The 115343-nt window shown below is 60.1% G+C and carries 101 protein-coding genes and 1 tRNA gene (2 of these 102 cut by a window edge); 52 read left to right on the top strand and 50 right to left on the bottom strand.

Annotation, left to right across the window (positions count from 1 at the left end; translation table 11 throughout):
* Together LJY25_RS06370 and LJY25_RS06375 are read right to left on the bottom strand one after the other, a co-directional pair.
* Positions 1 to 2592, bottom strand: partial view of a T9SS type A sorting domain-containing protein gene (locus tag LJY25_RS06370; RefSeq protein ID WP_227607424.1) — the start only. It extends 5385 nt beyond the left edge of the window; 2592 of the gene's 7977 nt are visible here — the first part of the coding sequence; the start codon lies at positions 2590 to 2592; the stop codon falls past the left edge of the window.
* A 359-nt stretch (positions 2593 to 2951) separates the two neighbouring features.
* Positions 2952 to 4007: a hypothetical protein gene (locus LJY25_RS06375; protein WP_227607425.1), complete on the bottom strand. Its 1056-nt coding sequence runs from the start codon at positions 4005 to 4007 to the stop codon at positions 2952 to 2954.
* A gap of 144 nt (positions 4008 to 4151) precedes the next feature.
* Between LJY25_RS06375 and LJY25_RS06380 the strand changes: the two genes are divergently transcribed.
* Positions 4152 to 4913: a hypothetical protein gene (locus LJY25_RS06380; RefSeq protein WP_227607426.1), complete on the top strand. Its 762-nt coding sequence runs from the start codon at positions 4152 to 4154 to the stop codon at positions 4911 to 4913.
* Between the two features lie 3 nt (positions 4914 to 4916).
* Here the strand turns inward: LJY25_RS06380 and LJY25_RS06385 are convergent, their stop codons facing one another.
* From LJY25_RS06385 to ispF, 4 genes are all read right to left on the bottom strand, one after another.
* Positions 4917 to 6290 (bottom strand): LutB/LldF family L-lactate oxidation iron-sulfur protein, encoded by a 1374-nt coding sequence (locus LJY25_RS06385; protein ID WP_227607428.1) that lies wholly within the window; start codon positions 6288 to 6290, stop codon positions 4917 to 4919.
* A gap of 46 nt (positions 6291 to 6336) precedes the next feature.
* Positions 6337 to 6630: a GxxExxY protein gene (locus LJY25_RS06390; protein ID WP_317206582.1), complete on the bottom strand. Its 294-nt coding sequence runs from the start codon at positions 6628 to 6630 to the stop codon at positions 6337 to 6339.
* A gap of 180 nt (positions 6631 to 6810) precedes the next feature.
* Positions 6811 to 8499, bottom strand: coding sequence for a M28 family peptidase (locus LJY25_RS06395; RefSeq protein WP_227607429.1), 1689 nt, complete (start codon positions 8497 to 8499; stop codon positions 6811 to 6813).
* 131 nt (positions 8500 to 8630) lie between these two features.
* Positions 8631 to 9110, bottom strand: coding sequence for a 2-C-methyl-D-erythritol 2,4-cyclodiphosphate synthase (gene ispF / locus LJY25_RS06400; protein WP_227607430.1), 480 nt, complete (start codon positions 9108 to 9110; stop codon positions 8631 to 8633).
* Between the two features lie 189 nt (positions 9111 to 9299).
* Here ispF and LJY25_RS06405 point away from each other — a divergent pair, with 189 nt between their 5' ends.
* The 6 genes from LJY25_RS06405 to LJY25_RS06430 all read left to right on the top strand — a co-directional run bounded on the left by LJY25_RS06405 (position 9300) and on the right by LJY25_RS06430 (position 16975).
* Positions 9300 to 9917, top strand: coding sequence for a TetR/AcrR family transcriptional regulator (locus tag LJY25_RS06405; protein WP_227607432.1), 618 nt, complete (start codon positions 9300 to 9302; stop codon positions 9915 to 9917).
* A gap of 60 nt (positions 9918 to 9977) precedes the next feature.
* Positions 9978 to 11510: a TolC family protein gene (locus LJY25_RS06410; protein WP_227607433.1), complete on the top strand. Its 1533-nt coding sequence runs from the start codon at positions 9978 to 9980 to the stop codon at positions 11508 to 11510.
* A gap of 66 nt (positions 11511 to 11576) precedes the next feature.
* Entirely contained in the window at positions 11577 to 12725 is a 1149-nt protein-coding gene (locus LJY25_RS06415) for an efflux RND transporter periplasmic adaptor subunit (RefSeq protein WP_227607435.1), read from the top strand.
* Positions 12726 to 12770: 45 nt separating this feature from the next.
* A complete protein-coding gene (locus LJY25_RS06420; RefSeq protein ID WP_227607437.1) occupies positions 12771 to 13151 on the top strand; it encodes a four helix bundle protein in 381 nt (126 codons plus the stop codon).
* A 25-nt stretch (positions 13152 to 13176) separates the two neighbouring features.
* The gene (locus LJY25_RS06425) at positions 13177 to 16602 is read left to right on the top strand and encodes an efflux RND transporter permease subunit (RefSeq protein WP_227607438.1); all 3426 of its coding nucleotides are present in this window, start codon (positions 13177 to 13179) and stop codon (positions 16600 to 16602) included.
* A gap of 103 nt (positions 16603 to 16705) precedes the next feature.
* Positions 16706 to 16975 carry an acyl carrier protein gene (locus LJY25_RS06430; protein WP_227607439.1) on the top strand — a complete coding sequence of 90 codons (270 nt, stop codon included), beginning with the start codon at positions 16706 to 16708 and terminating at the stop codon, positions 16973 to 16975.
* A gap of 70 nt (positions 16976 to 17045) precedes the next feature.
* Here the strand turns inward: LJY25_RS06430 and LJY25_RS06435 are convergent, their stop codons facing one another.
* Complete coding sequence (locus tag LJY25_RS06435) at positions 17046 to 17837, bottom strand: YkvA family protein (protein WP_227607440.1); 792 nt, start codon at positions 17835 to 17837, stop codon at positions 17046 to 17048.
* Positions 17838 to 18009: 172 nt separating this feature from the next.
* Positions 18010 to 18618 (bottom strand): C40 family peptidase, encoded by a 609-nt coding sequence (locus LJY25_RS06440; RefSeq protein WP_227607441.1) that lies wholly within the window; start codon positions 18616 to 18618, stop codon positions 18010 to 18012.
* Positions 18619 to 18934: 316 nt separating this feature from the next.
* Between LJY25_RS06440 and LJY25_RS06445 the strand changes: the two genes are divergently transcribed.
* Together LJY25_RS06445 and LJY25_RS06450 are read left to right on the top strand one after the other, a co-directional pair.
* Complete coding sequence (locus tag LJY25_RS06445) at positions 18935 to 19297, top strand: hypothetical protein (protein ID WP_227607442.1); 363 nt, start codon at positions 18935 to 18937, stop codon at positions 19295 to 19297.
* Between the two features lie 289 nt (positions 19298 to 19586).
* The gene (locus LJY25_RS06450) at positions 19587 to 20291 is read left to right on the top strand and encodes a hypothetical protein (RefSeq protein WP_227607443.1); all 705 of its coding nucleotides are present in this window, start codon (positions 19587 to 19589) and stop codon (positions 20289 to 20291) included.
* Positions 20292 to 20437: 146 nt separating this feature from the next.
* On the opposite strand, the gene LJY25_RS06455 is transcribed toward LJY25_RS06450, so the two are convergent.
* Entirely contained in the window at positions 20438 to 22789 is a 2352-nt protein-coding gene (locus tag LJY25_RS06455; RefSeq protein ID WP_227607444.1) for an RCC1 domain-containing protein, read from the bottom strand.
* 214 nt (positions 22790 to 23003) lie between these two features.
* Positions 23004 to 23076: transfer RNA gene (locus LJY25_RS06460), tRNA-Thr, on the bottom strand.
* Positions 23077 to 23241: 165 nt separating this feature from the next.
* Here LJY25_RS06460 and LJY25_RS06465 point away from each other — a divergent pair.
* The 3 genes from LJY25_RS06465 (at position 23242) to LJY25_RS06475 (ending at position 24877) form a co-directional block, all read left to right on the top strand.
* Positions 23242 to 23715 (top strand): hypothetical protein, encoded by a 474-nt coding sequence (locus LJY25_RS06465; RefSeq protein WP_227607445.1) that lies wholly within the window; start codon positions 23242 to 23244, stop codon positions 23713 to 23715.
* Positions 23716 to 23797: 82 nt separating this feature from the next.
* Positions 23798 to 24565: an FkbM family methyltransferase gene (locus tag LJY25_RS06470; protein ID WP_227607446.1), complete on the top strand. Its 768-nt coding sequence runs from the start codon at positions 23798 to 23800 to the stop codon at positions 24563 to 24565.
* A 15-nt stretch (positions 24566 to 24580) separates the two neighbouring features.
* Positions 24581 to 24877, top strand: coding sequence for a DUF4834 family protein (locus LJY25_RS06475; RefSeq protein WP_227607447.1), 297 nt, complete (start codon positions 24581 to 24583; stop codon positions 24875 to 24877).
* 75 nt (positions 24878 to 24952) lie between these two features.
* Here the strand turns inward: LJY25_RS06475 and LJY25_RS06480 are convergent, their stop codons facing one another.
* Both LJY25_RS06480 and LJY25_RS06485 read right to left on the bottom strand, forming a co-directional pair.
* A complete protein-coding gene (locus LJY25_RS06480; RefSeq protein WP_227607448.1) occupies positions 24953 to 26278 on the bottom strand; it encodes a dicarboxylate/amino acid:cation symporter in 1326 nt (441 codons plus the stop codon).
* Between the two features lie 178 nt (positions 26279 to 26456).
* Entirely contained in the window at positions 26457 to 29093 is a 2637-nt protein-coding gene (locus LJY25_RS06485; RefSeq protein WP_227607450.1) for a DUF5686 and carboxypeptidase regulatory-like domain-containing protein, read from the bottom strand.
* A gap of 262 nt (positions 29094 to 29355) precedes the next feature.
* Here LJY25_RS06485 and LJY25_RS06490 point away from each other — a divergent pair, with 262 nt between their 5' ends.
* From LJY25_RS06490 to LJY25_RS06500, 3 genes are all read left to right on the top strand, one after another.
* On the top strand, positions 29356 to 30918 hold the full coding sequence (locus LJY25_RS06490) for an ArnT family glycosyltransferase (protein WP_227607452.1): 1563 nt from the start codon (positions 29356 to 29358) through the stop codon (positions 30916 to 30918).
* Between the two features lie 145 nt (positions 30919 to 31063).
* A complete protein-coding gene (locus LJY25_RS06495; protein WP_262908649.1) occupies positions 31064 to 31603 on the top strand; it encodes a helix-turn-helix domain-containing protein in 540 nt (179 codons plus the stop codon).
* A gap of 154 nt (positions 31604 to 31757) precedes the next feature.
* Positions 31758 to 32273 (top strand): regulatory protein RecX, encoded by a 516-nt coding sequence (locus LJY25_RS06500; RefSeq protein WP_227607453.1) that lies wholly within the window; start codon positions 31758 to 31760, stop codon positions 32271 to 32273.
* A gap of 62 nt (positions 32274 to 32335) precedes the next feature.
* On the opposite strand, the gene LJY25_RS06505 is transcribed toward LJY25_RS06500, so the two are convergent.
* The 5 genes from LJY25_RS06505 to LJY25_RS06525 all read right to left on the bottom strand — a co-directional run bounded on the left by LJY25_RS06505 (position 32336) and on the right by LJY25_RS06525 (position 38184).
* Positions 32336 to 32962, bottom strand: a complete 627-nt coding sequence (locus LJY25_RS06505) for a DUF4230 domain-containing protein (RefSeq protein WP_227607455.1) — start codon at positions 32960 to 32962, stop codon at positions 32336 to 32338.
* A gap of 100 nt (positions 32963 to 33062) precedes the next feature.
* Positions 33063 to 34010 carry a 1-aminocyclopropane-1-carboxylate deaminase/D-cysteine desulfhydrase gene (locus tag LJY25_RS06510; protein ID WP_227607457.1) on the bottom strand — a complete coding sequence of 316 codons (948 nt, stop codon included), beginning with the start codon at positions 34008 to 34010 and terminating at the stop codon, positions 33063 to 33065.
* Between the two features lie 9 nt (positions 34011 to 34019).
* Positions 34020 to 34550 (bottom strand): RBBP9/YdeN family alpha/beta hydrolase, encoded by a 531-nt coding sequence (locus LJY25_RS06515; protein WP_227607458.1) that lies wholly within the window; start codon positions 34548 to 34550, stop codon positions 34020 to 34022.
* 12 nt (positions 34551 to 34562) lie between these two features.
* On the bottom strand, positions 34563 to 37130 hold the full coding sequence (locus LJY25_RS06520; RefSeq protein WP_227607460.1) for a YfhO family protein: 2568 nt from the start codon (positions 37128 to 37130) through the stop codon (positions 34563 to 34565).
* Between the two features lie 112 nt (positions 37131 to 37242).
* A complete protein-coding gene (locus LJY25_RS06525; protein WP_227607461.1) occupies positions 37243 to 38184 on the bottom strand; it encodes an EamA family transporter in 942 nt (313 codons plus the stop codon).
* Between the two features lie 276 nt (positions 38185 to 38460).
* On the opposite strand from LJY25_RS06525, the gene LJY25_RS06530 reads away from it, so the two are divergent.
* From LJY25_RS06530 to LJY25_RS06540, 3 genes are all read left to right on the top strand, one after another.
* Positions 38461 to 41019, top strand: a complete 2559-nt coding sequence (locus LJY25_RS06530) for a bifunctional UDP-N-acetylmuramoyl-tripeptide:D-alanyl-D-alanine ligase/alanine racemase (protein ID WP_227607463.1) — start codon at positions 38461 to 38463, stop codon at positions 41017 to 41019.
* A gap of 529 nt (positions 41020 to 41548) precedes the next feature.
* Entirely contained in the window at positions 41549 to 42586 is a 1038-nt protein-coding gene (locus LJY25_RS06535) for an OmpA family protein (RefSeq protein ID WP_227607465.1), read from the top strand.
* 285 nt (positions 42587 to 42871) lie between these two features.
* Positions 42872 to 44224 (top strand): alpha/beta hydrolase family protein, encoded by a 1353-nt coding sequence (locus LJY25_RS06540; protein WP_227607467.1) that lies wholly within the window; start codon positions 42872 to 42874, stop codon positions 44222 to 44224.
* 73 nt (positions 44225 to 44297) lie between these two features.
* Here LJY25_RS06540 and LJY25_RS06545 read toward each other — a convergent pair whose 3' ends face one another.
* Both LJY25_RS06545 and LJY25_RS06550 read right to left on the bottom strand, forming a co-directional pair.
* Entirely contained in the window at positions 44298 to 45206 is a 909-nt protein-coding gene (locus tag LJY25_RS06545; RefSeq protein WP_227607469.1) for a carboxypeptidase-like regulatory domain-containing protein, read from the bottom strand.
* A 126-nt stretch (positions 45207 to 45332) separates the two neighbouring features.
* Entirely contained in the window at positions 45333 to 46232 is a 900-nt protein-coding gene (locus LJY25_RS06550) for a carboxypeptidase-like regulatory domain-containing protein (protein WP_227607470.1), read from the bottom strand.
* A gap of 215 nt (positions 46233 to 46447) precedes the next feature.
* Here LJY25_RS06550 and LJY25_RS06555 point away from each other — a divergent pair, with 215 nt between their 5' ends.
* Positions 46448 to 46711: a FeoA family protein gene (locus tag LJY25_RS06555; protein ID WP_227607472.1), complete on the top strand. Its 264-nt coding sequence runs from the start codon at positions 46448 to 46450 to the stop codon at positions 46709 to 46711.
* A 9-nt stretch (positions 46712 to 46720) separates the two neighbouring features.
* Positions 46721 to 48913 carry a ferrous iron transport protein B gene (feoB, locus tag LJY25_RS06560; RefSeq protein WP_227607473.1) on the top strand — a complete coding sequence of 731 codons (2193 nt, stop codon included), beginning with the start codon at positions 46721 to 46723 and terminating at the stop codon, positions 48911 to 48913.
* A gap of 112 nt (positions 48914 to 49025) precedes the next feature.
* On the opposite strand, the gene LJY25_RS06565 is transcribed toward feoB, so the two are convergent.
* From LJY25_RS06565 to LJY25_RS06605, 9 genes are all read right to left on the bottom strand, one after another.
* The gene (locus LJY25_RS06565) at positions 49026 to 49748 is read right to left on the bottom strand and encodes an SAM-dependent methyltransferase (protein WP_227607475.1); all 723 of its coding nucleotides are present in this window, start codon (positions 49746 to 49748) and stop codon (positions 49026 to 49028) included.
* Positions 49749 to 49787: 39 nt separating this feature from the next.
* Positions 49788 to 50558, bottom strand: a complete 771-nt coding sequence (locus LJY25_RS06570) for an alpha/beta fold hydrolase (RefSeq protein WP_227607477.1) — start codon at positions 50556 to 50558, stop codon at positions 49788 to 49790.
* Positions 50559 to 50612: 54 nt separating this feature from the next.
* On the bottom strand, positions 50613 to 52556 hold the full coding sequence (locus LJY25_RS06575; RefSeq protein WP_227607478.1) for an ATP-binding protein: 1944 nt from the start codon (positions 52554 to 52556) through the stop codon (positions 50613 to 50615).
* 172 nt (positions 52557 to 52728) lie between these two features.
* Positions 52729 to 53322 carry a hypothetical protein gene (locus tag LJY25_RS06580; RefSeq protein WP_227607480.1) on the bottom strand — a complete coding sequence of 198 codons (594 nt, stop codon included), beginning with the start codon at positions 53320 to 53322 and terminating at the stop codon, positions 52729 to 52731.
* A gap of 3 nt (positions 53323 to 53325) precedes the next feature.
* Entirely contained in the window at positions 53326 to 54384 is a 1059-nt protein-coding gene (gene selD, locus LJY25_RS06585; RefSeq protein WP_227607482.1) for a selenide, water dikinase SelD, read from the bottom strand.
* A 27-nt stretch (positions 54385 to 54411) separates the two neighbouring features.
* A complete protein-coding gene (locus tag LJY25_RS06590) occupies positions 54412 to 54801 on the bottom strand; it encodes a VOC family protein (protein WP_227607484.1) in 390 nt (129 codons plus the stop codon).
* A gap of 35 nt (positions 54802 to 54836) precedes the next feature.
* The gene (locus LJY25_RS06595; RefSeq protein WP_227607486.1) at positions 54837 to 55259 is read right to left on the bottom strand and encodes a hypothetical protein; all 423 of its coding nucleotides are present in this window, start codon (positions 55257 to 55259) and stop codon (positions 54837 to 54839) included.
* Positions 55259 to 56302 carry a tRNA 2-selenouridine(34) synthase MnmH gene (gene mnmH, locus LJY25_RS06600; protein ID WP_227607487.1) on the bottom strand — a complete coding sequence of 348 codons (1044 nt, stop codon included), beginning with the start codon at positions 56300 to 56302 and terminating at the stop codon, positions 55259 to 55261. Before mnmH ends, LJY25_RS06595 begins: the two co-directional genes overlap by 1 nt.
* Before the next feature lie 185 nt (positions 56303 to 56487).
* Entirely contained in the window at positions 56488 to 57210 is a 723-nt protein-coding gene (locus tag LJY25_RS06605; RefSeq protein WP_227607488.1) for a pyridoxine 5'-phosphate synthase, read from the bottom strand.
* A 138-nt stretch (positions 57211 to 57348) separates the two neighbouring features.
* Between LJY25_RS06605 and LJY25_RS06610 the strand changes: the two genes are divergently transcribed.
* The 14 genes from LJY25_RS06610 to LJY25_RS06675 all read left to right on the top strand — a co-directional run bounded on the left by LJY25_RS06610 (position 57349) and on the right by LJY25_RS06675 (position 70895).
* On the top strand, positions 57349 to 57810 hold the full coding sequence (locus tag LJY25_RS06610) for a GatB/YqeY domain-containing protein (RefSeq protein ID WP_227607489.1): 462 nt from the start codon (positions 57349 to 57351) through the stop codon (positions 57808 to 57810).
* A gap of 100 nt (positions 57811 to 57910) precedes the next feature.
* Positions 57911 to 58432 carry a CvpA family protein gene (locus LJY25_RS06615; RefSeq protein WP_227607490.1) on the top strand — a complete coding sequence of 174 codons (522 nt, stop codon included), beginning with the start codon at positions 57911 to 57913 and terminating at the stop codon, positions 58430 to 58432.
* Positions 58433 to 58490: 58 nt separating this feature from the next.
* On the top strand, positions 58491 to 59129 hold the full coding sequence (locus LJY25_RS06620) for an anthranilate synthase component II (protein ID WP_227607491.1): 639 nt from the start codon (positions 58491 to 58493) through the stop codon (positions 59127 to 59129).
* Positions 59113 to 59895 carry an alpha/beta fold hydrolase gene (locus LJY25_RS06625; protein WP_227607492.1) on the top strand — a complete coding sequence of 261 codons (783 nt, stop codon included), beginning with the start codon at positions 59113 to 59115 and terminating at the stop codon, positions 59893 to 59895. Before LJY25_RS06620 ends, LJY25_RS06625 begins: the two co-directional genes overlap by 17 nt.
* A gap of 113 nt (positions 59896 to 60008) precedes the next feature.
* Entirely contained in the window at positions 60009 to 60686 is a 678-nt protein-coding gene (locus LJY25_RS06630; RefSeq protein WP_227607493.1) for a CBS domain-containing protein, read from the top strand.
* A 120-nt stretch (positions 60687 to 60806) separates the two neighbouring features.
* Positions 60807 to 62246, top strand: a complete 1440-nt coding sequence (locus tag LJY25_RS06635; protein WP_227607495.1) for a BamA/TamA family outer membrane protein — start codon at positions 60807 to 60809, stop codon at positions 62244 to 62246.
* Positions 62247 to 62287: 41 nt separating this feature from the next.
* Positions 62288 to 63181, top strand: a complete 894-nt coding sequence (locus tag LJY25_RS06640; protein ID WP_227607497.1) for an NAD kinase — start codon at positions 62288 to 62290, stop codon at positions 63179 to 63181.
* 136 nt (positions 63182 to 63317) lie between these two features.
* Entirely contained in the window at positions 63318 to 64223 is a 906-nt protein-coding gene (locus LJY25_RS06645; protein WP_227607499.1) for a DUF6089 family protein, read from the top strand.
* Between the two features lie 42 nt (positions 64224 to 64265).
* A complete protein-coding gene (gene porG / locus LJY25_RS06650; protein ID WP_227607500.1) occupies positions 64266 to 65018 on the top strand; it encodes a type IX secretion system protein PorG in 753 nt (250 codons plus the stop codon).
* A 65-nt stretch (positions 65019 to 65083) separates the two neighbouring features.
* Positions 65084 to 65830: an isoprenyl transferase gene (locus LJY25_RS06655; RefSeq protein ID WP_227607502.1), complete on the top strand. Its 747-nt coding sequence runs from the start codon at positions 65084 to 65086 to the stop codon at positions 65828 to 65830.
* A gap of 9 nt (positions 65831 to 65839) precedes the next feature.
* A complete protein-coding gene (gene bamA / locus LJY25_RS06660) occupies positions 65840 to 68368 on the top strand; it encodes an outer membrane protein assembly factor BamA (protein ID WP_227607504.1) in 2529 nt (842 codons plus the stop codon).
* A gap of 41 nt (positions 68369 to 68409) precedes the next feature.
* Positions 68410 to 69081, top strand: a complete 672-nt coding sequence (locus LJY25_RS06665) for an OmpH family outer membrane protein (protein WP_227607506.1) — start codon at positions 68410 to 68412, stop codon at positions 69079 to 69081.
* A 50-nt stretch (positions 69082 to 69131) separates the two neighbouring features.
* Positions 69132 to 69761, top strand: a complete 630-nt coding sequence (locus tag LJY25_RS06670) for an OmpH family outer membrane protein (RefSeq protein ID WP_227607508.1) — start codon at positions 69132 to 69134, stop codon at positions 69759 to 69761.
* Between the two features lie 75 nt (positions 69762 to 69836).
* On the top strand, positions 69837 to 70895 hold the full coding sequence (locus tag LJY25_RS06675; protein WP_227607509.1) for an RluA family pseudouridine synthase: 1059 nt from the start codon (positions 69837 to 69839) through the stop codon (positions 70893 to 70895).
* A gap of 120 nt (positions 70896 to 71015) precedes the next feature.
* Here LJY25_RS06675 and LJY25_RS06680 read toward each other — a convergent pair whose 3' ends face one another.
* From LJY25_RS06680 to mazG, 8 genes are all read right to left on the bottom strand, one after another.
* A complete protein-coding gene (locus LJY25_RS06680) occupies positions 71016 to 72644 on the bottom strand; it encodes a tetratricopeptide repeat protein (protein ID WP_227607510.1) in 1629 nt (542 codons plus the stop codon).
* 39 nt (positions 72645 to 72683) lie between these two features.
* Positions 72684 to 73649 carry a PstS family phosphate ABC transporter substrate-binding protein gene (locus tag LJY25_RS06685; RefSeq protein WP_227607511.1) on the bottom strand — a complete coding sequence of 322 codons (966 nt, stop codon included), beginning with the start codon at positions 73647 to 73649 and terminating at the stop codon, positions 72684 to 72686.
* A 447-nt stretch (positions 73650 to 74096) separates the two neighbouring features.
* Entirely contained in the window at positions 74097 to 74924 is an 828-nt protein-coding gene (locus LJY25_RS06690) for an energy transducer TonB (RefSeq protein WP_227607512.1), read from the bottom strand.
* 217 nt (positions 74925 to 75141) lie between these two features.
* On the bottom strand, positions 75142 to 75888 hold the full coding sequence (locus LJY25_RS06695) for an energy transducer TonB (protein WP_227607513.1): 747 nt from the start codon (positions 75886 to 75888) through the stop codon (positions 75142 to 75144).
* 77 nt (positions 75889 to 75965) lie between these two features.
* Positions 75966 to 76427, bottom strand: a complete 462-nt coding sequence (locus tag LJY25_RS06700) for an ExbD/TolR family protein (RefSeq protein ID WP_317206583.1) — start codon at positions 76425 to 76427, stop codon at positions 75966 to 75968.
* A 73-nt stretch (positions 76428 to 76500) separates the two neighbouring features.
* Complete coding sequence (locus LJY25_RS06705; RefSeq protein WP_227607515.1) at positions 76501 to 77124, bottom strand: ExbD/TolR family protein; 624 nt, start codon at positions 77122 to 77124, stop codon at positions 76501 to 76503.
* 68 nt (positions 77125 to 77192) lie between these two features.
* A complete protein-coding gene (locus tag LJY25_RS06710) occupies positions 77193 to 78065 on the bottom strand; it encodes a MotA/TolQ/ExbB proton channel family protein (RefSeq protein WP_227607516.1) in 873 nt (290 codons plus the stop codon).
* Between the two features lie 264 nt (positions 78066 to 78329).
* On the bottom strand, positions 78330 to 79169 hold the full coding sequence (gene mazG, locus LJY25_RS06715) for a nucleoside triphosphate pyrophosphohydrolase (protein WP_227607518.1): 840 nt from the start codon (positions 79167 to 79169) through the stop codon (positions 78330 to 78332).
* A gap of 184 nt (positions 79170 to 79353) precedes the next feature.
* On the opposite strand from mazG, the gene glmM reads away from it, so the two are divergent.
* The 4 genes from glmM to LJY25_RS06735 all read left to right on the top strand — a co-directional run bounded on the left by glmM (position 79354) and on the right by LJY25_RS06735 (position 83567).
* Complete coding sequence (gene glmM / locus LJY25_RS06720; RefSeq protein WP_227607520.1) at positions 79354 to 80748, top strand: phosphoglucosamine mutase; 1395 nt, start codon at positions 79354 to 79356, stop codon at positions 80746 to 80748.
* Positions 80749 to 80884: 136 nt separating this feature from the next.
* A complete protein-coding gene (locus tag LJY25_RS06725; RefSeq protein WP_227607522.1) occupies positions 80885 to 82066 on the top strand; it encodes a cysteine desulfurase family protein in 1182 nt (393 codons plus the stop codon).
* A 265-nt stretch (positions 82067 to 82331) separates the two neighbouring features.
* Positions 82332 to 82988 carry a hypothetical protein gene (locus tag LJY25_RS06730; RefSeq protein WP_227607524.1) on the top strand — a complete coding sequence of 219 codons (657 nt, stop codon included), beginning with the start codon at positions 82332 to 82334 and terminating at the stop codon, positions 82986 to 82988.
* A 54-nt stretch (positions 82989 to 83042) separates the two neighbouring features.
* Positions 83043 to 83567 (top strand): PRC-barrel domain-containing protein, encoded by a 525-nt coding sequence (locus LJY25_RS06735; RefSeq protein ID WP_227607526.1) that lies wholly within the window; start codon positions 83043 to 83045, stop codon positions 83565 to 83567.
* Between the two features lie 9 nt (positions 83568 to 83576).
* Here LJY25_RS06735 and hemH read toward each other — a convergent pair whose 3' ends face one another.
* The 3 genes from hemH to LJY25_RS06750 form a co-directional block, all read right to left on the bottom strand.
* Positions 83577 to 84620 (bottom strand): ferrochelatase, encoded by a 1044-nt coding sequence (hemH, locus tag LJY25_RS06740; RefSeq protein ID WP_227607528.1) that lies wholly within the window; start codon positions 84618 to 84620, stop codon positions 83577 to 83579.
* A 210-nt stretch (positions 84621 to 84830) separates the two neighbouring features.
* On the bottom strand, positions 84831 to 85256 hold the full coding sequence (locus LJY25_RS06745) for a hypothetical protein (protein WP_227607530.1): 426 nt from the start codon (positions 85254 to 85256) through the stop codon (positions 84831 to 84833).
* A gap of 65 nt (positions 85257 to 85321) precedes the next feature.
* Positions 85322 to 85924 carry a helix-turn-helix domain-containing protein gene (locus tag LJY25_RS06750; protein WP_227607532.1) on the bottom strand — a complete coding sequence of 201 codons (603 nt, stop codon included), beginning with the start codon at positions 85922 to 85924 and terminating at the stop codon, positions 85322 to 85324.
* 358 nt (positions 85925 to 86282) lie between these two features.
* Between LJY25_RS06750 and LJY25_RS06755 the strand changes: the two genes are divergently transcribed.
* From LJY25_RS06755 to LJY25_RS06770, 4 genes are all read left to right on the top strand, one after another.
* A complete protein-coding gene (locus tag LJY25_RS06755; protein WP_227607534.1) occupies positions 86283 to 86462 on the top strand; it encodes a hypothetical protein in 180 nt (59 codons plus the stop codon).
* Positions 86463 to 86577: 115 nt separating this feature from the next.
* Complete coding sequence (gene era / locus LJY25_RS06760) at positions 86578 to 87477, top strand: GTPase Era (protein ID WP_227607535.1); 900 nt, start codon at positions 86578 to 86580, stop codon at positions 87475 to 87477.
* 162 nt (positions 87478 to 87639) lie between these two features.
* The gene (der, locus tag LJY25_RS06765) at positions 87640 to 88962 is read left to right on the top strand and encodes a ribosome biogenesis GTPase Der (protein ID WP_227607536.1); all 1323 of its coding nucleotides are present in this window, start codon (positions 87640 to 87642) and stop codon (positions 88960 to 88962) included.
* A 149-nt stretch (positions 88963 to 89111) separates the two neighbouring features.
* Positions 89112 to 89375, top strand: coding sequence for a hypothetical protein (locus LJY25_RS06770; RefSeq protein ID WP_227607537.1), 264 nt, complete (start codon positions 89112 to 89114; stop codon positions 89373 to 89375).
* A gap of 79 nt (positions 89376 to 89454) precedes the next feature.
* On the opposite strand, the gene LJY25_RS06775 is transcribed toward LJY25_RS06770, so the two are convergent.
* The 4 genes from LJY25_RS06775 to LJY25_RS06790 form a co-directional block, all read right to left on the bottom strand.
* Entirely contained in the window at positions 89455 to 90021 is a 567-nt protein-coding gene (locus tag LJY25_RS06775) for a hypothetical protein (protein ID WP_227607538.1), read from the bottom strand.
* A gap of 354 nt (positions 90022 to 90375) precedes the next feature.
* Positions 90376 to 91233: an N-acetylmuramic acid 6-phosphate etherase gene (murQ, locus tag LJY25_RS06780; RefSeq protein ID WP_227607539.1), complete on the bottom strand. Its 858-nt coding sequence runs from the start codon at positions 91231 to 91233 to the stop codon at positions 90376 to 90378.
* On the bottom strand, positions 91233 to 91550 hold the full coding sequence (locus LJY25_RS06785) for a cytochrome b5 domain-containing protein (RefSeq protein WP_227607540.1): 318 nt from the start codon (positions 91548 to 91550) through the stop codon (positions 91233 to 91235). Before LJY25_RS06785 ends, murQ begins: the two co-directional genes overlap by 1 nt.
* A gap of 89 nt (positions 91551 to 91639) precedes the next feature.
* Entirely contained in the window at positions 91640 to 92788 is a 1149-nt protein-coding gene (locus LJY25_RS06790) for a formimidoylglutamase (protein ID WP_227607541.1), read from the bottom strand.
* A gap of 156 nt (positions 92789 to 92944) precedes the next feature.
* Here LJY25_RS06790 and LJY25_RS06795 point away from each other — a divergent pair, with 156 nt between their 5' ends.
* The 6 genes from LJY25_RS06795 (at position 92945) to LJY25_RS06820 (ending at position 101553) form a co-directional block, all read left to right on the top strand.
* Positions 92945 to 94723, top strand: coding sequence for an AMP-dependent synthetase/ligase (locus tag LJY25_RS06795; RefSeq protein WP_227607542.1), 1779 nt, complete (start codon positions 92945 to 92947; stop codon positions 94721 to 94723).
* Between the two features lie 134 nt (positions 94724 to 94857).
* Complete coding sequence (locus LJY25_RS06800; protein WP_227607543.1) at positions 94858 to 95334, top strand: MarR family winged helix-turn-helix transcriptional regulator; 477 nt, start codon at positions 94858 to 94860, stop codon at positions 95332 to 95334.
* A 158-nt stretch (positions 95335 to 95492) separates the two neighbouring features.
* The gene (locus LJY25_RS06805; RefSeq protein ID WP_227607544.1) at positions 95493 to 97901 is read left to right on the top strand and encodes a 3-hydroxyacyl-CoA dehydrogenase/enoyl-CoA hydratase family protein; all 2409 of its coding nucleotides are present in this window, start codon (positions 95493 to 95495) and stop codon (positions 97899 to 97901) included.
* 106 nt (positions 97902 to 98007) lie between these two features.
* On the top strand, positions 98008 to 99192 hold the full coding sequence (locus LJY25_RS06810; RefSeq protein ID WP_227607545.1) for an acetyl-CoA C-acyltransferase: 1185 nt from the start codon (positions 98008 to 98010) through the stop codon (positions 99190 to 99192).
* Positions 99193 to 99262: 70 nt separating this feature from the next.
* Positions 99263 to 99601 (top strand): 50S ribosome-binding protein YggL, encoded by a 339-nt coding sequence (locus LJY25_RS06815; RefSeq protein ID WP_227607546.1) that lies wholly within the window; start codon positions 99263 to 99265, stop codon positions 99599 to 99601.
* A gap of 164 nt (positions 99602 to 99765) precedes the next feature.
* A complete protein-coding gene (locus tag LJY25_RS06820) occupies positions 99766 to 101553 on the top strand; it encodes an acyl-CoA dehydrogenase family protein (RefSeq protein ID WP_227607547.1) in 1788 nt (595 codons plus the stop codon).
* Between the two features lie 126 nt (positions 101554 to 101679).
* Here LJY25_RS06820 and LJY25_RS06825 read toward each other — a convergent pair whose 3' ends face one another.
* The 6 genes from LJY25_RS06825 to mutY form a co-directional block, all read right to left on the bottom strand.
* The gene (locus LJY25_RS06825) at positions 101680 to 103293 is read right to left on the bottom strand and encodes a T9SS type A sorting domain-containing protein (RefSeq protein WP_227607548.1); all 1614 of its coding nucleotides are present in this window, start codon (positions 103291 to 103293) and stop codon (positions 101680 to 101682) included.
* Between the two features lie 233 nt (positions 103294 to 103526).
* Positions 103527 to 104972: a hypothetical protein gene (locus tag LJY25_RS06830; RefSeq protein WP_227607549.1), complete on the bottom strand. Its 1446-nt coding sequence runs from the start codon at positions 104970 to 104972 to the stop codon at positions 103527 to 103529.
* Positions 104973 to 105631: 659 nt separating this feature from the next.
* A complete protein-coding gene (gene recG, locus LJY25_RS06835) occupies positions 105632 to 107725 on the bottom strand; it encodes an ATP-dependent DNA helicase RecG (RefSeq protein WP_227607550.1) in 2094 nt (697 codons plus the stop codon).
* Positions 107726 to 107800: 75 nt separating this feature from the next.
* Complete coding sequence (gene gldD / locus LJY25_RS06840; RefSeq protein WP_227607551.1) at positions 107801 to 108400, bottom strand: gliding motility lipoprotein GldD; 600 nt, start codon at positions 108398 to 108400, stop codon at positions 107801 to 107803.
* Between the two features lie 124 nt (positions 108401 to 108524).
* Positions 108525 to 108968 carry a single-stranded DNA-binding protein gene (locus tag LJY25_RS06845; protein ID WP_227607552.1) on the bottom strand — a complete coding sequence of 148 codons (444 nt, stop codon included), beginning with the start codon at positions 108966 to 108968 and terminating at the stop codon, positions 108525 to 108527.
* Between the two features lie 93 nt (positions 108969 to 109061).
* Positions 109062 to 110153: an A/G-specific adenine glycosylase gene (mutY, locus tag LJY25_RS06850; protein WP_227607553.1), complete on the bottom strand. Its 1092-nt coding sequence runs from the start codon at positions 110151 to 110153 to the stop codon at positions 109062 to 109064.
* A 193-nt stretch (positions 110154 to 110346) separates the two neighbouring features.
* On the opposite strand from mutY, the gene LJY25_RS06855 reads away from it, so the two are divergent.
* The 3 genes from LJY25_RS06855 to LJY25_RS06865 all read left to right on the top strand — a co-directional run bounded on the left by LJY25_RS06855 (position 110347) and on the right by LJY25_RS06865 (position 113569).
* On the top strand, positions 110347 to 110652 hold the full coding sequence (locus tag LJY25_RS06855) for an HU family DNA-binding protein (protein ID WP_227607554.1): 306 nt from the start codon (positions 110347 to 110349) through the stop codon (positions 110650 to 110652).
* A 71-nt stretch (positions 110653 to 110723) separates the two neighbouring features.
* Complete coding sequence (locus LJY25_RS06860; RefSeq protein ID WP_227607555.1) at positions 110724 to 111629, top strand: tetratricopeptide repeat protein; 906 nt, start codon at positions 110724 to 110726, stop codon at positions 111627 to 111629.
* Between the two features lie 332 nt (positions 111630 to 111961).
* Positions 111962 to 113569 (top strand): Rne/Rng family ribonuclease, encoded by a 1608-nt coding sequence (locus LJY25_RS06865; RefSeq protein ID WP_227607556.1) that lies wholly within the window; start codon positions 111962 to 111964, stop codon positions 113567 to 113569.
* Between the two features lie 89 nt (positions 113570 to 113658).
* Here LJY25_RS06865 and LJY25_RS06870 read toward each other — a convergent pair whose 3' ends face one another.
* Positions 113659 to 114330, bottom strand: coding sequence for a porin family protein (locus LJY25_RS06870; protein WP_227607557.1), 672 nt, complete (start codon positions 114328 to 114330; stop codon positions 113659 to 113661).
* A gap of 124 nt (positions 114331 to 114454) precedes the next feature.
* Here LJY25_RS06870 and gldB point away from each other — a divergent pair, with 124 nt between their 5' ends.
* A protein-coding gene (gldB, locus tag LJY25_RS06875) for a gliding motility lipoprotein GldB (protein WP_227607558.1) crosses the window boundary here: on the top strand, positions 114455 to 115343 show its 5' portion. 110 nt of this gene lie beyond the right edge of the window; the window shows 889 of its 999 coding nt (coding positions 1-889); its start codon is at positions 114455 to 114457; its stop codon lies beyond the right edge, outside the window.

The raw sequence follows: 115343 nt of genomic DNA on the forward strand, positions 1-115343 counted from the left end.
GAAGGTGTAGCTACTGCCCGAAACCGAGGTAGCCGGGGCGCTGACGTACGCGCCGCTGGTGCCCTTGCGGTAGTAAATAAGCGGGGCGTTGGCGCCGCCGGCTACGTCGCTGGGGTCGGTGATGGTGGCGGTGAGGGTACGGCTGGTGGTGTTGCCCGAGTTGGTGAGGGCCGTGTACACGATGCTCGGCGCGCTCATGTCGCTCGCGGTGAACGTCCCTTCATCGGCGCCGATATCGGGCGGCGAGTTGCGGCTCTGGTTGTCGTAATCGATGGTAATGCCGGTGCCCGCTACGCCGCCGCTTTCCACCTGAGTGGGCGTGCCGGTAGCAATGTGCAGGAAGTCAGGGCTGGTGCCGGCGGTGCTGATAAAGGGCGGGTTCTCCGTCACGGCCTGCTGGTCGCGGGTCGACATGAACGTCTTGTAGGCAGTCAGGGTCTGCTGGGCGTTCTGGGCAGTAGTGCCCTCCGCGTAGATCAGGTTCAGGGCCGACGGCGTGCCGGCAAAGAACAGGTTGTTGTTGGAGCTGGCGGCATAGTTGGTCGGGGCCGAGCCTGCCGTGCCGAGGGCGCGCCGGAAAGCAACCGTGTAGCTGCCCGTACCGCCGCCCGCCGTGGAGGTGTTCACCACGATGTTGTTGCGGGCGTCGAGCGGAGCCGAGGTTGAGCTCAGGTAGATGCCTGAGGAGCCGAACGAGCTGCCGCCGGTGCCGTTGAGGTAGATGGTGTTGAAGAACAGGCTGACTGCGGCCCCGCCGGTGGTAGTGGCTACCGTGATGCCGGAAACCGCCAGCGTGCCGAGCGAGGCCGGGGTGAGCAGGTTGCCGATCAGGTTGTTGGCTGCGTTCAGCGTAGTGCCGCTGGTGAGCAGGATGCCGGTAGCCGCGCCCGAAGCCGCATGGGCCGTCAGGTCGTGGATCTTGTTCTGGTTGATATCCGCCGCGCCCGCCTGCTGGTTGATGCCGGTTACGGTGCCGCTCAGCGGATTGCCGGCCGATCCAATCGTCAGGCGGCCGATGGTGTTGTTGCTGATCGTTTTCGTGCCTGTCGAAAGACTACCAGCATGAATACCGGTCAGCACGTGCCCGGTAGCGGTGTTGGTGCCCGTGGTGCTCAGGTCCGTGATGGTGTTGCCGGTAATGGTTTGGGAAGCCGGCGTTCCAATGTTGTAGTACCCGTAAACCGAGGTTGAGGCGGTTCCGCTAACAGTAAAGCTGTTGTGCTGAATGAAGTTGCCGCTCACGGTGATGGTGCCCGTGGTAGCCCGGATGAAATACGTGGTACCCCCGGTGCTGGTACGCACGTTAGGGCTGGCCACGCCGCCCGGGGTTACGCCGATGTAGTTGCCGCTGATGTTAGCGGTGCCACTCGTTCCCGACCGATAGATACCGTAGTAAGAAGTGGTGTTGGAGGCTACCGAATTTCCAATAATCTGGTTGCCGGTGATGGTGGTAGTGTTGGCGGCGCCAGAGTGATTGTCGTCAATAAAGTAAACTGCGCCGGTTGCGCCAGTCAGGGCAAAGTTCTGCAGCTTGTTGTTGGTGATGGAGACGGTGGTCAGTCCCGAAGTGCCCGCCTGTCGAATGCCCGTAATGGTACCGGTGCTGGCCGAGGCGATGGTGATGGTGTTGTTGTGAATCAGCAAGGTGCCCGTCAGGCCGGTTGTGGCCGAAGAGCCCAGGCTGATGGCCTGCAAGGTGCCCGTCCCGGAGTAGTTGGCCGGAATCGTGATGGTGTTGTTTTCTACCTTGAGGTTGTTCTGGTTTTCACCCCGGATGCCGTGGATGGTCGCGGTTCCCGCCCCGCTGCCGATGTTGCTGACGGTATTGCCGGCGGTGGTACCGATTTCATTGCCGATATCCAGGAAGCCGGAGGCCAGCGTCGAGCCAAGAAAGTAGATGCCCGCGAAGGAGTTGGTGACCGTGTTGCCGTTGATCTTGTTGTTGCTGTTTGCTCCGTCCGCGCTGGTGGATGCCACTGCGGTTGTTGCAGTGGCCGTCGTGTTGGCGCCCCAGATGCCCACTGTGGCAACGTTGGTTCGGCTCAGCGTGATGGTGGCGTTCTGGATCGTATTGTTCTGGCAGCCATCGGTAGCCGAGGCCCGGAACAGCGCGTAGCCAAACTCCATTCCCGCGGCGGGGTCGGCTACGTCGATGCCGTCGAAGGTGACGTAGTCGGTGCCCACGAGGCTGATGATGGCGTCCTGTGGGCCAGTCGCCGTGCTGGTTGCGGTCAGCTTAGGGTTGGCGCCAGTGCCGCTTTTCTGGAATATAATCGGGTTGGCGGCGGTGCTGGGGTTGGCAGCCAGCTGAATGCGGCCGGCCGTGGGGCTGGCAAACGTTTCGGTGTAGTCGGCGGGCACGTTAAACGTGACACCCCCACCGCCTACGCCACCGGCGTTCAGCGCCGCAATAGCCGCTGCTACAGTGGCATAGTCACCACCCGGACCAATTGTTTTCGGGCCGGAGATCTGGGCCCAGGCCCCGGTGCTGCCCAGCAGGAAAGCCAGCAGCGCCAGCAGCCGCGTGCCATACCCTCCCAGCGGGTTCTTCTTAAAGCGCGCTGGAGGATGTGAATGTAAAGGTGTGTGCATAGAAGAGAGTTGAGTTGAAGAAAAAGCAGACAATAGGGGGCACGCGCGAACACGCGTGAAAGGCACTTCGGAAAAGCAGAGAGCTGAGAGGTGGAGGAAAGAGCCGGAAAATGCGCCTTAAGCGTCGGCGCGCGACTCAATCATCGGCACAGGGGCCGGATAATCAGAACGTAAGGCTGCATCATAGGCTGGGTGGAACCGGTGGCAAATCTGGCGCGTCGGGGTGTGAGCGTGCCCTGAAAGCTAAGCAAACTTCCTGGTATATTATACCAGTGTTACCAACGAAATATTGTACTGCGCAGCTGCATTGTACAAGCAGGAGCGCCGCGCCTCTTCGAATCAGACTATTTCAATCGATTTCAGACGGGTTTTACGTCGGGAGCCATGGTCAGCTTGGCCAGGAAAACAATGGCCTGCTCGTAGCGGCTCCGCAGCTCGTGGTACTGCCGCCACGCCGCATCGCGGTCAGCCACCATGCGCAGGCCGGCCCGGGCCAGTTCATCGTAGGCCGTTTCAAAGTCGCGGCGGGTGGGCTCCTCCAGCGGGTTGCCCGTTTCGACCAGGCCCGAGGGCTGACTGTGGGCGCGGTCCTCGAAAAACCGGTACACCCGGTTCATGGCAATGCAGCCGGCTTTAAAGCAGACCTCGGCGCTGCTGCTGCGGGGCTGGTCCACGGTGCTGAAGATCAGCGCGGCCGTGTCCAGGATAATGCCGGCACTGGTCACCCAGGAGCGGCCGGGCTGGGGCGAGCGGAAAAAGGAAATGATGGGCAGGGACGTGTGGCTTTCCTCGATTTCAACAAACCACTCCTCCCACTGCTGCCACTGCTGCTCATCGTCGTTCAGGGAGCCGCCGCGGTTAAGCCAGCAGATCAGGTTGGTTGCGGAAGCGGGTGCGCCGGCCCGCAGCTCCAGCCGGGCCACCACCAGCTCCCGGCGCGAAAAGGCCTGATAGATGGTGGGCAGGTAGGAAATCAGCAAGGTCAGCAAAAGCAACCCCAGCAGGGCTTCGGAGTAGGAGAGGGCGCTGGCGGCAAAGCTCTGGGTGGGCTCCACGGCTCCGATAGTCAGCAGGGCGTTGTTGCTGATGTGGTAGCACTGCACCCAGCTGCCTTCGCCCAGCGCCCAGAAGATGGCAGTATAAGCCACCGACAGCAGCCCCAGCCATACCACCGGCAGGGCAATCAGGGCAATAGGGGCGTAGAGCGAGAGAACCCGGTCGCGCTGGGCGTAGGTTTTGGCCCGGCCCGCTATTGCATCGAAAACCAGGCGTATTCCCCGGAACACGTAGTTGCTGACCAGCACCGACTCGTTGCGGGGCTGCACAAACGAGCGGATGGCCGCCGACAAAGTGGCCACCACCAGCGCGAGTCCGGCCAGCAGGGCAATACCACGCAATACCAATTCCCAGGGCATCAGCAGAGAAGCTCAGTGTGCAGACGTGTACTCTGCCGGCCCCCCCTAGGTTGAGCTTGGACATAAGCTCTTCGGTAGCACGTCGAAATCACATGATCAGGGGATGGCAGGCAACCTTGCCCCGCCTGACCTGATCTGGTTGGTATGCGGCTTTCTTCTCCTTTCGCGCCCGTTCAGGGGCTTTTGCTGACGGTCCTCGTGGCTTCCGGGCTTAGCGCCTGCTCTACCGGCCGGGCATCCATTGCCGTTTCCGCCCAGCTGGCCCAGACGGCACCCCTGCCCGTAAGTGGCCGGCAGGGCTGGCAGTGGCGCCCTACCTACCGGTTCGGCGACTTTGCGGCTACTGACATCCGCAAAGGCTGGCTGTCCACTTCCGCGCAGGGAGCCCCGTTCCTGATGCCCGACTGGCTGAGCCGAAGCCGGGCCCGGCAGAAGTTTTCATTTGCCCTGCAGCCCCCCGGGGGAGCTCCGGCCTGGGCCGTGCGCGGAGCTTATTTTGCCCACGGCAGCTCTTTCACCCCGCCCGGCACCGGTATCAGCATCGGGCTGGGCAGCGAGGAGGTGTACACCAGCATCATCCAGGTGCCGGGCCGCCGGCCCTGGCAGCTGGTCGTGGAGCGCAGTCAGGGGTTTGCGCAGCTGAATCCGGCCACCGGTGCCCTCACCAACGGCGACACCACCCTGCAGGTGCGCCCAATAAGTCGGCTGCTACGCCTCGACGGCAAGGTGATGACCCTGCCGGGGTACGTGCCGCTGGGCTACGAGTTCGTGCTGGCCGACGGGCAGGTGATTGGCGCGGTGGAAACAATGGGCGCGGGCCGGGTATGGCTGGCCCCGGCGCTCAACAGTTCCCTGCGCCCGGCCGTCGCGGCAGCGGCCACCGCTCTGCTGCTGAAAGAAGAGTAGACGCTACTTTTTTCGCGCCTTCCAGAGCTGGTTGAATGACTTAGGAGCCACCTGCAGGGCTTCGCGCCGCTTGCTCCAGCCTACCTGACCCAGCAAACGGAGCAGCACCCAGTTCTTGGCCCGGGCCGGCAGCAGGTTGAGCAGGCGCCGGCTTTTCATGGCCTGTAGCCAAAGCCTCGCCGCGGTGCGCTCCTCCCGGTCGGTGTGGCCCTCACGCACGCTCTGCTGGCGGTTCAGCAGCAGAATGTTGTGCAGGTTGATGCGCACCGGGCACACGCTGGTGCAGGCCCCGCACAGCGACGAAGCAAAGCTCAGGTGCTTGTTTTCGCCGAAGCCAGCCAGGTGGGGCGTAATCACCGAGCCGATAGGACCGGAATACGTGGTTTCGTAGGTGTGGCCGCCGATGTTCTTGTACACCGGGCACACGTTCAGGCAGGCGCCGCAGCGGATGCACTGCAACGCTTCGCGCTTGTCGGGCTGGGCCAGCAGGTTGGTACGGCCATTGTCGAGCAGCACCACGTACATCTCGTCGGGGCCGTCCTTTTCCAGGGGCTGGCGCGGACCGGTATAAACGGTGTTGTAGACCGTAACCTGCTGCCCGGTACCGCTGGTGCTGAGCAGGGGCCAGAACAAGGCCAGGTCGTTGATGGACGGCAGCAGCTTCTCGATGCCGACAATGGCAATGTGGGTGCGCGGAAAGGTGGCCGACAGCCGGGCGTTGCCCTCGTTTTCGGTTACGGCCACGCCGCCCACGTCGGCCAGCAGGAAGTTGCCACCGGTGATGCCGACTTCGGCGGAGGTGTACTTGTCGCGCAGCAGGTGACGGGCCGTGAGCACCAGCTTCTGGGCGTCGTCGGTGTACTCGATGCCGAGGTGCTTGACGAAGATGTTGGCGATGTCGTGCTTGCTCAGGTGCATAGCCGGCGTCACGATGTGGTAGGGCCGCTCGCCGTTCAGCTGCACGATGTACTCGCCCAGGTCCGTCTCCACCGACTCAATCCCGTTTTTTTCGAGGTAGGGGTTGAGGTGGATTTCCTCGGTGGTCATGCTCTTGGCCTTTACCACGGTGCGCGCGTGCTTGCGCTGCATAATGCGCCCGATTTCGTGCAGGGCCTCGGCCGCGTCGCGGGCCCAGATCACGCGCCCGCCCTGCCGGGTGAAGTTTTCCTCGAACTGCAGCAGGTACCGGTCCAGGTGCTGCACCACCTCCGACTTGATAGCCGCAGCGCGGTCCCGGGCCAGCTCGTGGTTGTCGTACCAGCCCAGGCCCTGCTTTACTGCCGCGTCGTACTTGCCGATGTTGAAGCGGATCTTGCGGCGGTGCTCGGCGTCGAAGGCCTTTACCTCGGCGTCTTTTACGAATTGGGTGGCTTTCATGGGCGCGAAGTTTCGCGAGGGTAAAATAGGTTTCGCAATGCCTTTGTTACAAGCCGTTGACTATACAAAGGATATGACCTTTCAGGGCCCCGACATTGAAGCTGATCAGCAGGCCCAGCTTCGGCTTGGACAGATGCAGATAGTTCAGCAGCTGCTTAGAGTGCATCGGAGCCAGCTCCGCTACCGATTTAAGCTCCAGGATACCCTTTTGCTCAACGAGCAGGTCGACCTGAAACCCAACTTCCAGCCGAATGCCGTCAGACACGACCGGCAAAGCAACCTGACTATCTACGAGCAAGCCGCATTTGCGCAGCTCATGCGCCAGAGCAGCTTCGTACACCGATTCATACAAACCCGGTCCAAAGCGGTATGCATTTTAAATGCTGCCCGCATCACATGCCCGGCAATTTCATTCTCATGCATAGCGCAAGAAGGTAAGGTATAGCTGAGGTATATAAATAGTAACCGGAAGTAAGAGAAAACTTCGCGAAACCTATTTTAACCTCGCGTCACCTCGCGCTCAGGGCTTATTCGAATCCACCACAATCCGGCTTTCCCGGTTTACCAGCTCCCAGGCCGTATGGAACACGAGCCGGGTGCGCCGCTCCATCTTCGGAAACTCGATTTTGTCGACCTCGTCGCCCGGCTGGTGGTAGTCGTCGTGCACGCCGTTGAAGAAAAAGGCGACCGGCACCTTGTGCTTGGCGAAGTTGTAGTGGTCGGAGCGGTAGTAGAACCGGTTCGGGTCGTTGGGGTCGTTGAAGCGGAAGTCGAGCTCAATCGGGTTGTACTTCTTATTGGCCGTTTCCAGAATGGTGTGCAGCTCCGAGGAAAGCTTATCGGACCCGATGACGTACACGTAGTCGGGCTGGCCCTCGTGCTCCTTGTCGGTGCGGCCTACCATGTCGATGTTCAGGTCGGCAATGGTGCGCTCCAGCGGGATGATGGGGTGGTCGGTGTAGTACTCCGAGCCCAGCAAGCCCTTTTCCTCGCCCGTAACCGTCAGAAACAAGATGCTCCGCCGGGGGCCGTGGCCTTCGGTTTTGGCTTTCTGGAACGCCTGGGCTATTTCCAACACCGAAACCGTACCCGAGCCGTCGTCGTCGGCGCCGTTGTTGATCTGCCCGCCGATGATGCCGATGTGGTCGTAATGCGCCGACACCACCAGTACCTCGTCCTTTTTATCGGTGCCTTCCAGGAAGCCCATCACGTTCTCCGTGGTGAACTTCTCCCGGTTTTTCGGGGCCGAAATCGTCATGGCAACGGGCTTGAACGGGCTGGCCACGGGCTTGCCGGCTGCTCCCGCCTGGGTCTGGTACTTGGTCAGCGCGGCGCTGGTGGTACCGAGCAGCTTGTAAGCCACGGCCGGCGACACGAAGAACGTGGCGGCCCGGGCTGCGCCCTGGGGAGCATCGGCGTAGGCAATGCTGGGGCGGCTGATGTAAGGCGCCATGCGGGCCGCCGTCTTGCCGAAGTTATTGTTCGGGTTCAGGTCCACGAAAAACACGCTGCGGGCGCCTTTCTGAGTGGCCAGCGTGGCCTTGGCCCGGTAGTCGTTGCTCCATTTGCTGCCTTTGTCGGTGCCGGTCAGCACATACTTGCCTTGAGCATTCTGGGGCTCACCCAGCAGAATAAACAGGTCTTTGCCTTTCACGTCGCGGCCGGCATAGTCCGACCAGGCGTCCTGCTCGATGCCGTAGCCCACGAATACGGGCTGCACTTTGGTAGCGGTCTGGAAAGGCGAGTTGCCGTAGCCGTAGAAGTCCTCGAGCCACTTGAAGGTCTGGCTGCCCACTTTCAGCGTGCCGGTGCCCGCCCAGGTAGAGCGCTCCATCGTGAAGTGCTGGATGTAGGCGTTGTCGGAGTTGGGCACAATGCCCTGCAGACCCAGGGCCGCAAACTCCTTGGCCAGGTACTCGGCGGCCATCTTCTGGCCCTTCTCCCCGGTTTCGCGGCCTTCGTAGGCATCCGACGCAAGAATGGTGAGGTGCTGGCGCAGGTCGGCCTGGGTGATGGTGCCGGCGTAGTTGGCGGCCCAGTCGGCTTCTACCGGGGCTTGCCGCACCGGCTGAGGCGTAGCGGGCACTGCTTCGGCAGACTCGGTTTTGCGCTTAACCTTGATCTTGGTTTTCTGCTGGGCCACGGTGGCGGTGGTGCAGCTCGCAGCCAGCAGCAGGGGCAGCAAGGCGCGGAAAGGAGTGTGGAGCATAGGAAAGGAGTGGGAATGGCAGGACAGAAAGACCGGGTTGCGGGCAAAAAGCTGCCTTATGCCGGTCCGGCTGGGTATCTACGGGGAAACGCGGGCCGGGGCTTATCGTTCCGCAAAAGCACGCGGGCCGGCTAGGCCTGCATAATCAGCACCGAGGCGTAAGCGGCTACGCCCTCGCGGCGGCCCACGAAGCCCAACTTCTCGGTCGTGGTGGCCTTGATGGAGATGTCGTCTTCGGGGATGCCCATCACTTCGGCCAGTACGCGCTGCATGGCCGGAATATGGGGGTTGACCTTGGGCGCTTCGAGGCAGATGGTAGAGTCGATGTTGCTGATGGTGTAGCCCCGCTCCCGGAGCAGGCGCATCACCTCGGCCAGCAGGCGCTTGCTGTCGATGCCCTTGTACTGCGGGTCGGTGTCGGGGAAGTGAAAGCCGATGTCGCGCAGGTTGGCCGCGCCCAGCAGGGCGTCGCAGATGACGTGAATGAGCACGTCAGCGTCGGAGTGGCCCAGGGCGCCGTGGGTGTGGGGCACCTGGATGCCGCCCAGCCAGAAGGGCAGCCCTTCCCTGAGCTGGTGGACGTCGTAGCCAAAGCCGGTGCGGATTTTCATAAGCAGAAAGTCAGAATGAATGGGCCGGCAAGGTACGAAGAGGGGAAGTTGTGCGGCATTTTAAAGTATTGGCCGCCGGCAGACGTCAGGTAGGGCGAGAATCAAATGGCTGGAAAAAAGGATAGCAAAAAATTAATGGAAACTTTGGATTCACTAAAAGTTTCCATTGTATCTTTGCCCCCGTAAGCCATGGAAATCAAAGACCGCATCCTGTTAGAGGCCGCCGCGCTGTTCATGCGCAACGGTATTAAAAGCGTCTCGATGGACGACATCGCCGCCCACCTGGCCATGTCGAAGAAGACGCTCTATAAATGGTATGAGAACAAGGATCAGATTGTGCTGGGGGTGATGGGCCTGCACCTGAACCGGGAGGAAATCGACTGCGAGCAGGCGTTTTCGACCGCCGGCAACGCCGTCGAAGGCATGTTCAACCTGATTCACTGGCACAAGGACATGCTGGCCAAGATTCACCCCAGCATCTTCCACGACCTGCAGAAATACTATCCCCAGGCCTGGCAGCTGTTCGATGAGCACAAGAACACCTTCATCCTGCAGAAGATCCTGGACAACCTGCGCCAGGGCATGGCCGAGGGCTTCTACCGTCCCGACATCGACGTGGACGTGCTGGCCCGCCTTCACCTGGCCGAAATCGAGCTGATGTTCAACAACACGGTATTCCCACCCCGGCAGTTTGCGCTGCAGCGCGTCAACGCCGTCATGATCGAACACTTCCTGATGGGCATTTCCACCCTGCGGGGCCACCGCCTGATCAACAAGTACCGCAACGTCACCGAAGTCGAAGAATAGCCCTGCACCCCCGATTCCGACCCCCAATCCTTTCTATATTCTGCTTACCCTATGAAAAATATGCTTCGCCTACTGTTGCTCGTGGCGGCCCTCACGTTTGTGGGAGCCCGGCAGCTGCTGGCCCAGACGCCCGCTACCGGCCAGCCGGTGGCCACAAGTACGCCCACGCAGTTTTCGCTGCAGCAGGCCATCGACTACGCCCTGCAGAATAAGTCGACCCTGCAGGCCACCCGCATCAACGAAAAGATTGCCGTGGCCCGGGTTGGTGAAATCCGCTCGGCGGGACTGCCCCAGGTAAACGTGGGGGCTACCCTGACTGACAACTTCAAGCTGCAGCGGTCATTGGTGGACTTCAGCTCGTTTGGCGGCAGCCAGGGCATTCTGAACGGGACCACGCTCACCCAGGACCAGATTGCCCGGGCCCAGCGCGGTGAAACCGTAACCCTGAGCCCGGCTTATACGCCCATCCCGGCTACCGGCCCCCAGCCCATAGCGTTCGGCCTGCAGTACGCCGGCAACGCGGCCGCCCAGGCGTCGCAGATGCTGTTCAACGGCTCTTACCTGCTGGGCCTCAAGGCCGCCAAGGTGTACGAGCAGCTTTCCGTCAAGCAAACCCAGCAAAGCGAGATTGACGTGGTGGAGCAGGTGTCGAAAGCCTACTACAGCGCCCTGGTGGCCCGGGAGCGGCTGGCGTTGCTGGCCCGCAACGTGCAGCGCCTCGACACCTTATTATACCAGACCAAGCAGACCTACAAGGAAGGCTTTGTGGAGAAGCTCGACGTGGACCGGCTGCAGGTGCAGGTCAACAACCTGAAGATCGAGCAGCAAAACGCCCAGCGGCTGATCGACCTGAGCGTAGCGCTGCTCAAGTTCCAGATGGGCCTCGACCAGCAGCAGCCCGTGGAGCTCACCGACCGCCTCGACGCAGCCGTGATTGAAGCCGAGCGGGGCAGCCTGATCAACCTCAGCGAGTCGTTTAACTACAGCAGCCGCATCGAGTACTCGGTGCTGGAAACCCAGCGCGACCTGGCGGTGCTCGACATCCGCAACCGCCGCTCCGGCTACCTGCCCACCGTGAATCTGGTTGCGGCCTATGGCTTTACCGGCTCGGATGCCCGCTTTCCCGGTCTGCTGCAGTTTCGCGGACCCAACTCCCGCAGCGAATCCGGCTTCATCAACCAAAACTGGTTTGGCTTCGGCAACGTGGGCCTGCAGATCAGCATTCCGGTGTTCGACGGCTTCCGCAAGAAGTACTCCATCGAGCAGGGCAAGCTGGCGCTGGAGCAGGTAAACAAGGGCTTTACGACCCTGCAGCAGGCCATTGACCTGCAGCGGGCCCAGACCCAGACCTCGCTGCAGAACACCCTGGCCGTACTCGGCAACCAGAAGGCGAACCTGGAGCTGGCTACCAACGTGGCCCGGGTTGCCAAGATCAAGTTTCAGGAGGGCGTCGGCTCCAACCTGGAGGTGATTACGGCCGAAACCGACCTACGCCAGGCCCAGACCAACTACTACTCGGCCCTTTACGACGCGCTGGTGTCGAAAGTCGACTACGGCAGAGCGACCGGCACGCTGTACACGTCCCGCAAATAGAGCTGCAAGCCGCAAGCTGCCAGCTCCAAGCCTCATAAAAATCTCTTTGTAATTCTAGCATTTCATATGCGTACCTCCCCCACTTACATCTCGCGTCTATTCGCTTTCAGCTTGCAGCTGGCAGCTTGCGGCGTCATATTAACCGCCTGCGGCCAGAAAGACCCCGCGACTGAGCTGGCCAAGCTGAAAAAAGAGCAGGCCGCCAACCAGGCCAAGATTGCCGAGCTGGAAGCCAAAACCGGCCTGAAAGCCGATTCGGCGGCCGTTAACGCCACTGCCGTATCGGTCATCAAGGTGCAGCCCGAGAGCTTCACAAGCTACCTGCAGGTGCAGGGCCGCGTCGACTTCGACGAGAATGCTAACGTGTCGCCCCGCCTGCCCGGCGTGCTGACCAGCATCCGCGTGCAGCGCGGCGACCGGGTAAGCAAAGGTCAGGTGCTGGCTACGCAGGACGCCTCGGTGCTCGAGTCGGGCATGGCCGAGCTACGTACCCGCCTCGAGCTGGCCCGTACCGTGTTCCAGAAGCAGGAGCGCCTCTGGAAGCAGCAGATCGGCACTGAAATCCAGTACCTGCAGGCTAAAAACAACTACGAGGCCTTGCAGCGCAGCCTGGCCACCCAGCAGCAGCAGCGGGCCCAGTACAACGTCGTGGCTCCCTTCAGCGGCCTCGTCGACGACGTGCCGGCCAAGGTAGGGGAGGCCGGCGCGCCGGGCATGCCGGTGGTGCGCCTCGTGAGCGGCTCCGGCGGCAAGATCGTGGCCGACGTGTCGGAAGCCTACGCGGCCAACATCAAGGCCGGCGACAAGGCCCTGGTGACCATCCCGGACCTGGGCGAAGAGGAAATGACGGCTACGGTACGCGTGGTAAGCCGCACCATCAACCCCACCAGCCGCACCTTCCCCGTGGAGCTGCGCCTGGTGGGCGCCAAGGTCGGCTCGCTCCGCCCCAACATGATTGCCACCGTCCGCATTCAGAACTACGACCGGCAGAACGCCACCGTGCTGCCGGTGGACCTGGTGCAGAAGGACGAGCAGAACTCCTATGTGTATGTCGTCGCCCAGAAGGATGGCCAGAAGATTGCCACCAAGCGCATCATCCAGACCGGCAACACCTACAACGGCAAAGTGGAGGTAACCAGCGGCCTGACCCCCAACGACCAGGTCATCTCCGCCGGCTACCAGAACCTGAATGAAGGCCAGGTGCTGAGTCTGTGAGGAGCTGGGAGGTAGAAGCCAGGAGTTAGAATCAGGATAGGAACAATGGATCGGTCGGCAGCAACAACTTTTAAGGATCTGGTAGTGTGGCAGAAGGCCCATCAACTGACCCTGGCGGTCTACCGAATCACGGAAGCCTTTCCAAAGCACGAGCTTTTTGCCTTGACCTCCCAACTCCGCCGGGCTGCAGTTTCGGTGCCGGCCAACATTGCCGAAGGGTTTCGCAAGCGTGGCCTAAAGGATAAAATACGATTCTTCAATACCGCTGAGGGCTCCCTGCAGGAGGTGCATTATTACTTCATCCTGGCGCAGGACCTCGGCTACACTAATACTGAGATACTCATAGAGCAAGCCAACGAGATAGGACGGTTGCTGGAAGCTTATGGCCGAACCATGCGCACCAAGCTCGCCACTCCTACCTCCTAGCTTCTAACTCCTAGCTCCTCAAATCATGCAGGACATCGAAAAAGAATTCGGACCCACCAGTTGGTCCATTAACAACAAGACCAGCATCTACATCATCACGGTGCTGCTCTGCGTCGCGGGTATCTTCGCCTACATCAAGCTGGGCAAGGAGAAATTCCCCGACATCGTGATTCCGCGCATTATCGTGGCCACGGTGTACCCGGGTACCTCGCCCACCGACATCGAGAACCTGGTCACGCGCCAGCTTGAAAAGGAAATCAAGAGCGTGAACGGAGTGAAGAAAATTAGCTCCACCTCCAACCAGGACTACTGCATCGTGGACGTCGAGTTCAACTCGGGCGTAGACGTGCAGTACGCCAAGCAGCTCATCAAGGACGCCGTGGACAAGGCCGGCAACGACCTGCCCAACGACCTGCCTTCGCCGCCCACGGTGCAGGAGGTAAACCTCTCCGAGCTGCCCATCATGAACATCAACCTCGCCGGCAACCTGACCGTGAGCCAGCTCAAGAAGTTTGCCGACGACTTTCAGGACAAGATTGAGGCCCTGCCCGAAATCACCCGGGTTGATATCATCGGGGCGCTGGAGCAGCAGGTGAACGTAGACGTGGACCTGAACAAGCTGCGCGCCTCCCGCCTGGCTTTCTCTGACATTCAGCGGGCCATCGGCATGGAGAACATCACCATCTCCGGCGGCTCCATCGACGTGGGCAACCAGAAGCGGGCGGTACGCGTGGCCGGGCAGTACGTGCGGGCCTCCGACATTGCCGATATTCAGGTAAAGAACCTCAACGGTGCCGCCGTGCGCCTCGGCGACATTGCCACCGTGGAAGACGGCTTCAAGGACCGGGAAAGCTACGCCCGTCTCGACGGCAAGCCCAGCATCAGCCTGAACGTGGTGAAGCGCCAGGGCGAAAACCTGATCGACGCGTCCGACAAGATCAAGCAGATCGTAGAAGACTCGAAGAAGACCCTGCCCAAGGAGCTGACCATCACCATCACCGGCGACACCTCCAACGACACCCGGGTCACGCTGCACGACCTGATCAACACCATCATCATCGGCTTCCTGCTGGTGACGCTGATTCTGATGTTCTTCATGGGTACCACCAACGCCCTGTTCGTGGGTTTGTCGGTGCCGATTTCGATGTTCCTGGCGTTCCTGCTCATTCCCGTGTTTGGCTTCTCGCTGAACATGATTGTGCTGTTCGCCTTCCTGCTGGCGCTGGGTATCGTGGTCGACGACGCCATCGTGGTGATTGAAAACACCCACCGCATCCTGCACGAGCGCCCCGACCTGGACACGCCTAAAGCCGCCAAGTTTGCGGCCGGTGAGGTATTCGTGCCCGTGCTAGCCGGCACGCTGACCACGGTGGCGCCCTTCGTGCCCCTGCTGTTCTGGCCCGGCATTGTGGGCTCGTTTATGTACTACCTGCCCGTGACGCTGATTCTCACGCTGATGGCTTCCCTGGTTGTGGCTTTCATCATGAACCCGGTATTCGCCGTGAGCTTCATGAAGCGCGAAGACCACCACGCCGAAGAAAACCAGCCCAAGCTCACCCGGGGCTTCCTAATTGCCATGGGCGTGCTGGCTTTGATTGCCGTGATTGGCTACCTGTTCGGATCCACCTTCGTGGGCAACCTGACGCTGACCATCATCCTGTTCTGCTTCCTGAACGTGTTCGTGTTCACGAAGATGATTGCCTGGTTCCAGACCCGGGCTCTGCCCCGGTTTCAGAACGGCTATGCCAACGTGGTCCGCTGGGCTATCGGCCGGCCGGCCCTGGTGATGGTCGGCATGATTCTGCTTTTTATCCTTTCCGGTTTAGCTGTGTATATGCGCGCCCCTAAAGTGGCCTTCTTCCCGAAAGGCGACCCCAAGTTTGTGTACACCTACCTGAAAATGCCGGTGGGCACCCGGGTAGAGGTAACGGACTCGGTGACCAAGGTCCTGGAGCAGCGCATCTACGGCGTGATTGGCCGCAACAACCCCGATGTAGAATCGGTGCTGACGAACGTGGCCATCGGGGCTACCGACGGTACCGAAGGCGGGGCCCCGGGTGTGTCGCAGTCGCACCTGGGCAAGGTGGGCGTGGCCTTTAAAGAGCTAAGTGAGCGGACCGGCCCGGCCACCTCTATCTATATGGATAAGATCCGGGAAGCCGTGAAGGGAATTCCCGGTACCGAAATTTCGGTCGACCAGGAATCCAGCGGTCCGCCCACGGGTAAGGAAATTGCCATTCAGGTATCCGGCGACGACTATGTGCAGCTGGCCAAGCTTTCCAAGAAGGTAACCCGCTATATCGACTCGCTCAAGATTGGCGGCGTGGAGCAGCTGCGCTCGAACCTCGAAGACCGCAACCCCGAAATTGCCGTCAACATCAACCGTACCCGGGCCAACCGCGAAGGCATCAGCACCGCCCAGATCGGCATGGAAGTCCGGACCTCGATCTATGGCACCGAAGCCAGCAAATTCAAAACCGCTGACGACGAGTATCCGATTCAGGTGCGCTACGCCAAGCCCTACCGCGAGGACGTGGACGCGCTGGTAAACGCCCCGCTCACGTTCCGCGACGCCACCGGACAGGTGCGGCAGGTGCCCATCTCCGCCGTGGCCGACGTAACCTACGGCACCACCTACGGTGGCATCAAGCGCAAGGACGTGAAGCGGGTGATTACCATCTCGTCCAACGTGCTCAACGGCTTCACCGGCCCCGACGTGGTGGCCAACATCAAGACGGCGCTCAAGGCCTTCCCCACGCCTCCCGGCTACACCATCAAGATGGGTGGTGCCGAGGAAGATCAGAAGGAAACCAGCGACTTCCTGCCGTTGGCTGGTTTAGGGGCCCTCGCGCTGATCTTCCTGATTCTGGTCACACAGTTCAACTCCTTCAGCAAGCCGGTTATCATTCTCTCCGAAGTGCTGTTCTCGGTGGCGGGCGTGTTCTTCGGGCTGGCCATTACGGGCATGAATATCAGCATCGTGATGACGGGCGTGGGTATCATTGCCCTGGCCGGTATCGTGGTGAAGAATGGCATCCTGCTGGTGGAGTTTACCGATATGCTGCGCTCCCAGGGCATGCCGCTGCGCGAGGCCATCGTGCTGGCCGGTCGTACCCGCCTCAACCCGGTAATCCTGACGGCAACGGCCGCCATCCTGGGCTTGATTCCGCTGGCCATCGGCCTGAACATCGACTTCTACGAGCTGTTCAACTCCGGCAGCCCGCACTTCTTTATCGGCGGTGAGTCGGTGGTGTTCTGGGGGCCCCTGGCCTGGACCATCATCTTCGGCCTGAGCTTCGCCACGGTCATCACCCTGGTGGTGGTGCCGGTGATGTATCTGCTGACTGAAACGCTGAAGATGAAAATCTTCGGAAAAAAAGACGCCGCCGATGCAACCCCCGCGCTGGGCCCTGGCTCTTCCGTACAGCGCCCTGCCCTGGCCGAAGCTTAACGTGCTGTGACTGATTGGGTAGCAGGGCTGTCATTCACCGTCCTGCTGCCCCCTCGGGTCGCCCTCCAACCTCTTCTTACTACCACTTCTCTCGTCGTTCCCCATGTTTACTTCAACGACTACCGCCCCCAAGTCCATTGCCCAGCAGGTGCTGCGCATTATCAGCAAGCGGAAGGCCATCAAACCGGCCCGCCTGCGTGTTACCAGCCAGCTGGACCGTGAGCTGGGGTTCGACACGGTAGATGTCGTGGATATTATCCTCGAACTGGAGCGCAGCTTCCACATCACCATTCCCGACGAAGTGCCCCTGAGCACCGTCAGCGACTTTGTGAATTATGTAGCCTCCCACACGCCGGGCAGCAAAGCCGCCTAAGCAGAAACAAGTGCCAACAAAAAGGCCCGGAACCAGCTGGTTCCGGGCCTTTTTGTTGCACGTCGGTTGGCTAGCGCACGTTGCCGCCGCTGTCGTTTACGTTGTCCTGGTGGCTGCGGCTGCCGTCGGTGGTTTTCGCCGTGTCGTCGGCGTGCAGGCCGGGATTGGGGTTCGGGGCCGGGTCGGTGCTGCTGGTGCGGCTCGGGTTAGGGTTGCTGCTTTCGGGAGAGCCCAGCCCGGAATCAGTATTGGAAATCGAGCCCTCGGCGGGCTTGAGGTCATCTTTGCCGTGGAGCTTGCCCGACTGAGTCGACTCTACGCCCTGCGTGGAGGACGGATTGCCCTGGGGCTGAGGACCGGAAGCCCCGGTGGTGCCGTCGCTCGACGTATTAAGGGCAACGGCCCGGGAAGGGCGCAGGTCCACGGCCGGACCGGAAGTAGCCGGCCGGGACTTTTCCCAGGCCTCAAACTTGTCCATCTCGTCTTTCAGCGAGGTGGTAAACCAGGCCAGCAGGGCTACGTCGTCGAGCAGGCCAATAACCGGGAAGAAGTCGGGAATGAAGTCGATCGGGCTCAGGAAGTAGATAACGACGGCCACTGCTGCTACAATCGTGGGCGTGGGCAGACCAGTGTACTCGCCCGACACCGAGGTGCGGATAAGCCGCATCAGCACCTGCAGGCTTTCCCAGGCCTCGTGGGCAATGGAGCCGAGGTCTTTTTTCTCGGTGGCCTTATGATAGGCGTCGTTAAGCAATTGCTTTACCCGCAGGGGCTTGTTCAGGTAGTCCTCGGCTTTACCAAGGAACTTCTTAAAGATGGGTGAACTGGCAATATTCTCGCCTTTGGGAGACTTGGTATCCATGGTGGAAAAGAGAAGTGAGTGGCTAAGCGAAAGGTAAACGCCAGAGCGTTTGCCTTTCGCTATACTGTTTCTCCTTGAAATTGTTTTAGGGCCTTAACGGGGCCAGGAAACAACAAAAAAGCCCCGTTTCTGCAAACGGGGCTTTCATCCTGTATAAAGGAGTCAGGGCTGGCTAGTCGACGGCCACGCGGCCGGCGGCGTAGAAGTTGCGCTGGTAGTAAGGCTGGCGCAGTGAGCTTACCATGACACCCCCGTTGGTAGCGGAGTGGGCAAACTTAGCATCGCTCAGGTAGATGCCAACGTGGTAGATGGGCTGGCCGGGGCCGCGACGGAAGAAAACCAGGTCGCCGGCCTGCATTTCGGATTTGGCAATGTGCTTAACGCTCTGGAACATGGAGCGGGAGCTGCGCTGCAGCGTAATGCCGTATACCTCTTTGAAAACCCGGGTCACGAAGCCCGAGCAGTCGGTGCCGCGGCGGGTGTTGCTGCCGTAGCGGTAAGGCGTGCCTACCCAGTCGGTAATGGTGCGGAGCAGGTCCTGGTTTTCGCGGTAGGCCAGCTTAAGGCCCAGCGTCTGGGAGTAGTACTTGTAGGTCAGCGAATCGCGGTAGGAGGGAGTTGTTACCGCATCCGTCTTGCTTTCACCAAGAAGCTCGGGGAGGAGAGATGCTTCGGCGGCCACTGGGGCCGCCTGATGCCGTTGGGCACCGGGAACGTGTTCGAAGAAAAAGGAAAGAGTGAGCGAGGCAGCGGCGAGGCAATACAGGATGCTGTTTTTCATTGTCCGTCGTGAGGTGGCAGATTCGGTTTCCGGGTTGACTGGGAGGTCCAGGTAGTACTTCTTTTCTTCGATAGGTTCGGGCGTTCTGACGCGGCGAAAAAGAGAGGTTGAAAGCGTAGTTTTGAAGGGCAAATCCGCTGGCCTATAAGGGCAGCCGATTGTTAAAGCTAAGCCATAAAAAATCGGGAGTCCAAGTTTTGGGGGCAAAAAAGGATAAAAAACTTTATAAAATCATATTAATTGTTCGGAAGATCAAATCATAACTTGCAACCCGGTCTTTTCAATCGGCGTATATCCGCCCCACTTTTTTGTCGTTATGGAGGCTCCCCGAATAATTGAGAATTCACCTTTTGCGCGTATCGCCCGGCTCGTGCTCCGGACCCGGAGCGTGGCTATGGTGCTGGGGCAGAGCATCCACCTGAGCGGGGCTACCCGGGAGCAGTTTTTGCGCGACCCGTACTGGGTTGCCCACGAGATGTGCCACATCCGGCAGTTCCGGGAACACGGCACCATTTCTTTTCTCTGGAAATACCTGTTGGAATCGGCCCGGGTGGGCTACTACCACAACAGGTACGAAGCGGAAGCCCGGGTAGCGGGCCGCCTGGATGCCGGGCTGTATGCCAACGGCCGGCCGCTGCCAGCACCGGAGGATTGCCATCAGGGCGCGGGGCCGGCGTAGCTCCCTGGGTTGGACATTTGGAATAAAGCCACGCAAACGCCTGCGGACGGATCTGTGGGGGCTAACCGACCAAAAGCATAAGCCGGCGCAAGCCCGTCCCTGCCGGATGGTAGGTAAGAACCGGGGGCGGGAGCAGTAAGTAGCTGATCCGTTGGCCGACGCAATGGGTAGAAGCGTGGGGGCGGAGCGGAAAAAACGGAGTAAAAGCGAAACCTCGCCCCCGGAAATTACGAATAGCCTACCCGGTGCCGAGACCCGGCTCCACTTTCTTTACCTAACCGCTACTACCATGGAAAACAAACAGAATCAACCCAAGCATGTGAACCTGGAGCACAATCAGGACCAACATACCAGCGACCAGACCACGGCCCAGGCCGGCAGCCAGCAGCCCCAGGGCAGCCAGAGCCGCTCGCAAGGCCAGGAAGGTCAGCAGGACCGCAGCCAGAACTCCCAGGGTGGAGCAATGGGCTGGATCAACAACGTAAATATGGACAGCCTGCGCGAAGGTGCCGGCCAGCTGCCCCAGACGCTGAAAGACTTTGGTTCGAAGGCTGCCACGCAGATCGGCAACCTCACCACAACCCAGAAAGTAGTAGGCGGCGCCCTCCTACTGGGCCTGGGCTATCTGTCGTTCCGCCCTAAGGGGGAGCGCAGCAGCAAACGCTCGCGTCGCAACAACGACTCCGATATGGAGTACGGCAGCGGCTACCGCTCCAAAAATGACTACCGGACCCAGTCGGGCTACCGCGCGGGCTATGGCTCGTCGGATGCTAACTATGGTAGCTCTTCGAACTCCAACTACGGTTCCGGCTCCAGCTACAACTCGGGCTCGGGCTATGGCTCGGGTAATTCCGGCTCGTCTTACGGCTCGGGTACCTCGGGTTCGGCGTATGGCGCCGGGAACTCCGGCCAGGATTCGGGCTTCGGCTCGGCCCGCACCGGCTCCGGCTCGTCCAGCGCCGGCAACAACGACGATTACGGCTCTACGCTGTAAGCCAGCTTAGTCAAGCAAAAAGAGGCCGGGTGCATCAGCGCCCGGCCTCTTTTTATTGTGGTGGCAGTAAGATCAGAAACCCCGGAGTCGTTCAGCCCGCTGCGTGCGCATGGCCCGCGGCTTGTCCCGCATAAACGCAGGCTTCCTTACCAGCCCGAAGCACTGGCTTTGCCTTTGGGCTTGCCTTTTAGCTTCAGCGGAGGCTTGGCTCCCGGTTTGGGCTTGGCCGCCGTCACGGCCGGCGCTTTGGTGGCCCCTGCTGCTTTCGGCGCGGGCTCCGCAGGGCCCTTGGCCAGTACCGGCGTGTTTTTGATAGGGAGAGCCGCAAAGCTGGAAAACGGCGCGCCTACCTGCCCATGCTCATTGTCGCCCCAGCCCCAGAGGCTGCCATCGGTGCGTACGGCTACGGTGTGCGTCCAACCCGTCGACACGGTCGCGCAGGCTTTATTGCCCAGGGAAAGCTGGAGTGGAATGGTGCTGGCGGCAATGGCCGTGCCCAGCGGGCTACCCAGCTGCCCGGCTTTGCCTTCGCCCCAGGCCCAGAGCGTACCGTCGGTGCGCAGGGCGGCGGAGTGGGCCGAGCCCGCCGCTACCGCCGCCCAGGAACTGCCCGTGCCAATCTGTACGGGCACGGGAACGTTGGCCGTAGTGCCGATGCCTAGCTGCCCGTTCTCGTTGTTGCCCCAGGCCCACAAGGTCCCGTCGCGCTTCACCGCCACGGAGTGGGCCGAGCCCGCCGCTACCGACGTCCAGGCCGAGCCGGCGCCAATCCGGATGGGCCGGGTGCTGTTGACTTTGGTGTTGTTGCCGAGCTGTCCGCTTTCATTGTTGCCCCAGGTCCAGAGGGAGCCGTTGGAGCGCACCGCAATGGAATGGTCGGCGCCTGCGGCAATGCCGGCCCAGGTTTTCATGGTATCAATCTGAATCGGGCTGGAGTAGGAGGTCACGCTGCCGTTGCCGATCTGCCCGTATTCGTTGGAGCCCCAGCCCCAGAGCGTACCATCAGCTCGCAAAGCCAGGGAGTGGCCGGCTCCGGCCGCCACGCTCCGCCACAAGGAGCTGGTGCCCACCTGGGTTGGAACCGGATTCTTGGTAGTCGTGCCCAGGCCCAGCTGCCCGCTGCCGTTGTCGCCCCAGGCCCAGAGCGTGCCGTCGCGCTTGATGGCCAAGGTATGGTTGGAGCCGGCGGCCACCAGCGCCCAGGTGGTCGTGGTATCAATCTGCACGGGCGTGGCATTGGGAAGGGTCGTGCCGTCGCCGAGCTGGCCGAACTCGTTGTTGCCCCAGGCCCAGAGCGTACCGTCCTGGCGTACGGCCAGGGTGTGGCTGCCCCCACCGGCTACCCGCACCCAGGACGTGCCCGTGCCTACCGCCCGGGGGGCCGCTGCTGATACCGTAATCAGGTCGGCGCTGCCCACCTGCCCGTTGCGGTTGTCGCCCCAGCCTACCAGGGTTCCGTCGCCACGCTGGGCCAGTACGTGACTGGCGCCCACGGCAATGTTGGTCCAGCTGCCCTTGTCGATTTGGGTGGGAGTGAAGTTGTCGGCAGTGTTGTTGTTGAGCAGCTGTCCGAATTTATTATCGCCCCAGGCCCAAAGCGTGCCGTCGGTAGCCACGGCAACGGAGTTGCCCTGCCCGGTAGCCATGCGGGAGAAGGTAATGGTAGAGGCCAGGCGAACCGGCACGTTGCTGTTGGCATTCAGCGCATTGCTGACCTGCCCGTTGCGGTTGTCGCCCCAGCCCCAGAGCGAGCCGTCCGCTTTTAGGGCCATGGTATGGTCGAGGCCGGTTACCACGTCCGTCCAGCCCGTGCCTTTGTCGACCTGCACCGGGCTGTTGTAGTTGTTCATCGTGTTGTTGCCGAGCTGCCCGCTGTCGTTGTTGCCCCAGGTCCAGAGCGTGCCGTCCTGGCGGATGGCCAGGGTATGGCCGGTGCCGGCGGCAGCTTTCACCCAATTGGTGCCGGTGCCAATCTGCACCGGGCTGTAGTAGGTGTTGTTGGTACCGTTGCCGAGCTGTCCGTACTTGTTGTCGCCCCAGGCCCAGAGCGTGCCGTCGGCCCGGATAGCAATGGTGTGGTTCGTGCCTGCGGCTACTGAAGCCCAGTCCGCATCGGTGCCCACCTGCATGGGGCTGGTGCCCAGGCTGCCGGCGCGGGCGGAGATAAGACCGGTGCCAAGCTGCCCGTTCTCATTGCTGCCCCAGGTCCAGAGCGTGCCGTCGGAGCGAATGGCAGCCGTGTGGTTGCTGCCCGTGGCTACGCTGGACCAGGTAAAGCCGGGCCCGACCTGAACCGGAGCAGTGGCACTGATTCGAGTACCATTGCCGAGCTGCCCGTACTTGTTGTCGCCCCAGGCCCAGAGCGTGCCGTCGGGGTAGATGCAGAGGGAGTGCTGTTGGCTGGCTGTCAGAGTGCTGCGCCGGTTCTGGGCGTAGCTGAGACACGGAAGTAGCAAAGCCAGCAGGAAAGCAAGCGGAAGGCGGCGAAGTGTGAGCATAGGATAGCAGGCAGTACTCACAAATATACCTGAAACCAGCAAATAGGTAATAATAACTTTGAATTAGACTATTTGCATAAATGAGCAAGGATGGATCAGGCTGCACCGTCGGACAGGATTGAAAGCTCCCGTATCGGGCCTAAACGAAAAGTGGCCGAAACGCAAAAAAGGCCCGAAAACCGCAGTTGCGGACTTTCGGGCCTTTTTTTAAGCGAGCCTCTTATTGGACTCGAACCAACGACCTGCTCATTACGAATGAGCTGCTCTACCAACTGAGCTAAAGAGGCAATTCCCTGGTCGCCGGAGCGGTTCGGGACGGCAAAGATAGGAAGGGGCGTTTGATTCGCGCAAGCCCGGGCTACATTTTTTGGGCGGCATCGGGGTTAGCCACCATAACCTCCGGCGGAAAGGCAGCGTTTGGAAGTGAACTAGCTTGTTCTAATGCGGCCCTTATGAAAAATCAACCCTCGTTTACGCATGCTCTGGTCAGCGGCCTGGCCGGCGCTGTCGCGCTGAACCTGCTCCACGAAACGGTGCGCCACATCCGCCCCGACGATGCTCCGCGGATGGATCTGCTCGGCATGCGGGCCCTGCGTCAGTTGCTGGGAAAAGCCGAGGCGCCCCAGCCCGACCACGCCACGCTCTTTAACCTGACTATTGCCGGCGACCTGCTCAGCAACGGCCTGTACTACAGCCTGGTCGGCAGCGGTAGAAATGCTCTGCTGCGCGGGGCCGGGCTCGGCCTGGCCGCCGGTATTGGCGGGGTGCTGCTGCCTGGCCCGCTTGGCCTGGGTACGGCACCCAGCGGCCGCACGCCCCAGACCAAGGCCATGACGGTGGCGTGGTACACGGTAGGCGGACTGGTGGCCGGTGGCGTTTCGCGGCTGCTGCGGGCTACAGGCTCGTCGGGCCGAAGGGGAAGGTGAAGTTGAGCGCTGAAGAACTGGCATATATCGGAGATGGTCGGCCCCGGGTATTTCCCGGCTTTCCGGCATCTTTGTGCCCGATATGACGAAACAGCTTCGCAAACTGCTGGTCCAGACCCTGGGCTTCGAGCGCTACATCCGCCTGGTCAGCCGTGTGTACCTGGGCCTGGTGGGAGCGGGCTGGGGCAAGGCCAAGTACCCGGAGCTGTTCTACCTCGAAAAAATCATCCGCCCCGGCTTTGTCTGCCTCGACATCGGCGCCAACCTGGGCTACTACTCGGTGGCGCTTTCCCGGCTGGCCGGCCCCACCGGCAAGGTGCTGGCCATCGAGCCCATTCCGATGTTTCAGGCTATCTGGCGCGACAACGTCAAGCTTAGCGGCCACGCTAACCTGACGCTGCTGCCCTACGCCCTGGGCGGGGGAAACGGCTCGGTGCAGATGGGTACCCCGGAGCGCGACGGACTGCTCCACCACGGCATGACCAAAGTGGCGGCCAGCAACCCCGCCGAAACCTACGCCCACACCTACGACGTGCCCATGCGCGTGCCCGACGAGCTGCTGGCCGACGAGCCCCGCCTTGACTTCGTGAAGTGCGACGTGGAGGGCTTTGAGTACGAGGTATTCCGCCACATGCAGACTACCCTGCGCCGGTGCCGCCCCCTGATTCAGACCGAGCTGAACGGGGTGGAAAACCGCCGCGCGGTGGTTGATTTGCTGGCTGGCCTCGGCTACAAACCATTTGTGTTGTCGGCGCGTTCTGAGCTCGTACCGTGCCCTCCGGCCCAGCTGGAGGCTGCGGCCACCGCCGACTTTTACTTTCAACTTGCCGACGCCGCCCCGGCGCGGTAGTTTCCTCACCTGCCAATGCCCAAGTTCCTGCTCACTCTGCTCATTATTTCCCTGCTGGTGCGCTTCGTGCTGCCGGTGGTGCTGCGCTTTCTCGTGGGCATGTTCCTGAAAAAGCAGGCCCGGCGCTACGGCGTGCCATTCGGCGGGCAAAGCCAGGGGCCCTTCGCCCGTCCTGCCCAGGGGCCGCCCCCCGGTCCTTCGTCCGGCTCGGCCGGGGAGCTCCGGGTCGAGTATGTGCCGCCCAAGCAGAAGCCTACGGGCAAAAAGGAGTTCCGGGGCGGTGACTATGTCGACTTCGAGGAAATCAAATAAGCATCCAAACTATGCGAAAGCCTCCCCGAAGCATCTGGGAGGCTTTTTTTATGCCGGTAAAAATAAGGCCCGGAGCTAGCGGCCAGATTCATCCACCGCCACCGGGCCGGCCAGCTCGGGCGGCAGGTCCAGGCCCAGCAGCGCCCGTTGGTGCTGGGCTTCGTCAAACTCTCCTTCACTTTTGGCGACGACCAGCGTGGCCACGCCATTGCCGATAACGTTGGTAATGGCCCGGGCCTCCGACATAAACCGGTCGACGCCCAGCAGCAGCGCGACGCCCTCCACCGGGATGATCCGGGTAGCAGCCAGCGTGGAAGCCAGGACGATAAAGCCGGAGCCCGTGACGCCGGCCGCGCCTTTGCTGGTCAGCATCAGAATGCCCACTAACGTCAGCTGCTGGGTTAGGGAAAGCTCGATGTTAAACGCCTGGGCCAGGAAGATGGCGGCAATGGACAGGTAGATGGATGTGCCGTCGAGGTTAAAGGAGTAGCCGGTGGGAATCACCAGGCCAGCCACCGAGCGGGAGCAGCCGTAGCGCTCCAGCTTGTCAATCATCCGCGGCAGCGCCGACTCGGACGAGGACGTGCCCAGCACCAGCAGGAGCTCTTCCCGGATAAAGCCCAGAAAGCGCCACAAACTCAGCCCGTAGTACCGCATGATGCCGCCCAGCACGCCGAAGATGAACAGGAACATGGTCAGGTACACCACCAGCATCAGCTTGCCCAGGGGCAGCAGCGTAGCCAGGCCGTACTTGCCAATGGTGTAGGCCATGCCCGCGAAGGCTCCGATGGGGGCCAGCTTCATCACCAAAGCCAGCACCCCGAACATGACGTGGGAAAGGCGGTCGAACGTGGCTACCAGGGGGCGGCTGTAGGAAGCTGGAATGCGGCTCAGCGCCAGCCCAAACAGCACCGCAAACAGCAGCACCTGCAGCACCTCGCCTTCCGCGAAGGCCCCCACCACGCTGTGGGGCACGATATGCGTGATGAAGTCAACCCAGTTCATTCCCCCTTCCGTTGCGGCCGCGGTATACCTTGAGGCTTCCGCAGCCTGAGCAGCCGTTTGCGTAGCTACCGAAGCCCGGGCCTCGATGCCGGTGCCGGGCCTGGTCAGGTTCGCCGCCGTGATGCCGATAAGCAAAGCCAGCGTGGTCACGATTTCAAAGTAGAGCAGGGCTTTGCCGCCTACACGGCCCACCTTTTTCAGGTCGCCCATGCCGCCGATGCCCAGCACTACCGTCAGGAAGATGATCGGGGCAATAAGCATTTTGATCAGGTTGATGAACGTGTCGCCCACCGGCTTGAGGGCCGCCCCGAAAGCCGGGAACAGCGCCCCGACCAGCACGCCCAGCCCGATGGCAGTCAGAACCTGAAAAGTGAGGTTAGAGGTTAGTTTCTTCATAGCAGAAGCCGTGGGCAGGCGGTTGGCCGGCGCCCGGCTTAGTTGGAGTAGTGGACAGTCATCAGGCCCGGTTAGCACGCCTGGCCCAGGCCAGGCCGCGGAGGCAGCCCCGCCGGACAAAACCACGGACGCGCGGGCTGGTATACGGAAAACCCTGCGGAGAATTACACCCGGATGCTTAGAACCCGATGCCGTAGCGGAAGCCGGCGCTGAGCTTGTTGCCCTGCTGCAGGGCCGTGTAGAAATCGACGCGCATCAGCTTGAAGACGTGCTCTATGCCTACGCCCAGCTCCACGTAGTGCCCGGCCTGTTTGGTATGCAGGTAATTTACCGAGCCCACTTCCTGCCACTTCAGCCGCCGCAGCAGCGGGATATTGTTCAGGAAAAACCCGTTGAAATGGTGGTTGTAGCGGGCTTCGAGGTAGTTGCTGCGGGTGCTGAAGCGGTAATAGTCAAGCAGCTGAAACTGCGAGAAGTCGCCGGTGGGCGTGGTGCGGCTGCCCGAGAAGTGGCGGTAATCCATGAACGCCAGGCGGGGGCTCCCGGGAAACCCGCCCACGGAAACGTTGTAGGTGCTCGTGCCCACCAGGCCCATGCTGATCGACTGCTGCACGCCGGCTTCGAGCAGGGTGTAGCGCACATCGGAGCCCAGCACGCCCAGGCCCTGCCGGTAGGTAAGCCGGAACGTGGGATACTTGCTGCCCAGGTTGATTTTGCCGGTGGGGCGGCTGATGTAGCGCTGTCCGGGCCGGTAGCTGGCCGTCAGCTCGGCGGTAAGGGCGTTGCTGCGCCCGAACGAAGGGTCGGGCAGCTCCTCACTGGCGGGCCGGTTAGACGTAAAGCCCACGCCTTCCACGTCGGTAATCAGCTTGGTCGTGGTGTTCTGCAGCTCATAGCGGGCAAAGTAGCTCACGGTGCCGGCCAGGGTCAGGCCATTGGCTATTTCCGATTCGTAGCCGATCTGTCCGCCGTCGCGCCGGTAGTACTTGGCGTAGTTCAGGTTCTGAAACAGCGTGTAGTAGGAGTTGATCAGGGGCGTGATGGTGGAGTTGGGGTCGAAGTTCTCGATGGTGCGCCCGCCCAGCAGGCTTAGCCGGGCCACCTTTACCCGGTTGTGCTGCCAGGTGACGGCCACGCTCGGGCTCAGCAGCTTGTTGGCAAAGCCGTAGCGCATCGAAGGCGTGATTTCGTAGTAGCGGCGGTCCTCGTAGCGCTTCGTGTAGGTAAGCTGCGGGTGCACGATGGTGCCTTCGACGGTGCTGTAAAGCAGAATGTTGAAGACCGGCGCCACGTACAGGCTCTGCTTGCGGTAGGTGTTGCGGTAGAAGTAGCCCGTGAGCAGAAAGCCCATCATCTCGGGCTTGTTCCGGACCCGGTCCAGGGAGTCCTGGTAGGGCTTGGAGTTGCGAATCGACTCGGTGCTGTCCTTGAGCACGTAGTCCTTCTGCTCTTCGTCGGTCAGCGGAATGGGGCGCACGGTTGCCCAGTAAGCCGAGTCTTTCTCGTTGACGCCGGCCTCCACGCGCATCACCTCCCCGCGGGGCAGACGCTCCAGCGGCTCCCCGGTAAGCGAGTCACGGGTGCTGCGCTGCACGGCTTTGCGCATCTGCTGGCGCAGGTTGCGCAAAGCCGGCTTCTGCTTGCGGATTTCGGCCGCCGTCGGCCGCTGAACCGGGACCGGCACGTCGGCCGGCTCGGGGCCGGCGGCCGGCGCGGGGACCGGCTGGGTGGGGGCCGGGCGGCTGGCAAACGTGGGCCGCACCTGGGTGTAGTTCGAGAAGAAGGTGTTGATGTAGCCGTTGCCCTTGAAACCGAAGGCAGTGAAGCCGACCGTCATTTTCTGGGTCTGGAGCACCCACACGTCGGGGGCACCGGGGGCCGGTCCGAAGAACTGCTCTACCCGGATATCGTCCACATAGTCGAGCTGGGAGTCCTGGTTGAGGCCCAGAGCCACCGAGTGCAGGCGCCACTGCCCGTCCACGATGTAAACGTGGCCCGTGAAAACCGGGTCGGTGCGGCGCCGGGGCGTCACCCGGATCTTATGAATCAACAGGTCGCCCTGCCGGGTGCTGCCTTCGAGCTCATACTTGTAGTAGAGCATGGCGTTGGCGGCAATGGGCGACACGAATCCCCGCTCGGAACCCACCTTGATGATGTTGCTGTAGAAGTTGATGCGGCCGGTGGAGCCCGCCCTGTTAAAGCTGGTAGCCCGGGCATCCCCGCTCACCCGCGACGAAATCATACGCTCCTGCACCACGTTGGGCTGGCGAAACGACAGCTCCGACACGGACTCCGACAGGTAGATAATGCCTTTTTTCAGATCCGGGCCCACCTTGAACATTCCCATGATCTTGCCGGGGACGTCGGTGAGCCGGGCCAGGCTTTTCATGTAGCTGCGGGTTTTGTAGGAGGCCACCTCACGCTGGTGGTAGCGCCGCCACTGCTGGGCCTGCTGAATGATGTCGTAGGCCGGATCACGGTCCGAGCCCCGCACCACTACTTCGCCCAGGCGGTAGTTTTCGGGCTGCAGCGTCACGTTCAGCGCCAGCAGCGTGTCGCCCCCGGCTACCAGCACCGTCTCGGTCCGGGCCTTGAAGCCCACGTACTGAAATACCAGCTCGTAGCGGCCCCGGGGCAGGCGCAGCTCATAGGTGCCCTGCTCGTTGGAGGCCGTGCTGATGGTGGTGGTGCGCACGGCCACGTTGGCAAACTGCAGGGGCTGGGAGTTCGGGTCGAGAATGCGCCCCCGCACGATGCCGGCCCGGCTGGTCAGGGAGATGAGCAGCAGGCAGACGAGCAAGGGGAGACGGGGCATGAAACAGGAATTAGCCGGAGTTTGGGGCATAGATGAAAGATACGACCCAACAGTTGGCCGGAAAAAGCCGGCTGCTGAATAATAACCAGTGCGGTGCGCAGTAAACAACCGGTAAAGATGCCGCTTGGCGCCGACAGTTGGAGTCCGGCACAGGAGCGGGGGCTTTGGGAGAGCAGCGCGGACCGAAATCAGCAGTTTCACGGCACAGGCGGAGAGTGGGGCTGGCTGGTATCTTTGAGGCCCTCTGCCCGGTCTGCTCCGTATGCTTCGCTCCGCCCACCTGCTTCCCCGCCTGGCCCCGCTGCTGCTGCTGCTGGCCAGCGTGCTGTTCTGGTTTCGGCTGGGCGAGGCGCCCCTGCACCTCTGGGATGAGGCCCGGCTCGGCGTCAACGCCCTCTGGGTGGCCCACACCGGCGACTGGCTGATTCTGCGGGCCGACCCCGGCACCGACGACCCGCCGGCCCGCATCATTGCCGCCTGGCAGCCCCCGGCGCCGGGCGCGGCAACCGGCCCGGGCCTGGTGCGCCGCGGCATTGCTGCCCCCGACGTGTGGAATACCAAGCCTCCCCTTGTGCCCTGGCTGCAGGCTCTCTGTTTGTGGCTCTTCGACAACCCGCTGCTGGCCATCCGGCTGCCCGCCGCCGGGGCGGGCTGGCTGACGGTCGTTGTCCTCTACGTATTCGGGTGGCGGGTACTGCGGCAGCCGGGCGTGGGCGTGGTGGCAGCCCTGGTGCTGGCGACGACCCCGGCGTTTCTGGGCGTGCACGTCAGCCGCACCGGCGACTTCGACGCCCCGCTTGTACTGTTTATGACCGTCGGCGCCCTGAGCTTCTGGACGTATCTGCAGACCCGCCGGACGCTGTGCCTGGGGTTGGCCGGGGCAGGGCTGGCCCTGGCGCTGCTCACCAAATGCTCGGCGGCCCTGCTGCCCCTGCCGGCACTGGGGCTGTATGTGCTGGCCCACCGTGCGTATCGTCCGGTACTGCGCGACGCCCGGTTGTGGCTGGCGCTGGGGCTGGCTCTGGTGCCGCTGCTGGTATTCTATGCGGTGCGGGAGCGGGCTGCCCCGGGCTACCTGGGGGCCACCTGGTTTAATGACTGGGCGGGCCGGGCCACGCAGGATGTATCAGAAACCGGTAATCCGTGGTGGGTATACCTGCAGAACCTGTTCACCATCGACCTGTCGCTTTGGGCTCCGACGGGACTGGCTTTGATTGGCGCGGGACTATGGCTGGGGCGCCGGATGGGAAAGGCCGAGCGGTTTGCGTGGTGGTACGTGGCCGGCATGCTGGTCGTGCTTTCCGCCGCGGGCACCCGCCTGTTCTGGTATAGCGCACCCGTTTTCCCGCTGCTGGCCCTGGCCCTTGCTTTACGGTTAACGGACGTCGGGAGCCGGCTGCCGCGGCAGCGTTGGGTGCAGCTTGGCGGAGCAGCGGTAGTTGCCCTGTTGCTGAGTGCGCAGACCGTCATGCTCTGGCGCCGGGAGCTGCTGGCCCCGCCCAAGCCCGACGCTGCCGGAATTGTAATGCGCGACGGGTTGACCCGCCTGCGTGCCATCGCGTGGCCGGCGTCGCGGGTCGTGCTGCTGCGCGACGGGTTCAACTCGGTGCTGGACTTTTACCTGCTGGCGCTGCCGCCGCGCCCGGGCCTGGAAATTTTAGTGCGCAGCGGGGCCCCCGATTCCATACATTTGCTGAATCCGGGTACCCTGGTCGTGGGCTGTTCGGCCCCGCACTACACTGCTTTAACCAGGACTTTCCACGTGACTCCGCTGAGCGGGCTGGATGCGCCCTGGTGGGCCGTGCGGCTGGCTTCCCGCAAATAGCCCCACCCGGTCCAGCTGCTTGCATACGCTCCTGTTTAATTTACATTTTGATAGATATCCATAAACTGTAAAGAAGGGTTAGCAACCCTTTACTTTACATTTCGCGTATACTGTAAAAAATGTAAAGTAAACATAGGGCCCCAGTATGAGCAAAGACCAAAAAGCAGCATATAGCGGGCTGTTGCCCCGGGTTCGGGCATGGTTTGGGATGAGTCAGGCGGACCTAGGACGGTACCTGGGGCTCAGCAAAAGCATGGTGTCGCAGGTTGAGCGGGGCGTCTGTGCACTTCCGCTCAGCAAAGCCCTGCCCCAGGCGGCCTTCACCCTGGCTTTACAGTCTGCGCCGGCTGAGCCGGTAGCAGAGGCGCTGGACGCAGCCGCGTTACGTCGGCAGCAGCAGCTTTGTGAAGACCGGGCCGGGCAGGTGGCGCTGGAAGCGGGCCGCCTGGCTGAGCGGGCGGCCTGGGCCCGGCGCCGCCTGGCAGCCCTGCCCACGCTGACTGCCGTGCTGGCTCCTGCCGGGGGCAGCCTTCCCGCCTGGCTAACCGATTTTACCGAGGAAGCCCGCACCGAGCTGGTCCGTAGTGGCAGCACGGCCCAGGCGCTGCTGCAGGTGCGGCAAGCGGCGCTGCTGGCAGAAGCAGCCGCAATCAGTCAGCTGCTGAATCCGAAACCAGCCCAGTAGCGGCAAAGGTGCTTCCAGGCCGGTAGCGCAGCGCAGAAGACCAGGACAAAGTCGGCTTACGTGCAACCTGCCGCCGGCTCCGGCTGTTGAACTGGAATTGCCCGCCGTGTTCCGTCAGTCCCGGCCGCCGGGCCGACTCACTTAGCTTGCCCCGATGAATCAGCCCAATAAGAAGTTTTACACGCCCGGCGAAGCCCTGCAGAAGATTGCCGCCTACTGCGCCTACCAGGAGCGGACGCATAACGAAGTGCGTGACAAGCTGTTCAGCTACGGCCTCAACGGCGAGGAAACCGACGACATCATCATCCGGCTAAGCCAGGAAAAGATTCTGGATGAGGAGCGCTACGCCAAGAGCTTCGTGCGGGGCCGGCACCGCATCAAGAAGTGGGGCCGCCGCCGGCTGATGCAGGAGCTTAAGCAGAAAGGGTTGTCGGACTACTGTATCAAGTCGGGCCTCAAGGAAATCGACGGCGACGAGTACTACGCCAACCTGGTGGGGCTGCTGGAAAAGAAGAATGCCCTGGAGAAAGAGTCGCACCCGGTGAAGCGCCGCCAGAAGCTGCAGCTTTTTCTCACCGCCAAAGGCTACGAGCAGGACCTCATCAAAATTGCCCTCGACGACTTGGGCAAGGACCCCGGAGAGCCCGCCGCCGGCCGCCGCTACGCCTAGCGGGAAATTTTAAGTGGGCCAAAGGGGCTACGCCGCCATTGGCTGCAAAGAAAACGAGTAGCCTAGCGCCGGGGTGGAGCCTGCGGTGACGTGAGCTGGTGGGTGAGCACCACGCGGCGGCCGGTGATGGTCTGAAGCAGGGGACGCAGAATCTGCTCGGCGTTCTGCTGGGTCTGGGCCAGGATGCCCGATTGCAGGGCGGCCCGGCGCACGTTTTTTTCAGCGTAGCGGTAGCCTTCGTCCACCAGTTCGGCATCCTGAAAAAACGAGTTCTGGGTGCTGTATACCTTGCTCTGGCTGTGGTCAATCTGCCAGCTGCACAGCTCGGGCGCCGGCAGCGCCACCCGCACGACCGAGTCGCCCTCAAATACGACGTCCTGGGCCCGCACCTTGCGCAGGTCGAGGCAGCCAATGGCGTCGCCGGCCACGATGAGGGCCACTTTCGCGTCGGGCAGCATCCGGTAGGTGCTTTTACGGTATTCCACCACGTCCTTGAACCGGTACCGCACCAGCTCCAGGCGGCCCAGGGCCTCAATCTTGGTCAGCACCGTGTTGTGGGTGACCATTACCCGCGGCTCGGCATTCAGCGGGTTCTCAAACAGTGCCGGCTGCACCTTGCGCCACAGAAACCAGCCCAGCCCAACCAGGAACAGCAGTGGCAGCAGACGACGAAGCAGGCGGAACAGCATAGGCGCGAAAAATGGGGAAAATGGAGCTGGTAACTCAAACCGCCCTCTTTAGCGAACTATTCAACCAAGCAGGTAAAAGCGAACGGCTATCAGCTAAAAGCTAGTCGCTGACTTTCGGCCACCAAGAGCTGCGGTGGCTGAAGCGCTGCCGGAACCCGGCCCAGCCCTGCAAGCCCCCCGAATGCACGACGGCCACCGAGCTGCCCAAAGGAAAGAAGTTCTGGTTTAGCAATGTCAATACGCCAAACAGGAGCTTGCCGGTGTAAACCGGGTCGAGCAGCACCCCGTGGCGCTGCTCAAAGGCCTCAATAAACGTCATCAGCTCAGCTGAATACTTCGCGTAGCCGCCCAAGTGAAAACCGGTCTGCCAGCTGAAATTGGTATAGGCCCGCCCGGTAGCTTGCCGGGTCAGGGCATCCACTTCGGCCTGCAGAAACTCCCCGCCCGTCAGCACCGGGAAGCCGACCGCCTGCTCGGTGCCCGACAAGCCGGTAACCAAGCCGGCCAGGGTGCCACCCGTGCCGCAGGCCACGCAGAGAAAGTCGAATGAGGTCTGGGCGCGCAGCTCAGCGGCCAGCTCGGCACAGCCCGGTAAAGCCAGGGCGTTGGTGCCGCCTTCGGGCAGCACGTAAGCCGGCCCAAGCTGCCGCAGCAGCCCGGCCACAAACTCCGGTTCCTGCTTTCGGCGGTATGCGTCCCGGCTCAGAAAGTGCAACGCCATGCCATCGGCCCGGGCCTGCGTCAAGGTAGGGTTGAGTGCTGCCGCAGGTTCGCCCCGCACCAGCCCGATGGTCTGAAAGCCATGGAGCCGGCCGGCCGCGGCTACGGCAGCGAGGTGGTTGGAATACGCCCCGCCGAACGTGAGCAGCGTGGTGTGGCCCTGCCGGTGGGCTTCCGCCAAGTTGTAGCGCAGCTTGCGCCACTTGTTGCCGGGCAGCTCGGGATGCGTCAGGTCGTCGCGGACGAGCAGCAGCCGGATGCCGTTCCGGGCCGCGGCCGGTTCAGCCAGCTCCTGCACGAGCAGCGGGGCGGGGGAGAGGACGGTCACGGCGTAGGCCTAGCTGAAGTGCTGCCGGAGCAGCTCCAGGCCCTGGGGCCATTCTCCGTGCCCCGAGGCCGTGTTGATATGGCCCGCTTCGCCCACAACTTCGAGCGTGCTGCCCCAGCCTTCCGCAAACAAACGGGCCCGCTCCAGGGAAACCCACGGGTCGTCGGTGCTGGCGACGACTACGCTTGGAAAAGGCAGGGGCGCCAGCGGAATCGGGGTAAAGCCGGTTGACGGAAACGTATAGGGCGGTGCTTCCACGTCGCTCGGGGCCACCAGCAGGGCTCCCTTGATTTGGCGGCCGTACTGCCGGGCCCAGTACGCCACGGCCGTGCAGCCCAGGCTATGGGCAATCAGAACCACCTCCGCCGGGTCGGTACCGGCCAGGGCGTCATCGATGGTTGAAATCCAGTCGGCGCACACCGGGGCATCCCACTCCTGCTGCCCGATCCGGACAGCGCTGGGCAATTCCCGCTCGAAATGCGTCTGCCAGTGCTCCGGACCAGAGTTACCCAGGCCCGGCACGATGAAGTAGCGCGTCATGCCCGTGAAGGATTAAGCCGCCAGGGGCAGCTCTTCGGCGGCAGGGCCCGGCTCGTTGCGGCGCCGGAACGTGTAGTACAGCGCGCCGAGCACCAGCAGAATCACCAGAACCGACGAAATCATCGATACGGTGTTGCCGATGGCGTAGGACTTGGGCTCGAACTTGAAAACCAGCTCGTGCTGACCGGCCGGCATGGGCATGGCCCGCAGCACGTAGTTGGCCCGGATATAGGGCACCGGCTTGCCGTCGAGGTAGGCATTCCAGCCGTCCTTGTAGTAGATTTCCGAGAAAACCGCGAAGCCATCCTGCACTGCGTTGGCCTGGTAGCGCAGCTCGTCGGGCGAGTAGGCCATCAGCCGGATCGTGGAGCCCGTGCTGTTGTAGGTGGTTTTGCTGATGGGGAACTTGCTTACATCCACCACGGCCTGGGTGCCGGCGTTGAAGTTGGTGAGGGCCGCAATTTCCTGATCAGGGCTCTGCACCTTCTGCACCTCGTTTACAAACCAGGCGTTGCCCAGGGCGCCGGGGTTGCGCTGCGCGGGCTGCTTGGGGTCGCCGGTGATGATGTAGCGGGTGTTGAGCATGTTCAGCACCTGGATGTTGTTCTGCGAAATCTGACGCTCGATCAGATCCTGGTAGCGGCGCAGCTTGGCCCCGTGGTAGCCCCCGATGCTTTTGTGGAAGTAGGACGTCTGGGCCTCGTTGAATGGGTTCTGCGTGTTCAGGACCCGGAAGCTCAGGGTCTTGTCCTGCAGGATGTGAGCGTCGGCCTCGGTGGGCACAAACTGCTCGGCTACGGTCTCGCGCTGGAAGTTGTCTGCATTGAGGTAGCGCTTGTCCACCGCCCACAGGTCGATGAGCGTGAGCAGGCCAACCAGGGCCGCCGTGGTGGTGGCGGTGATTTTACGCACGAAGAAGGCGTACAGCAAGCCGCCGGTGGCCAGCACGAACAGCAAAGAGCGCAGCACGTCGGTCCGCATCAGGCTCGCGCGGTCCTCGCGCAGGGCGTCGACCGGGAAGCCCTGCTGCTGCATGCTGGCATCGACAGGCGAAGAGAAGTCGGCACCCATGCCGAACAGCAACGCCAGGATGCACAGGCCGGCCGTGATGCCGACGGCGTACAGCAGGTTGCGCTTCAGGCCGGCGGTTTCGGGCGTGGCAACCGGCTGGCTGGTAATAGCGGCCAGCTTGGGATGAGTTGAGCCGGCCGCGGCGGGCGTCAGGGGGGCCGGAGCAGTGCGCAGCACCCGGGCCAGGGCCAGCACGGCCAGCAGCGGCATAGCCAGCTGGGCAATAACCAGGGCCATGCTTACCGAGCGGAACTTGTTGTAGCCCGGGAAGAAGTCGAACATCAGGTTGTTGAACGTCTCGAAGTTCTTGCCCCAGGCCAGCAAAATGGAGAAGATAGTAGCCACCAGCAGCCAGGTGCGGGTGCGGCGGTCAGCCACAAACAAACCCAGCACGAACAGAAAGAATACCACGGCACCGACGTACACCGGCCCGCTCGTCACGGGCTGAGCGCCCCAGTACAGCGGCAGCTGCTTGATGTACTCGCCGAGCTGCATGGGCGGCACGCCGAGCTGGCTGAGCGCTTTCGCGGTGGCCGAGCTTTCGCTCAGGCTGCCCTGGCTCGCGCCGCCGTAGAAGTTGGGAATAAGCAAAGTGACGGTTTCGCCCACGCCGTAGCTCCAGCCAAAGGCATACTCGCGGTCAAGGCCGCTGCCGGCTTCTTCACCCGCTGCCGCGGGGGCGCCGGGGGCGGCGGGCGACGGGGTCGTCAGCTCCGAGCGGCCCCGGATCGAGTATTTGCCGTACTCAAGCGTGGTGTAGAGGCGGCCAAAGCTTACGCCCACGGCCAGCAGACCGGCTACCAGCAGCAGCGCCGTGCGGGAAAAGAAGTCAGGCAGGCGCTTGGCGCGCACGGCGCCGACCAGCTCCACGATGCCGAAGATGACCAGCATCAGCAGCAGGTAGTAGGTTATCTGCAAGTGGTTGGCACGCAGGTTCATCGTCAGGCCCAGCGCAAACAGCGCCATGCCAAGCCATTTGTTACGCCGGAACGTGACCAGCACGCCCGCCAGCACCAGCGGCGCCCAGGCCAGCGCCAGGGACTTGGTGTTGTGGCCCGCGGCCAGAATAATCAGGTTGTAGCTCGTGAAGCCCAGCGCAATGGCGCCCACTGCGGCTACGATTGGCCGCAGGCCCAGGGCTACGAACAGCAGGTAGCCGCAGAGCAGCGCCAGAAACAGGTTGGCCACTACCGCCGGCAGCCCCAGCGTGAAGATCTTCTGAATGTAGATCGACAGGTCACCGGGAAAGTGCGTGCTGATCAGGTAGGTGGGCATCCCGCTGAACATCGAGTTGGTCCAGAGGGCCTCTTTGCCAAACTGCGCCCGGTACGCCTGGGCTTCGTGGGCCCCGCCGTTGAACTGCACGATGTCGTGCTGGGCCAGGGTTTTGCCCTCCATCACGATGGGGGAGAAGTATACCACGGCCAGAACCAGGAAGAAGAGAACGGCCAGCAGGTGGGGCAGCACCCGCCGCCACTGCGGGGTACCAGCGGAAGAAACGGTAGTCATGAAGCAGAAAAAGAGCCTGAAATCAGCCAATCCGACCAAAGCACGGCTCAGCAGCCCGAAGGTAGGTCGTTTATTTTATTTGAAATAGCCTACAAGGCCGACTTTCCCGGTTTTAGCTGCGGCCCCGCACCGGCAGCCACAGCAGCCGCCCGATGCGCAGGCTGAGCCGTCCCCAGGAGTCGGGAGCCGAATACAGCACGATGGACGCCAGAATCACGGCATAAGCCAGCAGCTCGGCCGGGGCCGCCTGCTCGCCGAAGTACAGGAACGCCAGCAGGAAGCTGGTCAGCGGGCTGGCGTAGAGCAGCACGCCCACCGTACCCGAGGGCAGCACGCCCAGGGCCGTCATGTTCAGAAACAGCGGCAGCACCGTGAAACCCAGGCTGAGCAGAACCATTACCAGCATAAAGTGCGAATCGGCAAAGCCGGCCGCCGGGTTCACCTCCAGCACCGAGGCCAGGGGAAAGATGATGGTAGCCGCTACGGCCAGCTGCACGGTGAGCAGCACCAGGCTGTCGTAGCTTTTCAGCTGGCGCTGGGTGATCAGGTAAAAGCCCCAGGTAGTGGCGATGCCCAGGCCCATCAGAAACGGGCGCAGGGCACCGGAGCCCAGCATCGCGCAGCCCAGCAGGCTTACCCCGATGGCCAGCCACTGAATCGGCTTAAGCTTCTCGCCCAGCAGGCTAAAGCCCAACAGCGTCGTAATAACCGGGCAGATCAGGTAGGCAAACGAGCCGGCCTGTACGCTCACGTGGTTCAGCACGTAGATAAACGCCAGCCAGTTGGTAGCCAGCAGCATCCCGCTGAGCACGGCGCTGCCGCCCACCCGCCGCCGCTCGGCGCGCGGGGCGGCCTGCCACTGCTGCCAGGTGCGCCGCACTTCGGCCCGGCGGCCGATTACGTGCAGCACAATCAGCAGAACCAGGGAAAGCAGAACCCGGAAAAACAGGATCTGCCCGCTGGGGTAGTCGCCCAGCAGGCGCAGGGGAATGGGGAAAAATCCGAAGATAAGCGACGACGTAAGGGCCGCCAGGTGGTAACGCGAAAGAGACATGTATAGGAAGGCAGTAACTCGGAAAAAGGCCGCAAAAGTACGGCTTTGCGCCGGATTTAGCAGCAGTCCAGCCAGAAGTAACCGCCACGGACCGGCTGCCGGTTCCCGGCCGGCCTCCCAAACCCGCTACCTTTGCCCTTGGTAGGGCTTAGGAGCTTAGGTCTTAGATGTTCTGACATCCTGGGTTTCCAACCTGTTATGGCAGAGCAGTTCTAACGGCTCAGATCTGGAATCTCACGTCTAAGACCTACGCCCCTACGTCCTAAGACCTGGCTTATGCTCTTCTTTCCCGATCTGGCCCTGCTTCTGAATGGTACGCTGCTGCTGCAACCGGCGGCCCCGGCTCCGGTGCATCACCTGCTGCTCGACAGCCGGCGGGTGGGGCAGCTGGCCGGCGCCGTGTTTTTTGCCATCCGCGGGGCCCAGCACAACGGCCACCGCTACCTGCCCGAGCTGTACCAGCGCGGCGTCAGGCTGTTCGTGGTAGATCAGGAAGCGGAAATTCCCGGGGGCGCGGCGGCCTACCCCGAAGCCGGCATCCTGCTCGTGGCCGACAGCCTGCGGGCGTTGCAGGCGTTGGCGGCCCACCACCGGCGGCAGTTCCGGGTTCCCGTGTTCGGCATCACCGGGTCCAACGGCAAAACCATCGTAAAGGAGTGGCTGGCCCAGGTGCTGAGCCCGGACGAGCTGATCTGCAAAAGCCCGCGCAGCTACAATTCCCAGGTGGGCGTGCCGCTGAGCGTGTGGGAGCTGAATCCCAGCCATACGCTGGGCATCTTCGAGGCCGGCATTTCGGAACGAGGGGAAATGCCCCGGCTGGCGGAAGTCATTCAGCCCACGCTGGGCATCTTCACCAACCTGGGCACCGCCCACGACGCCGGTTTTAGCTCAGCAGCCGAAAAGGCGGCTGAGAAGATGCAGCTGTTTTTAGCTCCAAGACCGAAAAACCAAGACCCCAAGACCCCAACACCCCAAGGCCTCAACCCAGGCGTCGACCTGCTTTTCTACTGCCGCGACCACGAAGCCGTGCATGCCGCCGCGCTTCGCCACCTGCCCGCCCGCTGCACGTTTACCTGGAGCCGCCACCATCCCCATGAGGCCCAGGTGGCCGTCACGATGATGGAAGCCTCGGCCGAGCGCACCGTCGTGCAGGTAAGGCTGACGTCGCCGCTGCCCCAGGAGCATACGTTCAGTTTGCCGTTTGCCGATGAGCCTTCGGTTGAAAATGCCCTGCACGTGCTTGCCGTGCTTTTGTGGAAGCAGGTGCCGTCGGATGCCATTCAGCGTCGCCTCGACCGCCTGGCGCCGGTAGCCATGCGCCTGGAAATGAAGCAGGCGCTGAACGACTGCTACGTCCTCGACGATACCTATAACAATGACCTGGCCGGCCTCACCCTGGCCCTCGACATGCTGGCCCGTCAGCCCCGCCGCGGCCGCCGCACCCTGATTCTGTCCGACGTACTGGAGTCGGGGATACCCGCAGCCGAGCTGTATCCGCAGATCGGGACCCTGCTTTCGGCCCACGGCGTGGAGCGTCTGATTGGGGTAGGCCCGGAAATCAGCCAGTTCCGCCACGTCTTTGCCAGACTTGAGTCGGGCTTTTACAATCGAACCGAGGATTTTCTGGGGGATTTCCGGCCGGAGCAGTTTCAGCACGAAACCATCCTGGTAAAGGGTGCCCGGCGCTTTGGCTTCGAGCGGATTGTCGCGGCCTTCCAGCAGAAAATCCACGGCACCGTGCTGGAAGTAAACCTCGACGCGCTGGTACACAACCTTAACTACTACCGCGCCCGGCTCCGCCCCGGCACCCGGCTGATGGTGATGGTCAAGGCGTTTGCCTACGGCAGCGGCTCCTACGAGGTAGCCAACCTGCTGCAGTTTCACCGGGCCGACTACCTCGCCGTGGCCTACACCGACGAAGGCGTGGAGCTGCGCCAGCACGGCATCAGTCTGCCCGTGATGGTGATGAACCCCTCGCCCGACGCGTTTCAGAAGCTGCAGCAGTACCACCTGGAGCCGGAAATCTACTCGTTCGAGCGACTCCACGATTACCTGCGGATTGCCGCGGAACACCCCCGTCCGCTGCCGGCCATTCACCTCAAGCTCGACACCGGCATGCACCGCCTGGGCTTTACCGAAGAAGACCTGCCTGAGCTGTGCCGGCTGCTCCGGGAAAATGCGAAGCTGGTCCGGGTCGCCAGCGCGCTTACCCATCTGGCCGGGGCCGACGAAGAGCAGCACAACAGCTTTTCCCGCCAGCAGCTGGCCGCGTTCGAGCGGATGGTGCCGGTACTGGAAGAAGCGCTGGGCTACCGCGTACTGCGCCACGCTCTGAACTCGGCCGGTATTCTGCGCTTTCCCGAGGCCCAGTTCGAGATGGTACGCCTCGGCATTGGGCTCTACGGGGTAGAAGCTGCGGGCCGGGAGCAGGATGCCCTGCGGCCGGTGAGTACGCTGCAAACCACGATTTCGCAGATTAAAGCGTTGGCGCCGGGGCAGACCGTTGGCTACGGCCGGCGCGGCGCAGCCGTCGACTATGAGCGGCGCATTGCCACCCTGGCCATCGGGTATGCCGACGGCTACGACCGGCGCTTTGGCAATGGCATCGGGGAAGTGGTAATCCGGGGCCGGCGGGCGCCCATTGTGGGCAGCGTGTGCATGGACATGTGCATGGCCGACGTAACGCACATTCCCGAAGCCCGGCCCGGCGACCTGGCCCAGGTGTTTGGCCCGGACCTGACCCTGACCGAGCTGGCCGCTCGGATCGGCACGATTCCCTACGAGCTGCTGACCAACGTGAGCGAGCGGGTAAAGCGGGTGTTCTTCGCCGAATAGTTGATTTACAGGCTGCCTTTCCAGGAGCGGAGCATTGTAGCTCAACGGTAAGTAGCAACCAGTCTGCCTTCATTCAGGAAGTGGGCCTGTCCTGAAAAGGGCAGGTTCGCTTATGTTTAGCGGGTTGCATCCACCCAGCAAAAACGCGGATTCAGCTACCGTAATAGCGCGTTGGTGAAAATTTATATTGGATTAGTTTACAAAATGGTTGGCCCTGGTTATCTTTAACCTTTCAAATAGTAAATTTAACTCTAGGTAGTTCCGAAAACGACTTTATCCAACCGGCACTGGTAGCAAGTGCTACTCAGGCTAAGGATAATATTATTGTTTTGGCTCACTACAAGCTACTTAGATGGCATTTTTCCAGCTAGTTCATGGTTTGGATCAGCCTATACGCTCTGCTCTCCTCCCACCACCTTTTGCGCTTGTAGTTATGAACCGGATATCTACTTTCCTCTCATTTCTCTTTTTCTGTTGGCTGCTCACTTACTCGCCGCTCAGTCGGGCTCAGGGAGTTGTTGTGGCTGGCATGGTTACTTCCACCGAGGCGGAAGCCCTGGCCGGGGCGCAGGTTACGGTAGTCCACCTGCCTTCCGGCAGCCAGCGGACGGCTGCCGCGAATAGCAACGGTAGCTTCGAAGTAGCCAATCTGTCGGTTGGCGGGCCTTACATGCTGAAAATTGAGCAAACCGGCTACCGGCCCCAGATTGTAAATGACGTTTTCCTGACCGCTGACAAAACTACGAGCTTCTCTTTCAGCCTGATTCGGGCCACGGACGGAGCGGCAAAGCGGCGGGGGGGCAAAGTAGCCGCGGCCCCGACGTCGGCCGTTACGCCGGTGACAACGGTTGGAAAGAGTACGGTAAAAGCGGCCCCGCAGCCGGTTCTGACGGCCTCCGCAGTACCCGCCCCGGCTACCCAGTCGGAAGCCACTCCGATATCGGACCCCAAAGCAGAGGCGGCCCCCATCCTGCCGGCCAGCCCCCAGCCCAGCGCGCCGGCAGTAGGAAAGGTGTTTGTTCGCCAGCCGGTAGTGGTTGATGCCCCGGTCAACGGGCACTACGATGCCGTCAGCGGCAACTACATCTATGAAACCGGCCAGCCGGTGACGCTGATGATGAGCGGCGGCGTAATCGAGAAAGTGGGCATCAACTCCACCGAAAGCAAGCTGTATCAGTTCCTGACCGATCCACAGATGCGCGTCGACTCGATTAACCGTACCAAGGGCTGGATCAACTTCGACCGGGTGTTTTTCGAAACCGGCAAGGCTACCCTGACGAAGGAATCGATGGGGCAGCTGCGCAACATTGCCTGCCTGATGCGGACCTTCCCCAAAGCAAAAATCCGCCTGGGCGGCTACACCGATACAACCGGAACCTTCAGCAGCAACATGATTCTAAGTGAAGCCCGGGCCCAGACCGCCCTGGCCGTCTTAGTCGACCTGGGTATCGACCCCAGCCGCCTTCAGGCCAAAGGCTATGGCCCGCGCTACCCCATCGTGCCCAGCATCACTGCGGCCGGCCGGGCGCAGAACCGCCGTCTGAGCGTACGGGTTATCAGCAAATAGCTCATCTGAAATGGCCCGTACGAGCGGGCCGGCCTTCTCATCCCCGGCAAGTGCGCCCAGGCTCCGGCAGCTGCGCACTCGCCGGGGATGCGTCGTAAAGGACGGTGCGGAGCAGACAAGCAGCGAAGTCCGGAAAAACTGCAAGAAAACGCAGCAACGGACTTGTCGTACGCCGGCATTGCACTACTTTTATAGGTTGATTCGGCTGGCAACCGTAATTTTACGTCTCATCTTAAGCATTGTATGCGCATCAGCTACCGTTTTCTTTTTCTCTGCTGGCTTAGCATGCTGCCGTTGCTGGCGGCGGCCCAGTCGGCACCCGTAGCGCAGCCTTCCCCTCTTGATGGTCAGTGGAAAGGGGCTTTGAAAGTGCCCGGCGGCAACCTGGAGGTTATCTTCACCGTGCTCAAGCTCACCGATGGTACCTACTTTTCGACCCTTGACGTGCCCCTGCAGAAGGTCAGCCGCATGACGGTGAAAACCCAGGTCGACAGCGCCCGGGTTACGTTTGAAGCCCAGGAGGCCGGCAGCCGCTTTTCCGGCAAGCTTGCTCCGGATGCCAAGTCGATAAGCGGGGAGTGGCAGCAGCCGGGCTTTACGGCCCCGCTGGTACTCGCAAAGCTGGCTCCGGTGGCGGCTACGGCCAAGGCCGGTAAGCTGCCCCCGCCGTACCGGGTGGAGGACGTGGCTTTCACCAACACCAAAGCCAATCTACGCCTCGAAGGCACGCTCACCATTCCGGCGGGCCCCGGCCCGTTCGCGGCCGTGGTGCTGGTGTCCGACAGCGGCCCCCAGGACCGCGACGCTACCACCGATAACTACCGCCCGTTTGGCGCCATTGCTGATTACCTGACCCGCCGCGGCTTTGCCGTGCTGCGGTTCGACGACCGGGGTACCGGCAAGTCGGGTGGTGCATTTGCTTCCGCCACCACGGCCGATTTCGTCACCGATGCCCAGGCCGGCATGAACTTCCTGCGGGCCCGGCCTGAAATCGACATCGAGCGAATCGGACTGGTCGGGCACGGGGAAGGTGCCAACGTAGCCATGATGGCCGCCACCCAGCCCCTGCCGCCGGCATTCGTGGTTTCGCTGGCGGGCTTTGGGCTGGCCGGGGGCGAGGCCCTGATTCAGCAGCAGGTAGGTGTGATGCGCTCCGTGGGAGCCGACGCCGCCAAGCTGGACGAGATGGTGAAGCGCCAGCGCAGCATGCAGGAAATCATCCGCCAGGTGGCCGACAACGACCAGGCCCAGGCTATTGTGGCTAACATGCTGCGCCAGAGCAACTCAGCCATGGATGAAGCAACTGCCCGCCTCGGCGCCGTGCAGTTCACCTCGCCCTGGTACCGCTATTTCCTGAACATGAACCCGGCCGTGACAATGGCCCAGGTGCGCTGCCCGGTATTGGCCATAAACGGCACCAAGGACCTGCAGGTCGCCGCCGACGCCAACCTGAGCGCCATCGAGAAAGGGCTGAAAGGCAACCGCGACGTAACCGTGAAGAAGCTCAACGGGGTAAACCACCTGCTGCAGTCAGATCCGGCAGAGTGGACGATTGTAGCCGGGGAGCGGCAGCCCACGATTTCGCCCCAGATGCTTGAAGCTATGCGGGAGTGGATTGCACTGCACACCAAGCGCTAGGCTCCGCATAAACTCCAGACAACAAAAAAGGGACGCCCAGCGGCGTCCCTTTTTTGTGAAGGCTTTCCCGCCGCTACTTGATCATATCTACTTCGGCCTTGATCATGGCGTTGTAGCGCTGGCCCTGGCCGTTGGCCAGCGTCAGCAGGTTCCAGCCCTTGCCAATGGTATAGGTCCAAGTGCGGCTTTCCTTGAACTCGAACGTCGGGCGCATAATCTGGCCGTAGGCCGTGTAGGTGTCGGAGAAGTTGGTGGTGTAGAACTTGTCACCGGCTACGATCCACTCCATAGCCACGTAAAACCCTTCGTCGGGAGCCGGGATGTTGTAGGGCGTCAGGTCCACGGTAAACCACTCGCCACCGCGCGGGGCCGATACCACCACGTTCTCGGTCAGCAGGTCGGTGTTGGGGGCGTTGTAGTTGCCGTCGGGCTTGTAGAGGCGCACGCGGAACGGCTCCCGCGGAAAGCCGTTCTCACCGATGTAGAACGACACCGAGCGGACGTTGCCCAGCTTCTTCTTCTTGTCGTTCTTCACGAAAAAGGCGTACTGGCTGCCGGCCTGGCCCTGAATCATGCCTTCACCGGGGTTCTTGGTGCGGGCGCCGAGCGAGAGGTCCTTCACCTTGCCGCCCTGTACCTTTACTTCTTCCAGCTGGAACACGCGCTTGGGTACTTCAATCACAAACTCCTTCTTGCCGTCGGTCTTGCGCACCAGAATGGCTTTGCGCTCGTAGCCCAGGGCAAAGATTACCAGCGAGTCGGTGTCGTTCTTCTGGGGCGGATCAATCTGGAAAAAGCCGAACTCATTGGTTAGGACGCCCACCTGCTCGTCTTTGAGCCCGAGCGAGGTAAAGGGAATCGGCTCCTTCGTCTTCTGATCCAGCACCCGGCCGGTCATGCGGTTGTCAGGAGCATTCTGGGCCCGGCCTGCGGTAGCCAGTAGCCCGACTAAAGAAACAACGAGCAGTAAACGAGTGATCATAAATGAGACTGGTAGAACCACCGGCCCAAGCCGGCAACTGTGAAGAGGTAAAACAGATTGTCCGCTCCCGGGGCAGCAGACAGCGAAAAAGCAAAGAAGTGAAGGTACAGCCGCGGTAGCGCCGGCCTACTTGTACATATCAACCTCGGCCTTGATCATGGCGTTGTAGCGCATGCCGTTGTTGGCGAGGGTAATCAGGCTCCAGCCCCGGCCGATGGTATAGTTCCAGGTACGGCTTTCCTTGAATTCGAACGTCGGCCGCAGGATCTGCCCATAGGGCGTGTAGGTATCCATGAAGTTAGTGGTGTAGAACTTGTCACCACTCACAATCCACTCCATGGCCACGTAAAATCCTTCCTCGGGGGCCGGGATGTTGTACTGCGTTAAATCGACGGTAAACCAGTCGCCGCCCTTGGGGGCCGACACGACTACGTTTTCAGTCAGGATGTCGGTGTTGGGCGAGCTGTAGTTGCCATCGGCTTTGTAAAGGCGCACGCGGAACGGCTCACGCGGGAAGCCGTTCTCGCCGATGTAGAACGACACCGAGCGGACCATGCCGAGCTTCTTGTTCTTCTCGTTCTTTACCAGAAAGGCGTACTGGCTGCCCGGCATGCCCTGAATCATCCCGGCGCCCGGGGTGTTGGTGCGGGCACCCAGGTCCAGGGCCTTTACTTTGCTGGCCTCAACTTTCACTTCGCTCAGCAAAAACTCCCGCTTGGGGACCTCAATGATAAGGTCTTCCAGCTCGGGGTTGTTGCGCTTTACCAGGATGGCCTTCCGCTGGTAGCCCAGGGCCATGATAATCAGTGAGTCTTCCTTGTTCTTGTCGAACATGGGCAGCTGAAAGAAGCCGTATTCGTTGGTCAGCGCGCCCGTTTGCTCCTCACGGAGGTTGATGGAGGCAAAGGGAATGGGCTCTTTGGTCTTCTGATCGACGATGCGGCCGGAAATATGAAGGTCCTGAGCCAGGCCCAGAAGCGGCGCGAAAAGAGCGAAGAAAAGAAGGGTGAGTAGGCGTTTCGACATATGAGGCAAGTCTAGTCTAACCCAAAACTACTATGATTTTAACGATTTTTTACAAGCGCGATAATAATGTAGAAGAATATGCAATTCAACGAAGGAATAGTTCAAGGTCAGCCTGTTAGCTGGCGTTCCTACTTTTTTGCTGTTCCGGCCGGGGTTGATGGAAACCTAAATGCGGTGTACCTTTGTTTGAACAGAATCTAAATAACGCTCCTGCTTTGGCTGCATCCACCACCCGTACTACGCCCCAGACTCGCCGCAGCGTGAAGGACCTTCGCGTGGGCGAGAGTGGCACAATCTGCTGCCTGCAGGATCCGGAAATGGCGTTGAAGCTCCTGGAAATGGGCTGCATCCCCGGCACCCGGATTCGTATGAACAGCCGCGCCCCCCTGGGCTGCCCCGTTACTTTGGTGCTGGGCGACGACGACTACACGTTGTCGGTGCGGGTAAGCGAAGCGGCTACCATTCTTCTGAAAGACTAGCTGGGCCGGATGGCACGTGCGGAGAGTAACTTTGATTCGACAGTCGCTCCGGCGGCTCCTTCCCGGCCCGTCGGCCAGGACGAGGCGCAGCTGCGCAGCCGCAAGTCCCTGACCCGGATTGCTTTGATCGGCAACCCGAACTCGGGTAAGTCGTCTCTGTTCAACCAGCTCACGGGCCTCAACCAGAAAGTCGGCAACTTCCCCGGGGTGACCGTGGACCGCAAGACCGGCACGAGTCAGCTGACGCCCCAGCACCGGGCCGAAATCATTGACTTGCCCGGCACCTACTCGCTTTACCCCAAGAGCCTCGACGAAAAGGTTATTACTGACCTGCTCTACGACAAGGAGTCGGCCCAGTACCCCGACTTCGTGGTGGTGACGGTGGACGCCAGCAACCTGCGCCGCAGCCTGCTTTTGTTTACTCAGCTGGCCGACCTGGGTTTGCCGACGGTGCTGGCGCTGAATATGACCGATGTGGCCGAGCAGCACGGCGTGCACATCGACATAGCGCAGCTGCAGTACGAGCTGGGCGTGCCGATCATCCCGATGAATGCCCGCAAGGGCATCGGCATTGCCGCCCTCAAGATTGTTATTGCCCAGCAGCTCGGGGCGCCCACGGTCGACTTCTACTCCCCGGCCGAGGAGCTGCTGCCCATGATCCGGCAGATCCGCTACTACTTCAACCTGCACAACGACTACCTGGCGCTGCACTATGCCCACCAGTTCCGGCAGATCAGCTTTCTGTCGGCCGACGACCGGCAGTACATTCAGGAGCTGACCCAGCAGTACGGGTTTGAGCCCACGCCCCAGCAGGCTCAGGAAACCATTGCCCGCTACGCCCGCATCAACGACATCCTGCTCAACACGGTGTCGGTGACGCGCACCGAGCGGCAGGAGCCCTACAGCAACCGGCTCGACCGGGTGCTCACGCACAAGGTGTGGGGCTACCTGATTTTCTTCGGCATCCTGTTTCTGATGTTCCAGGCCGTTTTCGCCTGGGCCAGCTACCCCATGGACCTGATTGACCAGGGCGTAGCGTGGATCAACGGGCTGATTCAAACCAACTTCAGCGGGCCCCTCATTGATCTGCTCACCGAAGGCGTGCTGGCCGGCCTGGGCGGCGTGCTGATCTTCATTCCCCAGATTGCCCTGCTGTTTGCCTTTATTGCCGTGCTCGAGGAAACCGGCTACATGGCCCGGGTCACGTTCATGATGGACCGCATTATGCGCAAGTTCGGGCTTAACGGCAAGAGTATTGTGCCGCTGATTTCGGGCGTGGCCTGCGCCGTGCCGGCCATCATGAGTGCCCGCACCATCGAGAACTGGAAGGACCGGATGATTACCATCTTCGTGACTCCGCTGATGAGCTGCTCGGCCCGGATTCCGGTATACACGGTCCTGATTGCCTTCGTCGTGCCCGCGGAGCCGGTGCTGGGCATCTTCAACCTGCAGGGGTTTGCGCTGATGGGGCTTTACCTGCTGGGCTTTGTCACGGCCATCGTGTCGGCGCTGCTGCTCAAGCTGATTTTGAAGACCAAGGAGCGGAGCTACTTCATCATGGAGTTTCCGGTGTACCGGTGGCCGCGCTGGAAAAACGTGGGCCTCACCATCATGGAGAAAGTAAAGGCCTTCGTATTTCAGGCCGGTAAGGTCATCGTGGCTATTTCCGTGATTCTGTGGGTACTCGCCTCCTACGGTCCCGGCAACGCACTGGAGCAGGTAGAAGCCAAAACCCGCGTAGCCGCTGTCCGGCAGCAGCTCAGCCCCGAGGAAACCAACCTGCGGGTAGCGGCCGGCCGCCTGGAGAACTCCTACGCCGGTGTGTTTGGCCGCACTCTGGAGCCGGCCATTCGCCCCCTGGGCTTCGACTGGAAGATCGGCATTGCCCTGATTACCTCGTTTGCTGCCCGGGAAGTGTTTGTGGGCACCATCTCCACCATCTACAGCGTAGGGCAGGATGCCGACATGCGCACCGTGCAGCAGAAGCTGGCCGCCGAAAAAGACGAGAACGGCCAGCCGTTCTTTACCCCGGCCCGGGCGTTTTCCCTGCTCGTATTCTACGTGTTTGCCATGCAGTGCATGAGCACCCTGGCCGTGGTGTACCGCGAAACCAAAGGCTGGCGCTGGCCCCTGGCCCAGCTGCTCTACATGACGGCCCTGGCCTACGGCTCGTCCCTGCTGGTGTATCAGGTGTTTAAGTAGTTTTTGGGGTCTTAGGGTCCTGGGTTCTTGGATTCCGGGTATTTGGTATTCGGATGAGCGGTAAGAATGACATCCAAGATCCCAAGCCCCCAACAATCCAAGCCCCTAAAAACTAGCGCCCAATCAGAAATACAGCTGGCTGCTTGTGAATCTGGGGGAGTTTGCCTTTCCAGCCGGCCACCGTGTTGGTGCGCAGAAACTCGTTTTCGGCGGTGAGGCTGGCGGCAATGCACAGGCGGGTGCCGGGCTGCAGGTGAGCCAGCAGATCCTCGAGCAGCGGCATGTTCCGGTAGGGCGTTTCGATGAAAAGCTGGGTCTGGTGCTGGCTGAGGGCTGTCCGCTCCAGGTTTTTCAGCGCCGTAATCCGCTGGGCCCGCTCGATGGGCAGGTAGCCGTGAAACGCAAAGCTCTGCCCGTTCATGCCTGAGCCCATCAGCGCCAGCAGCAAAGACGAAGGCCCCACCAGCGGCACCACCGGGATACCCAGCTGGTGCGCCATCCGGGCCAGCTCGGCGCCGGGGTCGGCCACGCCGGGGCAGCCGGCCTCACTGAGCACGCCTGCATCCTGGCCCTGCAGCACGGGCGCCAGGGCCTGCCGCACCTCGGCTTCGCTGCTGTCCTTGTCGATTACGCTGAAGCGCAAACTCTCGATAACGTGCTGGGGAGCTACGCTTTTCACGAAGCGCCGGGCCGTACGCAGGTTCTCCACCAGAAAATACGACAGCTCGCCAACCCGGAGCCCTATCTGAGCCGGCAGCACCTGCACGGCCGTGTCGTCGGCCAGGGTGGTCGGAATCAGGTAGAGAGTGCCGGGCGGTAGGGGAGAGGAGGCCAATGAATTCGGGAACAGTGAAATGCTAAAATCCGACTGCTATCAGCCGATAAACCGGTTAACCAGGTCAAACACGGTATCCGGCGCCTCGGCGTGCAGCCAGTGGCCCACGTCCGGAATTGTCTCTACCACGGAGTTGGGGAACAGCGTCGGGATGGAATAGAGCTTGTCTTCCGGCCCGATGTAGTCGGACTTGCCGCCCCGCAGAAACAGGGCCGGCTTCAGGAAGGGCTGGGCTGCGTCGATTTCAGCGCCGATGGCCGGCATGTTGGCCGTCAGGGCGGCCAGGTTCTGGCGCCAGGCAAACGAGTTGTCCTCGCGCCGGTACAGATTTTTAAGCAGGAACTGCCGTACGCTGGGCTGGGGAATGTAGCGGGCCAGGGCCTCGTCGGCTTCCTGTCGGTTCTGGAGCGACGTAAAGTCTACGGCATTAAGGCCAGCCAGGATAGCGTCCTGGTGGCGCATGTCGGAAAAGCCGGGGGCAATATCGAGCACAACCAGGCGGGCCAGCGTTTCCGGATGGTCGAGGGCCAGGCGCATGGCGACCTTGCCGCCCATGCTGTGACCCAGCACGGTGGCATCGGGCCCCAGCTGCCGTTCCGTCAGCAGCTCGCGCACGTCCTCGCTCATCAGCTCGTAGGAGTGCTCCGGCGTGTGCTGGGAGCGGCCGTGGTTGCGCAGGTCCACGCTAATGACGCGGTAAAGCTCAGCCCAGCGCCGGGCCAGCGTCTGCCAGTTGTCGAGGGTGCCGAACAGGCCGTGCAGGATTACCAGTGGACGCCCCTGCCCGGATTCGCGAAAGTGAAGTTGCATAATACCACAAAGATGCACGGCCCGCGGGAATTGCGGCCGTAGAAGGCCGGCGGCTTAGCCAGCGGCCGGCAGCTGCACTACTACGGCGGCTCCCTGGCCCGGGGTGCTTTCAATTGTCAGCTGGCCCTGGTGGCGTTCCACAAAGGCCCGGCACAGCACCATGCCCAGGCCCGTACCACCCCGCGGGCCCGAGAGGGCGTCGGTCGGCGGCAGCCCGTCCGAAGTCAGCAGGGCCGCTACCTGCTCGGGGCTGAGGCCGGGGCCCGTATCTGAAATACGGAAGGTCACCCACTGGTCGTCGGCCGAGGCCTGCATCTGGACTTCCCCGCCCAGGGGCGTGAACTTGATGGCGTTGCCCACCAGGTTGCGCAGAATAGTACGGATCATGTTCTGGTCGGCCACTACACTCAGCCCGGGTGGGCAGGCTGCCGACAGCGTGACCTGCTTGGCTTCCGTAGTTGATTGATAAAGCGCAGCCATTTCAGCAAACAGCAACCCCACCGAAAGCTTTTCCGGGTGCATGGCCAGTTCCCCGGTCTGACTTACAGCCCAGCCCAGCAGGTTGTCGAGCAGACCGTTCAAGCTCTGGGCCGACTGCCGCACGAGCTGGGGCAGTCGGCGCAGCCCTTCCTCATCTTTCTGGCGCACATAGAAGTCAATCAGCTCGGTGACGCCGGCAAACGAGGTAACCGGGCCGCGCAGGTCATGGGCAATGATGGCGTAGAGCCGGTCCTTGGAGGCCGTCAGCTGCCGCAGCTCGGTGGTAGCTTTGGTGAGGGCGGCGTGATTGAGGGCCAGGGCGGTCCGGCTCCGGCGCAGCTGCCAGTAGAACAGCCCGGCGGCCGTTAGCCCCAGCAGCAGCAAAGCTACTGCTACCCATAACTGCTGGTTGTGAAGGCGCTGCTGCTGGTCGTTGCGGGTGAGCATCCGAATCTGCCGCTCCTTGTCGAGCGTTTCGTAGCGCGTCTGCAGGGCCGTAAGCGTGTTCAGCCGCTGCCGGCTGTTGAGCGTGTCGTTCAGATCGAGGTAGCGCTGCTGCCACTGGTAGGCCTGCCGGTAGTTGCCCTGAGCCACCGCATTTTCGGATAAGCCGTGGTAGGCATCCAGCACCCGTTCCAGACTATTGGCCTGCCGGGCCAGGCGCAGGGCCTGCAGGTTGTAGGCAATGGCCTGGTCGAGCTTGCCCTGAAACTTAAAGGCAATGGCCAGAAGCTCCAGGTTGCCGGCTTCGTAGCGGGGGTGCTTGATGTCGCGCGTTATCTGCAGCGCTTCGCGCAGCAGCTTTTCAGCCTCGGGGTAGTTCTCCGTTTCGAGGTAATACGTGCCCAGGTTGGCCAGGTACAGTGCCTCGCCCAGCCGGTCACCGCTGCTTCGGGCCAGCGCCAGCGCCTTATAGGTATAGCGAAGCGCCTGCGGAAACCGTTCCAGGTAAAAATAGAGGCTGCTCAGGTTGCCGTACAGCATGGTTTCCATCGTCACCGTCACCCCCGGTTTACCGATGAGCGCCAGCGCCTGCCGGTAGTTGCGCCAGGTCAGCACCGTGTCGTTGCGTTCGTGGTGCACGGCGCCCATCGAAATGTAGTTGCGCATCAGCCCCCCGGAATCGTTCAGGCGCCGGGCGCGCTTCAGGGCCTGGTCAAACAACGCCAGCGCGTGCGGCCCGTCGGAGAGGTCGGTATAGCAGGAGCCCAGACTGTTCAGGGCCCGGATCAGCCCCCGCTCGTCGCCCAGCCGGCGGGCCAGGGACACGGCCTGCTCGCCATAGGGCAGCGCCGTGACGGGGTTGGAAGCCCGCAGGGCATAGCACAGCGAGTCGAGCAGGCGCACCCGGTTGGTGTCGGTGGACAATGTGCGCAGGCGCCGCAGCATCCGCGGGGCATCGGCGGGCTTCTGGGCCCTTAGCGGAAAGCTCAGCAGCAGGCTGCCCACCAGCAGCAACAGGCTGCCCCAGCACAACTTGCTCACCGCAAAATGGCGTTTGGGGCCCGCAGTAGCCATAGACCGGTGACGGATGAGTTCAAAATGGGAGCTTGCCGGCTGATTTGCAGACGCATAAGGCCCTGAATTCAGGGGCGCTGACGTAGGCCCGAGCCTCGAAATCAGCCGCGAAAAGTACGAAACGAGCGGCAATGCCGATTGGTATTTCGTATGCATGCCGATTTTTCAAACCTCAGACCAGGCACAGCCACTCTTCCCGGCTTACAAGGTTGGTGTGGCGCAGAAACTCAGCCAGGGGCTGCAGGTTGGTAAGCAGCGAAGTCAGCACCACCACGTGGCCCGAGCTCAGGTGCAGGCGCAGGTAGTTGTAGTTGCTCCAGAACAGCCGGTTCGACTTGCACGTTACCCACTCTACCCGCACCAGGTCGCGGCGGGCCAGGGGCACTCGCACCCGGCCTTCGTACACCTCCAGCGCGTTTTGCTTGGCGTCGAAAACCAGGGTGGTTTCCCGGTTGAGGGCGTAGTACTGCAGGTGCAGCACCAGGGCCGGAACCGAAAAGCCGAGCACCACGGCCGCCACCAGCGTCAGCAGCACCAGCTCAAAAGTGGAAAGCGTGCCGTAGTACAGAAACGACCCCAGGAAGGGCAGGCCCACGCCCAGGCACAGCAAGGGCCAGAACAGCAGGTAGAAGTGGCGCAGGAAAGTGGGCCGGTGCACCCGGCTGGCGCGGCTGAAGAAGTTGGTAATAAACCGCAGCCCGAAGACGATGGCGAAAACGGCCAGCCCGATTTCCAGCAGGGGCCGCAGTACGGAAAAGAGCTTCACCGCCTACCGTACCTCAATCCAGGCCTCGCCCTCGGCATGAGCGCGCAGCGTGCCGAACCGCTCAAACGGCAGCCCGTACTGCTCAAACACGGCCCGCACCGCGTCGCGGCCTTCCGGCTCCACGCATACCAGCAGGCCCCCGCTGGTTTGGGGGTCGCAGAGCCACTGCCGCTGCTCATCGGTTACCGGCCCGATCTTGTGTCCATAGCTGTCCCAGTTGCGCACCGTGCCGCCGGGCACCGACTTCTGGAGCCGGTACTCCTCGGCCTCGGCCAGCAGGGGCACTTTGCTGAACTCCACGTCGGCGGTCAGTCCGCTGCCTTCGCACACTTCCGAGAGGTGGCCCAGCAGGCCAAAGCCGGTTACGTCGGTCATGGCGCGCACGGCCTGTAGCTGCCCCAGCTCGTAGCCGATCTTGTTGAGCTGCATCATGCTTTGGGGTGCCAGCTGCTCGTGCTCGGAACGCAGAATGCCGCGCTTCTGTGCCGTGGTCAGCATGCCCACGCCCAGCGGCTTGGTCAGGTACAGCTCGCAGCCAGCCGTGGCCGTATCATTGCGTTTCAGGTTTTTGATGTCCAGCATACCCGTCACGGCCAGTCCGAAGATGGGCTCAGGCGAGTCGATGCTGTGGCCGCCGGCCAGCGGGATGCCCGCCTCGGCGCAGATGCTGCGGCTGCCCTCAATCACACGGCGGGCCACTTCCGGGGCCAGCTTGTCGATGGGCCAGCCCAGCACGGCAATGGCCATTACCGGCCGCCCACCCATGGCGTAGACGTCGGAAATGGCGTTGGCCGAAGCAATTCGACCGAAGTCGTAGGCATCGTCCACGATGGGCATGAAGAAGTCGGTGGTGCTGATCAGGGCCTGGCCCCCGCCGATGTCATACACGGCGGCATCGTCGCGGCTGCTGTTGCCCACCAGCAGCTTGTCGTCCTGGGGCTGGGGAATGCTGGTGTGCAAAATCTGGTCGAGCACCTTGGGCGCAATCTTGCAGCCGCAGCCGGCTCCATGGCTGTACTGGGTGAGGCGGACGGTGTCGGTGGAAGTTTCGTTGCTGATCATCGAAGTAGAAAAAGCGGCTGAGTAAGATTAGAGCGACCAGTCGGCCTGCTGCAGCACGACGCGGTAGCCATCGGGGTCCGCAAAAGTACGACCCTGCCGGTCCCAGTAGGCGTTGTAGGCAGGCACCGGGGTAAAGCCGTGGCTCTGCATCCGGGTTACCGCAGCCTGCCAGTCGGCTTGGTCGGGCAGGTAAAACACCAGCAGGTGCTCCGGGTTTGGAGCCGAAGCTACGAAATGGCCGGGCTGGGCGGTAAATTCCAGGTGATAAGGTGCCTGCGAATGGCCCAGTATGACGCCGTCGGACCCATCGTGGCCTTTGAACTCATAAAGAACCGACAAGCCCAGCGCGTCGCGGTAAAAGCGGAGCAAAGCCGTCAGGTTGTTGGTTGGGCGGGCAACGCGAAGCTTGGGCAGCATAGCAGGGGGCATGTCGTCAGGAATCCGGGCGGCGGCTAGTTGCGGAATACCACCTTATACCGCTTGTGCTTTGGGTTATCGACCAGGTAGGTAAGCTGATCAATGCGGCCGGAAGCACAAGCCACGTCCGATACATCAACGTAGCGGAGGTAGATAGTATCCCAGCTGATAGCAATGTTGCCTTCATACTGCCCGCAGGCATTGACGTGCCGCGGCAGGGAGATGTAGAGAATGTCGTGAACGGGCTTTACCTCGATGGCGCCCGTTCGCAACTTGCGGGCCACCCCTTTCGGACGCAGAGCGGCTTCGTCGCCTTGCTCCGCTATAAAGGCAGCTTTAAAGCCCAGCAGGCGGCTGTGGCGGGCAGGCGCATCGGTGCTATTACAGGCACTAAGCAAGCCAAAGCCAACCAAGCCGGCCAGTGTAAGTCCCGCCTGAAGCGCAGTGCCGCGGCCCATCAGACGGGCAGGGCTGCAAGCCGGTGCTCAACGGCAGCCTGCAGTACCAGCTCGGCATTTACGGCCGGGTCGCAGGTGTCGGACGGTACCCGCACGATGCGGCGGCTGGCTTTGTTCTCGAGCCCGAAGCCATAGGTTTTGTCGTAGTAAGACAGGGCAATGTCCACCATCTTTAGCATGTCGCCGGCTTCGATGGCCGCCAGGGCTTCCTTGGTAGCCAAGCCTCCCAGCCGCTTGCTGATGCGCTGAATGGCTTCGGCCAGCAGCTGCGGATCTTCCTTGCCGTACTCGGCGGCCAGCTTGCGGGTGCGCACTTCCTTTGGAATTTCCAGTACCACCAGCGGGGCATGGCGCATCTGTTCAAAGAAGGGCTTTGGGATGGTGAGACGGCCGATGGTCAGGCTTTCGTCTTCCAACCAGGGCGTCACGCCCATCGGCAGGCCGTCGAGCACGAGGGCCAGGTTGTTTTCAAACTGCTCGGGTGTGGGCTGGGGCGGCAGGCCGATGGCCCCGAATGAGGAGCCCTTGTGGTTGGCCAGCCCTTCCAGGTCCACCACCGTTTCGCCCCGCCGGGCCAGCTCGTGCAGCACATCGGTTTTGCCCGAGCCGGTGAGGCCGCCCAGAATCAGTATCGGACGGGGCTCGGTGAACTGCGCCAGCGCCCAGCGCCGGTAGTCCTTATAGCCTTTATCGAGCAGGTGCACCTTAAAGCCGGCCAGCTCCAGCAGCCACTGCACCGATCCGCTGCGCATGCCACCCCGCCAGCAGTGCAGGCGCACTTCCTTGCCGGGAGCCAGCTTGCGGGCCTGCTTCACCATGCGGCTCATCTTGGGCCCAAAAAAGTCGAGGCCCAGCAGCACGGCCTTGTCCTGGCTGACCTGCTTATAGGCCGTACCGATGCGGGCCCGCTCCTCGTCCGTAAACAGCGGCAAACTCAGCGCCCCCGGGATGTGGCCGGCAGCGTACTCGACAGGAGCGCGCACGTCCAGAATGGGAGCCTCAGCCGGGCCGGTCAGAAAGTCGGAGAGAGGAAGGCGGGGCATGCGTTTTTAAGGAAGAATGAAGAATTAGTAAGTAAGAATTGATGCGTTTGATGCTTTAGAAACCAATATAAATGTCTCGTAGCAGCTGTTCCTGTTTTGAAAACGGCAGGTCAGTTTTCTTCAGAAATAGCCAACCGGTACAAAGCAACAGCGGGTTCCCAGCCCCAATTCTTAATTGCTAATTATTAATTCAGCGAAGCCAGCTGTCGGCGGTAGAGCTGAATCGTGTTTTCCAGGCCGTAGTACAACGCGTCGCACACCAGGGCGTGACCGATGCTGACTTCCTGCAGGCCGGGCAGGTTCAGGTGGAGGTAAGCCAGGTTTTCGAGGTCGAGGTCGTGGCCGGCGTTGAGGCCCAGCCCCAGCTCCCGGGCCAGCTGAGCTGCCGCCTTGTAGGGCGCCAGCGCGGCAGCAGGGTTCTGCGGGTACTGCTGGGCGTAGGCTTCGGTGTAGAGCTCGATCCGGTCGGTGCCGGTGCCGAGGGCGGCTTTCACCATGGCCAGGTCGGGGTCGAGAAAGATGGAAACCCGGCAGCCAATGGCCTTGAGCTCCGTTACGATGCCCAGCAGGTAGATCTGGTGCCTGACGGTGTCCCAGCCCGCGTTGGAGGTGATGGCGTCGGGCGCGTCGGGCACCAGCGTCACCTGCTCAGGCCGCACCTCGTGGACCAGGGCCAGAAAGTCGGGAGTGGGGTTGCCCTCCACGTTCAGCTCGGTGGTCACGATGCGGCGCAGGTCGCGCACGTCCTGGTAGCGGATGTGGCGCTCGTCGGGCCGGGGGTGCACGGTAATACCCTCGGCACCAAAACGCTCACAGTCACGGGCTACCTGCAGCACGTCGGGTCGGTTGTGGCCGCGCGCGTTCCGCAGCGTAGCGATTTTGTTTATGTTTACGCTCAGTTTCGTCATTGTAACAGGCAGAATAGAAGCCTTGCGGCCGGTTCGCTGGCCTAAAAGTACGCTGATTTTTACGGGAGCCTGACCCGCCCGTTTTCCGGCCCCGCCCCGGCGGCCCGCCCTTCCCGCTCACCCCAACGACCCGCTCTTATGGCCCTGAAAGACACCATCGACGCCGATATCAAGAAGGCAATGCTTGCCAAGGATAAAGTCCGCCTGCTGGCTTTGCGCAGCATCAAGTCTCAGATCATGCTGGCCGAGACGGCTGAGGGTGCCCACGGTACGTTGGCGCCCGAGCAGGAAATGAAGCTGCTCAACAAAGCTGCCAAGCAGCGCCGCGAAGCCGCTGAAATGTACCAGAAGCAGTTCCGGTCCGACCTTGAGGAAATCGAGCTGGCCGAGCTGGCCATCATCGAGGAGTACCTGCCCCAGCAGCTTTCCGAGGCTGACCTGATGGAAAAGCTCGTCGAAATCGTGCAGCGCGTCGGCGCCACCGGCCCTTCCGACCTGGGCAAGGTGATGGGCGTAGCCGCCCGGGAGCTGTCCGGCCTGGCCGATGGTAAAGCCATTTCCCAGATGGTAAGCCACCTGCTCAACAACACGAACGTTTAGTTTTAAGAAGCTAGGAGTGAGAAGTTGGAAGCTAGAATAAACTCCCAGCCTCTGACTCCTGGCTCCTGCGTTAGCAACTCCTAACTCCTCCACTTCACCCATGTCCGGCTTCGACTTGCTGCTGCTGCTGCCCCTGGGCGTAGGTGCCGTGAAGGGGTTCCGGCGCGGGCTCGTGCTGGAAATAGCCTCGCTGCTGGCCTTTGTGCTGGGCGTGGTAGGCGGCCTGGCTCTGCTCAATGATGCCGTGCCGCTGGTACGCCATTATGTGGGCGAGGCCTTTGGGCTGCTGCCGCTGGTGTCATTCTTTCTGGTATTCGCCCTGATTGTGTGGGGCGTGCACCTGCTCGGCGGGTTCGTGAAGTCGGCGGTACATCTGACGCCCCTGGGCGTGCTCGACAATGCGTTGGGAGGTGCCGTAGGTGTGCTGAAGTGGGTGCTGGGGCTAAGCCTGCTGCTGCACGGCGTGGGACTGGCCGGCCTTAAACTGCTTTCTCCCTCGCTGGTGGCCGACTCCCAGGTGCTGCCGCTGGTGCAGCAGGCCACGCCGGCCGCTTTGCAGGTGGTGGGTTTCGTGATGCCGTTCGCCGGGGAACTGCTTGGGCGGCTGCGCGGCATTTTTTAGCCCGGCATCTTGTTCTGCCTGCCTATCTGAAGGGGGCGGCCCCTTAATTCCGAAGCTTTTGCGTCTGCTCCTGCTCGACAACTTCGATTCCTTTACCTATAACCTGCTCGACTACCTCACGCAGCTCGGGCAGACGGTGGAAGTCGTGCGCAACGACGTGCCGCTGGCCCGGCTGGCCCGGTTCCGGTTTGACGCCATCGTGCTTTCGCCCGGGCCCGGTACGCCGGCCGGCGCGGGTAGCCTGATGGAGCTGATTGACCGGTATCATCAGCAGGTGCCGATGCTGGGGGTCTGTTTGGGGCATCAGGCCCTGGGTGCCTACTTCGGAGCGAAGGTCAGCCGGGGCGCCCGTCCCGTGCACGGCAAGATAGCCCAGATAGAATATCAGCCGGGCGAGCAACTATTTGCCGGCATTCCGGCTCCTATGCAGGTCACCCGCTATCATTCCCTGGTAGTCAATGCATTGCCCCCCGAGCTGCTGGGCCTGGCCTGGACCACCGATGCGCACCGTGAACTAATGGCCCTGCGCCATCGTACGTTGCCGCTTTACGGGGTGCAGTTTCACCCGGAAGCTCTGCTTACGACCCACGGCTTAGCCCTGCTCCGCAATTGGGTCAACTGTTGTATCATTGCAATGAAGGGCCATCCGGCAGCTGCCGGGCAACTTCTTCCCCCTACCGATGGATTTGCAGATTAAAGAGCGCAACGAGTTTCAGTATGTCGACGAGGGCACGGGCGACGTGCTGCTGCTGCTGCACGGCCTGTTCGGTGCCCTCAGCAACTGGCACGACGTGGTGAATACCTTTGCCCGGCAGTACCGCGTTATCATTCCCCTGCTGCCGGTCTACGATATGCCCCTGACCAAAGCCGGCGTGCCCGGACTGGCCGCTTTCGTGGAAGATTTTGTCGCCACGATGGGTCTTACCGAGCCGGTTACTTTGCTGGGCAACTCCCTGGGCGGGCACGTAGCACTGGTGTACGCCCTGCGCAACCCGAGCCGGGTCGGCCGCCTGGTGCTCACCGGCAGCAGCGGGCTGTTTGAGGACTCGATGGGCAGCTCCTTCCCCAAGCGGGGCAACTACAGCTTTGTGCAGGAGCGGGTGGCCTACACCTTCTACGACCCGGTCGTGGCTACCAAAGAGCTGGTGGATGAGGTGTTCGAGATTACGAATACCAATTCCAAATGCCTGCGCATTATTGCCATTGCCCGGTCGGCCCAGCGCCACAACCTGGGCAAGGACCTGCATAAGCTGAAGATGCCGGCCCTGCTGATCTGGGGCCTGAACGACACGATCACGCCGCCCATCGTGGCGCACGAGTTCCACCGCTTGCTTTCCGGCTCCGAGCTGCGCTTCCTCGACCATTGCTGTCACGCTCCCATGATGGAGCGCCCCACCGAGTTCAATGCCCTGCTGCAGCAGTTCCTGCTGCGCACCCGGCCCGAGCTGCAGCCGGCCGGGTAGTAGGCATTGGGAGGGTCCACGGGCAAGCCGGGAACAAAGCCCTGGCCTGCGCGCTTACGTACTTAATTCCGCGGCTCTTTCGTTTATTTTTTCCGCTGCCCTTTCTCTTCCCGATGCACACCATACTTGCCGAAGACCTGCTCAACCAGATGATTCCGCCGCTCAAGGTTTCGGACCCGGCCGGCAAGGCGGCAAAGTGGCTGGAAGAGTTTCACGTGAGCCAGCTCCCCGTTATCGAAAATCGGCAGTACCGCGGCCTGATCACCGAAGCCGACCTGATCGACCACGACTATCCCGACCAGCTCCTCAACACGGTTCCGTTTGGCTACGCCGACGTGCACGTCCAGCACGACCAGCATTTCTATAGCATTATGGAAATAGCCATTCAGAACAAGCTTCAGCTCGTACCGGTGCTCGATGAGCACCGCGAGTACATGGGCGTGGTGACGGTGGGCGACACGCTGGCCGCTTTCGGGCAGCTGCCGGTGGCGGCCGGCTACGGAGGCATTCTGGTCTTGTCCATGAACGAGCGGGACTACTCCCTCACCCAGATCAGCCGCTACGTCGAGGAAAACAATGCCAAGATTCTGAGCTCCCACGTCGCCCAGGATGAGCACGATGCCTACAAGATACGCCTCACGCTGAAGCTTAACACGCCCAACCTGGCCCGCATTGTGGCCACGCTCGAGCGGTTTGGCTACTCTATTACCGCCCAGTTCAATGGGGGAGGGGAAGTCGGCGAAAACGAGCAGGAGCGGTACGATGCGCTGCTGAAGTACCTGAGCCTGTAGGAAACTCTGAATGACAAGTGCTGACTTAGCAACCGGGGCCGGCCTACTCGTCCATACTGCGTTTGCTGCTTTGGCGGTGATAGAGTCAGCGGTTGGCATCCCATTTTCAACATTCCGGTAGTGCTGGCTTGTCTGCTTTCCCTGCTGCTGAGCTGGGCAGGGCCCGGTCCGGTACCGCCCCCGCTGCCCCCGGATTCGGTGCGCCGCTTTCCGGTCGATAGTTTACTTCAGGCGCAGTGCCCGAACTATCGGAAGCTGCGGGTGGCTACGATTCTGTTTGCCGGCAACGACGTAACCAAAGAGCGGACCCTGCGCGCGGAGCTCGATTTTACCGAAGGCGACTCCCTTGCTGCGCCTGATCTGGCCGCAAGGCTCGAGGCTAACCGGCAGCGCCTGTACAATCTGCAGCTTTTTCACGTGGTAGGCGTGCAGATGGTCTGCCGCAACGGCCAGCTGACTATCCTCTTCGGGGTGCAGGAGCGCTGGTACACCTTTCCGGTACCCATTCTCTCCCTGGCCGACCGCAACTTCCGCTCCTGGCTTGACCGCCCCGACCGCTGGCAGCGCATCGACTATGGCCTGCACCTGGTGCGCTACAACTTTCGGGGGCGCAACGAGCAGGTGCTGAGTAATATTCAGCTGGGCTTCAACCGCAAGTATGAGCTGTTTTACGAAGCCCCGGGCACCGGGAAGCGCCGTCTGGGCTTCGGAACCGGCGCCTCGTACTACCGCAGCCATTCGCTCGACTATGCCACGGTAAACGACCGGCTGGTCAACTTTCGGGACGAGGAAGGCTTTCCGATTGAGCGGTGGTACGTAACCGGCGGGCTCCGCTGGCGGCACACCGTGCAGCGGCTTACGGCCGTGGACGTGTCCTGGCACCAGGAAAAACTTTCCGACACCGTGGCTCGGCTCAACCCAAACTATTTTCTGGGCAGTCAGCGCCGGCAGTACGCCGATGTGCGGCTCACCAGTACGCTGAATCAGCGCAATACCTTTGCGTATCCGCTGACCGGGCAGTACCTGCAGGCTTCACTGAATTACCGGGCTTTCTTTACGCCCGGAAGTCCCAACTTCATTACCGCCCAGGCCACGTACGCCCGCTACCTGGCCCTGGGCCACGACTTCTACTATTCCATCGGCCTGCAGGGACTAATTCGCTTTGCCCGGCAGGTTGCCTACGCCGACAACCGTGCCCTGGGCTATGAGTACCTGGTGCGTGGCTACGACCGGTACACCATTGAAGGCCAGCAGCTGGGTCTGGTGCAGCAGGGCGTGTCCTATCAGCTGTTCGATACCTCTAAAATCCGGTTGAAAGGGGTCGGTGATCCTAAAATCAACACAATTCCACTGGCGCTTTATTTGAATACCTTTGCCGATGCCGGGTACGTGGCTGCGTCGGCGCCGCTGGCGGCCAACCGCCTGCCTAATCGTCTGCTCGGCGCCGTGGGCATCGGCCTGCACCTGGTTACGTACTACGACCGGGTTTTTACCGTCGAGTACACCCGTAGCCTTCGGGGAGAAGGCGGTTTCTTCTTCCGCTCCGAGTTTCCCATCTGACCTTAGCAAGCGGTTGTCCGCTTGAATATTAGGAGTTGCGTATGAAAATTGCCATTCTGGGGAAGCCTTTCGACGAACCCACTCTTCCCTTTATTCAGGCCCTGCTCGACGATTTGCTGGCCCGTGGGGCCGAAGTAAGTATCGTCGAGTCGTTCCGCACCTACCTCGATAACCGGCTGCAGCTCTCGCCCAACATCGGCTCCTTCCGTCGGGGCGACTCCCTGCGTGGCGTCCAGTTTGTATTCAGCATCGGCGGTGATGGTACGCTGCTCGACACCATTACCTACGTGGGCAGCCTGCAGCTCCCGGTCCTGGGAATCAACACCGGTCGGCTGGGCTTCCTGGCCACGGTCACTCCCGACCGGATTGCCCAGGCCGTTGATGCCCTCTTCAAAGGCCATTTCGTGCTCGAAGAACGCAGCCTGATCCGGGTTGATACCGATCCGGAGGTTTTCGAAACCGTCAATTTCGGCCTCAACGAGTTTTCCATTCTCAAGCGCGACACCTCCTCAATGATTGTCGTGCACACCTATATCGACGGAGAATATCTGAATTCCTACTGGGCTGATGGGCTGATCGTGGCTACTCCAACGGGGTCAACAGGCTATTCACTGAGCTGCGGAGGACCAGTAATGCTGCCGCAGACCAACAATTTTATCATTGCTCCCGTATGTCCGCACAACCTCAATGTTCGTCCGCTCATCGTATCGGACCGAAGCGTAATTTCGTTTGAGATAGAAGGAAGAAGCAATAACTTCCTGCTGTCGCTCGACTCGCGCTCAGTGCCCGTCGATGCAAATGTCCAGATTGCCGTACGTCGTGAAACCTTTAATGCCCGTTTAGTTCGCTTGAATCACGTCAACTTCCTAACTACCCTACGCAGCAAGCTCAACTGGGGCCTGGACCGTCGGAACCCCGCTGCTCTGCCCGCGTAAAGCATTTACTTTTCAAGTATTTGTGTTAATAGTTTTGTAAGTTGAACGTAAGTCCTACTTTTGTCTGCGACTACCACTGTGTCCTTACAGTTTGTCTACTCTCCCCGAACCTGATATTTCTAACCCTTCGCTCCATATGAAGCACTTTTTCACCTTCACCTTGACCCTGCTGTTTGCGGTTACCTTGGTAGCCACGCAGGCCAATGCGCAGCAATTCAGTAAGCGGAAGCAGTACAACTCCGTTGGCGTTTCTTTGAACGCCATGAACTACTTCGGTGACATCACGCCGAAGCCCAGCATTCCCAGCCTGCGCTTCGGAGCTACCCGTCCCAACATTGGTGTAAGCTTCACCCACCGCTTTGCTCCTCGCGTTTCGGCCCGTGCTGCCATTGCCTACGGCCGTATCACCGGCGACGATGCCAAAGCTGCTGACCAGAACGATCCGGACGCCAAGTACCGCTACAACCGGAACATGAACTTCCGGAACGACATCTTCGAGTTTTCCGCAGTTGGTATCTTTGACCTGATCGAAAACCGTAACAACTACCTGAAGCGCCCGGACTTCGTTCCTTACGTATTCGCCGGTGTAGCTGCTTTCCACCACAATCCTAAAGGCCTGGTAAGCGGTGGCAACATTCCTGCTTCGCTGGAAGCCGGTAGCTACGTTGACCTGCAGCCCCTGCGCACCGAAGGCCAGAGCTCGGCTTACAGCAAGACGCTCATCTCCATACCATTTGGCGGTGGCGTACGTTACAAGATCAACAAGAGCTTTGACGTTGGCTTCGAAATCGGCTGGCGCAAGACCTTCACCGACTACCTCGATGACGTAAGCGGCAACTACGCTGCTCCCGCTGCCCTGGGTTCCGATGCTTCGAAGTACTTCGGTCGCGACATTACCCGTAGCACCAGCGGCGAGTTCACCGGCTTCAATACGCCCGGTGAAATGCGTGGCAAGTCCAACGAGGATGACTGGTATATCGTAACGGGTTTGACCGTTAACTATATCTTAGCGCCCAGCATTAAGAGCCCCAAATTCCGATAGTCAGTTGCAGCTGGCTGTCCATTCCTTCACACAGCCAGCCTGATGACCAACCTGATTCTCCGTTCTACACTCCTTGTTTGCCTGGTGCAAGCAGGGAGTGTTTTTTTTAGTAACTCCGCCAGCGCCCAATCCACCAGCGAAGTAGGTATCGGCTTAGGCGGGCTCAGCTATAAAGGCGAATTATCGCCCTCTTATCAGCTTAAAAACAACCGCCCGGCCATTACGGCATTCTACCGCAAAGACATATCCGCGCCCGTCACGCTCCGCGCCGCTGTCATGGGCGGCCTGCTGCGGGCCGATGATGGCAATGTAAGAGGGGAAACGGGTACGGTATCCCCCTTAGCGGCTTACCGGAACACCAACATGAAAGGCAACCTGGTGGAGTTGTCGTGGGTGATGGAATACAACTTTCTGAACTATCACTTCCGCAAAGACAAGATTCATTTTACGCCCTATGTTTTTGTGGGCCTGGCAGGCTTCTATACCAAGACGACGACAACCAGCCTGAATCCGGCCCTGGCGGCGCTTAATAAGGAAGAATCCCTTATTGGGATTGCCATTCCAGCCGGCGTCGGATTTAAATATGCCCTGTCCCAGCACTGGAACCTGGGGCTGGAAATCGGTGCCCGCAAGCTGTTTACGGACGAGCTCGACCATCTCAGCAAGCAGAACCCGGTTGTCGTCAACTCCCACGATCAGGACTGGTATTTCTATAACGGCCTGAGTGTATCCTACACGTTCTATAAGATTCACTGCCCGGACCAATACAAGGACAACCCTAAGCTACTGAAGTAGCCGGCGTTGGCAGGGGGAATGCAACCATTTGCGTAACTTGCAGCCTCTTTACGCAAAACCTGCCCATGGCCGCCCGGTCCGAAATTGACTCCCAAAATATCCCTGCTCATGTGGCCGTTATCATGGACGGCAACGGCCGTTGGGCCAAGCAGAAAGGTGGCCTGCGCATCTTTGGGCACCAGAGCGCCATTACCGCAGTTCGGGATACCGTGGAGGCTGCTGCCGAGCTGGGCGTGAAGTACCTGACTCTTTACGCCTTCTCGACTGAAAACTGGTCGCGCCCCGCCCACGAGGTGATGGCGCTGATGCAGCTGCTGGTGCATACCATCCGCCAGGAAACGCCGACCCTGCTGAAAAACAGTATTAAGCTCCAGTCAATCGGAGAGATTACCAGCCTGCCGGCTTCCTGCCAGCGGGAACTGGCCGAGGCCAAAGAGCTGACCCGGAACGGTAACCAGATGACCTTGGTGCTGGCCCTAAGCTACAGCGGCCGGTGGGACCTAACCCAGGCGGCCCGCAAGCTGAGCGAGGAGGTAGCGGCAGGGCGGGTAAAGCCGGAGCAGGTGAATGAGCAAACGGTAGCCGGATTCCTGGCTACGGCCGGGATGCCCGACCCCGAGCTGCTGATCCGCACCAGCGGTGAGCAGCGCATCAGCAACTTTCTGTTGTGGCAGCTGGCCTATACCGAGCTGTATATCACCGACCTGCTGTGGCCCGATTTCCGGCGCGACCATTTCTATGATGCTATTCAGGCTTATCAGCGCCGCGAGCGCCGCTTTGGTAAGACTAGTGAGCAACTAACTGTTTCGTAAAACTTTCGAATGATTGCTTCTTTTAACCGGCTTCTGTGGCTGTTTGCCATTACGTTGTCGCTGGGCCTGACCTCTACGTCTACGCCAGTCTTGGGTCAACCTACTGCTGCCGCAGTTGGCGAACCGCAGCGCTACGAGCTGGGCGGCATTACCATCAGCGGCTCCCGTTACCTCGATCCTAACACGCTGATCGGCCTGACCGGCCTGAAAATTGGTGACCCGATAACGGTACCCGGCGAAGAAATCGGCAAGGCTATCCGCAAGCTTTGGGACCAGGGAATTCTCGGAGACGTAAGCGTGTCGATTTCCCGGATTGAGGGCCGGCGCATCTATCTCGATTTCAACCTGAAAGAGCGTCCCCGACTCTCCCGGTTCGATTTCTCGGGCATCAGCAAGACGCAGGCAGACGAGCTTAAAAACAAGATCAAGCTGATCCGTGGAAAGGTCGTGACCGACGCGCTGCTGACTAACACCCGCTCCCAAGTCCGAAAGTTCTATACCAACAAGGGCTTCCTGGATGCCAAGGTCAACATCACCCAGGCTCCTGACTCATCTCTGTCCAACAGCGTCGTGCTGAACATTAATGTGGACAAGGGTGAGAAAGTCCGTATTCGCCAGATAACCTTTGAAGGAAACGAGGCCTTTCCGGATAAGAAGCTTAAGGGAAAGCTGAAGAAAACCAAGGAGCGCACGTCGTATAAAATCTTCACCCCCGGCAAATTCCAGAAAGCGGAGTTTGAGGAGGACAAGAAGGCCCTGATTGAATTCTACAATAACCAGGGCTACCGCGACGCCATCGTGGTGTCAGATACGGTAGTGCGGACCGAGGAAGGGCTGGCCCTGCGTATTACGGTGGACGAGGGCCCTAAGTATTACTTCCGGAACATCACCTGGAGCGGTAACTACCTCTACGACGATAAGACCCTGGCTTCGGTACTAGGAATCAATGAGGGCAGCGTGTACAACAAGGAAAACCTTGACAAGCGCATCAACTACAACCCCACGGGCCAGGATATTACCTCGCTCTACATGAACGACGGGTACTTGTTTTTCTCCGTTGATCCAGTAGAAACCAAGGTTGAGGGTGACTCCATTGATATTGAGATGCGCGTGACCGAAGGTGTGCAGGCCCGCATTAAGGACATCAACATCGCCGGCAATACCAAGACCAGTGACCACGTGCTGCGTCGTGAGTTGCGGACCCTGCCCGGTGACAAGTTCAACCGCGAGCTGCTGATTCGCTCCCAGCGCGAAATTGCTACCCTAGGCTACTTCGATCCGGAGAAGGTGGGCATCAACCCCGTACCCAACCAGGCGGATGGCACGGTGGATATCAACTACACGGTAGTGGAAAAGCCTTCGGACCAGATTACGCTATCCGGAGGCTGGGGCGGGTATGCCGGTTTCATCGGAACCGTGGGCCTCGTGTTCAACAACTTCTCTCTCCGCAAGGCCAGCAGCTTTCAGAACTGGACGCCTGTGCCGGCCGGCGACGGTCAGCGGGTGGCCCTGAACATCCAGGCCAACGGTCCCCAGTACCAGGCCTATTCGTTCTCGTTTACGGAGCCCTGGCTCGGTGGCCGCAAGCCGAACTCCCTGTCATTTAGCCTCAACCGCAGCATTCAGCGGACCGGTACCACCTTTGACGCGAACAACGACCAGTCGATCAAGGTAAACAGCGCCTCCCTGAGCCTGGGCCGGCGCCTGCGCGTGCCGGATGACTACTTTACGCTGAGCAACTCGCTTTCTATCAGCCAGTACCAGCTGAATAACTATCCCTATTTCCAGGGTTTTGCCAATGGCACGGGTAATGCCAACAACATCACCTTCAATACCACGCTGGCCCGCAACAGCATCGACAACCCGACTTATACCCGTCGGGGGTCGTCGCTGGCGCTGAGCGTGAACTTAACGCCGCCGTATTCGGTCTTCAAGGGGTCTCACCCCAGTGTAAACGAGTGGGTTGAGTTTCATAAGTGGATGTTTGATGCCTCGTGGTTTACCCCAATTGTGGGTAAGCTGGTGTTGAACACCCGTGCCCACTTCGGCTTTATCGGCAACTACAACAAAGACCGCGAGATCGGCCCGTTTGAGCGCTTCAAGCTGGGTGGCTCAGGGTTGGGTATGGGCGGCTCGGCCAACTTCCTGGTAGGTACCGAATACATTGGCCTGCGGGGGTATGAGGACCCGAACAACGCCAACTCCATTCAGAACCCCGAGCGCAGCGGTGGCATTGCGTATAACAAATACGTAATGGAGCTGCGATACCCGGTCACGCTGAACCCGGCTGCAACTGTTTATGTACTTGGCTTTGCCGAGGCTGGTAATGCCTTTGAGAACTATGCTACCTACAACCCCTACAAGCTGTACCGCTCGGCTGGGGTAGGGGCCCGGATTTTCATGTCGGCATTTGGTTTGCTTGGCTTTGACTACGGATACGGCTTTGACAACGTCGACCGTTATAACCTAACCAATCAGACCCAGGGCAAACAGGACAAGGCCCAGTTTCACTTCATCATTGGCCAGCAGATTCGCTAACGCTTCCGGGAGCGGGGCGCTGGCCGGTTTACTGACTTGCTATGAAAAAAATACTTTGCGGCCTTCTCACGGCCCTGACGGTGCTGCTGACGGGTTCCGTAGTGCAGGCCCAGAAGTTCGGCTACGTCGACTCGGAGTTTATTATGAGCAAAATGCCCGCCTTCGCGGCTGCTCAGCAGGAGCTCAATACCTTGTCGGGTACCTGGCAGAAGGAGATCGAAAGCCAGAAAAAGGACCTGGACAAGCTATACCGCACCTATCAGGCCGAGGAAGTTCTGCTGACCGAACCTATGAAAAAGAAGCGGCAGGATGAGATTCTGAAAAAAGAGCAGGACATCAAAACCTACCAGAACAAGATTTTCGGATTTGAGGGACAGCTGTTTAAGAAACGGCAGGAGTTGACTAAGCCAGTCCAGGATCAGGTGTTTGAGGCCATTGAGAAGGTAGCCAAGAAAAAGCAGCTCGGCATTGTGTTCGATAAGTCGGGCGACGTGACAATGCTCTACACCAACCCGATTCATGACTACACGGAATTTGTACTGGAAGAATTAGGTTTGGCTTCCGAAGACCGTAACCAGCCCGGTCAGAAGGGTGCTGCCCGTACGGTCGACACCCCCAAAACGCCAGCTTCTGATGCCGGCAATGATGCAGAAGGGCAGCCTGCCCCGTCCCGCAAAACCAGGCAGCCGGCCAAAAAAGGCGGTACCAACTGAAACAGTAACTTTGTAGTCAACCCTTGACAGTTTTTCCTTTAATGACCACCATGAACAAAATCCGCGTTGCGCTGGCTGCGGCCGTCCTCTTCGTAACTACGACCACGGCTGTGCAGGCGCAGGCGCCGCTCAAGATTGGCTACACCAGCGTGGAGTACGTCCTGAGCCAGATGCCCGAGAGCAAGCAGATCGAGTCAGATCTGAAAGCCTATAGCGGCCAGCTGGAAGCTCAGCTGAAAAGCAAGTATGCCGAATACCAGACGAAAGCGAAAGCCTACGAAACCGGGGCGGCCACGATGCCTGACCCGGTAAAAGCCGATAAGGAAAAAGAGTTGACCAATCTGCAGCAGTCCATTCAGGAGTTCCAGCGCAGTGCCGACCAGAGCCTGCAGCAGAAGCAGCAGACCCTGCTCAAGCCGGCGCTTGACAAGCTCCAGAAGACGATTGATGCCGTAGCTGATGAGAACGGCTACACCTATATCCTGAACTCCGACGGGGGTGGGGGCAGCCCGGTATTGCTGCATGGACCCAAGGATGGTGACGTATCAGACCTGATTCTGAAGAAAATGGGCGTAACCCCTGGTGCTGCTCAGGCCGCGCCGGCAAAGGCCGCGCCGGTTGCCCCGGCAGCAACTCCTGCTGCAACTCCTTCGAAAACCAAAGTTAAAACCAAGAAGTAAGCAGCCTGCTTATTTCGGCCAGACAAGCCGGGGCCATTCGCCCCGGCTTTGTTGTTTCCCCTCCTCAGCCAGACTATGCTACAGCCGGACTACGAAGCCCCCGATCTGCCGGAAGATGATGAATCGGAAGGGGAAGATGAGCTATATGAGCACCACCGCATCCGTGCCGACCGCGGACAGGAGCTATTACGACTAGATAAGTTTCTGCAAAACCGCCTGCCCAATGCCTCCCGCACGAAAGTGCAGAATGCTGTCCGGGCCAATGCCGTACAGGTAAATGGGAAGCCGGTGAAGTCGAACTACCGGGTAAAGCCGCTCGACGTCATCACCGTGACGCTGCCCGAGCCACCCCGGGAGTTCAAGGTGATTCCGGAGCCCATGGACCTCGATATTCGTTACGAGGACGAGGCTCTGCTAATCGTGAACAAGCCCGCCGGGCTGGTGGTCCATCCCGCTTTTGGCAACTGGAACGGAACCTTGGTAAACGGGCTGGCTTATCACCTCAATAACCTTCCTACGGGGCGCAACGGGGAGATTCGGCCCGGCTTGGTGCATCGTATCGATAAGGACACATCCGGCCTGCTGGTTATCGGCAAAACGGAATGGGCCATGACCCACCTCTCCCAGCAGTTTTTCCACCACACCATTGAGCGCACCTATCTGGCGCTGGTCTGGGGAATTCCAAAAGCTGAGCAGGGCACCATCATCGGGCATATCGGGCGCAGCCTGAAAGACCGGAAAGTGCAGGCGGTGTATCCGGCCGGAGAGCAGGGCAAGCACGCCGTAACGCACTACAAGGTGCTTGAGACGTTCAAGCATGTATCACTGCTACAGTGTAACCTCGAAACGGGCCGTACGCACCAGATCCGGGCGCATATGAAGCACATTGGCCATCCGCTTTTCTCCGATGCCACCTATGGCGGCGACAAGGCGTTATACGGACAGCGAACCGGCGCTTACAACTCCTTTGTTGAAAATGCTTTTAAGCTGATGCCCCGACAAGCACTACATGCCAAGTCGCTCGGCTTTATTCATCCCGATACCGGTCAGCGCCTGCACTTCGAAGCCGAGCTGCCAGACGACTTTTCGGCTGTGCTGGCCAAATGGCAAGCCTACGCTGACAACCATAGTTGAATAGCCGAAGGTACAGTGAAGGAACCGGGTAGCTTCAGGGAAACTACAGCTACTAGAAATAACAGTATAAAAAAAGCCCGCTACACGTGTAGCGGGCTTTTTCATTGAGTGGTTGAGCAGTTACTTCTTTTTGGCCGGAGCTTTCGGTGCTGCTTTCGGAGCGGCCTTCGGCTTGGCATTAATCGAGTTTACTACCTGATTAGCGTTCTGATTGCTGGGGTCCAGCGCCAGTACCTGCTGATAGTAGGGCAGAGCAGCTGCCTTATCACCCTTGGCGTAGTAATAGTAACCCAGGTAGCCATTCGCTTCTACCAGACCATCCTTGTACTTCGAGGGGTCGTTGGCAGTAGCTACCTCGATATACTTCTCGTAGAACGGCTTGGCCAGGCCCTGCTTGGAGTCCGGGTCAAGCGCATAGTTAGCGCGGGCCCGCATCTGGTAACCTGGTACGTAGTTCGGCTTGGAGGTCGTCACGATGCTGTAGAGGCTGTCAGCCTGCTTGTACTGCTTGTTCAGCTCGTAGGCACGGCCCAGCAGCACTTGCTGAGCAAGATCGGGGTTGCCTTTAGCCATACGGGCCCGGTAGGTAGTAATGGCTTTAGGGTAGTCCTTCTTACGGATGTAGGCCTGGGCCAGCTCGCCCTGGATGTCATCAGCAGCGGCCGGATTCGCCTGAATGGCTTTGTTCAGCACTTCGATTGCCTGGTCGTCCTTACCGGATTTCGACAGAATCTTACCGTAATAGACGTTGTCCTCGGGAATAACCTTCGCTGCCGGAGTCACCTTGAAGTAATTTTCAATAGCTGCCAGGGCCTGGTCGTTCTTGCCGGTCTCGTACAGCGAGTAAGCCAGCAGGCGGTTCATCGTGACGTTGTTCGGGTCACGCTGCAATACCTTCTGAACTTCCGTAAGCGCCTCGGGGTATTTCTTCGTCAGGAAGAGGAAGGAAGCGTATTTGGCGTCCGTGCTGGGCGTTTTCTCAGCCGAACCCATGTACTGTTGGAAGGTGGAAAGTGCCTGATCGTACTTGCCAACGTAGAAGTACATTTCAGCCAAATCACGCTGGGCCGGGCTGTAGCTGGGGTCGAGGCTAAGAGCCTTTTCAAAAGCAGCGCGGGCTTCGTTGTAGTTCCGCGAGCGTACGTTCAGCTGACCCTTACGGTAGTGCGCCAGTACGTAGTTCGGGTCAGCCATGATGGCACGGTCGTAGCTGTTCATAGCCTCACCACCACCATTATCCGTCTTAAGGTAGAGGTCGCCCCGGGCTACCATCAGCGCCGGATCATCCTTCATCTTGTTGAGTTTATGAGCGGCTTCAACGAGAGACAGCGCTTTAGCAGGGTTCTTAACGTCCGATTCCGCATATGCCTGCGCAATCATCGTCAACACCTTCGGGTCTTTGTTTTTGGTGGCTTTGGCTGCGTTGTCAAACTGAATTTCAGCTTCGGCATTCTTACCCTGAGCCAGGGCAGCGCGTCCGGCGGCAATCATCCCCATTGGGGTTTTCAGGTCGGCACCACGATTAAAGTAAAAGGCTGCCGAATCCGGCATGTCACGCATCTGATACAGGCGACCCAGCTGGTACGAAGCATCAGGGCTTTGGCCAGCACGCAAAAGAGCAGCACGGGCCTCGCTATACCGCTCCAGCTCCAACGATTTCTGAGCACTCTGAGTTGATTGAGCAAAAGCGGCAGTGCCGGAAACAGACAAGGCAGCGAGGAGCGAAAGCTTCCAGGGCTTGAAGTTCATGAGCAAAAGGTTAAGTGAAAGGGCGAAAGAAAGGAAAGTCTACTTGGGATTATTGTCAATGATTCGGGTTTGACCAACGGCCGGCATCAGGCCGGATTTAAGCATGATCAGTTGCCCTTTATTCCCGGCTACGAACGAGGCAAAACCGGTGCCAAGTCCTGCCCGGGCTTCCCGGCTGATGACATACAGGTCGCGGCGCAATGGATACGTTTTGAGCGCCAGGTAGGCCTGATAGGGCTGGACGTAATCATCGGCACTCTTAGGGGCTGCGGAAGCACTTACTGCTACTACCCGAACCTTTTTCCGAAAGCTTTGAACCGATGAATCATCCAGGTCACTGATCCAGTTAGCCCCTATCACGCCGATGGCGCTTGGATGGGTAGCAACGTAATCTAGCAGGGCGGGGTTCGATTTGGCGGCAAACACCCGGGTGGTCAGCGCCGCGCCGCGCGTAACGGAGTCCTGCACGTAGCGGGTTGTACTCGAGTTATTCGTATCGAATACTACGTTGACATCAGCGAGCTTCTTCTCACCGCTGATCTGGCTCCACTGGCTGGTTTTGCCGGTGAAGATATCGCGCAGCTGGGCCAGCGTAAGCAGAGAGTCGGGGTTTGACCGGTTCACAATAATGGCCAGACCGTCAATACCGATCTTGGTGCTACGGGGAACCAGCTTCTGCCGCTCAAACTCAGCACGTTCAGCTGCGTTCAGGTCCCGGGCTATCACTACTGCCCTGACCTTATCCTGCATAAGATCCTGCATTACCTGCAGCTCGGGCTTGTAGCTGGCTTGCACCTTGGCGTACTGGTAGAGCTTCTGGAACGTGTCGACCTGCGATTTCAGGATCGGCTCAAACGTTTCGTCCACACTGATACTGATGGTACCGCTGGTAGGCGTATCCGTATCCGTAACAGGGTTGTTGGATTGGCCACAGCTTCCAAGCAGCAGGGCCGAGAGTGACAGCAGAACACTTGCCGTCCGCAGGTTAGCGCGTTCAGTTCTCATTTGTAAAGCGGAAGTGTTGGCGGTAGACCCGGACAAATCTAAGTATTCCATAAAAAACGAAGACAGCGCCCAATAGGCGGCGCCAAAGGATGGGCATTGGGAAGGCCTGCGGGGCCGCTACAAGCAAGTAAATACCAAGACCGGTGTAGACGACGGCCATCAGCAAAAGGAAGTAACGCACGAGGCCCTGAGATTTTTGACGGCCTAGTCGTTCATCCGTGGTAGGACGGTTCAGCATAATATGATTGTCGAGCAGTTGGTCTGCCCTTGTAACGTGAAAGTTGGTCTACTTTGTTCGGATACCTCTTTTACAGGTCGGGGAAGCCCGCTTTGCGCCCTCGCAAAACAAGACAAAAACCAGCCAGTTCTTGCGAAGCCGGCTGGTTTTTGTCTTAAAAATCGTATTCGAAAGACCGCCAGAAAATCAACCTCCTAGCAGTCAGAGTACTACTCGTATTTAAAGGTAATGGGCAGCGTGTAGCGAACTGGTACGGCGTGATTGTTCTGCCGGCCTGGCGTCCAGGGCGGCATGTTGCGCACTACACGTGATGCTTCTTCCTCGGTGCCATAGCCCAGGCCCTTGATTACCTCCACATCCGTAATTGAGCCGTCCATGTTGACGGTGAAGGAAACAAACACTTTACCGGAAACAGTATTAGCCAGTGCCTGACGGGGATAGCGCAGGTTCCGCTGCATATAGCGCTGCAGGGCCTGCATACCGCCAGCAAACTCCGGCATCACTTCCGCATGGCTAAAGGGTACAGTAGGAGCCGGAGGGGCGGTTGCATTCGTATCAGTTCCTTTACCATTGCCAGCTGTGCCAATCAAAGGACCGAGGTCGTCACCGATCTGGCCGGTAGCCGGTCCCCTTTGACCATCTATGATGGGGTCTACTGCCTCAGTCGTTGGCTCCGGCTTGGTCAGCGTTTTAACAACCACATACTCTGTCCGCGTAGTAGGAGTAACCGTTACCGGTGGGTGGGTGGGTGCTGGTGCTACCGTTTTAGGTTCGGGCTGCCGATCCACATCCACGTTCATAAGCGTCACAACCGGAGGATCGGTTACCAGCGGAGGCACTACTATCGGATCCGGGAACAGGCGACTGAGCAGCGTCGGCAGACTAACTAGGACCAGACAGAGGGCAATGGTGCTGGCAAGTGCAATAGCCAGATGGCGGCTGTAAAGTCGCCGCAGGACAAAGGCGCCGTAGGCCTTGTTGCGGCCCTCGAAGATAATTTCATCAAGGGTTGCGGTAAACAGGTTCAGGGTTTTCATCGGTGTATGGGCTAGAGGTGAACGGATTCCACAACAGGCACTCCCAAGTCGGCCACCCACTCCTGCACACTGTCTGTCTGCCTGACTTTCAACCCGCTAACGCCCCCTCAGGTGAGGATAGTATTTCTCCTGTGTAAATTATTTAGCAACAAAAAAGCCCGGTCCAAGCAATTTGCTTGAACCGGGCTTTTGTACTGACAGTCGCCGAAGCTCCTGTTTACTTGATGGCAAAGGTTACTGGTACGGTGAACGAAACGCTTACGGGGCGGCCGTTCTGCTTACCGGGAGCCCAGCGCGGGAGGCCTTTGATTACGCGGACTGCTTCTTCGTCGCAGCCCCCGCCAATGCCTTTCTGCACTTTCACATCCGATACAGCGCCATCCGGACCCACGACGAAGGCAACGAATACCTTGCCTTCGACCTGGTTGCGGAGTGCCATTGCCGGGTATTTGATGTTTTTGCTGATGTACTGCAGCAGAGCATCCATACCACCGGGCGGCACCGGCATTTGTTCTACATAGGTGTAGACTTTGTTCTCTACAACCTCCTCAACCACCTTGTTTCCTTCACCCTCCAGACCGTTCAGGTCAATCGGGTTATCGGTGTTACCCTTTACGGTTTCGGTGGCTACCACTTTGTCCTTCAGCTCTTCCTGATCGGGAATTTCTTCCGGCTTCTGCACCTCTTCGTCCTTCTTTACGACGGGAGGCGTGAACTTGATCGTGGAGAGCTTCGGTGGCGGTGGTGGCGGCGCCTCGGGCGGGGGCGGGGGTGGTGGCGGCTTGGTTTCATCCAGCGGCGGGGCCTCCATCAGTTCGTTTACCTTCAGCATCTTGTCGTCCTTCTTCACCTCATCCTTCGCCAGCAGGCGGGCCAGGATGGGAAAGCTAACTAACAGAGCCAGCAGGGCTACACCGATGAGGAGGGCGCGCGTAATGTGCCGGCCATACAGGCGGCGGAGCACATAGGCCCCGTATGCCTTATTGCGACCTTCAAAAACGATATCGTTTAAGGAGGCGCTAGCCAGTTGCGAGTTATCCATCATAGTCCGGAGGTCTTTATCAGTTCTTCATCGGCCTTCGAGATGTCCACCAGCGCGTACTTTTTCTGGTCCGTGATGTTCATCTCGTCGAGGATGTCGACCATGTTCTTGTATTTGGACTTGTCAGCCGGCTTGATGAGCACTACCACCTTGGGGTTAGCACGGCGACGCTCCAACAGAGTCTTACGGATGCCATTCGCATCGTAGCTTGACAGTTGCAGCTCAGGCTTTACATCAGCGGCGAGCAGGCCGTCGTAGTAGTAAAGCTTGTTATTCTCGCCGAGCAGAATGGTGAAGGCATCAGAAGCCTTAATCTCCGATTGCTCCTCTTTGTCTTTCGGCTTCACCGGCATAGTGAGCTGCATGACCGTCGGCTTGCTGAAGGTTGTCGTCAGCATGAAGAAGGTGAGCAGCAGGAAGGCGAGGTCAACCATCGGGGTCATGTCGATTTTGGTCGACATTTTCTTGGCCCGTTTCTTCCCGCCTTTACCGGAGTCGGCTTGTTGTTGTATTTCTGCCATTTCTCTGCGTCGGTTAGTTGCTGGCTACCGGCTTGACTTCCAAGTCGGTAATCAGGTTAAAACGGTTGATGTTCTTGTCCTGCAGCAGTTTGATGACTCTCTTCACCGTCGGCACGTCGGCATCATTATCGCCTTTAACAGCAATGAATGAGGGCTTGCCAAATTCCTTGATGCTGGCTGCCCGGGCTTCTACCACCCAGTCGATAAACTGATTGTTCAGGGAGTCGGCAGGGATACCCGGCTGCTTAACGTTTTTACGCTGCTCGTTGTCGCGGTTCAGGAAGTCGGGCAGTTGCTGCACCGGTACCCCAAAGCTGGACAGGTTCGAGAAGGTCTTCGCCTGCTCGGCCGTGAAGCTGACACCATACTTGGCACCAACGCGGCTGAGCATGGCCATTTTGGGCTTGACGTCATCCATTCCGAAGAATACCCGCTTGTCCTTGTCAATCGAAATAGTGATGACGTGGCTTTCCGGCAGGCGAATCTCGGATACGGAAGAAGGTGTGTCGACCACCACTGCTTCCTCGGGAGCAAACTTGGTGGTGAGCATGAAGAACGTCACCAGCAGGAATGCCAGGTCCACCATCGGGGTCATATCCAGCGAGGGGGACGTTCTATGGGGCTTTACTTTGGGCATTTCTGGCGTGATTGGTTAAGCTTGATTCAGAAACGTTTGAAACGCTGCGTTATTGCGAGAACCGCAGACTACGCAGTATAAGTTTCTTTTTCGCCGTGCTGAGCGGCAAACGTCTGAATAATGCTGAAGCCAGCCTCGTCAATGCTATAGGTCAGCTCGTCAATCTTGCTCGTGAAGAAGTTGTACGCGATGATAGCCAGGGCCGAGGTCAAGATACCCAGAGCCGTGTTGATCAGTGCTTCCGAGATACCGTTAGCCAGACCTACTGCGTCAGGAGCACCGGCGTTGGCCAGAGCCGAGAAGGCGTTGATCATACCAAATACGGTACCGAGCAGACCTACCAGCGTTGATACCGAAGCCAGGGTAGAGAGGATTACCAGGTTTTTCTCCAGCATGGGCAGCTCCAGGGCAGTCGACTCTTCAATCTCTTTCTGGATAGCAAGCACCTTCTGGTCTTTGTCCATGCCACGGTCGCGGGCCATCTCCTGATACTTCAGCAGACCGGCTTTAACTACGTTGGCAACCGAGCCTTTCTGCTGGTCGCAGGCGGCAACAGCACCCGAGATGTCGTTAGCATTCAGCTTCTGACGCACATTACGAACGAAAGATTCGATGCCCTTGGTGCCTTTGGCTTTGCTGATGGTCAGGAAGCGCTCAATCGAGAACACGAAAACCAGCAGGAACATGGTGAGCAGGATAGGAACGATGACACCACCCTTGTAGATAATGCCGAGGTAGTTGCCGGGCAAAGGGTGATTGTCGGGGTTGCCGCCTTGAAAGTTGCCGGGGTTGCCAAAAACAAACTTATAGATGACAATCGATACGAGCAGAGCCAGCGGAATCACGATGGCGGCGAATGCGGAACCACCTTTTGCTTCACCTTGGGGTGCAGCAGGAGCGGCCGGCCGCGCATTCTTGTTCATGGCATTCTTTTGTTCCATTGTTCCGGGAAATTAGGGGTTTGGTGGTGAAAGGTTGAAATAAGGTAAAAAAAGTGAAAGGGTTTTGGAAAGGCCCAAAGACACGGTAGCCCCGCTCACCTGCACGTTGCATCTCCGATCAGGGAAAGCGAAGCGTGAGTCGGTTTGTGCGCGGGGCCCTTTCTGAAATGGGACTAGCCTTGGCAAACCTAAATAAAAACCTACGTCCTGCCAAATGAAAAATGGGTTTAAACGCTTTAAACCGGCATGGACCCCGAAAAAAAGCTATTTCGGCAATTCGTCGTCGGCCGGTTTCTGGGGGAGTTTTTTAGCCTGCTCCCAATAGGTATTCATCTCATTTAAGGTCAGGTCCGCCAGGCGGTGCCCTTCCCGGGCGGCTTCCGTCTCGAGGTATTGAAAACGATGAATAAACTTTCGGTTGGTACGCTCCAGGGCCTCTTCAGGGTTAATGCCGGCAAAGCGGGCGAAGTTGATCAGGGAGAAGAGCAGATCACCAAATTCCGCAGCTGCCCGCTCCGGGTTGTGCTGCGCAGCGTCGGGGTGGGCAAACTCTGCTCTGAACTCTTCCAGCTCTTCCTGGACCTTTTCCCATACCTGCTCCTGCTTTTCCCAATCAAATCCGGCCCCCCGGGCTTTTTCCTGAATGCGCATGGCTTTGACCAAGGCAGGCAGGGAGGTGGGTACGCCGCCGAGCACCGAAGAGTTGCCTTTCTCTTTCAGCTTGAGTTGTTCCCAGTTGCGCTTGACCTCCTCTTCGTCCTGCACCTTGGTGTCGCCGTAGATGTGCGGATGCCGGAAAATAAGCTTGTCACACTGCGCATTCAAGGCATCTGCGATGTCAAAGTGGCTTGTTTCGGAGGCAATCTTGGCGTAGAAAACCAAGTGGAGCATGACGTCGCCCAGCTCTTTTTTTACGTCGGTTAAATCATCGCGCAGGATGGCGTCCGACAGCTCATACGTTTCCTCAATGGTGAGGTGACGCAGGCTCTGCATGGTTTGCTTACGGTCCCAGGGGCACTCGGCCCGCAGGCGGTCAAGCACGTCGAGCAGGCGACCAAAGGCGGCCAACTGCTCCTTGCGCCGGGAAGGAGAAGAAGAATTCATGGGTGCTGCTTACGAAATCAAATATACAAGCGCCCCAAAAGGAAAAGCGTGCCCGGGGCCGGTAGGGCGTCGTATAGGGTATCTGCTGGTACGCAGAAACAGCGGCCGCGGAGGGCATTGCCAACGGTCATACGGAAAGCAGGTACCTTTTTTCTACTTTTGCCCACTCAAATAAACATGGCTTGTGGCACTAATTAAATCCATTTCCGGCATCCGGGGAACCATCGGAGGCGCTGCGGGCGAGGGGCTGACGCCTATCGACGTGGTGAAGTACGCAGCGGCCTTTGGCACCTGGGTACTGGCTAAGACGCAGAACAACACCATCGTTATCGGCCGTGACGCCCGCCTTTCCGGCGAGATGGTAAGCAAGCTGGTATCGGCTACCCTGCAGGGACTCGGTATCGATGTCATTGATCTGGGCCTGAGCACGACCCCGACCGTGGAAATGGCCGTGCCCGCCAAGAAAGCCGGGGGAGGCATTATCCTGACTGCCTCGCACAATCCCAAGCAGTGGAACGCGCTGAAGCTGCTCAACAACATCGGTGAATTCATTTCCGACGAGGATGGCCGCGAAGTGCTGGCCCTGGCCGATGCTGAGGCGTTTTCGTTTGCGCCGGTAACCAAGCTCGGCCAATACAGCACCGACACCACGTTTCTGAAAAAGCACATCAAGGCCATTCTGGCTTTGCCGCTGGTCGACGTGGAGGCGGTGCGGGCTAAGAACTTCCGGGTGGTAGTGGATGCCGTGAACTCCAGTGGGGGCTTTGCAGTACCGATGCTGCTGGAAGCTATGGGCGTCACCAAGATCGAAAAGCTGCACTGCGAGCCGACCGGTGAGTTTGCCCATAACCCCGAGCCCCTGCCCGAAAACCTGCGCGATATCGCCAAGGTGCTCGAAAAAGGCAGCTTCGACCTGGGCATCGTGGTCGACCCCGACGTGGACCGCCTGGCCCTGGTGAGCGAAGACGGCTCCATGTTCGGGGAGGAATACACGCTGGTAGCGGTGGCCGACTACATTCTAAAGCAGAACGGGGGCGGCAATACGGTCAGCAACCTGAGCAGCACCCGGGCCTTGCGCGACGTCACGGAAAAGCACGGCGGCTCTTACTCGGCTGCGGCGGTAGGGGAGGTGAACGTAGTGACGATGATGAAGCAGACCAATGCCATTATCGGCGGCGAAGGCAACGGGGGCATCATTCTGCCCGAGCTGCACAACGGCCGCGACGCGCTGGTCGGCATTGCCCTTTTCCTGACCCACCTGGCTAAGTCGGGCCTGACGATGACCCGCCTCCGGGCCACCTACCCGAGCTACTTCATCTCGAAAAACAAGATTGAGCTGACCCCGGAAATCAATACCGACGAGGTGCTGGCCCAGATGCAGAAGCGCTACGCCAAGCAGCCCATCAACACCATCGACGGCGTGAAGATCGAGTTTGACAAGGAGTGGGTACACCTGCGCAAGTCGAATACCGAGCCGATTATCCGCATCTACGCCGAGTCCGACTCCAACGCCACGGCCGACCACCTGGCCAACAAGATTATCGGCGACATCAAGGAAATTATTTCGGTCAAAAGCTAAGCTTCGTTGCCGCAGGGCCTGATGGGCCACCTCAGATATAGGATTCGGGCTGCCAAGCCAGAATCCTATATTTTTGTATTCCACCCCCGAGCCTGACGGTCAGGCCCATCCTTCCCCCCCGAAACGATACTCAGTTATGCCGCATCCTACGGAGCCCGCCAAGTCTACCGGTACCAACGCTGTTTACTTCGATAACGCGGCCACGACGCCGCTCGACCCGGAGGTGCTCGATACCATGCTGCCGTTCATGCGGGAGTTTTTCGGCAACCCCAGCAGCATCCACGGCCACGGCCGGCAGGTGCGGGCTGCGGTGGAGAATGCGCGCAAAACCGTGGCTCACCTGCTGAATGCCGCCCCGGCGGAAATATCCTTTACGTCGGGCGGTACCGAGGCCGACAACTACGCCGCCTTTGGCAGCATCCGCACGCTGGGGCTGCGCCACGCCATAACCTCCCGGCTGGAGCACCACGCCGTGCTGCACCCGCTGCAGGCGCTGGAAAAAACCGGGGAGATTAAGCTAAGCTACGTGCGCCACGACGAACAGGGCCGCCTCGACCTGGCGCATCTGGAAGAGCTGCTGGCGACGCACACCCGCTCGTTTGTGAGTTTGATGCATGGCAACAACGAAATCGGTAACCTGAACGACATCGAGGCCATCGGCAGCATCTGCCAGGAGCACAGTGCCATCTTCCACACCGATACGGTGCAGACCATGGGCCACTACCGGCACGACGTGCAGAAGCTGAAAAATCATTTCCTGGTGGGCTCGGCGCACAAGTTCCACGGCCCCAAAGGCGTAGGGTTCCTGTATTCCCGGCCCCAGGTGCAGGTTACACCGCTGCTGCACGGGGGCGGGCAGGAGCGCAACGTGCGGGCCGGCACTGAAAACGTCTATGGCATCGTAGGGCTGGCCAAAGCCCTGGAAATTGCCTGCCGGGACATGGAAAGCCACCACGCCCACATCCAGGAGCTGAAAAACCGATTCATCTCCCGTCTTACTGCCGAGATTGAAGGAGTGCAGTTCAACGGCCTTTCCGCGCAGGCCGACCAAAGCCTGTACACTGTGCTGAACGTGAGCCTGCCGCCCTCGGAGATGAACGAGATGCTGCTGTTTAACCTGGACATCAACCGCGTATCCGTATCGGGCGGATCGGCGTGTACAAGCGGGGCCCAGGCCGGGTCCCACGTGCTACAGGCCCTGGGCTGCGACCCCAGCCGCGGGGCTATCCGCTTCTCGATGAGCAAGTACAACACCGCCGACGAGGTAGACTTTGCGGTAGAGCAGCTGGCTAAGATGTACCGCAAGGTGCCGGCTTGATTTAGTTGTTCGTTGTCAGTTGCCAGTTGTTGGTCATATCCCGACAGTGGGGTCGCAGCCCAGGTTCATCCGGATTGAAAGCATAAAGCCTGCTCCCTGGGGCAGGCTTTAGCTTTACTAATGGTTTGTTGTTGGTTGCCCGTTATCAGGATGTATGGACCAGGATGCTGACAACGGATTACTAACGACGGACAACTAAACCTTGCGAATACCTATTTTCGCCCCGCTTCGTATTGCCTTCAGACTAACCGCGACCTGGACTATTATGGCCGAAATCAGTATTCAACGCAAAAAAAGCTCTCCCAGCCCCTGGCTTATCGTGCTGCTGGTGCTGGCCGTGCTGGCGGTACTCGGCTACTTCCTCCTGCGCCCGGACGCTAACCCGGAGCCGGACCCAGCCGCCGCCCCGGCTACCGGAGCAGTGGCGCCCGTATCGGATGCCGAGGCCGAAGCCATTGCCCGGGCCACGCCGCCTCCGGCCGACGGCGGCTCGGCCGTAGCGGCGGTAGCCACCGAGGAAGGCCCTGCCACCCCCGACGAACTGGCTGACTTTGCCGAGCAGCAGACCGCCCAGCCCGACTATGCCCGCCGGGGCTTGCAGATGCTGAGTGCCACGCTGGTAGACCTGGCCGACCGCTCCGACCTGCGCGACCCGGGCGTAAACGAGAAGCGCGATATGCTGACCAGCGCCACCAGCCGGATCAACGAGCCCAAAGCCAGCCTGCGTCCCGGCTTTGTGGCAGCTGCCGCGCTGATGCAGGCCATGCAGCAGAAAGCCTATCCGGACCTGGAAACACCGGTAGCCGAGCTCAGCGAGCAGGCCAATCAGCTGTCGGGCCGCAACACCGCCGACGAGCAGACCCAGGCGTTTTTCACCAAGGCCGCTCAGATTGTGCGGACCCTCAGCCAGCCGGCTTCCTAAAGCCGCACCGGCTTTCCTGGACTACGGCATCCACCCTCTTTACCTTATTTAAGCATGGAAACCACGGCTATTCCATCATCAGAAGGCATGCACCTGCGCCGGCTGCGCGACCTCACCGAGTTTGAAGTAGCCGACGGCAGCCCCGACGTGCGCGGCTGGACCGTGCGCGGTGGCGACGGACGGGCGTTTGGGGAGGTACACGAGCTGATCGTGGAAGAGGATGCCCTCAAGGTGCGCTACCTGGATATTGAGCTCGACGCCCGCCTCAACGTAAACGAGCGGGACCGGCACATTCTGCTGCCCATCGGGGTGGCTGCCATCGACGAGGAAGGCGACAACGTGTTCGTGCCTTCCCTGAACATGGACTCGGTGCTGGAGTATCCGCCCTACAACTCGGTGATGATAACCCGGGAGTACGAAGAGGCCATGCTGCGCACGTTGCAGCTGCCCCTGCCGGCCCGCAGCACCGAGGGCTTCTACCAGCAGGAGCACTACGACGAGCAGCGCTTCTACCAGAACCGTCCGGCCGCGCTGGGGGCCTTCCGCCGCCGTACCGATGATGGAACGGTAGCCAGCTAAGAGAACAAGCTAGTTCCGCCGGATCATCTCGGCCACGCCTTCTACCCACTGCGGGTGGGCGTTCAGGCTGGGCACGAGCTGCCAGTGGGCGCCGCCGGCTTCCTCAAACATTTCCTTGAACTCGGTGCCCACCTCGATGGTGGTTTCCAGGCAGTCGGCCACGAAGGCGGGGCTGAACGCCAGCACGTTCTTGATGCCCTTGGCCGGCATTTCCTTGAGCACTTCGTCAGTGTACGGTTGCAGCCACGGGTCCCGCAGCCGGCTTTGCAGACGGCTCTGGAAAGTGGTGGTGTACTGCTCGGGCGCCAGCCCCAGGCCCTGGGCCAGCAGGCGGGACGTTTCGTAGCACTGGGCCCGGTAGCAGTAGCGGTTGTTTTTGTTGTAGCTGTTGCAGCAGGTGGCCAGCTTGCAGTAGCCGTTGTGGCTGCCTTTCAGCACATGGCGCTCCGGAATGCCGTGGTAGCTGAACACGACGTGGTCGTAGGGATGCTTGGCCATTTCCTCTTTACCGAGGGTCACGAACGTGCCGATAAAGCCGGGGTCGTCGGTGAAGGAGCTGATAAAGCTGATGCTGGGCACTACCCACCACTTGCTCACGATGTCCATCACCTTTTCCTGTACCGAGCCGGTGCTGGCCGCGGCGTACTGCGGAAACAAGGGCAGCACGATGATGCGCTCCACCGCCGCGTCGCGCAGCTCCTCCAGCGCCTTTTCGATGCTGGGCTTCTGGTAGCGCATGCCAAAGGCCACCACGTAGTCCTTGCCCAGCTTTTCCTGCACCAGCTTTTGCAGATCGAGGCCGTGAAACAGCAGGGGCGAGCCCCGGTCGGTCCAGAGCTGCTGGTAGATCTTGGCCGACTTGGGCGCCCGCAGCGGCACCACGATTCCCTGAAACAGCGGGTAGCGCACGGCGGCGGGCATATCGATAACCCGGCCGTCGGTCAGAAACTCGTTGAGGTAGCGGCGCACGTCGGGGGTATTGGGCGAGTCGGGCGTGCCGAGGTTCACGAGCAGGACGCCGACGCGGCGTTGGGCAGAAGCAGGAGCGGGCATAAAAAAGAAAGCGGATTCCGATGGAAGACAAAGGTACGGCCCTCCGGGTTTGGATTTCGGTGAAAATGACTCCGCGCCGTAGTGTAGCGCTTGCTAAGAAACCAGGGGAAGATGGAGCCAGCATGAGTACGAATAACCAAAACGGCCCGCCGCCTCCGGGGAGGCAACGGGCCGTCGACTATTGCAATAGGAGGATAGAATAACGGTGCCTTAGGCAGTCAGCTCGGCGCGGCGGGCCGTGACCTCCTGAATGGCAGTTTGAAGCTCGGGTACCTGCGCTGCTACCTGGCGTACGTCCACGGCCTGTAGCACCAGATCTACCGGCGTACGGCTGCCGGGCGCGGGGGGCTGGCTCAGGTCCTGCACCCGGCGCTGGGCCTGAGTCAGCAGGCGGTCGAGGTAGCGGTGTTCCCGCGTGCCAGCCGTCATGGCCGCTACCTGCGGGGTGAGACGGGCCACTTCGGCGGTGGCTTTCTGCAGCGCCTCAGCCCGCTCGGCCGCCCGCTCCACCGATTTGTCGGCGCGCAGGTCGAGTACCTGGTCGTTGAGGGTGAACTCGCGCAGCTCGCGGTTCAGGGCGGTGAGCACGGCGTCGCACTCGGCCGCGTCTCGGAGTAAGTTTACTGGTAATGGCATAAATGAAAATAGATAAGGTTGGCGGAGTTGCCGGGATTAATATAGATGCAATTTGATATCGTGATTCAGTCAGGTTGGTTTATTTTCAGCAGGGTGGTTATTTCGGCGTGCAGGCCGGCTATGCGACCCTTCAGCAGGCAATGGGCCACGGCCCGGGCAGTCGGATCGGGCTCGTTATGCGCTAAATCCTCGTCCAGCTCGGTCAGCCAGCGGGCATAGCGGGCGGCCTCGGCCGGCGCAGGGGGCGGAGGCAGGGCCTGGAGCTGGTGGAGGCCCCGGCGGCGGTGCTCCCGGTCGGCGGCAATGCGCTCGGCCTCGGCCAGGCGTCGGCCTGCTTCGAGCAGGCGCAGGCGGCAGGTGAGCAGGCGGGCGCGCAGCGGGGCGGGAGCGGTTGCTTCAGCCGGCAGCGCCTCGGGGGCGGGCAGCGGGTCGGGGGAGGCGGGTAGCGGCACGGACGCTGGCGGGCCCTGGCCCAGCGGTGGCGGCAACCCGCAGCTTAGGTGCAACAGGCGCGGCGCCAGGGCGGCGGGCAGGCCCCGGCGGCCCGCCTCTATATGCGCCACAAAGCCCCGGCTCACGCCCAGGTAGCGGGCCAGCTGCTGAATAGAAAGACCGAAGTGTGCCCGCACGGCGGCTGTTAAGCTGAAGGCAGCAGGGAATAAGGTCATGGGCAGGCCGGCATCACCGGGCAGTTGGTATACACCGGGTAATGTAATTGGGAAAGTGAATACCTGCTTTGGTATACAGCAGGGTAAAAACATAGGACTCTGTATACCATTCCTGGTAGACAGCGAAGATGAAAAGCAGGGCGGTGTATACGAGGCCGAAAAAGCAGCTCCCGGACGGGTATGATGGATGACGCGGCATGTTAGGAGGTCATTCCTGATCCTGCCCAGCAGTATTCTAATAATGCGACGACTATCATTCCTACCGACGACCTTTTTGTGTTAGGAGTTCTTAACTCTTTACATCAAATCCATAGCCCCAGAGATGAAGGACAGCTTCTTTCCTTACGAACCTAAGACTTTGGCACAACTTCCCATCCCCATCGCCACGCCAGAACAGCAGGCCACTATTGCCGCGTTGGTGCAGCAGATTCTGGACGCCAAAGCCGCCGACCCCGCGGCCGATACCCTGGCCCTGGAAGCGGAGGTGGATGGCGCCGTGGCCGCCCTCTACGGGGTCGTCCTGCCCGGAGGAGCCTAGCACGGACGCAAAGCGGCGCCTGGCTGTGGGAGTGCCCTTCCTGAGCTGATTTCGGGGCAGGCAATGTGCTTCTGCCCATAAAGCGGTACCTTTGCAGACTTATTCTGAAAACCCTGTGAATCCCGAACCGAAACCGCACCGCGCTGGCTTTGTGAGCATTATCGGCAAGCCCAACGTGGGCAAGTCGACGCTGATGAACGCCCTGATGGGAGAGCGGCTCAGCATTGTCACCAGCAAAGCCCAGACCACGCGCCACCGCATCCTGGGCATTCTCAACGGTGACGACTTTCAGCTGGTGTACTCCGATACGCCCGGCATCATTCAGCCCAAATACGAGCTGCACAACGCCATGATGTCGTTTGTGTACAGCTCCCTGGAGGATGCGGATGTCGTTCTGTTTGTCACCGACATCTACGAAAAGCACGACGAGGAGCCGGTAGTCGAGCGCCTGCGCAAGATGGTGGACACGCCCATTTTGCTGCTGATCAACAAGATTGACCAGGCCGATCAGGCGGAGGTGGAAGCCAAGGTAGACTACTGGCGCGAACAGCTTCCCAACGCTACCCGCGTGCTGCCCATTTCCGCACTCGAGAAGTTCGGAACCGGCGAGCTGCTGGACCTGATTCTGGGCTACCTGCCCGAGCACCCGGCGTATTACCCGAAAGACGAACTAACCGATAAGCCCGAGCGTTTCTTTGCAGCGGAGATGATCCGGGAGAAAATCTTCAAGCTCTACAAAAAGGAAGTCCCCTACAGCTGCGAAGTCGGCGTAGAGGAGTTCAAGGAGGAAGAGGACATCATCCGCATCCGGGCCACCATTTACGTGGAGCGCTCCAGCCAGAAAGGCATCATTATCGGCAACAAGGGCGAGGCTTTGAAAAAAGTCGGTACCTGGGCCCGGGAGGAGATGGAGAAGTTCTTCCAGAAGAAGGTTTTCCTCGAAACCCACGTCAAAGTCAACGAAAACTGGCGCACCGACCCCAAGGCCCTCAGCCGGTTCGGGTACCAGTCCTAGTGCTTAGGGACTTAGGTCTTAGGACTTAGCATCGTTCTGGCATCAGAACTTTCTAAGATCCTAAGCCCCTAAGATCCTAAGACCTAATAATCCGACCTCACACTCACTTAACTACTCCGGGCACTGCCGAATTTGGTCGGGCCGGCGGCTGGAGTCAGACACATGAAGAATACCATTGCCATTGTGGGGCGCCCGAACGTGGGCAAATCCACCCTTTTTAACCGCTTGGTTGGCCAGCGCAAGGCCATCATGGACAACGAAAGCGGCGTAACCCGCGACCGGCACTACGGCTACGGCGAGTGGACCGGCAAGTACTACTCCGTGATTGACACGGGTGGCTACGTGCACGGCTCCGACGACATCTTCGAGGAGGAAATCCGCAAGCAGGTAAAGCTGGCCATCGACGAGGCCGACGTGGTCATCTTTATGGTGGATGCCGAAACCGGCGTGCATAGCCTCGACGAGGAGTTTGCCAACGCCATTCGCCGCTTTAAGATCACCAAGCCCCTGTACGTGGTAGCCAACAAGGCCGACACCAACGCCCGGGCCCACGCCGCCGGGGAGTTCTACTCCCTGGGCATCGGTGACGGCGACATCTTCACGATTTCGTCGCAGAGCGGCTCCGGCACCGGCGACCTGCTCGACGCCATCGTGTCGCACTTCGATGACCCCTGGGAAGAGGAGCCCGATCTGGGCTTGCCCAAGATTACCGTGGTGGGCCGCCCCAACGTAGGCAAGTCGTCCTTGTTCAACCTGCTGCTGGGGGAGGACCGCACCATCGTGACCGACATTGCCGGTACCACGCGTGACGCTATCCAGACCCGCTACAACGCCTTCGGTCAGGAGTTTATCCTGGTCGATACGGCTGGTCTGCGCCGCAAGAACAAGGTGCACGAAGACATCGAGTTCTACTCCGTGCTGCGCTCAATCCGGGCCATGGAAGAGTCGGACGTGTGCATCGTGATGCTCGACGCTACCCGGGGCATTGAGGCCCAGGACGTGAACATCATTGCCCTGGCCGACAAAAACCGCAAGGGCATCGTGATTCTGGTAAACAAGTGGGACCTGATCGAGAACAAGGAAACGAACACCGTCAAGGAGTTTGAGGAGAAGATCCGGGAAAAGATTGCGCCCATTGCGTATCCGCCCATCATCTTCACGTCGGTGCTTACCAAGCAGCGCGTGCACAAGGCCATCGAAACGGCCATTCAGGTGTACGAGAACAAGCGCAAGAAAATCCCGACGTCGCAGCTGAACGAGGTGATGCTGAAGGTAATTGAGGAGCACCAGCCCCCGTCCGTAAAAGGCAAGATGGTGCGCATCAAGTACGTGACGCAGCTGCCCACGCACAACCCCGTGTTTGCCTTCTTCTGCAACCTGCCGCAGTACGTGCAGCCGAGCTATATCCGCTACCTCGAAAACCGCCTGCGCGAGAACTTCGACTTTGCCGGGGTTCCCATCGGCATCATCTTCCGCAAGAAGTAAGGAGTGGGAGGGAAGGAAAATCTTTTTTTACTGTCGGGTTACCTTCTGTTGAGCTTGGTATAAAACCCCGAACATCAGGGCTGCTTGCTTGCAAAAAGCCCTCAGTTTCAACCCAAATTGATTTTTCTTCCCCTCAATCAACCCTTATCATGAAAAAAGTTCTGTTCCTCGCCCTGGCCGCTGCTTCGTTCACCTTCGCTTCGTGCGAAAGCAAGCAGGCTGAAGCCAATGAGCAAGCTGCTGAAAACGTAGAAAACACCGGTGAAGCCCAGGCTGACGCCATGGAGCAAGCCGCTGATTCGGTACGCGACAACGCCGATGCTACTGCCGACAAGATCGAGGACGCTGAGGCTCCCGCTGCTGGCACCACCACGGCTCCCGCTACCACCACGACGACCACGACCCAGCAGTAATTCCTGCTGCGCTGCTGCGTTAGTCGCAATAAAAAGGGCTTCTCCCAACGGGAGAAGCCCTTTTTATTTTTAAAGCAGGCTAGTTCAGGCGGCGGCGCAGCAGCCCATCAATCATGTCGAACAGGCGGCGGGGCTCGAACGTGCGCCAGGGTACCTCATCGAGCTGCCCGCCGAAGTTGATGTAGTTGTCGAGATTGTACTGGTGCATCTCCCGCAACACGTGCTCCTGGAAGTTGAGGCCCGCAATCCAGCCGTCCTCCACGTCTTCAAACCACTCCTCATAGTAGGAATCGTCGGAGCCGTGGAAGTTGAACACGTTTTCGCCAATCAAAATAAACTTGCGGATGCCCTCGTGCACCATTACATCAATAATGTTGCGCTTGAGATGCATCACGTCGTTTTCGATGGCGTCGTTCCACTCCCCGATAAACTCGATGATGCCCAGGCCCAGGTCATAGTCGACGAACAGGATCTTCAGGAACAGCGTGTCCGACTCCATCCCGTCCCACTGTGGGTGGATATAGTAGCCGTAAATGGTGTTGGTGAAGGTTTCAAGGCTGTTTTCGGCCTCGAACAGCGGGGAGCGGGGGTCTTCGGAGGCGGAGTACTGGTCGATCCAGTTGTAATGCGGCTCGATGGTATGCACGGCAGGGAAGGTAAGGAGGCGGAGAAAGGAAAAGGCAAGCCCTGGCTTGCCTTTCGTCTAACGCGGATACTCCCTGGTCCGTTCGTCTAACCGTCAGGTCAGTACAAAGGCCAGCCAGGATAGTACCCCTACAACGCCGGGGAATGCACTAAATACAGCGAAGCCGTAAGCCGGTATCCACGCCCGATGGCTAGGTAACCGGCAGCGGGCAGCAGTGCCGTAGTCGGGAGCAGGAAGCCAGGCCGGTAAAACTCATCATGCCGTCGCTTGCCGAGGTCAGGATTGCCGGTGCAGCCTGTAGCATCCCAGGCAAGCAGTGCGCAGGGACAGATTCGTTCACAACCGGGCCAACGCTTACTGCCCGTTGTAAGCTGCCATGGCTGCCCGCACCGAGCCGTGCTCGGTCAGGAGCGTCGCTGCTTCTTCCTGGCCGATGCCCAGCTCCTCCATCAGCATGCGCTGCCCGCGGTCCACCAGCTTCTGGTTGGCCATCTGCATGTCAACCATCTTGTTGCCCTTCACCCGGCCCAGGCGGATCATGGTGGCAGTGGTAAGCATGTTGAGGACGAGCTTCTGGGCCGTGCCGGCCTTCATCCGCGTGCTGCCCGTCACGAACTCCGGGCCGGTGGGCACTTCAACGGGAAACTCAGCGGCAGCGGCCACGGCCGAGCCGGCGTTGCAGACCACGCAGCCGGTCGCAATGCCCCGCCGGCGCGACTCTTCCAGTCCTCCAATCACGTAGGGCGTGCGGCCCGAGGCGGCAATGCCTACCACAATGTCGCGGTCGGTTATCTGGTGGGCTTCGAGGTCCCGCCAGGCCTGCTCAGCGTTGTCTTCAGCGTTTTCCACAGCCTGGCGGATGGCGGTGTCGCCGCCGGCAATCAGGCCGATAACCAGCCCCTGGGGCACTCCGAACGTGGGTGGGCACTCCGACGCGTCGAGCACGCCCAGCCGTCCGCTGGTACCGGCCCCGATGTAAAACAGCCGGCCCCCGTTCTGAAGCCGCTGTACGGTGGCCTCTACCAGCACCTCAAGCTGCGGAATAGCGGCGGCAACCAAAGCCGGAATGGTCTGGTCGAGGCTGTTGATGCTTTTGAGCAGCTCTTGGGTGGTGCGGGTTTCGAGCTGGTCGAACAGGGAGGGACTTTCGGTAGTACTCACGGGTGGGAAGGAAGTGAAGTGGTGGGATTTGCTTGGCAGGCGCAGGGTCATCAGGTAGTAGAAGGGGGCGGGAGCTGCAGCCGGCCGATGACGGTGAACCGGTCGAAGACGTGCTCGGTGTGCGGGGCATCATGCTGCAACTCCCTGGTCAGGTCCTGCCCGGCCCAGTGCTCGTAGTGGTTGCCGCGCTTCCAGAGGCGGGAGCGGGTTACATCGTAAATCAGCCCCTGGTACGCCACCCAGACTTCGTCCCGGTCCTGCCCGTTGCGCAACGCCAATTGGTGCCGCGAATACTCCGGCAACTCAGCCAGGGGCACGCCGCCGGCGGTGAGGGGAGGCAGGGGAGGAGTGGCGTCAACAGCTGCCATCAGGGCAATTCGTAATTCCGAGCAGCGGCAGCAAAGTGTCAGCAGCACCCATCAAGACAATTCTCAATTACTAATTCTTAAATTACTAATTATCCCAGCAGCGCCTGCGTCAGAATCCAGCGGTTGGGCAGGTCGCCCTGGGCAGCGCGGAGGTAATCCTGGTAGCTGCACGGCACGATGCGCTTGAGGTTGCTGTCGGCCAGGCTTTCCACTTCCAGCCACCACTTTTCGGTGCGCTTGGCTTTGTAGAACACGAGCTTGGCCGGCGTGCCCGGCAAGCCCACGGCGTAGCGGATAAAGCGGCGGCTGCTGAAGTCGGTTTCGCCCCGGCGGTGGTAGTAGCCCTCCACAAAGTACCACAGCATAATGGCCAGCGTCGTGGCGGCCAGGCCGTGGGGGTCGTGGTCGGGGCGGTAGCCGTAGAGACCAAACGAGCTGAGCTGGTCGTTGTGGCCGGCATACCAGGCCAGCTGGGAGGCTTCCTCGCTGGTCAGCCCGAACGGGTTAGCCGGGTAGTAGGCCGGCGCGTCGTTCCAGCGCAGCGCCGCCACGTCGAAGCTCACGAAGTCGGCCTGGCGCAGCAAAGGCTCGGCCTGGCGCACGTCGGAGCGGATTTCACCGAGGCGCAAGGTTTCGAAATGCAGCTTTTCCAGGGCCGCCAGCACCTCGGGCGCGGCCAGGTACTGCTGGTGGGCCAGCTGAGCGAAGTTGAACAGGAAGTTGGGCTCGTGCATCAGCATCCGCCGCAGGTGCGCTTCCTCGGCCGGGGCCGCGTCGTGCTCGGCCATGTCCACGCGGGCATCCACCGTGGCAAAGCTGACGGCCCGGTCGAGCGTTTCGTAGGCCAGGAACTGCCCGTAGTCGAGGTCGTGGCTACCGCCGAGCAGGATGGGCACCGTGCCGTGCTCGAGCAGCGCGGCTACAATCTCCCGCAGCCGCAGATACGTGTCTTCGAGGGTCAGGCCGGGCCGCAGGTTGCCCAGGTCCACGAGGCGGGCGGGGCCGGAGCCTTTCTGCAGGTGGTAGAAGCGGCGGCGCACGGCGTCGGCCCCGTGGGCGGCGGGCGCCCCGGCCGCGCTACCCCGCCACTCATCCAGCCCGATCAAAGCCAGGTCGGCGGTGCGCCAGTCGGGAAAGGTGTCCAGGAAGGGCGTGAGGCAGGAAGCCAAGGCAGTGGCCGTAGCCGGGGCCGGCACAAGTTCCTCGGGGAGCGGATCAAAAAAGATGGCCAGATTCATCGGGCACGTACGGAGCAGTCAGACAAAACTACGCAAAAGCGGGGTGGGGACCTTGCGTAAGAGCGCATTAATGAGGCCCCAGAATGGTCCATAATAGGCATTATGCCAAAAAAAGTCTTTATTTAACCTGCATTTTCCCACCTCAAGAGTTTGTTTATGGAAGTCCGCCGCGCGTTTGATATTCTGCCGTATCAACTCAGCAAGTTCCCCAAGTCCGATTGCCTGGCCTCGAAGCAGGGAGGGGTCTGGCAAAAGATCAGCACCCAGGAACTCCTCGACAAAGCCAACCTTGTAAGCCTGGGGCTCAAGCACCTGGGCATTGGCAAAGACGATAAGGTGGCCATCATTTCGATGAACCGGCCCGAGTGGATGATGGCCGACTTCGGTATTTCCCAGATCGGGGCCGTGGGCGTGCCGATGTACCCCACCATCACCACCGAAGACTACAAGTACATCTTCCAGGACGCGGGCGTAAAGGCCGTATTCGTCGCCGACAAGAGCCTCTACAGCAAAGTAAAGGAGGCTACTGCCGAGCTGCCCGGGGTGAAGCACATCTTCACCTTCGACGAGGTAGCCGGGGCCAGGCATTTCAATGAGCTGCTCGAGCTGGGCAAGCAGGGCAACCCCGCCGACCTGGAGCCCCTGAAAGCCGCCGTGCAGCCCGACGACCTGCTCACGCTGATTTACACGTCGGGCACCACCGGCAGCCCCAAGGGCGTGATGCTCACCCACGACAACATTCTAAGCAACTGCCGCAACTCCCAGCCCTTCGTGCCCGTCACGAAAAACGACATGGCGCTGAGTTTCCTGCCGCTCTGCCACATCTTCGAGCGAATGGTGACCTACCTCTACATGATCAACGGGGTCAGCATCTACTACGCCGAGAGCATGGAGGTCATTGCCGACAACCTGCGCGAGGTGAAGCCCAACATCTTTACCACCGTGCCCCGCCTGCTGGAAAAGGTGTACGACAAGATTGTGGCGAAAGGCCACGAGCTGACCGGCGTGAAGAAAAGCCTGTTCTTCTGGGCCCTGAACCTGGGCCTGGAGTACGACACCCAGAAAAGCAAAGGCTTCCTCTACGACACGCAGCTGAAGCTGGCCCGCAAGCTGATTTTCTCGAAGTGGCAGGAGGCCCTGGGCGGCAACATCCGCGTTATCGTGTCGGGCGGCGGCGCGCTGCAGCCCCGCCTGGCCCGGGTATTCTGGGCCGCCGGCATCCGCGTAATGGAAGGCTACGGCCTCACCGAAACCTCGCCGGTAATTGCCGTGGGCGGCTTCGAGCCCGAAAACAACCTGATCGGTACGGTGGGCCCGCTGATCGACAACATGGAAGTGAAGATTGCCGCCGACGGCGAGATTCTGACCAAGTCGGCCTCGGTGATGAAGGGCTACTACAACAAGCCCGACCTCACGGCCGAGGTGTTCGACAAGGACGGCTGGTTCCACACCGGCGACATCGGCGAGTTCGTGAATGGCCGCTTCCTGAAAATCACCGACCGCAAAAAGGAGATGTTCAAGACCTCGGGCGGCAAGTACATTGCCCCGCAGGTAATCGAGGGCAAGCTCAAGGAGTCGCCGCTGGTAGAGCAGGCCATGGTGGTAGGCGCCGACCAGAAATTCCCGGCCGCGCTGGTGATTCCGTCCTTCGACGATCTGAAAAGCTGGTGCAAGCGCAACGGCGTCGACAGCAACTGCTCCAACGAGGAGCTGATCAAAAACGAGAAGGTGGTGAAGATGTACGAAGACCTGGTCAAGAAGTACAACGAAAGCTTCGCGCAGTGGGAGCAGGTTAAAAAGATTGCCCTGCTGCCCAAGCTCTGGACCGTGGAAACCGGGGAGATGACGCCCACCATGAAGGTGAAGCGCAAAATCATTACCGAGAACAACAAAAGCCTGATCGAGGACCTGTACCACCGCGACGAACGGCGTTAAGCTGGCGTTAAAGCGCCCCGCGTAAATCGTTTGGGGCCGTCGGGTACAAACCGGCGGCCCCAAACTTTTTTCTGCTCAACATAGTATGCAAGCATAACATATTCTTTGTATGTTTACCGCACTTCCCCTTGCGCATGAAACCCGAAGAAACCGTCGATTATAACATCAAAGTAGCCTGGCATGCCATTTCGCGCATGTACAACACCCAGGCCGCGCAGTACGACATTACCACCAGCATCGGGTTTGTACTGCTGAATATAGATCAGGAAAACGGAACTCCGGCTACCAAGATTGCACCCCTGCTGGGCCTCGAAACCCGTAGCCTCACCCGCATTCTGCGCAGCATGGAAGAGAAAGGGCTTATCTACAAGCAGGCCGATACCCAGGACAAACGCTCGGTGCGCATCTTCCTGACCGAGGTAGGGCTGCAGAAAAAGGAGATTTCCCGGCAGACGGTGCGCCACTTCAACCAGAAGGTGCGCGAGAAAATCCCCCAGGCCCAGCTCGACACCTTTTTCAAGGTAGTAGGCCAGATTACGGGCATGATTGAAGGCAAAACCATGTACGACGACTTTACCCTCCGCCCCCTGCGCTCTGAGTCGGCGGCTTAATCTAAGCTGCTAGCTATTGGCCTTTAGCCAATAGCTTTTTTGTTCGGGTTCCCTAGTCCTTACCCAATACCTGTTGTCGACCATAAGCTCGGCATGACGAGTAGTTGCACATCAGCCAACAGCCAAAAAACCATTTCTCACCCCTCATTCCCCCACGAATGAATCGTACCATCAAAAAAGTAGCAGTGCTGGGCTCCGGCGTTATGGGCTCCCGCATTGCCTGTCACTTCGCCAACATTGGCGTGCAGGTATTGCTGCTCGACATTGCGCCCCGGGAGCTGCTGCCCGACGAAGAAAAGAAAGGGCTGAAGCTCGACAGTCCGGCGGTGAAGAACCGGATTGTGAACAGTTCGTTGCAGGCCGCCGTAGCCAGCAACCCCTCCCCGCTGTACCGCAAGGCCGATGCCGTGCGCATCAAGACCGGCAACTTCGACGACAACCTCAAGGAAATTGCCGGCTGCGACTGGACGATTGAGGTGGTCGTGGAGCGCCTCGACATTAAAAAGAGCCTGTTTGACCGCGTGGAGCAGTTCCGCAAGCCCGGCACGCTCATTACCTCCAACACTTCCGGCATCCCGATTCACCTGATGACAGAAGGCCGCTCCGACGACTTCAAGAAGTATTTCTGCGGCACGCACTTCTTTAACCCGCCCCGCTACCTGAAGCTGCTCGAAATCATCCCGACCCCGGACACGGATCAGGCGGTGGTAGATTTCCTGATGCATTATGGCGACCTGTACCTGGGCAAAACCACGGTGCTGGCCAAGGACACCCCGGCCTTTATTGCCAACCGGGTGGGCGTCTTCGCCATCATGGACGTGCTGCAGGTGATGCAGAAGCTGGGCATGACGGTTGAGGAAGTAGATAAGCTGACGGGTCCGGTTATCGGCCACGCCAAGTCGGCCACCTTCCGTACCTCCGACGTGGTGGGCCTCGACACGCTGATGAACGTGGCCAACGGCCTGGCCCAGAACCTGCCCAACGACGAAGCCAAGGATGCTTTTGTGCTGCCCGACTTCCTCAAGAAGATGGGTGAGAACAAGTGGCTCGGCGACAAAACCGGCCAGGGCTTCTACAAAAAGGTCAAGGGCGAGGGCGGCAAGTCCGAAATTCAGGCCCTCGATCTGACTACGCTCGAGTACAAGCCCAGCAGCAAGGTGAAGTTTGCCACCCTGGAAGCCACCAAGCCGATTGAAAAGCTGGCCGACCGGTTCAAGGTGCTGGTAGGCGGCAAGGACAAGGCCGGGGACTTCTACCGCCAGACGTTTGCCGGCCTGCTGGCCTACGTCAGCAACCGTATTCCGGAAATCACCGACTCGCTTTACAAGATTGACGACGCCCTGCGCGCCGGCTTCGGCTGGGAAATGGGTCCGTTTGAAACCTGGGATGCCCTGGGCGTGCAGAAAGGGCTTGAGCTGGCGCAGGCTGAAGGCAAAACCGTCGCGCCCTGGGTAGAGGAAATGCTGGCCGCCGGCCACACGTCTTTCTACAAAGTGAACGAGGCCGGCGTCAAGCAGTTCTACGACATCGATTCCAAGAGCTACCAGAGCATTCCGGGTGTGGAGAACTTCGTGATTCTCGACAACCTGCGCGCTACCGGTAAAGTGGTGTGGAAAAACGCCGGCGCCTCGGTGCTCGACCTCGGCGACGGTATCCTGAACGTGGAATTCCACAGCAAGATGAACTCCCTGGGCTCCGACGTCATCCAGGGCCTGCTGAAAGGCGTGGAGCTGGCGGAGAAGGACTTCCGCGGCCTCGTAGTGGGCAACGACGGCCCTAACTTCTCAGCCGGCGCCAACCTGGGTCTCGTGTACATGTTTGCGCTGGATCAGGAGTACGACGAGCTGAATTTGATGATTGCCCAGTTCCAGCAGGCCATGATGCGGATGCGCTACAGCAGCATCCCGGTGGTCGGCGCGCCCCACGGCCTCGCCCTGGGCGGCGGCTGCGAGCTGAACCTGCACTGCGACCGGGTAGTGGCGGCAGCCGAAACCTACATGGGCCTCGTGGAGTTCGGCGTGGGCCTGATTCCGGCCGGTGGCGGCACCAAGGAAATGACGTTGCGCACCGCCCTCAAGTACGAGGAGGGGGAGCCCGAGCTGAATTTGATCCGCAACACCTTCGTCACCATCAGCACGGCCAAGGTCTCGACCTCGGCGGCCGAAGCCGTGGACCTGGGCTTTATGCGCCGGGGCGACGAAATCGTGGTGAACGGCAACCGCGTCATTGCCCAGGCCAAGGCGGCGGCTATTGAGCTGGCGGAGGCCGGCTACACCCAGCCGGTGCAGAAAACCAACATCAAGGTGCATGGCAAAGGCGCCCTGGCCATGTTCAAGACCGGCGTGTACGCCATGAAGGAAGGCCGCTACATCTCGGAGCACGACCAGAAGATTGCCGACAAGCTGGCTTACATCATGTGCGGTGGCGACCTGAGCGCGCCCACCGAAGTGTCGGAGCAGTACCTGCTGGACCTCGAGCGCGAAGCCTTCCTCAGCCTGACCGGCGAGCGGAAAACCCTGGAGCGGATTCAGTCGATTCTTACTACCGGCAAGCCGCTGCGGAATTAATGAAGTGGTTGTCAGTTGTTTGTTGTCAGTTGTCAGGTCGTTCTGATAAAGCTGACTCCAGAACAATACCAACAACTGACAACGAACAACTGACAACTAGAAAACCATGAACCAGACAGCCTATATCGTTGCCGGCTACCGTACGGCGGTGGGCAAAGCACCCCGCGGCGGTTTCCGCTTCACCCGCACCGACGACCTCGCGGCGGAAGTAATCAAGCACCTCGTGGCCTCCGTCCCGGCCCTCGACCCCACCCGCGTCGACGACGTGATTGTGGGCAATGCCGTACCCGAGGCCGAGCAGGGCCTGCAGATCGGCCGGATGATTTCCCTGCTCGCCCTGCCCATGAACGTGTCGGGCATGGTGGTGAACCGCTACTGCGGTTCGGGCGTCGAAACCATTGCTATGGCCGTGAACCGCATCAGCGGCGGCATGGCCGACTGCATCATTGCCGGCGGGGCCGAAAACATGAGCATGGTGCCCACCGTGGGCTGGAAAACCGTGCCCAACTACAACCTCGCCCAGAAGTACCCGCAGTACTACCTCGGCATGGGCCTCACCGCCGAGGCCGTAGCCCAGGACTACAAGATCAGCCGCGAAGACCAGGACCAGTTCGCCTACAACTCCCACCAGAAGGCCATTAAGGCTATCCAGGAGGGTAAGTTCAAAAGCCAGATCGTGCCGATTACGGTAGAGGAAACCTACCTCGACCAGGCTTCGGGCAAAAAGAAGACCCGCTCGTTCGTGGTAGACACCGACGAAGGCCCCCGCGCCGACACCTCGATTGAGGCCTTGGCCAAGCTGCGGCCCGTATTCGCGGCTAACGGCTCGGTAACGGCCGGCAACTCGTCCCAGACCTCCGACGGCGCCGCTTTCGTCATCGTGATGTCGGAGCGGATGGTCAAGGAGCTGAACCTGGAGCCCATTGCCCGCATGGTGACGTACGCTACCGAAGGCATTGACCCGCGCATCATGGGCATGGGCCCGATGAAAGCCGTGCCGAAAGCCCTGAAGCAGGCCGGTATGCAGCTCGACGACATCGACCTGATCGAGATGAATGAGGCCTTTGCCTCCCAGTCCATTGCCGTGATGCGGGAGCTGAACATGAACCCCGACAAGCTCAACGTGAACGGCGGCGCCATTGCCCTTGGTCACCCGCTGGGCTGCTCCGGTGCCAAGCTCAGCATCCAGCTGTTCGATGAGCTCCGGGCCCGGGGCCAGAAGTACGGCATGGTAACCGCCTGCGTAGGCGGCGGCCAGGGCGTAGCCGGCATCTACGAGCTGCTGAAGTAATTGCAATGGTCCGGTGGAGTTCTCAAGGAACTTGCCGGACCATTTTAATCACCCTAACGTACAGGAAGAGATGAAAAAGCGGCTGCGCAAGAAGCTTCGGCTTCAGGAGTTTCAGGAGCTGGGCTTCTCGGTCCGGCTTAAGCTGGACATGCCCGACACCGAGGAAGCTTATTTTTCCTTTTTCGACCGGCTGATTGAAGCCGTGGAGGCGAATAGTCTGCTGATAAGCGGCGGCCTCGACCACTTCTTCGTGGAAGCCGACTCGCGCCGCTCCGCTACGGATGCTGACCGCGAGGCGCTGGGCGTCTGGTTACGGCAGCAGCCGGAAGTAAAAGCCGTAACCGTCGGGCCGCTGATGGACGCTTGGCATGGCTCGTTTGCCGACGATATCGAAGAGCCAGCACCGTGAGCAGCTGACTTTTATTTTCGCAAACTACTCGGCAAGCATACCATATTTTCGTATCTTTCGCTATCTCAGCGGCAGCAGCTACGTAGAAATTAAATACTCGGCAAGCCTAACAGTTTGCCCTCCTTCGATACCCTCTTTCTTCCCACTTTACCATCTCCACTGTCATGGAAGTTACCAACAACCTTGTAAAAGGCGGCGAGTTCATCATCAAGGAAACCGACGCCCAGGACGTATTTACGCCCGCCGATTTTTCGGAGGAGCAGAACATGATGCACCAGACGGCGCTTGACTTCGTGGAGAAGGAAGTGCACCCGCTGCTGGAGCGCCTCGACAACCACGAGGAAGGCCTGATGCGCGGGCTGATGGAAAAAGCTGGTGAGCTGGGCCTCTTCGGCGTCAGCATTCCCGAGCAGTACGGCGGCCTCGACATGGACTTTCCCACTTCCCTCCGCGTGACGGAAGGCGTGGGCGGCGGCCACTCGTTCCCGGTAGCCTTTGCCGCCCACACCGGCATTGCCATGCTGCCCATTCTGTACTTCGGCAACGAGGAGCAGAAAGCCAAGTACCTGCCCGGTCTCACCAACGGCGAGCTGATGGGTGCCTACTGCCTCACCGAGCCCGGCTCCGGCTCCGACGCCCTGGGCGCCAAGACCAAGGCCATGCCCACCGAAGACGGCGAGCATTACGTGCTGAACGGCCAGAAAATGTGGATCACCAACGGCGGCTTTGCCGACGTGTTCGTGGTATTTGCTCAGGTGGATGGCGACAAGTTCACCGGCTTCATCATTGAGAAAGGTGCGCCCGGCCTGAGCCTCGGCAACGAGGAGCACAAGATGGGCATCAAGGGCTCTTCGACCCGGCAGGTGTTTCTGTCCGATGTAAAGGTACCCAAGTCGGCCGTGCTGGGTGAGATTGGCAAAGGCCACCTCATTGCCTTCAACATCCTGAACATCGGCCGCATCAAGCTGGCGGCTGCCTGCCTGGGCGCTTCCAAGATGGCCGCCACGCTGAGCGTGAAGTATGCCAACGAGCGGGTGCAGTTCAAGCTGCCCATCAGCAAGTTCGGCGCCATCAAGCACAAGCTGGCCCAGCAGGCCGTGCGCATCTTCGCCGTGGAATCGGCCATCTACCGCTCCGGCATGGACATCTTCCGCATGGAGCAGGAGCTGCTTGGCAAGGGCCTGAGCCACAACGAAGCCCTGCTCGGCGCGGCCCGGGAGTTTGCCGTGGAGTGCGCCATCCTGAAGGTGGAAGGCTCTGAGGTGCTCGACTTCGTGGTGGACGAGGGTGTACAGGTGTATGGCGGCTACGGCTTCTCGGCCGACTACCCCATGGACCGCGCCTACCGGGATTCGCGCATCAACCGCATCTTCGAGGGTACGAACGAAATCAACCGGATGCTGGCCGTCGACATGATCCTGAAGAAGGCCATGAAAGGCGAGCTGGACCTGATGGGCCCGGCCCAGGCCGTGCAGCAGGAGCTGATGGCTATTCCCGACTTCAACGTGGAAGAGGAAACCGGCCTGTTCTCGGCCGAGAAGAAGACGATTGCCAAGCTGAAGAAGGCTATCCTGATGGTCGCCGGCACGGCCGTGCAGAAGTACATGAACTCCCTGGCCAAAGAGCAGGAAGTGCTGATGAACATTGCCGACATGGCCATCAAGGTCTACACCGCCGAAAGCACCATCCTGCGCGTGGAGAAGGAAGCCGGCCAGAAGGGCGAGGAAGCCGTGGCAACCCAGATCGACATTGCCCGCGTGTACCTCTACGACACCGTGGACATGGTCAACAAGTTCGGTAAGGACGCCATTGCCACCATGACGGAAGGCGACGAGCAGCGCCTGCTGGCCATGGGCCTCAAGCGCTTCACCAAAGCCGACCTGTACAATGCCAAGGAAGCCCGTCGCCGCATTGCCGACGTGCTGATCCAGGCCAACGAGTACGCCTATTAAGGCAGTAAACCAGAATGCCGGACTTCGGAGCGCTACTGGCAGGTAGCTTCCGTGGGCCGGTAGGCTGACACAAAAAAGGCCGCTTCCAGCATCTGGAAGCGGCCTTTTGATTGTTGGCTAGATTCTTTAGTTTACCCGGATAAAGGGGCGGGTGAGCGAGAACCCCTCGCCCTGAATGCGGAGCGTATAGCTGCCGGGGCGCAGACCGGCTAAAGGCAGCTGAATTTCGGCGCTGGTTGCGCGCACCGTGGGCAGGGTCAGCACCTCGCGGCCCAGGGCATCAAGCACCTGAAGCTTCAGCAGCTGTCCGTCGGCCACTCCGGCCAAGCGCAGGTTCGTGTTCTGAGCGGCGGGGTTTGGATAAAGCTGAGCCTGTACCCCTGCGCTCCGGCTGGTACGGTTGCTCAGCTGGGTGTTAACCATGAGGCGGGCCACGCCGAAGCTTTTGGTTCCGGCCAGATTAGTGGTAGTGCCGGCCACTACAATCTTTTCATCTGGCTGCACAGCCATGTAGGCGGCTTCCATCCCGGGCAGCTGAATGCTGCCCATGGAGTTGGTAATCGGCTGTCCAGTGGAAGTGAGGCGCACGATGCTCAGGCCGGCGGAGGTCTGAACGCCAACCACGAATTCCCCGGCCGCATTCAGCTGGAACCCCGCGAGGCTCTGGCCGTTGGCGCCGCCAAAGGCAAACTTCGACAGTCCGCCCCGTCCAAAGGTGGGATCGAGCGTGCCATTTGCCTGGTAGCGGGCTACCCCTACGGAGTCGTTTACCAGCCGGCTACCGATGTAGTAGAACTGCAGCGACGCTACCACAATCTTGCCATCGGACTGCAGCAACAGCTTTTTCCATTCCAGGCCCCGGCCACCATTGGCTGTCGTGAGCACGGCAATACCGTTGATGCCAAAAGAAGCATCATACTGGCCATTCGGCTGGTAGCGGACAAGAGACGCGCCCTGGGGACCCACGTAATTCTGATTCATTACATAATGCACGCCCGCCGTGAGCAGGCGCCCCGCCGGATCGACTACCGAGGCAGAGGGGGTTTTGTCGGAGTTCGAGACGGTGGGGGTCGTCTCGTTACCCGTCGTCGGGTAGGTATGGGCGTAGGTGTTATCCAGCGTGCCGTTGGGCAGCAGCCGCGTGATGCTGGCCGTATAGGAGGACGAGAGGCCGTAGCGGCGGCTGACGGTTAGCAGGCTACCATCGGGCTGCTGGCTTACCGAGTTGATGCCGGCACCCAGACCACCGCTGCTCATCACCGGCACGTAGCGCCCATCGCTGCCAAAAGATTGATCAAAGGCGCCGGAGGCGAGGTAGCGGGCGATTACCGGATGGACCGGCCCGGAGGTCAGCATCATCCCACCAACCACGAGCTTGCCATCGGCTTGGAGAAGAATGGAGGTGGGCTCGGCGTACCGGATAGTGGTGCCAGGCGTAGTGCCAGCTGGCAGGGCGAAGCTATGGCTGAGCTGCCCGGCTGTACCAAAGCCGGCATCGGGTTGTCCCTGGGAAGTCAGGCGGGCAATGCCAAACAGGTCACCGGTACGGCCGGCAACTACAAGTCGGCCATCGGGCAGCAACTGCAGACCGCGTACCGCCTCAGTTGAAGAGGCCGTTGGGAAAGTGACCTGGGTCCGGCCCGCTGTTCCAAAACTTGGGTCCAGAATGTAGGTCTGCCCATGGGTAACAGTGCTGCCAAGACTAATAAGCAGTGCGGTAAGAGGAATAGAAACGCGCATAAACGGTGTGTTAGTGGTGATGAACAAAAACTTTAGGTAAAGCAGGGTTACGGGTAACTCAACCGAAAGATAGAGAAATAGCTACTTCTATTGTAGCCCGCCGGCTGACCGTTAAATAGGAGTCGATATAAAGAAAGGGGTGAGAAGAGCGAATCCAGTTCAGTGCAGGGCAACAGCAAAAAAGCCAGCCCAACCGGGCTGGCTTTCGGGGCCGGGAGCGAACAGCCATCAGGCTACTTCAGCACAATCTTGTTCAGCATCAGCGCCGCCGACTTTTTACTGGGCCGGCTCACGGCCACGATAGTCTTGGAGTCGAGCCAGGCCGTGAAGTCCTTGACGTAGGAAAGGCCCTGGTCAGCGGCCACGGTCAGGCGCAGCTTCTGCGGGGCCGAAACCACGCCGGTTGCCGCATTTACCCGCCGCAGGTAGAGGTCCGATTTGCCTTCCAGCTTTTCCTGGGTTACAAACTGCAGATCGGACCCCAGCGCGGAGGCCCGGTAGCCCAGCCCGGTAAAGCCTTCGGCGGCGGAGGCCACCTGGTTTTTGGGGATGATGGTATGCCAGGTTGGCGTCTGGAACTCATTGTAGCCAAACAAATGCAGCTCCCGGGCGTGGGCCGGCGAGTTGTCGCCGCCTTCCTCAAACTCCTTTTCGGCCACCACGACCAGCTGCTTTTCCGGCGTCAGCAGCAGATCCGAGAGGTACACGTCCTCCAGGCGCTTGGAGCTGGTCTGCCCCACCTTGTTTACTTCGGCCAGGTATTCGGGCGTGAACCGGAATTCGGGCGCAAACTTCATGTCGCCCTCCCCATTGGTATCGAAGCGCACCACCTTCAGACTGTAGTATTCTCCGGTTTCGCGCTCGGTGCAGAGCAGGGCAGCGTAGAGCGTATTGTCGGGCTCCAGCCGAAACCGGGTGTCAAGCACGGTTACCACTTTGCCGCCAAAGGTGCCCCCCACGGCCACCGACATCACCCGGATGTCGGGGTTGTCGTTGCGGTAGCGGCGCAGGGTCAGCTTTTTCATCTCGTCGCTCACCAGCGTCACAAACTGGGTGCCGTCGTTGCCGATGTGAACGGTAGTGGAGAAAAAGGCGCCCTGGTCGTGAAAGTCGTAGGTGCGGTCTTTTAGCTTGGCTAGGGACTCATCGTACACGCTGGCGTTGATGGCCCGGATCTGCTCGCCGCGCAGCACGTACTGCCAGACCGCCAGCTTGGTGCCGTCGGGTGAGAAGGCGGCGCCGGGCCGGCGGCCGCGGGCGGTAACGTCCAGCAGCTTCTTGGCTGGCTTCTTCTGCCCGCTCTGCAGGTCGATAGGCTGGGCCGTCAGGCTTTGGGATGCCTCGTTCTTTTCGAAGATGAGCACGGTGGCCTGCCGGGCGCTGCGGGCAAACCCATCAATGCGCTGGTCGGCCGAGAGCGGAATGGCGGTGGCCCAAAGCCGCTTCAGCTCACTGTCGTACCGCTCCACCGCGTACTCAGTTCCGGCCTTATGAGCCAGAATGATGAAGCCTCCGCCGGGTAAGGAAAGTGTCTTGTTCTGGACCCGCTTGTTGTAATGGTCTTCTGACTGCTCGGGTAAGTAGCTGAACGGTACGGATTTCACTTTCTGAGCCAGGGCCGGGCCTGCGCCGGTGAATGCCAGCAGAAAGGCTAGAGTAATCAGAAAAATAATGCGCACAACCAAAAGCAGTTAGGTGAGAAAGGGAAAGGAAGTAGCTAAAAAAACCGTTCCAAAGGTATCAACTACGGGACCATGCCCGTACACAGCGCGAGCCACGAGCGAGGGTGAGGTTGAGCTTAACGACGGTTTCTTGATATAGAGCTAACGCTAGGGAAACCCTGCCGCAACAGCGCGGCCTTACCTTTGTGAACAGCGTCCTGCTTCCGGCGGACGTAGCCGGAGAGGATATAGAATAGAATTAAATTCATATCTTTGAGGACTTAAAACAGGCTTATGTAAGTTGAGTACTGATTTTTTTCAGTATCTTAAATCTCTTGGAACCTCAAACGGATGCCTTTGGTCTGACTTTTGCAACGCGCAGCACCCCAACACACACTACCCGCTATGAAATTTTTACTCCGCTTCATCTTACTCTTTGGCCTGATCGTGGTCGGAAAAATGGTTAAAGAACCTGCTTCCACTCCCACGACAGTCAAAGCTCAGCCGATTGGAGCTCCCGTTCACATCACCTCTTTTTTTTCACAACGTCCCACTTCATCAAACTCCCACAGCTCGACGTCCAAACTCTGGCGCCTTGCGAATGGAGAGGGAGGTGCTTCCTCTTCTACTCTTAAGTAGTTCGAAAAAACGGCCTTACCGGCCGTTTTTTTTGTGCCCTAGCTGATCCGGCTCCAGTTGATGGCCGTCGACGACAGCGACTCGATGTGGCGGCGGATATTCTGGTTCTGGGGCAGGGCCAGCTCCGGATCTTCATTCAGCAGCTCCTGGGCCGCCGCCCGCGACTCGCTCAGGATACGCCCATCTTTGGCCAGATCGGCAATGAGCAGGTCCAGCACCCCGCTCTGCTGGGTACCCATCAGGTCGCCGGGGCCGCGCAGCTTCAGGTCGATGTCGGCAATTTCAAACCCATTGTTGGTCCGGACCATCGTTTCCAGGCGGGTCCGGCTGTCCTTGCTGAGCTTGTAGCCCGTCATCAGGATGCAGTAGCTCTGGTCGGCGCCCCGGCCCACCCGGCCCCGGAGCTGGTGCAGCTGGGACAAGCCAAACCGCTCAGCGCTTTCAATCACCATAACTGAGGCATTGGGCACGTTCACGCCTACCTCGATTACGGTGGTAGCCACCATAATCTGGGTTTCGCGCTTCACGAAGCGCTGCATCTCGTAGTCTTTCTCTTCGGCCTTCATACGGCCGTGCACAATGCTGATCTGGAACTCCGGAAAAGCCCGCTGAATACTTTCGTAGCCGTCGGTCAGGTCCTTGTAGTCCAGGGTTTCGGATTCCTCGATAAGCGGATACACGATGTACACCTGGCGGCCCAGCGCAATCTGGTCGCGCAGAAACTGGAATACCTTCAGGCGGTTCGAGTCGTAGCGGTGCACCGTCACAATAGGCTTGCGGCCGGCGGGCAGCTCGTCAATCACCGACACGTCCAGGTCGCCGTAAAGCGTCATGGCCAGGGTGCGGGGAATGGGCGTAGCCGTCATTACCAGCACGTGCGGGATGATGTGGGGGTTTTTCTGCCAGAGCCGGGAACGTTGGGCCACGCCAAAACGGTGCTGCTCATCCATGATGGTCAACCCCAGGTTGCGAAACTGCACCACGTCTTCCAGCAGGGCGTGGGTGCCGACCAGCATATGCATCTCCCCGTTGCGCAGCTGCTCGTGCAGGACCCGCCGCTCGGCCGTCCGCGAGCTGCCTGTCAGCTTACCGATGCTAATGCCGAGCTGGTCGGCGTACACCTTCAGGCCGGTGTAGTGCTGGTCGGCCAGGATTTCGGTGGGCGCCATCAGGCAGCTCTGGGCCCCGTTGTCGGCCGCCATCAGCATCGAAATAAAGGCTACAATCGTCTTGCCCGAGCCCACGTCGCCCTGCAGCAGCCGGTTCATCTGCCGGCCCGAGCAGAAATCCTTGTAGATGTCGTGGATAACCCGCTTCTGGGCCCCGGTCAGATCGAAGGTGAGGTGGTTTTTGTAGAAGTCCACCAGCGTAGGGACTTCCCGGAAAATCTGCCCGGCCAGCTCCACTTTGCGCTGGGTTTTCTGGCGCAGCAGTTTGAGCTGCACGTAGAACAGCTCTTCGAACTTCAGCCGGAACCGGGCCGCCTGCAGCAGCTCGGTACTCTGCGGAAAGTGAATCTGCTGCAGCGCGTCGGCCTTGCTCATCAGCCCGTACCGCGCAATCAAGGCCGGCGACAGGGTTTCGTGAATGTGCGGTAGGGCAATCCGCAGCAGGTCGGCCGTCAGGCGGGCCAGGGCCTTGCTGTCGAGCCGGTGATAGTTCTTGAGCTTTTCGGTGGTGTTATACACCGGCTGGAGGTAGCTCTGCCCGGGCTTGGTTTCGGTGACTTCCTCCAGCTCAGGGTGGGCCATCTGCGGCTTGCCGTTGAACAAAGAGGGCTTGCCGAAGACGATGTACTCCTGGTGGTTCTTCACCATGCTCTGGAGCCACTTTACGCCCTTGAACCACACCAGCTCCAGCTCCCCGCTGGCGTCGGCCACCTTGGCCACCATGCGCTGCTTGGGGCCTTCGCCCACCACCTCCCGGCCCCGAAGCACGCCCTTCACCTGCACATAAGGCAGGTCGTCGTGCAGGTCCACGATGTTGTAGAACTGGGTGCGGTCGAGGTAGCGGAATGGGTAGCGCTGAATCAGGTCTCCGTAAGTGAAGATGTTCAGCTCCTTTTGCAGTAGGGTGGCCCGCTGGGTGCCCACGCTGCGCAGGTTCTCGATCTTGGTGTTGAAAAAGCTCATTAAGCAGCTGCCAGCGGTGGGCGCTTAGCGGAGATAATTAAAGCAAACGGCAGTCAGGCGGGCGAGGCAGGGCCGCTACTTGTATTTCAGGGTGTTGATGAGCTGCACGATATCGCGCTTCATGTAATCAATAACGGGCGCCAGGGAGTCGTTGGCTGTGGCAACGGGAAAATACAGCGCGCCCCGGAAAAAATGGCGGGTACTGTCGGTCGTGAAGAACTGAAACTGGCTTGGTACTTCGCCCGATAGTTCAAACACCGACACGCGCATGCCGTTGGGGGTAGTCAGCAGGCTTTCCTCAATGCCCGTCGCCTTAATCTGGTGCTTGCCCGTCAGCTTGCGCGCGTCCTCCATCATCTTGTTGAACAGTTTCCGGTTCTGGGTCACGCTGGTGTAGGTAAGCTGCACGTTGGCGTGCAGCTTGGGGTAGTACACGTTGATCCAGTGGGGCTGGGCTAGGTAGGAGCTGTCGGGCAGAATCCGGGCATGGCGCGAATACTCAAACGTATAGGGGTGGCCGGCCTCCAGCTGTTGGTACTCGTGGGGTGGCAGATCAATGCGGTTGTACCCTTTGGGCTTGGGCGTGTAGTCAGGAGTTGACGAGCAGCCAGTAGCAAACAGCAGCGTGCTGAGCAGCCCCGCCAGGAAAGAGCGTGGAAAAGACAAAATGAGCATTAGGGGCGAATGGAAGTGCGTAGTCAAAGGTAGCTGGAATCAGCCGGCCCATTACCAGCCTTAGCCAAACGTAGAAAGCCCCGGCATCGTGCCGGGGCTTTCATCTGAAAGGTTGAAAAATGCCTTAGAAAGGCAGCTGGTCGAGTTCCGGCTCCTGCCGGAACGTCTGCTGGGCCTCGGCCGCCGCGTGCTGCTCCCCGTTGCCGTTCGAGCCGTTCTGCCCGTCGGCGTGCGGACGGCCCCCGAGCATCGTGATTTCGTCGGCTACAATCTCGGTGATGTACCGGGTCTGGTTGTCCTTGTCCTGGTACTGCCGGGTCCGGATCCGCCCTTCGATGTACACCTGCTGACCTTTGCGCAGATACTTCTCCGCCGTCTCGGCCAGCCCGCGCCAGGCAGTGATGTTGTGCCACTCGGTACGCTCTACCCGGTTGCCGGATTTGTCTTTGTAATAGTCGTTTGTAGCCAGGGTAAAGTTGGCCACGGCCGCGCCGCCTTCGAGGTGGCGGACTTCCGGATCTTTACCCAGGTTGCCGACCAGAATTACCTTGTTGATTCCTGCTGCCATGAGCTGATTGTTAAAGAGTTAAGTTAAGTAAAGTGGATATTGGATCTACTATAAAGATACGAAAAACAGGGGGGCTTTCCAATCGGAAAACTGCTAAAAACGAACGGTTTTCAGATAATTTGAGATGAGCACCGCCTTCGGTAACTGCTCGATCTGAGCGGCCGAAAACGGAGCCAGCCCGGTAGCTGCCAGCGTGGCAGCAGGCAGCGGGGCAGCAAGCCAGATCGGATGAAAGCGGGCCTCTACTTTCTGATGGCTGAGCACGTGCCGGTACGCCTGGGAAGGCTCTTCCACCTGGTCGGTAGCGGGCTGTACGCCCAGCTCGTCTGCCAGGGCCAGCAGCTCGGCAGGAGCCAGGGTAGCCGATTCTGTTTCGGTCAGGGCAAAGTCGTACAGGCCCTGCCAGATGTCCTTGGCGCTGCGTTTACGCAGGTACACCTGCTCGCCATGCCGCAGCACGAGGTAGTGAAAGTAGCGCGTGCGCCCGGCCTTGGCCTTGCTCTTTACCGGCAGCTCCTGCACCATTCCGTGCTGGAAGGCGTAGCACCGGCTTTGCAGGGGGCAGAACAGGCAGTCGGGCTTGACGGGCGTGCACTGAATGGCCCCAAACTCCATAATAGCCTGGTTGAACTGGTCGGGTACGTCAGCGGGTATCAGCTGATTGGCCAGCTCCTGAAATACCCGGCGGGAAGCCGGAGCCGCAATATCGTCGGCAATACCAAACACCCGGGCCAGCACCCGGAATACGTTGCCGTCGAGCACCGCCACCTGTTCCCCATAGGCAAAGGAGGCAATGGCGGCGGCGGTGTACTGGCCTACTCCGCGCAGCTTGAGCAGCTCCAGGTAGGTAGCGGGAAAGCGGCCCGCATACTCAGCCACCACCTGCTGGGCCGTATGGTGCATGTTGCGGGCCCGGGAGTAGTAGCCCAGGCCCTGCCAGTGCCGCATCACCTCGTCTTCGGGGGCAGCGGCCAGGTTCTGAACGGTAGGGTAGGTGGTGACGAAATCGAGGTAGTACGGCAGGCCCTGCCTGACCCGGGTCTGCTGCAAAATCACCTCGGACAGCCAGATAGCGTACGGGTCGCGGGTGTGGCGCCAGGGCAGGTCGCGGCGGTGGCGCGGGTACCAGTCGAGCAGCGCCTGGGCAAAAAACGGATGAAGTGCAGGGGACGAGGAATCAGGCAAGACAGTGAGGAAGAAAGGATTATAGCCGGACCGGCGATGGAAGCAGATTGTGGAGAAAGTATTGTAAAACCAAAAAAGCAAACTACCTTTGTGGCCCAAATTCGCAAGGGAACGCCTTACCGGGCAACATCTTACGTCTTGGGCCGGGTGTTTTATCCGGCAGACATTTTTTCACTTCACAGTACTTACTAGCGTGACTAAAGCAGAAGTAATCGCCGAAATCGCCGACAAGACCGGCATTGAGAAAGCAGACGTTTCGGCAACCGTAGAAGCCTTTTTCAAAGTTGTTAAAGATTCGATGGCCGATGGCAACAACATCTACGTTCGGGGCTTTGGCAGCTTTGTTAACAAAAAACGGGCAAAGAAAGTAGCCCGCAACATCTCCAAAAACACGTCCATCATCATCGACGAGCACTTCATTCCAAGCTTCAAGCCCTCGAAGACGTTCATCGGCAAAATCAAGAACAGCAAGAAAATCAAAGCGTTGGCTCAGGCCTAAGCTTCATTCGCTCTTACCGGCAGCGCCGCCGGTGTTCCGAACTCCGGAGCCCGGCGGCATGCTTTTTTTCGATGGCTCGCACTACTTCCTCACATCAGCTTATTCTTCTCACCCTGGCGGTAGCGCTGGCCGGCGGGCTGCTGCTGCTGCCAAAGGTAATCGTCAAGCCCAAGGAAGGTAAGGGAGAGCTCACCAGCGACGCGGCCCGCACGGCCAACCGTGACGGGGGCTCTGAAACCAACGGCTCCAAAGCCGTGGCTTCGTCGGGTGAGCAGCCTACCGTAGCAGCCAGCCCAACCGCTGAAATGCCCCACCAGGAGGCCACCGCCGGGCAGCGCCGGGAGCTAAACCAGCTGCTGGGCCGCTACCGCGCCGAACGTGATCCGGTAGCCCGGCTCCGCCTCGCCACCGACCTGGCCAAGCAGTACAAGGCCGTCAGCAAATTCGACAGCGCCGGCTACTACTACGAGCAGGTAGCGCTGGCCCGTCCGGGCGAGCAGGCCTGGAAGCGGGCCGCCGATGAGTACTTCGAAGCGTTCAGCTTTGCCGCTACCCAGGAGCGGGCCCAGCAACTCAGCGGTAAAATCCGGGAGCTGTACGAGAAGGTGTTGAAAAACAACCCCGAAAACCTCGACGCCAAAATCAACCTCGGCATGGCCTATATGGCTACCGAAAACCCGTTGCAGGGCGTAAAGCTGCTGCGGGAAGTGCTGGTGGCCGATCCGCGCAACGAAAAAGCCCTGTACAACCTGGGCATCCTCTCGCTGCAAAGCAACCAGGCCGACCGGGCCGTGGAGCGTTTCCGGGAGCTGACCAAGGTCAACCCCGAGAATGTGAACGGTCAGTTTTATCTTGGCGTCGCGTTAGCGCAAAGCGGAGCCAAGGACGAAGCCCGTCAGGTCTTCACCAAAGTCAAATCCATGAGCACCGATCCGGCCCTGTCGGCGTCGGTGGATCAGGAGCTGCAAAAGCTGTAATAAGTAAGTCCCTTTTTTACAAACCTTAACCCATCAACCCATGCCCTGCGGTAAAAAGAGAAAGCGTCATAAGATTGCCACTCACAAGCGGAAGAAGCGCCTGCGCAAGAACCGTCACAAGAAGAAGTAAGCCTTTCGGGGTTTGCTGGCGGACCTGTTCGTGCTGAGCAGGTGCCGTCTATCTCTCATTCAGTATCCCCGAGAGTGGCCGTTCGTTCGCTTTTTCCCCTGGCCTGCAAGGGAAGCTGGTGCTTTACGCACCGGCTTCCCTTTGTGGGTTTCGGGAGCAAGCCGACCGGGTCGTTCGGAGGCTACCTAAATCATCTGACCCATTGAGTAACGAATTAATCATTAATTCTACTCAGGAAGGAGAACGGATTGCCCTGCTTCAGGACAAGCGGCTCATCGAATATCATTTCGACCGCAACGACACCAACTACTCCGTTGGTGACATCTTCCTGGGCACGGTCAAGAAAGTTATGCCCGGTCTGAACGCTTCGTTCGTCGACATCGGGTACCAAAAAGACGCGTTTCTGCACTACGGCGACCTTGGCGAGCAATTTCCCTCGCTAACGAAGTGGGTGCGGGGCGTTCAATCGCAGAAAATCACCGTTGCTTCCCTCAAGAACTTCACCTTTGAGGGAACGATGGACAAAGTCGGCAAAGCGGCCGACGTGATGAAGAAAGGCCAGCAGATGCTGGTTCAGATCATCAAGGAGCCGATTTCCACCAAGGGCCCGCGACTGTCCACCGACATTTCGATGGCCGGCCGCTACCTGGTGCTGGTGCCGTTTTCCAACGTTATCAGCGTCTCGAAGAAGATTGTCAGCAAGACTGAGCGGGAGCGTCTCAAGCGCCTCATCGCCTCGATCAAGCCCGAGAACTTCGGCGTGATCATCCGCACCGTAGCCGAGGGCCGTGAGGTCGCCGAGCTCGACAAGGATATGCAAAGCATGGTGGCTAACTGGGAGCAGCTCTTCCAGACCCTGCGCTCGGCCAAGCCCAACGACAAGGTGCTGGGCGAACTGGGCCGGACCTCTTCCATGCTACGCGACATGCTCAACGAGTCGTTTGATGCCATTACCGTGGACTCCCCGGCGATGTACGAGGAGATGCGCAGCTACCTGGAGAAGATTGCCCCCGACAAGGTGGGCCTGCTCAAGCTGCACAACGCCAAGGTGAAATCGTTTGAGCACTTCGGCATCGAAAAGCAGCTCAAATCGCTGTTTGGCAAAACCGTGACGGTGCCCGGCGGCGGCTACCTGGTTATCGAGCATACCGAAGCCCTCCACGTCATCGACGTGAACTCCGGCAACAAGAGCAACCAGGAAGGCGACCAGGAAGCTACGGCGCTGCACGTGAATATGTCGGCGGCCCGCGAGGTTGCCCGGCAGCTGCGCCTGCGCGACATGGGCGGTATCATCGTCGTCGACTTCATTGATATGAAGTCGGCGGAGAGCCGCAAGAAAGTCGAAGATGCCGTCAAGGACATCATGAAGTTCGACAAGGCGCGGTTCACTATTCTGCCCATCACCAAGTTCGGGCTGCTGCAGATCACGCGGCAGCGCGTGCGCCCGGCCGAGAACATCGTGACCGGGGAGCTGTGCCCCACCTGCGGCGGTACCGGCAAGATTTCGGCTTCCATTCTCGTCACCGACGAGATTGACAACAGCATTGAAGACCTGCTGGTGGCCCAGAATCAGTCGGGCATCACGCTCTACGTGCATCCCTTCCTCCATGCCTACTACACCAAAGGTCTGGTGTCGAAGCAAATGAAGTGGTACCTGAAGTACTACAAGTGGGTGAAGGTGATGAAAGACACCTCGCTGGGCCTCACCGACTACCGGATTGAGGACGAGCGGGGCGAAGACATCGAGCTGCACTCGCCGGCGGCAGCGATGAGCCGTCTGCAGGACCGCGAGATTGAGATTACGGACTAACGGTTTTTCTGCGAAAGCCTCCTGACCAAGAAGAAAGCCCGCCTTGCTCGAGATGAGCAGGGCGGGCTTTTCCGTGGCAGCCGGGTAAGCTAGAACTTGATGCCCAGGTCCAGCGTGATTTCGTTGTTTTTAAGGCTGACGCCCTCGATCTTGTTGGGCTCATCGTCGAAGTAGATGTCGGTGTTGATGAGCCCGCGGTGGTAGCTGATGCCGGCCAGGGCCTTGGTGCTTTTCCCCAGCTGGTACTCAATGCCCGCGCTGGCCAGTACGGCGGCATCCACGGGCAGGAAGTGGCTGTAGGCCTTGGTTTCCTTGTTATTGGCGTCGGTGTAGAACTTGTTGCCATTGATGCGGGCCGTGATGAGCGGGTTAAGCGAGCCGCCCACCTGAAAGAAGGCGCGGACGTCGGGAGCCACTTCGTTGGTAAAAAGCTTGATCGTAACCGGAATCTGCAGGTACTGCAAACCAATCTTCTGCTCGACGGCACCGCCCGAAATCGGCGAAACGTACCCGATGGTACCCCCCTTGCCCACCAAGAGCAGGCCGCTGCTGAACGCGTAGTTTTCCCCGAAGAAGTAGTCGACGATAACGCCGCCGCCGAGGCTGATCTTGCTGCTTTTGCTTTCAAACTTGTTGGCCGAGGGAGCATCCACCCGCAGGTAGGTAACCGAAGGGGAAAGCTTGAGCCCGATTTCGACCTGGGCCGAGGCAGCGGTGGCGGAGGCTCCAAGAGTGAGCAGAGCCAAAAACAATTTTTTCATGGGTAATATGAGTTAAACGTTCGGGGTAGACGGAAAACGGCCCCGCAACGTTTGGTTTTGGCTATTTTTGCCCTAAAGTAACGACTCAAGCGTGTTTCACAACCCTGCCCGAAAATATCCCCAGTTGGGGAAACTGCTGCTTCTGCTCCTGCTGCTGACCGGCTGCGGGCGTGAAGACAAGTGCGAACTAAACCCCGAGGTTGCCAAGGTTCCGGTCACCCTTCGGCTGGAACGACTGGAGAGGTCTTTTTTCCAGGTAAAGAGCACTACCGACGCCGGTGCATTTCTGGCGCAGCACCCCCTGTTTGCCAATCAGTATCTGCAGCTGCGTCAGTATCCGTCGGCTGATGCGCTGACTCCCATGCTGACCCGGCTGGCCACAAATGCCGACCTGCAGCAGCTGGGCAGTCAGGCGGCGGCCGCATTTCCGGAAGAGCAGCTCCAGGCCGACCTGAAGCGGCTTTTTCAGCACGTGCGCTACTACTTTCCCAAATTCCGGGTGCCGCCGGTCAATACGTTTGTCAGCGGCCTGGGACTGGACCCATTCAGCAAGGACTTGTTTGTCAACGACAGCCTGATGGTCTTGAGCCTGGATTTCTTCGTGGGTCCGAAAGCTAAATACCGGCCCAATGCCCCGGAGTACATTTTGCGCCGCTATACCCCGGCTCACCTGCTGCCGGCCGCTGCCCAGGCCATTTCCAGCAAGTATAACCGCCGCCTGCCGACCAACCAGACTATGCTGAGCGAGATGGTGCAGTACGGCAAGGCGCTGTACTTCGTGGAGAAAGTGCTGCCCTGCACCCAGGACTCGATCCTGATCGGCTTTACCGCTGCCGAGCTGGCGGGCGTCGAGTTCAACGAGGGCAAGATCTGGGCGCACTTCATCGAGAAAAAGCTGCTTTACAATACAGCTCCCTTCACTATTCAGAAGTACGTGGGGGAGCGGCCCAGTATTCCTGAAATCGACAAAACCTGCCCGGGTCGGGTGGGGGCGTGGGTCGGCTGGCAGATTG

This window comes from Hymenobacter translucens, assembly GCF_020685205.1.
In the GTDB taxonomy this organism is placed as follows: Bacteria; Bacteroidota; Bacteroidia; order Cytophagales; family Hymenobacteraceae; genus Hymenobacter; species Hymenobacter translucens.

Bases quoted from the DNA above. Each gene is read 5' to 3' on its own strand.
- LJY25_RS06375 (WP_227607425.1), bottom strand. From the start codon at position 4,007: ATGCCCTGGGAATTGGTATTGCGTGGTATTGCCCTGCTGGCCGGACTC.
- LJY25_RS06380 (WP_227607426.1), top strand. From the start codon at position 4,152: ATGCGGCTTTCTTCTCCTTTCGCGCCCGTTCAGGGGCTTTTGCTGACG.
- LJY25_RS06385 (WP_227607428.1), bottom strand. From the start codon at position 6,290: ATGAAAGCCACCCAATTCGTAAAAGACGCCGAGGTAAAGGCCTTCGAC.
- LJY25_RS06395 (WP_227607429.1), bottom strand. From the start codon at position 8,499: ATGCTCCACACTCCTTTCCGCGCCTTGCTGCCCCTGCTGCTGGCTGCG.
- ispF (WP_227607430.1), bottom strand. From the start codon at position 9,110: ATGAAAATCCGCACCGGCTTTGGCTACGACGTCCACCAGCTCAGGGAA.
- LJY25_RS06405 (WP_227607432.1), top strand. From the start codon at position 9,300: ATGGAAATCAAAGACCGCATCCTGTTAGAGGCCGCCGCGCTGTTCATG.
- LJY25_RS06410 (WP_227607433.1), top strand. From the start codon at position 9,978: ATGCTTCGCCTACTGTTGCTCGTGGCGGCCCTCACGTTTGTGGGAGCC.
- LJY25_RS06415 (WP_227607435.1), top strand. From the start codon at position 11,577: ATGCGTACCTCCCCCACTTACATCTCGCGTCTATTCGCTTTCAGCTTG.
- LJY25_RS06420 (WP_227607437.1), top strand. From the start codon at position 12,771: ATGGATCGGTCGGCAGCAACAACTTTTAAGGATCTGGTAGTGTGGCAG.
- LJY25_RS06425 (WP_227607438.1), top strand. From the start codon at position 13,177: ATGCAGGACATCGAAAAAGAATTCGGACCCACCAGTTGGTCCATTAAC.
- LJY25_RS06430 (WP_227607439.1), top strand. From the start codon at position 16,706: ATGTTTACTTCAACGACTACCGCCCCCAAGTCCATTGCCCAGCAGGTG.
- LJY25_RS06435 (WP_227607440.1), bottom strand. From the start codon at position 17,837: ATGGATACCAAGTCTCCCAAAGGCGAGAATATTGCCAGTTCACCCATC.
- LJY25_RS06440 (WP_227607441.1), bottom strand. From the start codon at position 18,618: ATGAAAAACAGCATCCTGTATTGCCTCGCCGCTGCCTCGCTCACTCTT.
- LJY25_RS06445 (WP_227607442.1), top strand. From the start codon at position 18,935: ATGGAGGCTCCCCGAATAATTGAGAATTCACCTTTTGCGCGTATCGCC.
- LJY25_RS06450 (WP_227607443.1), top strand. From the start codon at position 19,587: ATGGAAAACAAACAGAATCAACCCAAGCATGTGAACCTGGAGCACAAT.
- LJY25_RS06455 (WP_227607444.1), bottom strand. From the start codon at position 22,789: ATGCTCACACTTCGCCGCCTTCCGCTTGCTTTCCTGCTGGCTTTGCTA.
- LJY25_RS06465 (WP_227607445.1), top strand. From the start codon at position 23,242: ATGAAAAATCAACCCTCGTTTACGCATGCTCTGGTCAGCGGCCTGGCC.
- LJY25_RS06470 (WP_227607446.1), top strand. From the start codon at position 23,798: ATGACGAAACAGCTTCGCAAACTGCTGGTCCAGACCCTGGGCTTCGAG.
- LJY25_RS06475 (WP_227607447.1), top strand. From the start codon at position 24,581: ATGCCCAAGTTCCTGCTCACTCTGCTCATTATTTCCCTGCTGGTGCGC.
- LJY25_RS06480 (WP_227607448.1), bottom strand. From the start codon at position 26,278: ATGAAGAAACTAACCTCTAACCTCACTTTTCAGGTTCTGACTGCCATC.
- LJY25_RS06485 (WP_227607450.1), bottom strand. From the start codon at position 29,093: ATGCCCCGTCTCCCCTTGCTCGTCTGCCTGCTGCTCATCTCCCTGACC.
- LJY25_RS06490 (WP_227607452.1), top strand. From the start codon at position 29,356: ATGCTTCGCTCCGCCCACCTGCTTCCCCGCCTGGCCCCGCTGCTGCTG.
- LJY25_RS06495 (WP_262908649.1), top strand. From the start codon at position 31,064: ATGAGCAAAGACCAAAAAGCAGCATATAGCGGGCTGTTGCCCCGGGTT.
- LJY25_RS06500 (WP_227607453.1), top strand. From the start codon at position 31,758: ATGAATCAGCCCAATAAGAAGTTTTACACGCCCGGCGAAGCCCTGCAG.
- LJY25_RS06505 (WP_227607455.1), bottom strand. From the start codon at position 32,962: ATGCTGTTCCGCCTGCTTCGTCGTCTGCTGCCACTGCTGTTCCTGGTT.
- LJY25_RS06515 (WP_227607458.1), bottom strand. From the start codon at position 34,550: ATGACGCGCTACTTCATCGTGCCGGGCCTGGGTAACTCTGGTCCGGAG.
- LJY25_RS06520 (WP_227607460.1), bottom strand. From the start codon at position 37,130: ATGACTACCGTTTCTTCCGCTGGTACCCCGCAGTGGCGGCGGGTGCTG.
- LJY25_RS06525 (WP_227607461.1), bottom strand. From the start codon at position 38,184: ATGTCTCTTTCGCGTTACCACCTGGCGGCCCTTACGTCGTCGCTTATC.
- LJY25_RS06530 (WP_227607463.1), top strand. From the start codon at position 38,461: ATGCTCTTCTTTCCCGATCTGGCCCTGCTTCTGAATGGTACGCTGCTG.
- LJY25_RS06535 (WP_227607465.1), top strand. From the start codon at position 41,549: ATGGTTACTTCCACCGAGGCGGAAGCCCTGGCCGGGGCGCAGGTTACG.
- LJY25_RS06540 (WP_227607467.1), top strand. From the start codon at position 42,872: ATGCTGCCGTTGCTGGCGGCGGCCCAGTCGGCACCCGTAGCGCAGCCT.
- LJY25_RS06545 (WP_227607469.1), bottom strand. From the start codon at position 45,206: ATGATCACTCGTTTACTGCTCGTTGTTTCTTTAGTCGGGCTACTGGCT.
- LJY25_RS06550 (WP_227607470.1), bottom strand. From the start codon at position 46,232: ATGTCGAAACGCCTACTCACCCTTCTTTTCTTCGCTCTTTTCGCGCCG.
- feoB (WP_227607473.1), top strand. From the start codon at position 46,721: ATGGCACGTGCGGAGAGTAACTTTGATTCGACAGTCGCTCCGGCGGCT.
- LJY25_RS06570 (WP_227607477.1), bottom strand. From the start codon at position 50,558: ATGCAACTTCACTTTCGCGAATCCGGGCAGGGGCGTCCACTGGTAATC.
- LJY25_RS06575 (WP_227607478.1), bottom strand. From the start codon at position 52,556: ATGGCTACTGCGGGCCCCAAACGCCATTTTGCGGTGAGCAAGTTGTGC.
- selD (WP_227607482.1), bottom strand. From the start codon at position 54,384: ATGATCAGCAACGAAACTTCCACCGACACCGTCCGCCTCACCCAGTAC.
- LJY25_RS06590 (WP_227607484.1), bottom strand. From the start codon at position 54,801: ATGCTGCCCAAGCTTCGCGTTGCCCGCCCAACCAACAACCTGACGGCT.
- LJY25_RS06595 (WP_227607486.1), bottom strand. From the start codon at position 55,259: ATGGGCCGCGGCACTGCGCTTCAGGCGGGACTTACACTGGCCGGCTTG.
- mnmH (WP_227607487.1), bottom strand. From the start codon at position 56,302: ATGCCCCGCCTTCCTCTCTCCGACTTTCTGACCGGCCCGGCTGAGGCT.
- LJY25_RS06605 (WP_227607488.1), bottom strand. From the start codon at position 57,210: ATGACGAAACTGAGCGTAAACATAAACAAAATCGCTACGCTGCGGAAC.
- LJY25_RS06610 (WP_227607489.1), top strand. From the start codon at position 57,349: ATGGCCCTGAAAGACACCATCGACGCCGATATCAAGAAGGCAATGCTT.
- LJY25_RS06615 (WP_227607490.1), top strand. From the start codon at position 57,911: ATGTCCGGCTTCGACTTGCTGCTGCTGCTGCCCCTGGGCGTAGGTGCC.
- LJY25_RS06625 (WP_227607492.1), top strand. From the start codon at position 59,113: ATGGATTTGCAGATTAAAGAGCGCAACGAGTTTCAGTATGTCGACGAG.
- LJY25_RS06630 (WP_227607493.1), top strand. From the start codon at position 60,009: ATGCACACCATACTTGCCGAAGACCTGCTCAACCAGATGATTCCGCCG.
- LJY25_RS06640 (WP_227607497.1), top strand. From the start codon at position 62,288: ATGAAAATTGCCATTCTGGGGAAGCCTTTCGACGAACCCACTCTTCCC.
- LJY25_RS06645 (WP_227607499.1), top strand. From the start codon at position 63,318: ATGAAGCACTTTTTCACCTTCACCTTGACCCTGCTGTTTGCGGTTACC.
- porG (WP_227607500.1), top strand. From the start codon at position 64,266: ATGACCAACCTGATTCTCCGTTCTACACTCCTTGTTTGCCTGGTGCAA.
- LJY25_RS06655 (WP_227607502.1), top strand. From the start codon at position 65,084: ATGGCCGCCCGGTCCGAAATTGACTCCCAAAATATCCCTGCTCATGTG.
- bamA (WP_227607504.1), top strand. From the start codon at position 65,840: ATGATTGCTTCTTTTAACCGGCTTCTGTGGCTGTTTGCCATTACGTTG.
- LJY25_RS06665 (WP_227607506.1), top strand. From the start codon at position 68,410: ATGAAAAAAATACTTTGCGGCCTTCTCACGGCCCTGACGGTGCTGCTG.
- LJY25_RS06670 (WP_227607508.1), top strand. From the start codon at position 69,132: ATGAACAAAATCCGCGTTGCGCTGGCTGCGGCCGTCCTCTTCGTAACT.
- LJY25_RS06675 (WP_227607509.1), top strand. From the start codon at position 69,837: ATGCTACAGCCGGACTACGAAGCCCCCGATCTGCCGGAAGATGATGAA.
- LJY25_RS06680 (WP_227607510.1), bottom strand. From the start codon at position 72,644: ATGAACTTCAAGCCCTGGAAGCTTTCGCTCCTCGCTGCCTTGTCTGTT.
- LJY25_RS06685 (WP_227607511.1), bottom strand. From the start codon at position 73,649: ATGAGAACTGAACGCGCTAACCTGCGGACGGCAAGTGTTCTGCTGTCA.
- LJY25_RS06690 (WP_227607512.1), bottom strand. From the start codon at position 74,924: ATGAAAACCCTGAACCTGTTTACCGCAACCCTTGATGAAATTATCTTC.
- LJY25_RS06700 (WP_317206583.1), bottom strand. From the start codon at position 76,427: ATGTCGACCAAAATCGACATGACCCCGATGGTTGACCTCGCCTTCCTG.
- LJY25_RS06705 (WP_227607515.1), bottom strand. From the start codon at position 77,124: ATGCCCAAAGTAAAGCCCCATAGAACGTCCCCCTCGCTGGATATGACC.
- LJY25_RS06710 (WP_227607516.1), bottom strand. From the start codon at position 78,065: ATGGAACAAAAGAATGCCATGAACAAGAATGCGCGGCCGGCCGCTCCT.
- mazG (WP_227607518.1), bottom strand. From the start codon at position 79,169: ATGAATTCTTCTTCTCCTTCCCGGCGCAAGGAGCAGTTGGCCGCCTTT.
- LJY25_RS06725 (WP_227607522.1), top strand. From the start codon at position 80,885: ATGCCGCATCCTACGGAGCCCGCCAAGTCTACCGGTACCAACGCTGTT.
- LJY25_RS06730 (WP_227607524.1), top strand. From the start codon at position 82,332: ATGGCCGAAATCAGTATTCAACGCAAAAAAAGCTCTCCCAGCCCCTGG.
- LJY25_RS06735 (WP_227607526.1), top strand. From the start codon at position 83,043: ATGGAAACCACGGCTATTCCATCATCAGAAGGCATGCACCTGCGCCGG.
- hemH (WP_227607528.1), bottom strand. From the start codon at position 84,620: ATGCCCGCTCCTGCTTCTGCCCAACGCCGCGTCGGCGTCCTGCTCGTG.
- LJY25_RS06745 (WP_227607530.1), bottom strand. From the start codon at position 85,256: ATGCCATTACCAGTAAACTTACTCCGAGACGCGGCCGAGTGCGACGCC.
- LJY25_RS06750 (WP_227607532.1), bottom strand. From the start codon at position 85,924: ATGACCTTATTCCCTGCTGCCTTCAGCTTAACAGCCGCCGTGCGGGCA.
- der (WP_227607536.1), top strand. From the start codon at position 87,640: ATGAAGAATACCATTGCCATTGTGGGGCGCCCGAACGTGGGCAAATCC.
- LJY25_RS06770 (WP_227607537.1), top strand. From the start codon at position 89,112: ATGAAAAAAGTTCTGTTCCTCGCCCTGGCCGCTGCTTCGTTCACCTTC.
- murQ (WP_227607539.1), bottom strand. From the start codon at position 91,233: ATGACCCTGCGCCTGCCAAGCAAATCCCACCACTTCACTTCCTTCCCA.
- LJY25_RS06785 (WP_227607540.1), bottom strand. From the start codon at position 91,550: ATGGCAGCTGTTGACGCCACTCCTCCCCTGCCTCCCCTCACCGCCGGC.
- LJY25_RS06790 (WP_227607541.1), bottom strand. From the start codon at position 92,788: ATGAATCTGGCCATCTTTTTTGATCCGCTCCCCGAGGAACTTGTGCCG.
- LJY25_RS06795 (WP_227607542.1), top strand. From the start codon at position 92,945: ATGGAAGTCCGCCGCGCGTTTGATATTCTGCCGTATCAACTCAGCAAG.
- LJY25_RS06800 (WP_227607543.1), top strand. From the start codon at position 94,858: ATGAAACCCGAAGAAACCGTCGATTATAACATCAAAGTAGCCTGGCAT.
- LJY25_RS06805 (WP_227607544.1), top strand. From the start codon at position 95,493: ATGAATCGTACCATCAAAAAAGTAGCAGTGCTGGGCTCCGGCGTTATG.
- LJY25_RS06810 (WP_227607545.1), top strand. From the start codon at position 98,008: ATGAACCAGACAGCCTATATCGTTGCCGGCTACCGTACGGCGGTGGGC.
- LJY25_RS06815 (WP_227607546.1), top strand. From the start codon at position 99,263: ATGAAAAAGCGGCTGCGCAAGAAGCTTCGGCTTCAGGAGTTTCAGGAG.
- LJY25_RS06820 (WP_227607547.1), top strand. From the start codon at position 99,766: ATGGAAGTTACCAACAACCTTGTAAAAGGCGGCGAGTTCATCATCAAG.
- LJY25_RS06825 (WP_227607548.1), bottom strand. From the start codon at position 103,293: ATGCGCGTTTCTATTCCTCTTACCGCACTGCTTATTAGTCTTGGCAGC.
- recG (WP_227607550.1), bottom strand. From the start codon at position 107,725: ATGAGCTTTTTCAACACCAAGATCGAGAACCTGCGCAGCGTGGGCACC.
- gldD (WP_227607551.1), bottom strand. From the start codon at position 108,400: ATGCTCATTTTGTCTTTTCCACGCTCTTTCCTGGCGGGGCTGCTCAGC.
- LJY25_RS06845 (WP_227607552.1), bottom strand. From the start codon at position 108,968: ATGGCAGCAGGAATCAACAAGGTAATTCTGGTCGGCAACCTGGGTAAA.
- LJY25_RS06860 (WP_227607555.1), top strand. From the start codon at position 110,724: ATGGCTCGCACTACTTCCTCACATCAGCTTATTCTTCTCACCCTGGCG.
- LJY25_RS06870 (WP_227607557.1), bottom strand. From the start codon at position 114,330: ATGAAAAAATTGTTTTTGGCTCTGCTCACTCTTGGAGCCTCCGCCACC.